Annotated in this window: 90 protein-coding genes and 4 tRNA genes (2 of these 94 running past the window's edge); 54 read left to right on the forward strand and 40 right to left on the reverse strand. The window is 70.6% G+C overall.

The annotated features are described in order from the left end of the window. Positions 1-1068, reverse strand: the 5' portion of a protein-coding gene (locus B7K23_RS01615) for an amidohydrolase family protein (protein ID WP_084124533.1). It extends 243 nt beyond the left edge of the window; 1068 of the gene's 1311 nt are visible here — the first part of the coding sequence; the start codon lies at positions 1066-1068; its stop codon lies off the left edge, out of view. Positions 1069-1210: 142 nt separating this feature from the next. Beyond that, on the reverse strand, positions 1211-2173 hold the full coding sequence (cofD, locus tag B7K23_RS01620; RefSeq protein ID WP_234996364.1) for a 2-phospho-L-lactate transferase: 963 nt from the start codon (positions 2171-2173) through the stop codon (positions 1211-1213). Positions 2174-2229: 56 nt separating this feature from the next. Between cofD and cofC the strand changes: the two genes are divergently transcribed. Genes cofC through fgd form a run of 3 tightly spaced genes read left to right on the forward strand, consistent with a single transcriptional unit; the run spans position 2230 to position 4807 of the window. Then, positions 2230-2913 (forward strand): 2-phospho-L-lactate guanylyltransferase, encoded by a 684-nt coding sequence (gene cofC, locus B7K23_RS01625; RefSeq protein ID WP_084124535.1) that lies wholly within the window; start codon positions 2230-2232, stop codon positions 2911-2913. Further along, complete coding sequence (gene cofE, locus B7K23_RS01630) at positions 2910-3791, forward strand: coenzyme F420-0:L-glutamate ligase (protein ID WP_084124536.1); 882 nt, start codon at positions 2910-2912, stop codon at positions 3789-3791. Before cofC ends, cofE begins: the two co-directional genes overlap by 4 nt. Then, positions 3788-4807: a glucose-6-phosphate dehydrogenase (coenzyme-F420) gene (gene fgd, locus B7K23_RS01635; RefSeq protein ID WP_084124537.1), complete on the forward strand. Its 1020-nt coding sequence runs from the start codon at positions 3788-3790 to the stop codon at positions 4805-4807. Before cofE ends, fgd begins: the two co-directional genes overlap by 4 nt. Before the next feature lie 11 nt (positions 4808-4818). On the opposite strand, the gene B7K23_RS01640 is transcribed toward fgd, so the two are convergent. Beyond that, on the reverse strand, positions 4819-5241 hold the full coding sequence (locus tag B7K23_RS01640) for a thioesterase family protein (RefSeq protein WP_084124538.1): 423 nt from the start codon (positions 5239-5241) through the stop codon (positions 4819-4821). A gap of 182 nt (positions 5242-5423) precedes the next feature. Here B7K23_RS01640 and B7K23_RS01645 point away from each other — a divergent pair, with 182 nt between their 5' ends. From B7K23_RS01645 to B7K23_RS01675, 7 genes are read left to right on the forward strand one after another with little or no spacing between them, the layout of a single operon-like run. Further along, positions 5424-6539 carry a serine/threonine-protein kinase gene (locus B7K23_RS01645; protein WP_234996365.1) on the forward strand — a complete coding sequence of 372 codons (1116 nt, stop codon included), beginning with the start codon at positions 5424-5426 and terminating at the stop codon, positions 6537-6539. Next, positions 6539-12508, forward strand: coding sequence for an Ig-like domain-containing protein (locus B7K23_RS01650; protein ID WP_084124542.1), 5970 nt, complete (start codon positions 6539-6541; stop codon positions 12506-12508). Before B7K23_RS01645 ends, B7K23_RS01650 begins: the two co-directional genes overlap by 1 nt. 24 nt (positions 12509-12532) lie before the next feature. Then, positions 12533-13498 (forward strand): MoxR family ATPase, encoded by a 966-nt coding sequence (locus tag B7K23_RS01655; protein ID WP_084124544.1) that lies wholly within the window; start codon positions 12533-12535, stop codon positions 13496-13498. Between the two features lie 5 nt (positions 13499-13503). After that, a complete protein-coding gene (locus B7K23_RS01660) occupies positions 13504-14859 on the forward strand; it encodes a DUF58 domain-containing protein (RefSeq protein ID WP_143338038.1) in 1356 nt (451 codons plus the stop codon). Continuing rightward, positions 14859-17327, forward strand: a complete 2469-nt coding sequence (locus tag B7K23_RS01665) for a transglutaminase domain-containing protein (protein ID WP_159451264.1) — start codon at positions 14859-14861, stop codon at positions 17325-17327. The genes B7K23_RS01660 and B7K23_RS01665 overlap by 1 nt, the downstream gene beginning before the upstream one ends. Positions 17328-17345: 18 nt before the next feature. Then, entirely contained in the window at positions 17346-18149 is an 804-nt protein-coding gene (locus B7K23_RS01670) for a PP2C family serine/threonine-protein phosphatase (protein ID WP_084124548.1), read from the forward strand. Further along, complete coding sequence (locus tag B7K23_RS01675; RefSeq protein ID WP_084124550.1) at positions 18146-18865, forward strand: hypothetical protein; 720 nt, start codon at positions 18146-18148, stop codon at positions 18863-18865. The genes B7K23_RS01670 and B7K23_RS01675 overlap by 4 nt, the downstream gene beginning before the upstream one ends. A gap of 302 nt (positions 18866-19167) precedes the next feature. On the opposite strand, the gene B7K23_RS01680 is transcribed toward B7K23_RS01675, so the two are convergent. The 5 genes from B7K23_RS01680 to B7K23_RS01700 form a co-directional block, all read right to left on the reverse strand. Next, the gene (locus B7K23_RS01680; protein ID WP_084124552.1) at positions 19168-23043 is read right to left on the reverse strand and encodes a DNA-directed RNA polymerase subunit beta'; all 3876 of its coding nucleotides are present in this window, start codon (positions 23041-23043) and stop codon (positions 19168-19170) included. Between the two features lie 25 nt (positions 23044-23068). After that, positions 23069-26548, reverse strand: coding sequence for a DNA-directed RNA polymerase subunit beta (gene rpoB, locus B7K23_RS01685; protein ID WP_084124554.1), 3480 nt, complete (start codon positions 26546-26548; stop codon positions 23069-23071). Positions 26549-27350: 802 nt separating this feature from the next. Next, positions 27351-27737 carry a 50S ribosomal protein L7/L12 gene (rplL, locus tag B7K23_RS01690; RefSeq protein ID WP_084124556.1) on the reverse strand — a complete coding sequence of 129 codons (387 nt, stop codon included), beginning with the start codon at positions 27735-27737 and terminating at the stop codon, positions 27351-27353. 57 nt (positions 27738-27794) lie between these two features. Further along, positions 27795-28316: a 50S ribosomal protein L10 gene (gene rplJ / locus B7K23_RS01695; RefSeq protein WP_084124558.1), complete on the reverse strand. Its 522-nt coding sequence runs from the start codon at positions 28314-28316 to the stop codon at positions 27795-27797. Positions 28317-28586: 270 nt separating this feature from the next. Further along, positions 28587-29666, reverse strand: coding sequence for a histidinol-phosphate transaminase (locus B7K23_RS01700; protein WP_234996366.1), 1080 nt, complete (start codon positions 29664-29666; stop codon positions 28587-28589). Between the two features lie 187 nt (positions 29667-29853). Here B7K23_RS01700 and B7K23_RS01705 point away from each other — a divergent pair, with 187 nt between their 5' ends. From B7K23_RS01705 to B7K23_RS01775, 15 genes are all read left to right on the forward strand, one after another. Next, entirely contained in the window at positions 29854-31896 is a 2043-nt protein-coding gene (locus B7K23_RS01705) for a CocE/NonD family hydrolase (protein ID WP_084124562.1), read from the forward strand. Positions 31897-31920: 24 nt separating this feature from the next. After that, the gene (locus B7K23_RS01710) at positions 31921-32700 is read left to right on the forward strand and encodes an IclR family transcriptional regulator (RefSeq protein WP_084124564.1); all 780 of its coding nucleotides are present in this window, start codon (positions 31921-31923) and stop codon (positions 32698-32700) included. Beyond that, on the forward strand, positions 32697-33551 hold the full coding sequence (locus B7K23_RS01715) for a carbon-nitrogen hydrolase family protein (protein WP_084124566.1): 855 nt from the start codon (positions 32697-32699) through the stop codon (positions 33549-33551). Before B7K23_RS01710 ends, B7K23_RS01715 begins: the two co-directional genes overlap by 4 nt. A gap of 107 nt (positions 33552-33658) precedes the next feature. After that, positions 33659-34840, forward strand: a complete 1182-nt coding sequence (locus B7K23_RS01720; RefSeq protein ID WP_159451265.1) for an acyl-CoA dehydrogenase family protein — start codon at positions 33659-33661, stop codon at positions 34838-34840. A 24-nt stretch (positions 34841-34864) separates the two neighbouring features. Continuing rightward, positions 34865-35344 carry a flavin reductase family protein gene (locus B7K23_RS01725; protein ID WP_159451266.1) on the forward strand — a complete coding sequence of 160 codons (480 nt, stop codon included), beginning with the start codon at positions 34865-34867 and terminating at the stop codon, positions 35342-35344. Between the two features lie 4 nt (positions 35345-35348). Next, a complete protein-coding gene (locus B7K23_RS01730) occupies positions 35349-36569 on the forward strand; it encodes an MFS transporter (protein WP_084124572.1) in 1221 nt (406 codons plus the stop codon). Further along, positions 36566-37243 (forward strand): DUF1028 domain-containing protein, encoded by a 678-nt coding sequence (locus B7K23_RS01735; RefSeq protein ID WP_084126063.1) that lies wholly within the window; start codon positions 36566-36568, stop codon positions 37241-37243. Before B7K23_RS01730 ends, B7K23_RS01735 begins: the two co-directional genes overlap by 4 nt. After that, positions 37236-38837, forward strand: coding sequence for a thiamine pyrophosphate-binding protein (locus B7K23_RS01740; protein ID WP_159451267.1), 1602 nt, complete (start codon positions 37236-37238; stop codon positions 38835-38837). The genes B7K23_RS01735 and B7K23_RS01740 overlap by 8 nt, the downstream gene beginning before the upstream one ends. A gap of 111 nt (positions 38838-38948) precedes the next feature. Continuing rightward, positions 38949-40037 (forward strand): PotD/PotF family extracellular solute-binding protein, encoded by a 1089-nt coding sequence (locus B7K23_RS01745; RefSeq protein ID WP_159451268.1) that lies wholly within the window; start codon positions 38949-38951, stop codon positions 40035-40037. 10 nt (positions 40038-40047) lie between these two features. Continuing rightward, a complete protein-coding gene (locus B7K23_RS01750; RefSeq protein WP_159451269.1) occupies positions 40048-40905 on the forward strand; it encodes an ABC transporter permease in 858 nt (285 codons plus the stop codon). After that, positions 40902-41708: an ABC transporter permease gene (locus tag B7K23_RS01755; RefSeq protein ID WP_084124580.1), complete on the forward strand. Its 807-nt coding sequence runs from the start codon at positions 40902-40904 to the stop codon at positions 41706-41708. Before B7K23_RS01750 ends, B7K23_RS01755 begins: the two co-directional genes overlap by 4 nt. Positions 41709-41713: 5 nt before the next feature. Further along, the gene (locus B7K23_RS01760) at positions 41714-42817 is read left to right on the forward strand and encodes an ABC transporter ATP-binding protein (protein ID WP_084124582.1); all 1104 of its coding nucleotides are present in this window, start codon (positions 41714-41716) and stop codon (positions 42815-42817) included. Continuing rightward, a complete protein-coding gene (locus B7K23_RS01765) occupies positions 42814-43944 on the forward strand; it encodes a M20/M25/M40 family metallo-hydrolase (RefSeq protein ID WP_159451270.1) in 1131 nt (376 codons plus the stop codon). Before B7K23_RS01760 ends, B7K23_RS01765 begins: the two co-directional genes overlap by 4 nt. After that, complete coding sequence (locus B7K23_RS01770; protein WP_084124586.1) at positions 43941-44888, forward strand: zinc-binding dehydrogenase; 948 nt, start codon at positions 43941-43943, stop codon at positions 44886-44888. The genes B7K23_RS01765 and B7K23_RS01770 overlap by 4 nt, the downstream gene beginning before the upstream one ends. After that, entirely contained in the window at positions 44888-46372 is a 1485-nt protein-coding gene (locus tag B7K23_RS01775) for an aldehyde dehydrogenase family protein (RefSeq protein WP_084124588.1), read from the forward strand. The genes B7K23_RS01770 and B7K23_RS01775 overlap by 1 nt, the downstream gene beginning before the upstream one ends. Positions 46373-46524: 152 nt before the next feature. Here B7K23_RS01775 and rplA read toward each other — a convergent pair whose 3' ends face one another. The 5 genes from rplA to B7K23_RS01800 form a co-directional block, all read right to left on the reverse strand. Next, on the reverse strand, positions 46525-47223 hold the full coding sequence (rplA, locus tag B7K23_RS01780) for a 50S ribosomal protein L1 (protein ID WP_084124590.1): 699 nt from the start codon (positions 47221-47223) through the stop codon (positions 46525-46527). A 68-nt stretch (positions 47224-47291) separates the two neighbouring features. After that, positions 47292-47723 carry a 50S ribosomal protein L11 gene (gene rplK, locus B7K23_RS01785; protein WP_084124592.1) on the reverse strand — a complete coding sequence of 144 codons (432 nt, stop codon included), beginning with the start codon at positions 47721-47723 and terminating at the stop codon, positions 47292-47294. A 61-nt stretch (positions 47724-47784) separates the two neighbouring features. Next, on the reverse strand, positions 47785-48579 hold the full coding sequence (gene nusG, locus B7K23_RS01790) for a transcription termination/antitermination protein NusG (protein WP_084124594.1): 795 nt from the start codon (positions 48577-48579) through the stop codon (positions 47785-47787). A 26-nt stretch (positions 48580-48605) separates the two neighbouring features. After that, the gene (secE, locus tag B7K23_RS01795; RefSeq protein ID WP_084124595.1) at positions 48606-48863 is read right to left on the reverse strand and encodes a preprotein translocase subunit SecE; all 258 of its coding nucleotides are present in this window, start codon (positions 48861-48863) and stop codon (positions 48606-48608) included. Between the two features lie 61 nt (positions 48864-48924). Then, positions 48925-48997: transfer RNA gene (locus B7K23_RS01800), tRNA-Trp, on the reverse strand. Between the two features lie 169 nt (positions 48998-49166). Between B7K23_RS01800 and B7K23_RS01805 the strand changes: the two genes are divergently transcribed. From B7K23_RS01805 to B7K23_RS01830, 6 genes are all read left to right on the forward strand, one after another. Next, positions 49167-50372, forward strand: a complete 1206-nt coding sequence (locus B7K23_RS01805) for a pyridoxal phosphate-dependent aminotransferase (protein ID WP_084124596.1) — start codon at positions 49167-49169, stop codon at positions 50370-50372. Positions 50373-50528: 156 nt separating this feature from the next. Next, the gene (locus B7K23_RS01810) at positions 50529-51401 is read left to right on the forward strand and encodes an ABC transporter ATP-binding protein (protein ID WP_084124597.1); all 873 of its coding nucleotides are present in this window, start codon (positions 50529-50531) and stop codon (positions 51399-51401) included. Then, positions 51398-52222 (forward strand): ABC transporter permease, encoded by an 825-nt coding sequence (locus tag B7K23_RS01815; RefSeq protein ID WP_234996368.1) that lies wholly within the window; start codon positions 51398-51400, stop codon positions 52220-52222. Before B7K23_RS01810 ends, B7K23_RS01815 begins: the two co-directional genes overlap by 4 nt. Positions 52223-52637: 415 nt before the next feature. Continuing rightward, positions 52638-53168 carry a hypothetical protein gene (locus B7K23_RS01820; protein ID WP_084124598.1) on the forward strand — a complete coding sequence of 177 codons (531 nt, stop codon included), beginning with the start codon at positions 52638-52640 and terminating at the stop codon, positions 53166-53168. 12 nt (positions 53169-53180) lie between these two features. Beyond that, positions 53181-55043 carry a cell wall metabolism sensor histidine kinase WalK gene (locus B7K23_RS01825; protein WP_084124599.1) on the forward strand — a complete coding sequence of 621 codons (1863 nt, stop codon included), beginning with the start codon at positions 53181-53183 and terminating at the stop codon, positions 55041-55043. Next, on the forward strand, positions 55040-55699 hold the full coding sequence (locus tag B7K23_RS01830) for a response regulator transcription factor (RefSeq protein WP_084124600.1): 660 nt from the start codon (positions 55040-55042) through the stop codon (positions 55697-55699). Before B7K23_RS01825 ends, B7K23_RS01830 begins: the two co-directional genes overlap by 4 nt. Here B7K23_RS01830 and B7K23_RS01835 read toward each other — a convergent pair. From B7K23_RS01835 to B7K23_RS01855, 5 genes are all read right to left on the reverse strand, one after another. Continuing rightward, positions 55681-56313 carry a hypothetical protein gene (locus B7K23_RS01835; protein ID WP_084124601.1) on the reverse strand — a complete coding sequence of 211 codons (633 nt, stop codon included), beginning with the start codon at positions 56311-56313 and terminating at the stop codon, positions 55681-55683. The genes B7K23_RS01830 and B7K23_RS01835 overlap by 19 nt on opposite strands. After that, positions 56310-57704: a hypothetical protein gene (locus tag B7K23_RS01840; RefSeq protein WP_084124602.1), complete on the reverse strand. Its 1395-nt coding sequence runs from the start codon at positions 57702-57704 to the stop codon at positions 56310-56312. Before B7K23_RS01840 ends, B7K23_RS01835 begins: the two co-directional genes overlap by 4 nt. After that, entirely contained in the window at positions 57704-58036 is a 333-nt protein-coding gene (locus B7K23_RS01845; protein WP_084124603.1) for a hypothetical protein, read from the reverse strand. Before B7K23_RS01845 ends, B7K23_RS01840 begins: the two co-directional genes overlap by 1 nt. 63 nt (positions 58037-58099) lie before the next feature. Next, complete coding sequence (locus B7K23_RS01850; RefSeq protein ID WP_084124605.1) at positions 58100-58399, reverse strand: WXG100 family type VII secretion target; 300 nt, start codon at positions 58397-58399, stop codon at positions 58100-58102. A gap of 48 nt (positions 58400-58447) precedes the next feature. After that, positions 58448-62800, reverse strand: a complete 4353-nt coding sequence (locus tag B7K23_RS01855; RefSeq protein ID WP_084124607.1) for an FtsK/SpoIIIE domain-containing protein — start codon at positions 62798-62800, stop codon at positions 58448-58450. A gap of 147 nt (positions 62801-62947) precedes the next feature. On the opposite strand from B7K23_RS01855, the gene B7K23_RS01860 reads away from it, so the two are divergent. The 6 genes from B7K23_RS01860 (at position 62948) to B7K23_RS01885 (ending at position 71911) form a co-directional block, all read left to right on the forward strand. Next, positions 62948-64225, forward strand: coding sequence for a sensor histidine kinase (locus B7K23_RS01860; protein WP_084124609.1), 1278 nt, complete (start codon positions 62948-62950; stop codon positions 64223-64225). Next, positions 64222-64938 carry a response regulator transcription factor gene (locus B7K23_RS01865; protein WP_084124611.1) on the forward strand — a complete coding sequence of 239 codons (717 nt, stop codon included), beginning with the start codon at positions 64222-64224 and terminating at the stop codon, positions 64936-64938. The genes B7K23_RS01860 and B7K23_RS01865 overlap by 4 nt, the downstream gene beginning before the upstream one ends. A gap of 171 nt (positions 64939-65109) precedes the next feature. Further along, positions 65110-65874 (forward strand): ABC transporter ATP-binding protein, encoded by a 765-nt coding sequence (locus B7K23_RS01870; protein WP_084124613.1) that lies wholly within the window; start codon positions 65110-65112, stop codon positions 65872-65874. Next, a complete protein-coding gene (locus tag B7K23_RS01875; protein WP_084124615.1) occupies positions 65874-68411 on the forward strand; it encodes an ABC transporter permease in 2538 nt (845 codons plus the stop codon). Before B7K23_RS01870 ends, B7K23_RS01875 begins: the two co-directional genes overlap by 1 nt. A gap of 225 nt (positions 68412-68636) precedes the next feature. Then, positions 68637-69371, forward strand: a complete 735-nt coding sequence (locus tag B7K23_RS01880) for an ABC transporter ATP-binding protein (protein ID WP_084124617.1) — start codon at positions 68637-68639, stop codon at positions 69369-69371. After that, positions 69371-71911 (forward strand): ABC transporter permease, encoded by a 2541-nt coding sequence (locus B7K23_RS01885; protein WP_084124619.1) that lies wholly within the window; start codon positions 69371-69373, stop codon positions 71909-71911. The genes B7K23_RS01880 and B7K23_RS01885 overlap by 1 nt, the downstream gene beginning before the upstream one ends. 223 nt (positions 71912-72134) lie before the next feature. Here the strand turns inward: B7K23_RS01885 and B7K23_RS01890 are convergent, their stop codons facing one another. Both B7K23_RS01890 and B7K23_RS01895 read right to left on the reverse strand, forming a co-directional pair. After that, positions 72135-73193: a UDP-N-acetylmuramate dehydrogenase gene (locus B7K23_RS01890; protein ID WP_084124621.1), complete on the reverse strand. Its 1059-nt coding sequence runs from the start codon at positions 73191-73193 to the stop codon at positions 72135-72137. A gap of 14 nt (positions 73194-73207) precedes the next feature. After that, positions 73208-74632: an MFS transporter gene (locus B7K23_RS01895; RefSeq protein WP_084124623.1), complete on the reverse strand. Its 1425-nt coding sequence runs from the start codon at positions 74630-74632 to the stop codon at positions 73208-73210. An 80-nt stretch (positions 74633-74712) separates the two neighbouring features. Between B7K23_RS01895 and B7K23_RS01900 the strand changes: the two genes are divergently transcribed. Together B7K23_RS01900 and B7K23_RS01905 are read left to right on the forward strand one after the other, a co-directional pair. Beyond that, positions 74713-75744 carry a LacI family DNA-binding transcriptional regulator gene (locus B7K23_RS01900; RefSeq protein ID WP_234996369.1) on the forward strand — a complete coding sequence of 344 codons (1032 nt, stop codon included), beginning with the start codon at positions 74713-74715 and terminating at the stop codon, positions 75742-75744. 179 nt (positions 75745-75923) lie between these two features. Beyond that, a complete protein-coding gene (locus tag B7K23_RS01905) occupies positions 75924-76124 on the forward strand; it encodes a hypothetical protein (RefSeq protein WP_143338040.1) in 201 nt (66 codons plus the stop codon). Between the two features lie 34 nt (positions 76125-76158). On the opposite strand, the gene B7K23_RS01910 is transcribed toward B7K23_RS01905, so the two are convergent. The 6 genes from B7K23_RS01910 to B7K23_RS01935 all read right to left on the reverse strand — a co-directional run bounded on the left by B7K23_RS01910 (position 76159) and on the right by B7K23_RS01935 (position 78614). After that, the gene (locus B7K23_RS01910) at positions 76159-76590 is read right to left on the reverse strand and encodes a MaoC/PaaZ C-terminal domain-containing protein (protein ID WP_084124629.1); all 432 of its coding nucleotides are present in this window, start codon (positions 76588-76590) and stop codon (positions 76159-76161) included. Then, positions 76587-77033 carry a MaoC family dehydratase N-terminal domain-containing protein gene (locus B7K23_RS01915; RefSeq protein WP_084124631.1) on the reverse strand — a complete coding sequence of 149 codons (447 nt, stop codon included), beginning with the start codon at positions 77031-77033 and terminating at the stop codon, positions 76587-76589. The genes B7K23_RS01910 and B7K23_RS01915 overlap by 4 nt, the downstream gene beginning before the upstream one ends. Before the next feature lie 34 nt (positions 77034-77067). Beyond that, complete coding sequence (locus tag B7K23_RS01920; protein ID WP_084124633.1) at positions 77068-78087, reverse strand: endonuclease/exonuclease/phosphatase family protein; 1020 nt, start codon at positions 78085-78087, stop codon at positions 77068-77070. A gap of 115 nt (positions 78088-78202) precedes the next feature. After that, positions 78203-78367 carry a 50S ribosomal protein L33 gene (gene rpmG / locus B7K23_RS01925; RefSeq protein WP_062200684.1) on the reverse strand — a complete coding sequence of 55 codons (165 nt, stop codon included), beginning with the start codon at positions 78365-78367 and terminating at the stop codon, positions 78203-78205. Between the two features lie 66 nt (positions 78368-78433). After that, positions 78434-78507 (reverse strand) — tRNA-Met (locus B7K23_RS01930). A 34-nt stretch (positions 78508-78541) separates the two neighbouring features. Further along, positions 78542-78614 (reverse strand) — tRNA-Thr (locus tag B7K23_RS01935). A 120-nt stretch (positions 78615-78734) separates the two neighbouring features. Here B7K23_RS01935 and B7K23_RS01940 point away from each other — a divergent pair. Then, the gene (locus tag B7K23_RS01940) at positions 78735-80036 is read left to right on the forward strand and encodes a winged helix-turn-helix domain-containing protein (protein ID WP_143338041.1); all 1302 of its coding nucleotides are present in this window, start codon (positions 78735-78737) and stop codon (positions 80034-80036) included. Between the two features lie 13 nt (positions 80037-80049). On the opposite strand, the gene B7K23_RS01945 is transcribed toward B7K23_RS01940, so the two are convergent. Both B7K23_RS01945 and B7K23_RS01950 read right to left on the reverse strand, forming a co-directional pair. Continuing rightward, positions 80050-80874 (reverse strand): sugar phosphate isomerase/epimerase, encoded by an 825-nt coding sequence (locus B7K23_RS01945; protein ID WP_084124637.1) that lies wholly within the window; start codon positions 80872-80874, stop codon positions 80050-80052. Between the two features lie 11 nt (positions 80875-80885). After that, positions 80886-82109 carry an MFS transporter gene (locus B7K23_RS01950; RefSeq protein ID WP_084124639.1) on the reverse strand — a complete coding sequence of 408 codons (1224 nt, stop codon included), beginning with the start codon at positions 82107-82109 and terminating at the stop codon, positions 80886-80888. A 267-nt stretch (positions 82110-82376) separates the two neighbouring features. Between B7K23_RS01950 and B7K23_RS01955 the strand changes: the two genes are divergently transcribed. Beyond that, entirely contained in the window at positions 82377-83759 is a 1383-nt protein-coding gene (locus B7K23_RS01955; RefSeq protein WP_084124641.1) for an aspartate aminotransferase family protein, read from the forward strand. 330 nt (positions 83760-84089) lie between these two features. On the opposite strand, the gene B7K23_RS01960 is transcribed toward B7K23_RS01955, so the two are convergent. The 4 genes from B7K23_RS01960 to B7K23_RS01975 are packed head-to-tail and all read right to left on the reverse strand — an operon-like array spanning position 84090 to position 88095. Next, positions 84090-84914 (reverse strand): ABC transporter permease, encoded by an 825-nt coding sequence (locus B7K23_RS01960; protein ID WP_307175040.1) that lies wholly within the window; start codon positions 84912-84914, stop codon positions 84090-84092. After that, positions 84911-85774 carry an ABC transporter permease gene (locus B7K23_RS01965; RefSeq protein ID WP_234996370.1) on the reverse strand — a complete coding sequence of 288 codons (864 nt, stop codon included), beginning with the start codon at positions 85772-85774 and terminating at the stop codon, positions 84911-84913. Before B7K23_RS01965 ends, B7K23_RS01960 begins: the two co-directional genes overlap by 4 nt. Before the next feature lies 1 nt (position 85775). Further along, positions 85776-86927, reverse strand: coding sequence for an ABC transporter ATP-binding protein (locus tag B7K23_RS01970; protein WP_084124645.1), 1152 nt, complete (start codon positions 86925-86927; stop codon positions 85776-85778). Continuing rightward, the gene (locus tag B7K23_RS01975) at positions 86914-88095 is read right to left on the reverse strand and encodes a spermidine/putrescine ABC transporter substrate-binding protein (protein WP_159451271.1); all 1182 of its coding nucleotides are present in this window, start codon (positions 88093-88095) and stop codon (positions 86914-86916) included. Before B7K23_RS01975 ends, B7K23_RS01970 begins: the two co-directional genes overlap by 14 nt. A gap of 255 nt (positions 88096-88350) precedes the next feature. Between B7K23_RS01975 and B7K23_RS01980 the strand changes: the two genes are divergently transcribed. The 4 genes from B7K23_RS01980 (at position 88351) to B7K23_RS01995 (ending at position 92877) form a co-directional block, all read left to right on the forward strand. Next, entirely contained in the window at positions 88351-88827 is a 477-nt protein-coding gene (locus tag B7K23_RS01980) for an Lrp/AsnC family transcriptional regulator (RefSeq protein ID WP_084124649.1), read from the forward strand. Between the two features lie 55 nt (positions 88828-88882). Further along, on the forward strand, positions 88883-90259 hold the full coding sequence (locus B7K23_RS01985; RefSeq protein WP_084124651.1) for an FAD-binding oxidoreductase: 1377 nt from the start codon (positions 88883-88885) through the stop codon (positions 90257-90259). A 54-nt stretch (positions 90260-90313) separates the two neighbouring features. Further along, positions 90314-91330 (forward strand): adenosine deaminase family protein, encoded by a 1017-nt coding sequence (locus tag B7K23_RS01990; RefSeq protein ID WP_084124653.1) that lies wholly within the window; start codon positions 90314-90316, stop codon positions 91328-91330. Positions 91331-91446: 116 nt separating this feature from the next. Further along, complete coding sequence (locus B7K23_RS01995) at positions 91447-92877, forward strand: sugar porter family MFS transporter (RefSeq protein WP_084126066.1); 1431 nt, start codon at positions 91447-91449, stop codon at positions 92875-92877. Between the two features lie 383 nt (positions 92878-93260). On the opposite strand, the gene B7K23_RS02000 is transcribed toward B7K23_RS01995, so the two are convergent. Further along, a tRNA-Tyr gene (locus tag B7K23_RS02000) sits at positions 93261-93342 on the reverse strand. 103 nt (positions 93343-93445) lie between these two features. Between B7K23_RS02000 and B7K23_RS02005 the strand changes: the two genes are divergently transcribed. Then, on the forward strand, positions 93446-93934 hold the full coding sequence (locus B7K23_RS02005; RefSeq protein WP_084124655.1) for a YajQ family cyclic di-GMP-binding protein: 489 nt from the start codon (positions 93446-93448) through the stop codon (positions 93932-93934). Positions 93935-93967: 33 nt separating this feature from the next. Continuing rightward, positions 93968-94357: a hypothetical protein gene (locus B7K23_RS02010; RefSeq protein WP_084124657.1), complete on the forward strand. Its 390-nt coding sequence runs from the start codon at positions 93968-93970 to the stop codon at positions 94355-94357. A 10-nt stretch (positions 94358-94367) separates the two neighbouring features. On the opposite strand, the gene B7K23_RS02015 is transcribed toward B7K23_RS02010, so the two are convergent. The 7 genes from B7K23_RS02015 to B7K23_RS02045 form a co-directional block, all read right to left on the reverse strand. Then, positions 94368-96599 (reverse strand): fibronectin type III domain-containing protein, encoded by a 2232-nt coding sequence (locus B7K23_RS02015; RefSeq protein ID WP_084124659.1) that lies wholly within the window; start codon positions 96597-96599, stop codon positions 94368-94370. Positions 96600-96750: 151 nt separating this feature from the next. Further along, entirely contained in the window at positions 96751-96996 is a 246-nt protein-coding gene (locus B7K23_RS02020; protein ID WP_084124661.1) for a hypothetical protein, read from the reverse strand. A 228-nt stretch (positions 96997-97224) separates the two neighbouring features. After that, the gene (locus tag B7K23_RS02025; protein ID WP_084124663.1) at positions 97225-97977 is read right to left on the reverse strand and encodes an SDR family NAD(P)-dependent oxidoreductase; all 753 of its coding nucleotides are present in this window, start codon (positions 97975-97977) and stop codon (positions 97225-97227) included. Positions 97978-98162: 185 nt separating this feature from the next. Continuing rightward, positions 98163-99095: a zinc metalloprotease HtpX gene (gene htpX, locus B7K23_RS02030; RefSeq protein WP_084124665.1), complete on the reverse strand. Its 933-nt coding sequence runs from the start codon at positions 99093-99095 to the stop codon at positions 98163-98165. Between the two features lie 143 nt (positions 99096-99238). Beyond that, complete coding sequence (locus B7K23_RS02035; protein WP_084124667.1) at positions 99239-100612, reverse strand: FAD-dependent oxidoreductase; 1374 nt, start codon at positions 100610-100612, stop codon at positions 99239-99241. Positions 100613-100829: 217 nt separating this feature from the next. Continuing rightward, a complete protein-coding gene (locus B7K23_RS02040) occupies positions 100830-101471 on the reverse strand; it encodes a DUF4125 family protein (protein WP_234996371.1) in 642 nt (213 codons plus the stop codon). Between the two features lie 15 nt (positions 101472-101486). After that, positions 101487-103472: a tetratricopeptide repeat protein gene (locus B7K23_RS02045; protein WP_084124669.1), complete on the reverse strand. Its 1986-nt coding sequence runs from the start codon at positions 103470-103472 to the stop codon at positions 101487-101489. Between the two features lie 135 nt (positions 103473-103607). On the opposite strand from B7K23_RS02045, the gene B7K23_RS02050 reads away from it, so the two are divergent. From B7K23_RS02050 to B7K23_RS15800, 7 genes are all read left to right on the forward strand, one after another. Continuing rightward, the gene (locus B7K23_RS02050; RefSeq protein ID WP_084124671.1) at positions 103608-104663 is read left to right on the forward strand and encodes a phosphatidylserine/phosphatidylglycerophosphate/cardiolipin synthase family protein; all 1056 of its coding nucleotides are present in this window, start codon (positions 103608-103610) and stop codon (positions 104661-104663) included. A 291-nt stretch (positions 104664-104954) separates the two neighbouring features. After that, positions 104955-106814: a nitrite/sulfite reductase gene (locus B7K23_RS02055; protein WP_304441551.1), complete on the forward strand. Its 1860-nt coding sequence runs from the start codon at positions 104955-104957 to the stop codon at positions 106812-106814. Continuing rightward, positions 106811-107659, forward strand: a complete 849-nt coding sequence (locus tag B7K23_RS02060) for a phosphoadenylyl-sulfate reductase (protein ID WP_084124673.1) — start codon at positions 106811-106813, stop codon at positions 107657-107659. The genes B7K23_RS02055 and B7K23_RS02060 overlap by 4 nt, the downstream gene beginning before the upstream one ends. 197 nt (positions 107660-107856) lie before the next feature. Continuing rightward, positions 107857-109968, forward strand: a complete 2112-nt coding sequence (locus B7K23_RS02065) for a glycosyltransferase family 2 protein (protein WP_143338043.1) — start codon at positions 107857-107859, stop codon at positions 109966-109968. Beyond that, positions 109965-110690 carry an HlyD family secretion protein gene (locus B7K23_RS02070; protein ID WP_084124674.1) on the forward strand — a complete coding sequence of 242 codons (726 nt, stop codon included), beginning with the start codon at positions 109965-109967 and terminating at the stop codon, positions 110688-110690. Before B7K23_RS02065 ends, B7K23_RS02070 begins: the two co-directional genes overlap by 4 nt. Continuing rightward, positions 110687-112762: a glycosyl hydrolase gene (locus B7K23_RS02075; RefSeq protein WP_084124677.1), complete on the forward strand. Its 2076-nt coding sequence runs from the start codon at positions 110687-110689 to the stop codon at positions 112760-112762. Before B7K23_RS02070 ends, B7K23_RS02075 begins: the two co-directional genes overlap by 4 nt. Before the next feature lie 319 nt (positions 112763-113081). Continuing rightward, on the forward strand, positions 113082-115343 hold the 5' portion of the coding sequence (locus B7K23_RS15800) for a glycosyltransferase family 2 protein (RefSeq protein ID WP_200809755.1). The gene runs 840 nt beyond the window's last position; 2262 of the gene's 3102 nt are visible here — the first part of the coding sequence; the start codon lies at positions 113082-113084; the stop codon falls past the right edge of the window.

A 115343-nucleotide genomic window follows, 5' to 3' on the forward strand; every position in this document is an offset into this window, starting at 1 on the left:
GCCGGCCGCAAGCACGCCCGTGTCCTGACCGAGCGCCTTGGAGCCGTTGACGGTCGCCATCGTGAGCGCCTCGAGCGAGCTGCGCGCCGAGATGTCCGCCGCCTTGGCGCGGTGGAGGTACGTGGACCACCGCATGGCCTCGAACATGTCCTGCATGAACGAGGCGTCCGTGCCCATCCCCACGTTGATGCCCGCGTCGCGGAAGTCGTTCATGCGGGCGATGCCGTTGCCGAGGAAGGAGTTCGAGGCGGGGTTGTGGGAGATCTGGGTGCCCGTCTCCGCCATCATCTGGATCTCTCGGTCGTCGAGGTGCACGCAGTGCGCGGCGACGACGTCCGGGCCGAGGAAGCCGAGCTCGTACGCGAGCTCCGTGGGGCGCTTGCCGAACCGCTTGAGGCTGTCCTCGACCTCATCCATCGCCTCGTTCAGGTGGATGTGGATGCCCGCACCGAGCTCGGTCGCGGCGGCGCGCACCTCGGACAGGATCGAGTCAGACGCACAGGGCAGCCACTCGATCCCGAAGGCGACCTTCACGAGGCCGTTCTGGGTGCCGTGCACCGCCTTGAAGGCGGCGATGTTGTCCTCGACCGTGTCGATGCCGGTCTCCGGCGTCGCGATCTCGTTGGAGAGCGTCGCGCGGATCCCGACCGCGCCGGCCGCACGGGCGCGCGCCTCGGTCTGGACATACATGTCGTTGACGGTCGTGTTGCCGAACCGGATGGCCTCGGCATAGCAGGCCATCGAGGCCCAGTACACCTCGTCAGGGGTGAGCTGGCCGATGAAGGGGTACCAGTCGTCGAAGAGCAGCTCCCACATCGGACGTGAGTCCTCCGAGAACTCGCCCGTAGACCGCCCCATGTCGACGTGATAGTGCAGGTTCACAAGGCCGGGCATCACGATCTTCCGCGAGGCGTCGACGACGCGGTCGCCCGGCTCGCTCACCAGCTCGGAGGCCGGGCCCACCCACGTGATCGCGTCGCCGTCGACGATCACGGCGCCGTCGGCGTGGAAGGGGGCGGACTCGTCGAGGGTGAGCACGGCGCCACCCTTGATCACTGTTCTTGCCATCGGAGGGACTCCTCTAGGTGGGGATGGGATCCCTCAATAAGATATGAGACACCAAACTCGGTGGCAAGGGTCTGACGCACATTTGTCGAGCAGACGGCGCCGCGCGATCCACCGAATCGGACTGGACCCGCTCTCGCCGCACCTACCGCGCAGAGTCCGCGAGCGCGAGCGCGTCCCTCGCGAGCGTGCGCGCCGCGTCGGGCTCCGTCATCCACAGCGGCACCGCTCTCGCGGCGATCCCCGCCGCCTCGAGCGGACCGACCGCCTCGGCATCGACCGTGTCGACGAGCCAGCCGTCGAGCACGCCACCGTCGGCCCGCGCCCCGTAGCGCAGACCCACCGCCGCCGCGTCCGTCGCAGTGCCGACCGCGGTGAGGCACGCGTCCGCCATCCCGCGCACGACCGAGCCGCCGATGATGGGCGAGACGCCGACGACAGGCGCCGCCGTGGCCGCGAGCGCCTCGCGGATCCCCTCGACGGCAAGGATCGGCCCGATCGACACGATCGGGTTCGACGGCGCCACGAGCACAGCGTCCGCTCCCGCGATCGCCTCGACCACGCCCGCGGCGGGCGTCGCTGCCTCCGCACCCCTCATCTGGAATCCCCGAGCCGGCACCGACGCCCGATGGCGGGTCCACCACTCCTGGAAGTGCATCGTCCCGTCGTCCGTCACGACGTGGGTCTCGACCTCGTCGTCCGTCATCGGGAGCAGCTCGGCCCCCAGCTCCCACCGCGCGGCGAGCTGTGCGACCGCCGCGGACAGCGGCGCCCCGTCCCGCAGCAGCGACGTCCTGGCGATGTGCATCCCGAGGTCAAGGTCGCCGAGCGTGAACCAGGGCCAGCCGATCCCCCACTCGTGGAGCTCGGCCGAGACGCGCTCGGTCTCGCCGACGCGTCCCCAGCCGCGCTGCTCGTCGTTCACTCCCGCGAGCGTGTATGTCACCGAGTCGAGGTCGGGGCAGATCCGCAGCCCCGCCATCCACATGTCGTCGGCCGTGTTGACGATCACACGGATGCGCGCGCCCGTCCCCTCGACGGCGTCCCGCAGCGCGCGCGTGAACCGCGCACCACCGACCCCTCCCGACAGCACGACGATGTCCCTCACTCGGGCCTCCTCACACATGGATCGGCACCGGTGGCCGCGTCCCTAGACTGACGAGTATGCCCGCCGTCCCCACGCCCGCATGGCAGGTCGTCGTGCCGGTCCGCGGCACCGCGCCCTCCAAGAGCCGCCTCGACTTGCCCGACACGGCCCGCGAGCGCCTGGCCCGTGCCTTCGCGCGGGACACGGTGCGCGCGGTGCTCGACGCGACGGCGGTCGCCGAGGTCGTCGTCGTCACCGCAGAGGCCGCGCGACACGTCTTCGAGGGCATGGGCGCGCGCGTGGTCGCCGATCCCCAGCCGCCGTCGCTCAGCGCGGCGATCGCGACGGGCCTCGCCGCATGCGACCCGCAGGCGCCCCGCGCCGTGCTGCTCGGCGACCTTCCCGCCCTGACCGGAGCGGCGCTCGACGAGGCGCTGTCCGCGGCGGCCGCCCACGGCAGAGCCGTCGTCCCCGACGCCGACGGGACCGGGACGACGCTGCTCACCGCCGCTTCCGGGCTCGCGCACTCCCCAGCCTTCGGCTCCGGCTCGTACGCACGGCATCTGGCCGCGGGATATGCCTCGCTGGCAGACGCGGCCGGCCCTCGGATGCGGTCGGATGTCGACACGGTCGCCGACCTCGCACGGGCGGCCGAGCTCGGTCTCGGTCCGGCGAGCCGCCGCGCGCTCGCGCGGATCGATGACCCCGTGAGCGCCGCAACATTGCCGTCACGTGGTGCCCGTACTGTGAGCGGATCATGACTCCCCTCCACCTGGGCAAGGCACAGCCCGTGCCCGAGCGCCCCACGCCCGCGGACGAGGCGACGCTCGCCGTCTGGGCCCCGGGCCCGGTCCCCGAGGTGCGTCCGGGCGACGACCTCGCGGCGCTGCTGCTCGAGACGCTCGGGAGCCATCGGACGCTGCGCGACGGCGACATCGTCGTCGTCACCTCCAAGGTCGTCTCCAAGGCCGAGGGGCGCATCGTCTCCGCGGACACCCGGGAGGCCGCGATCGACGGCGAGACCGTGAGGCTCGTCGCCTCGATCCCCCATGCGAATGACGACGGCGCGACCCGCATCGTCGAGAACCGGCTCGGAATGGTGTGCGCCGCCGCCGGCGTGGACGCCTCCAACACCGACGCCGGGACGGTCCTGCTGCTTCCTGAGGACCCCGACGCGTCCGCGCGGGCGATGGCCGCGTCGCTCCGGCAGGCCACGGGAGCCGCGGTCGGAGTGATCGTCACGGACACGCTCGGGCGCGCATGGCGGAACGGCCAGACCGACGTCGCGATCGGCGCGGCGGGCGTCACGGTGTTCGACGAGATGGCCGGCTCGACCGACTCGCACGGGCGGCCGCTCGTCGCGACCCGGCCATGCCTGGCCGACGAGATCGCCGCCGCGACCGACCTGGTGAAGGGAAAGACCTCGGGTCGACCGTTCGCCGTGGTCAGGGGCATGGGACGCGCGGTGGGCGCGCTGGACCTCCCCGGCGCCCGCAGCATCGTCCGCTCCCCCGAGAGCGACATGTTCAGGCAGGGCCACCGCGAGGCCTACGCCGACGGCTACGCGGCCGGGCTCGCCGCCGCCCGCGCCACCACCGAAGACTCCGGCACCCCCGGCACCGACAAGGAGAACTCATGACGTTGAAGCTCGGCTACAAGGCCTCCGCGGAGCAGTTCGGCCCGCGCGAGCTCGTGGAGCTCGCCGTCGAGGCGGAGCGGCACGGTTTCGAGTCCGCCGCCATCAGCGACCACTTCCAGCCGTGGCGCCACACCGGCGGCCACGCGCCCTTCTCGCTCGCGTGGCTCGCTGCGGCCGGCGAGCGCACCTCGACCATCACGCTCGGCACCTCGGTGCTCACCCCGACCTTCCGCTACAACCCCGCGGTCCTCGCGCACGCCTTCGCGACCCTGGGCATGCTGAGCCCCGACCGCATCTGGCTCGGCGTCGGCTCGGGCGAGGCGCTCAACGAGATCGCGACGGGCTGGGACGGCGCGGGCGAGCAGCGCTGGCCCGAGTTCAAGGAGCGCTTCGCGCGCCTGCGCGAGTCCGTGCGCCTCATGCGCGCGCTGTGGGCGGGCGAGCGGGTGAGCTTCGAGGGCGACTACTACTCGACCCACGACGCCTCGATCTACGACAAGCCCGACGGCGGCATCCCCGTCTACATCGCCGCGGGCGGCCCGGTCGTCGCGAAGTATGCGGGCCGCGCGGGCGACGGCTTCATCTGCACCTCCGGCAAGGGCCGCGAGCTCTACACCGAGAAGCTGCTGCCGGCGGTCGCCGCGGGCGCCGAGGCGGGCGGCAAGGACCCGGCCTCCGTGGACAGGATGATCGAGATCAAGCTCTCCTACGAGGAGAGCGAGGAGACCGCCCTTGACAACACCCGCTTCTGGTCGCCCCTGTCGCTGCCCGCCGAGGCCAAGCACGACATCACGGACCCGGTCGAGATGGAGAGGGCCGCCGATGCCCTCCCGATCGAGACCATCGCGTCGCGGTGGATCGTCGGCACGGACCCGGACGATGTGGCGGCGAGGATCGGCGAGTACGTCGAGATGGGCTTCACGCACCTCGTGTTCCACGCGCCGGGTCACGACCAGCGTCGCTTCATGGACCTGTTCGAGCGTGACCTCGCACCGAGGCTGCGCGCGCTCGGCTGAGCCTCGCGGGGTCAGCCCTCGTCGACCGCGAGCGCGAGCAGGCGCTCGCGCTGCTCCGTGGTGAGGCGCGTCGGGCGCCCCGTGGCCGCCTCGACCATCGCCATCGTCGTGGACGCCTCGACGCACACCTCGCCGTCGACGAGCAGCCGATAGTCGACGACGAAGCTCGCGCCGACGCAGCGCGAGACGGAGACCTCCGCCTGGATCGGCGCCACCCGGTGGTCGATGATGCGCCTGTAGCGCGTGGTCACGTCCGCGACCAGCACCCACACGTCGGAGCCCGAGCCGAGCGGCGGCATGATCGGATCGTCGTCGTCCCACAGCGCGCGCACGCGCGCCTCCTCGAGCAGCCCCACGATCGCCACGTTGTTGACGTGGCCGTAGGCGTCGCAGTCGGACCAGCGCAGCGGGATGGGCACGGTGACGGCAGGCACCCGGCCACGGTACCGCGCGAAGTGGGCCGTCCCACACCGTGTCGGCTACCGGGAGCGACGCTGCGGAGATACGCTCGAGGCCTAGGAGGAGCCCCGCGCCGCGCCGCGAGGCGATGCCGCCCGGAGCGGGCAGGGATCGCTCGGGAACGGCCCGGGCACCATGGAGGTGGAAGGCAGGGCCGGTGGCGCGACGTACGACCTCAGCCCCGCCCGTGCTGCCGGGCTACACCTACATCCGCCCGCTCGGCACGGGTGGCTTCGCCGACGTGTTCCTGTTCGAGCAGGACATGCCGCGTCGCGTGGTCGCGGTCAAGGTGCTCATCGACGACGCGATCAACCCCGCGGTCCTGTCGGCCTTCACCGCGGAGGCCGACACGCTCGCACGGCTCAGCTCGCATCCGTCGATCGTCACGGTCCATCAGGCCTCGATCTCCGGGGACGGCCGCCCCTACCTCGTGATGGAGTACTGCCCCGACACGCTCCGCGCGGAGATGAAGCGCGAGCCCCTGTCCGTGAGCAGGACCCTCGACGCCGGCGTGCGGATGGCAGGCGCGCTCGAGACGGCCCACCGCTCGGGGATCCTCCACCGCGACATCAAGCCCTCGAACCTCCTCGTCACCTCCCTTGGCACGCCCGTCCTCGCGGACTTCGGCATCGCCTCGGCGGTCTCGCGCGGCGGCGATGCCGGCGACACCGTCGCGCTGTCGCTCCCCTGGAGCGCCCCCGAGGTGGTGCGAGGCGACACGACCGGGGCCATCGCCACCGAGGTGTGGTCGCTCGGGGCGACCCTGTACACGCTCCTCACCGCCCGCGCACCGTTCGAGCCCGCGGGGCAACCGAAGCTCCCGCGCCGCAAGATGGAGGAGCGCATCCTCAGGGGCCGACCCGAGCCGCTCGAGCGGGACGACCTGGGAGACCGCTTCGCCGAGGTGCTCGGACGCACCCTCACGAAGGACCCGGCGGGCCGCCCTTCCTCGATGCTCGAGCTCGGCGAGCAGCTCCGCTGGGCGCAGTACGAGCTCGGCCTGCCGACCACGCCACTCGAGGTCGCCGCTGCCGAGTGGGCCGCCGCCGCGGCCCCCGTCGCCGACGAGCCGTCGCGCCCGCCCGTCGTGTCGACGGTCAAGCAGGACTCGCGCCGCGCGGCGAGGGCGCAGCATCTGGCCTCGAGCCAGCGACGCGACGCCGCGTCCGGCCGCGGAACCGCGGAGCGCTCGTCGCGGCGTCCCCTGCTCATCGGCGCCGCCGCCGGAGCGGCCGCCGTCGCGGCCGTCGCGATCCTCCTGGCGGCGCTGTGATGGCGGAGGCCTCGGCCGCGCCACGACGCAGGAGCCCGCTGCTCCGCACGGCGGGGATCGTCGCTTCCGTCGGCGTGATCGCCACGGCCATCATCGTGGCCCCGGGCTACGAGGTTCAGGAGACCCCTTCCGTCGAGACGTCGGTGTGGGTCACGAGGGATGACGGGCAGTACGCGCAGGTCGACACCGAGCTCGGCGAGTTCGAGGCCGTCCGCACCGTGTCCGATCCGAGCGACGTGGTCCAGGCGGGCACACGGGGCATCGTCTTCGCACAGGCGTACGGGCAGGCGTGGGCGATCACGGGAGCGGACCCGGCCGACCTCGTCGATGCGGACGCGGAGGACGGCACCGCGGTCGCGGCCGAGGTGCCCTCGGGCGTGGACACGGTCGCCTCGGCGGGCGACACGCTCGTCTACCTGACCGATGCAGGCGAGGTGCTGCTCGGCTCGCTTCCGGATGCGGACGGCGCATCCTCGAGCCCCTACGCGCTCGACCCGTATGCGGCCGTCGCGGCCGAGGACGATGCGGCCTACGTCGCCGATGCGGTCGCGATCGACGCCGACGGCACCGTGGTGATGTACTCCGCGGCCGAGAGCGCGGTGCGGACCTATCGTGTCGGCGCGGGATTCGACGACGCCGTCGAGACCGTGCCGTCCGCCCCCGATGCCGACTCGGGGCTCGCGATGGCCCTCGTCTCCGGTCGCTGGGTGCTCATGTCCGCGGACACGGGCGAGATGTGGATCAGCGGGCTGTCCGCGCCGATCGCGACCGGCGCGGCCGACGGAGCCGTCCTCCAGGACGGCTCCTCGGACAGGGACGATGCGCTGGTCGCCGACTCGGAGGGCCTCGTGTCCGTCGCGCTCGCGGACGGCGCGACGACTCGCCTCGCGGAGGCCACGGGCTCCCCCGCGGCCCCGGTCGTCGTGGACGGCGTCGCCTATGCCGCGTGGGTGTCGACCACCTCGGGCTCGCTGTGGTCGAGCGACCGCGCCGAGGTCCTCGGCCTCGACGTGCTCACCACGGCCTTCGACGATGCGCGCGCCGTCTCGCCCGCGTTCCGCAGCAACGGCGATCGCGCGGTGCTGACGGAGACCACGACGGGCATGGTGTGGCTGGTGTCCGACGGCACGCTGCTGCCCGTCGACGAATGGGACCCGCTCGCGGAGAGCGAGGAGCAGGAGGGCACGGTCGAGGTCGACGACGTGGTCGAGCAGGAGCCCCCCGTCGCCGTGGACGACGTGCTCGGCGTGCGCGCGGGAGCGGTCGTGTCGCTCCCGCTGCTGCTCAACGACTACGACCCGAACAGCAAGGATGTGCTCACGATCGACCCGGCCTCGCTCACCCCGGTCGACGAGGGCTTCGGCGAGGTGGGTCTGATCGCCGACGACCAGGCCGCGGTCGTGAGCGTCGCTGACACCTCGGGGACAGCGACGTTCACCTACGCCGTGACCGACGGCAGCGCGTCCTCCGAACCCGCGACCGTCACGCTCACCGTCGTCGACGACGACACAGAGACCGCGCCCGTGTGGTGCGGTACCGACGGCTGCGTCAAGGAGTGGCCGACCCCGCAGGTCGCCCCGGGCGGCTACGTCGCGGTCGACGTGCTGTCGGGATGGGTCGATCCCGAGGGCGACCCGGTGGTGCTGCAGGATGCCGTCGTGGAGGACGCGTCCGCGCCCGTCACGGTGGTCCCGACGGCGGACGGCAGGGGCGTCATCCGGCACCTCGATGAGAACGCGGGCGATGACGACCTGTCGATCACCGTCACGGTCGCCGACTCCCTCGGCGCGACCGCGCAGCGCACGCTCGAGGTGCAGGTGACGTCCTCGCCGACGCTCGTCGCGAGCCCGACCGCGATCAGCCTCGGCGTCGACGAGACCACGACCGTCGACCTGGCCGACGTGGTCAGCGGAGGCTCGGGCTCGTACCGCCTTGTCAGCGCGGTGGCCTCGACCGGGCTCGAGGAGCTGCTGTCGGTGCTGCCGAGCGCCGCGGACGGAACGATCGACCTCACCGCGGCCCAGGAGGGCTCCTTCACCGCGACCTACACCGTCGAGGACACCGCGACCCTCGCCCGCCAGACCGCGGTGATCCGAGTGACGGCGAGCGCCGCGGTGCGCGCCCTCGCCGCGGCTCCCCTGACCGCATTCGTGCGACCGGGAGAGGACACGACCGTCGACGTGCTCGGCGCCGTGGCCTCGACCGGCGCTCGCGTGCTGATGGTCCAGGAGGCCTCCACGAGCTCGGCCGCGCTCAGCGTGAGCGTCGTCGATCAGGCGTACGTGCGCGTCAGCGCGACCACGGCCGCCGAGGACACGGGACTGCTCGGCGTCGCCGACGTCCTGATCGCGGACGGCACGGGCGCCGCGGTCCGCACGCAGCTCACGGTGATCCTCCTGCCCGCGACACACGGCGTCGGCGCGATCGCCGCGCCCGACGCCGTGACGGTGCGAGCGGGGGCCCAGGTCGACATCCCCGTCCTCGACAACGATGTGTCGCCGCGCGGCGAGCGGCTGATCCTCCACCCCGACGTGACTGGCTCGGACGCTCAGGGCGAGCTCGCTTTCGCCTCGGACGCCGTCGTGCGCTACGTCGCCCCGACGACCCCCGGGGTCTACACGGTCCGCTACTCCGCCTACCTGCAGAGCGACCCGACCGTGCTCGACACCGGGACGATCACAGTCACCGTCATCGCCGAAGGCGCGAACTCCGCTCCCCAGCCCCGCGACCTCGAGGCCCGCGTCCTGGCCGGGCAGAGCGTGAGGGTCACGATCGACACCGCGGGGATCGACCCCGACGGCGATGCGGTGACGCTGTCGTCCGTGTCGCAGCCCGAGGCGGGCTCCGGCGTCGTGACCATCGGCCCGACCGGACGCTCGATCGTCTACCAGGCCCCCGAGGGCGGCGTCGAGGGCGGCCAGGTGGAGCTCACCTATGCCGTGCGCGATGCTCAAGGCGAGACAGGCACCGCGACCCTCCGGATCGGGGTGCTGTCCGACGAGCTGACCGACGTCGCCCCGGTGACCTACGGCGACAACGTGAGCGTCGCGCTCGGCTCCTCCTCACCCGCAACCGTCCAGCCGCTCACCAACGATCGGGACCCGCTCCAGGGCGAGCTCGTGCTCACCGACCTGAGGCCCAACGCGGAGCCGGGCACCGAGGAGTACGCGCGCCTCGAATCGCTGATCGCCTCGTCCACCGACCTCGAGGCCGGCATCGTGGCGCTGCGCGCGGGCGACGCCGAGGGCACGCACTCGTACGTGTACACCGTCGAGTCGCAGACGTCCTTCAGCACCGCCGAGGGGTTGATCGTCGTCGACGTGGCCGACGACCCTGCGCCAGACACGATCGCCGTGACCGACACCGTGGTCACGCTCGAGAACCGCTCCGTCCTCGAGACCGACGGTCTCGACGTGGTCGACGGGCAGGTCGCGTGGACCACGGGGAACGTGTCGGGCCTCACGCTCTCGCTGTGGGACGAGGCGCCGGCGGGCTTCACCGTCGAGGGCTCCCGGATCGTCGGGACGCTCCCGGAGGAGGCCACCGTCGTGCCGTTCGTGCTCACCGGCACCGACGCGGCGGGGAACGAGGCCGTCGGCTACGGCTTCCTGCGGATCCCCGCGCTCGACGACATGCGCATCCAGACCGCGACAGGGCTCAACGCGATCGAGGTCGACGAGGACGACTCCGTCGAGGTGGTGGTCCGCGACCTGCTCGGGGTCGGCGCGGGGGACGCGGTCGAGATCCAGCAGGGGGAGGAGTTCGCCGTGCAGCGAGCGGCGGCCGCGTGCACACCCGTCGCCGACGACTCGCTCGCGTACGCGGCGGGCCGCGAGGCCCCCTGGAGCGACACCTGCTCGCTCGTGGTGCGCGTCGAGGGGCAGACGACCTGGTCCGTCGTCCCGATCCCGTTCACGATCGTGCCCGCAGACCCGCAGGCGATCCTCGGCGCCCACAGCCGCACCGTCGTGCCCGGGGACACCGAGACGATCCAGATGCTCGAGCAGATGGTGTCGTGGGAGGGCGGCCGCGTCGGCGACATCGACTCGCTCGACCTGATCGCGTCGTACTCCGGCTCCGCATTCGACGTCACGCAGTCCGGCGCCACGCTCACCGTCGTCGCGAAGGCTGACGCACGCCCGGGCACCCGCGAGACCGTCACCGTCACGTCGTCCGCGTACGGAGGACTGTCCTCGACCATCACGCTCGTGGTCGGCTCTGCCGTGCCCGACGCCCCCGTCGGCGCGACGCTGTCCCGGCAGTGCGACGTCTCCGAGGGGACCTGCACGCTGACCATCGTCGGCGTCTCCGGCGAGTACGACCCGTTCGAGGGCGCGCCGCGGGCCGGCCTCGAGCTCGTCGGTGTCGGCGACTCGGCGGGCGACTCGGCGCGCTGCTCCGTCGCGACCGTGCACGTGTCCAACGAGACCCAGGTCACGGTGACCTGGCCCTCGAGCAACCGCCCCACGGGAGGCGAGTGCGCGGTCGACTTCACGGTGGCGGACGCGCAGGGCCGCACCGGGCGAGGAACCCTGACCATCGACGTGCTCGGCTACCCGTCCACGCCCTCGAGCGTGACCACCCAGTCGTACGGCGCCGACTTCGTCACGATGCTCGTCTCGCTCGGCCCTGCGGCGCAGTCCCACCCCTCGCTCACAGGCGTCGCGCTCTACGAGGGCGACACGCAGGTGCCCGCGTCGTGCGCGCAGTCAGGCCCCACCGCCTACCTGTGCACCGTCACGGGACTCACGAACGGCGAGCAGCACACGTACACCGCGCGGGCGGTCAACTCGGTGGGAGAGTCCTCGCCCACGTCGCCCGTGACCACCTGGGCCTACGACCAGCCCGTCGTCGAGGAGCTCTCCGCCCAGACCGTCTACCGCGCGGGACGCACGACGGTCGACAACGGCGTCGCCGCCCTCACCATCACGGCGGCGGCCGACGTCGAGCAGTTCCAGATCGTCACGACCGGCGAGACCGTGGCGCGCACGGGCGCGACGACCCAGGCCGAGATCGTCCTGCCGGTCGGCACCCACCAGGTCCAGGTGGTTCCCGTCAGCCGCTACGCGCCACCGACGACGGGGACGAGCGAGGGCCAGTCGCTCTCGGTCAGCGTCACGGTCGCCGGCAAGCCGCGCTTCGACGCCGGATCCGTGACCGCCACGTCCTCCGGGAGGTCCCTCACCCTCTCCTACCCCGACGTCGACGCCAACTACTCGACGCGGGCCACGAGCGTCGTGACCGCCGCGTGGCTCGGGAGCACGCCCTCGTGCACGATGAGCGCCGCGGGCGAGGCCGTGGTGACCGGGGCGTCCGCGACGTCGACGACGAGCACGGTGGCCGGGTTGACCGCCAACGAGCGCTACCACGTGGGCGTCTGCGCCTCGAACGGCTTCGGCACCGCCTGGCTCGCCTCCGCCGACACCTACCTCACCTGGGTGGCACCGGCGGCGCCTACCGGCAACGCCGAGTACTCGGTGGCCACCACCCCGTCGTGGGACGGCGCGACGGCATCGTTCCTCGACGTCACTGCCCCGACCTGGGACAGGCTCGCGGGCTTCACCATCTACTACACCTACGACGGCGGCTCCGCGAGCAGCCGCTTCTCGCTGTCCCCCGCAGCGACCCAGTCCATCGCCGCCGCCTACTGCCGCACCGACGACCCGAGCCTGTGCGGCGACACGACCACGGTGAGGGCGGCGAACGACTCCCCGCCGACGACCGTCACCGTCGAGTTCCCGACCGCCTGCTACACCGACGGCGACGATCCTGCGACCCTCGTGAGGGTCTCGTCGGCCGCCCAGGGCGCCGCCGACGTGAGCATCGACAATGCGACCGACGAGTACGTGGTGCGGTTCCGCGCCGCGTTCGCGGACCTGCCCGACCTGCGCTACGCGCTCGAGCGATGCGCCATCCCCGATCCTTCGCCGGACCCCTCCACAGACCCGTCCGCGGGCACCGGCGGGTGACGCGATCCCGATGAGAGGAAACCCATGACGATCTCCACCGAGCAGGTGCAGTGGTACGCCCAGACGTTCTCGGCCGTCGCCGACAACGTCGAGCAGGTGATCCTGGGCAAGCGCCACGTCATCGAGCTCGTCCTCGCGACGCAGCTGAGCGGAGGGCATGTGCTCCTCGAGGATGTGCCAGGCACGGGCAAGACGGCGCTCGCTCGGGCCCTCGCGCGGTCGCAGAGCGGCACCGCCTCACGCCTGCAGTTCACGCCCGACCTGCTCCCCGGCGACGTCACGGGCATCACGGTCTACGACCAGAAGAAGGGCGAGTTCGAGTTCCACCCCGGGCCGATCTTCGCGAACGTCGTGCTCGCGGACGAGATCAACCGCGCGAGCCCCAAGACGCAGTCGGCCCTGCTCGAGGTCATGGAGGAGGGCAACGTCACGGTGGACGGCGTCACACGCGCCGCGGCGGCCCCCTTCCTCGTGATCGCGACGCAGAACCCAGTCGAGCAGGCGGGCACCTACCGCCTCCCCGAGGCGCAGCTCGACCGCTTCATGGTCAAGACCTCGATCGGGTACCCCGACGAGGCGGCGACGATGCGGATCCTGCAGGGCGTGCCCGCGGGCCGCCGCGAGGCGGAGAGCGTCCTCGCCCCCGACCAGATGACGAGCATGATCGACATGGGACTCACCGTGCACGTCAGCCCCCTCGTCTCCGACTACGTCATCCGGCTCGTCGACGCGACTCGGCGCGCGACCGAGGTGCGCCTGGGCGTGTCAGTCCGCGGCGCGATCGCGCTGTCGCGCCTCGCGATGACCTGGGCCGCCGCGCACGGCCGCACCTACGTCACGCCGGACGACGTGCGCGACCTCGCGATCCCGGCGCTGTCGCACCGCCTCATCCTCGAGCCCGAGGCGGAGTTCGACGGCGTGGGCGCCACCGACGTCATCGGCCAGGTGCTCCTGGACGTGCCGCCGCCCGCCGAGAACGGGCAGGCCTGACGGACATGACCGACCGCACCGGCACTCGCAGCCACCGCGCCTCAGGTACGCCGGCCTCCGGCGCGACCGTGACGCGGTACGACAGCGAGCGCCGCGGCCTCGCCGCGGGGGTCGAGCGCGGCCGCTCGGCCCTCGACCGCCTCGCGGACAGGGCCCGACGGGTGTGGCACGCCGTGGACGGCACCGTCAGCCCCGCGGGCTGGCTGCTGCTGGGGACCGCCCTGGCAGGCGTCGGCGCCGCGCTCGCGTGGCACTGGTCGGAGGGCGCGATCGTCGCGGCCGGCGCGGCGATGCTGCTGCTCGTGTGCGTCCCCTTCCTGCTCGGCACCCACACCTACGAGGTCGAGCTCGACCTCGAGCGCGACCGCGTCGTCGCCGGGACCGACCTGAGCGCCACGCTCGAGATCGCGAACCGGGGTCGGCGCTCCTCACTGCCCGCGGTGCTCGACATCCCCGTCGGCGACGGGCTCGTCGAGACCCAGGTGCCGTTCCTGCGTCCCCACGCGACGCATCGCGAGACCCTCACGATCGGCGCCTCTCGTCGCGGCGTCATCAGCGTCGGCCCCATGACGATCGGCCGCGGTGACCCGCTGGGCGTGCTGCGCCGCGACCACACCTGGCCCGGCGAGCAGACCATCTACGTCCACCCGGTCACGACGTCGATCCCCTCGACGAGCGCGGGCCTGATCCGCGACCTCGAAGGCCAGGTCACCCGCACCATCGTGGACTCGGACCTGTCCTTCCACGCGATCCGCGAGTACCTGCCCGGCGACTCGCGGCGCCACGTCAACTGGAAGTCCACGGCCCGCACCGGCCGGCTGATGGTCCGTCAGTACGAGGAGACGAGGCGCTCGCGCGTGGCCGTCGTCCTGGATCTCGCCGCGGGGGCGTACGCGTCGGACGACGACTTCGAGATGGCGGTGTCCGTCGCGGCGTCGCTCGGGTCCCAGGCGGTGCGCGACGGACGCGAGGTCGTCGTGTCGACGAGCGGCGAGATCGCCGACCAGGACCGGGGGAGGCTCCATGCGCTCACCACGCTGCCCACGACCTCCTCGCGCGCGCTGCTCGACTCGATGTGCGCGCTCGAGTCCGGCTCCCATGTGATGCCGCTCGACCAGGTCGCGACCATGACCCTCCAGGCCGCGCCCGAGCTGTCGCTCGTGTTCCTCGCGACGGGCACGAAGCACCCCTGGGCCGATCTGCGGCGCGCGGCGCTGTCGTTCCCCGCGGACGTGCAGGTGGTCGTCGTGCGATGCGAGACGGGTGCGGAGCCCTCGCTCAGGACGGCGCGCGACATGCGCATCGCGACGGTCGGCATGCTCCACGACCTGGGACACCTGCTGCTGAGGGCGAGCGTGTGATGCCCACTCCCTCTCCCCGCGCGCTCACGCTGACGCTCGTCACCGTCGTGGCGAGCGTCGTGCTCGGCATCTGGTCCGCGTGGCCGGTGTACGAGACGAGCCGTCTGATCTGGGTCGCGACGGTGGGCACGATGGCCGGTGTGGGTGCCGCGCTCCTCGCGCACGCGCGGGGCTGGAGCGCGTGGGCGGGCGCGGGGCTTGCCACAGGGGCGTTCGCGCTCGTCGTCGTCCCCATCACGATGCCGGCGACGCTCTCCAGCTCCACGAGCATGCCGAGCGCGCTCGCGGAGGCGCTGTCCTCAGCCGTCACCGGCTGGAAGCACCTCGTGACGATCTCGATCCCGGTGGGCGACTACCAGGCGCTGCTCGTGCCGTTCCTGGTGCTCACCGTCGCGTGCACGTGGGCCGCGACGACCATCGCGTTCGCGCGCGGGCGCGCCGCCTCGCTCGCGGTGGTGCCGCTGCTCGCGCTGCCGGCCTTCGGCATGGTGTTCGGGTCGTCGGACACCGAGGCCACCGCGGAGTGGGGCCCCCTCGCGGTGCCCGAGCCCACGCGCGCGCTGATCGCCGCCGCCTCCGTCTTCGTGTGCGCGGCGTGGCTGCTCGGCCGTGCACGCCTCGACCGCTCCGACGCGCTGCGCATCGCGCGGTCCCAATCGGCGACAGTGCAGCGTCGCGGGCGGTCGGTCAGCGTCGCCACACGCCGCCGGCTCATGTCCGCTGTTCTCCTCCTGGCCGCCGTCTACGTCGCGGTCGGCGTCGCCCCTGCGACCCTCGCGTCGCAGGACCGCGCCGCGCTCCGGGACCAGGTGGTCCCTGCCTCGGTGATCGCGGCGCAGCCGAGCCCCCTCTCGTCGTACCGGAGCTGGTTCACCGACGCGTCCTTCGACGCGGTGCTGCTCACGGTCGAGGGCGCGACCGAGGGCCAGCGGCTGCGCTTCGCGACGCTCGACTCCTATGACGGCCAGTCCTTCACGATCGACGCCGATGCGGCGTCCTTCGCGCGCCGCCCGACCGTCCAGGACGCGGATCTCACGGTGACGATCGGTCCGGCCTACACCGGGGTCTGGGTGCCGGTCGCCTCGGCTTCCGGCGGATCGCCGCGCTTCCTCGGATCGAACGCGGAGGCCCTGTCCGACGCCTACTACGCCGATGAGAGCCTCGACAGCGCGCTGGTCGCGCTCGACACCGTCGATTCCGGCATGGGCCTGGTCGCGGGCGACTCCTACACGATCGCCGCGGCGGAGGACGCTGGCACCGCGACGCTCGCGAGCGCGACCGGCGGGAACGCGACCATCTCCGAGGACGACTACCCCGCGCTCGCCGCCTGGGTCGAGCAGCAGGCGGTCGGCCGCACCGGCGCGGACCTCATCGAGCTCGTGTCGAGGCTCCGCGAGCGCGGCTACCTGAGCCACGCGGCACGCGAGACCGGCGCCGGCTCCTGGATCGACGACCTCTCCGCGCGCGGCCCGTACACCTTCGAGCCCGTGCGCGCGGGCCACACCGGCGCGCACCTCGAAGCGCTGTTCCAGAGCCTTCTCGAGCAGGAGCTGCGCGCGGGAGACGACCCCGACGACGCGCTCCTGGTCGCGGCCGTGGGCGACGACGAGAAGTTCGCCGCGGCGGCCGCGGTGCTCGCGCGCTACCTCGGCTTCGACTCGCGCGTCGTGGTCGGGGTGCGGCTCGGCGAGGCCGACCCGGAGGACGGCGTGCAGGCCTGCGCCGACACCTGCACGGGCGCCAACGTGACCGCCTGGGTCGAGGTGCGGTCGGCCTCCACGGAGGCGTGGACTGCCCTCGACACCACTCCCCAGTTCGCGTCCACCCCGACCCGCATCCGTCAGGGAGAGAGCCTCCCCGAGAACGCGACCGACGCCGACATGCCCGCGAGCGAGGTCATCGAGCCCCCGTCGGTCCAGGGTGAGGAGACGGCGACCGTCCCCTCCGACGACGAGCCGGTCGAGGAGACGGAGGCGACCGCCTTGAGGGTCGTGCTCGTCGGCCTCACGCTCGCGGTCACCCTCGCGCTGCTCGCCGCCCCGCTGCTCGTCGTGATCGTCGCCAAGGCCCTGCGCCGTTCACGACGGCGCCGCGCGCGGATGCCCGAGGTCGCCGTCGTCGGCGCATGGGAGGAGCTCGTGGACGCCTACGTCGACGCCGGGCTCGAGGTGCCCGAGCGGCTCACTCGCGGTGAGCTCGCCGATCTGCTCGAGCGCGACAGGGCCCTCACGCTCGCGACCATGGCTGACCGCGCCGTCTTCGACTCCCGCCCTGCGAGCTCCGACGCCGCACGCGAGTCTTGGCGCCTCCTCGACGCCGAGCGCAGCGATCTGTCACGCCGCTCGTCGCCGTGGCGTCGTCTTCGTTCCCTGCTCAGCCTGCGTTCTGTGCGCCGCCGTGCGCGCCCCGCACCCCAGCCCGTTCCCGCGCTGGTCCACACCGGAAGGAGGACCCATGCGCAGTCCTGATCCACGAGGAGCCGTCGCATGACCATTCTGACCCTCGGCACCGTCACGCTCAGCGTGGGCGCCGCGACCGACCCTGGCATGGTGCGCCCGCAGAACGAGGACGCGTACCTCGCGGACGGCCCGGCCTTCGTCGTCGCCGACGGCATGGGCGGCTACGAGGCCGGCGACCAGGCGAGCGCCGCCGTGGTGGAGGCGTTCAAGGACCTCGTGCCCGGCCCCGACTACGGCACGTACGCCCAGGTCGAGGGGGCGCTGCGCGAGGCGAGCACCCGGGTCGCCGCGGTGGCCTCGGCCACGACCGTCGGCGCGGGCAGCACCGCGACCGGAGCGATCCTCACCGAGCACGAGGGCCACCCCACGTGGCTCGTGTTCAACGTCGGCGACTCGCGCGTCTATCGGCACAGCGGCACCCAGCTCGCCCAGGTCACAGTGGACCACTCGCTTGGGCGCGAGCTCGTCACCGCCGGCGAGATGCGAGAGGAGGACCTCGCGTCCTTCGCGCACAAGAACGTCATCACGCGCGCGATCGGCGCGACCGACAGCGCCGCGGACGCGTGGCTCGTTCCCGCCGTCAACGGCGAGCGGCTCATGCTGTGCTCGGACGGGCTGTACGGCGAGGTCGCCGACGAGACGATCCGTGCGGTGCTCACGCTGTCGGGGCGTCCCGGTGAGGCGGCCCGCAGGCTCGTGAGCCTCGCGAACGAGAGCGGCGGCCGCGACAACATCACGGTCGTGGTGGTCGACGTCCTGTCGGGCGCGGATCCGGTCCAGGCGACGAGCACCGATGACGTGGCCTCGGACACCCTCCGGCGGCGCCGATGACCGCCGACGGCCACGGCCCCCAGGACGATGAGGAGCGGCCGGACGAGCAGCATCGTCCTAGCGTTCCGAACGAGCCGCCGGACGATGCGACGGTGGTCTCGCGTCGTCCCGCCGCCACCTCGCCCGGTGACGGGGGGAACGAGGCCTCCGAGGGCGACGCTCGCGAGGAGCCCACTGGCGCCCCGACGGAAGGCGCGGGCGACGCCGGTGTCGATCGCACCGTGATCTCGACGCGACGGGCGGGCGCGCAGGGGCTCGATGACGACGAGGACCCGACCGTGATCGCCTCCCGGTTCGCCGCGCCTGCGGCGGACACTCCCGATCCGCTCGTCGTGAGGGCGCCCCGCAGAGGGGCGCCCGAGCCGGACGTGACGCTTCCCGGCAGCAGGCGGGCGCGGCTGCGGGACGACAGGGTCGCGGGACGCAGGCGCGTCATCACGCCGCCGCCGTCCCTCACCCTGCATACGGAGCCCGCGGCGACGACGCCGAGCGCGCCTCCTGCATCCGTCATGGACGCGCCCCAGGGGCCGCCCGCGCCGGGATCCGCCGAGGCTCGCGCGCTCGAGGCACGCCCTGACGGGACCGAGATCAGGTCGGTGTCGAAGCGCAGCAGGCGCGGCGCGCGGGCGACCATCGCTGTGCTGGTCGTCGTCAGCATCCTCTCGGCGCTGGGGTTGGCGGCCATCGGAGCAGCCGTGGCTCTCGTCCTCGGCTGACGGGGCCCGACCGGCGGGGAGCGCCTACCAGCGAGCGCGATGCATCGCCCAGGCGGTGATGCCGGAGCACAGGACGATGGACATCCCTGCCCACCACGCAAGGAACGTGGCCATGTCGGCACCTCCTTCCGTCTACCAGTGCCTTCACCCGACCTATCGGTCCGCTGCGGTCATTGCACAGGAATGGCGTGCGTCGTGACTGAAAGTCCACAAGCTGAGCACGGGGGCGGCGCGGTGAGGGCCCGCGCACGCACGAGGGCCCGGCCACCTTGCGGTGACCGGGCCCTCGTGTGAGGCGATTCTTAGTCGCGCGGGATGTCGAACTCCTCGAGGCGCACGGCCTCGCCGGTGCCCTCCGAGAAGTACTGGCCGTCCCACTCCTCGTACCCGAAGGACGGGAACAGGTTGGACTTGGCCTCCTCGGTCGGGTTGACCGTCGCCGTGCGGTACTGGGCGAGGCCCGTACCGGCGGGGATCAGCTTTCCGAGGATGACGTTCTCCTTCAGACCGATCAGCGGGTCCGACTTGCCGGACATCGCCGCCTCGGTGAGGACACGCGTGGTCTCCTGGAACGAGGCCGCGGACAGCCACGAGTCGGTCGCGAGCGACGCCTTCGTGATGCCCATGAGCTCCGGACGGGCCGAGGCGGGCTTGCCACCCGCGACGACGGTCGCACGGTTCGCGGTCTCGAAGCGGGCGCGCTCGACGAGCTCACCCGGCAGCAGCGGGGCGTCGCCCGAGTCGAGCACCGTCACGCGACGGAGCATCTGACGGACGATGACCTCGATGTGCTTGTCGTGGATCTCCACACCCTGCGAGCGGTACACGTTCTGCACCTCGTCGACCAGGTGCTTCTGAGCCGCACGCGGGCCGAGGATGCGCAGGACGTTCTTCGGGTCCACGGCACCGGCGACAAGCTGCTGGCCGACCACGACGGACTCGCCGTCCTGGACCAGCAGGCGCGCACGCTTGGTGACCGGGTACTCGATCGGCTCGTCGCCGTTGTCGGGCGTGATGACCAGTCGCCGGGTCGCCTCGGAGTCGTCGACACGCATGACGCCGGCGACCTCGGAGATCGGGGCCTCACCCTTGGGGGTACGGGCCTCGAAGAGCTCCTGGACACGCGGCAGACCCTGCGTGATGTCGTCCGCGGACGCCACACCACCGGTGTGGAACGTACGCATGGTCAGCTGGGTGCCGGGCTCACCGATCGACTGCGCCGCGACGATGCCGACAGCCTCGCCGATGTCCACCAGCTCGCGGGTCGCGAGCGAGCGGCCGTAGCACTTCGCGCAGGTACCGACGGCGGACTCACAGGTGAGCACGGAGCGCACCTTGATCTCGTCGATGCCGGCGGCGATCAGCTGGTCGAGCATGACGTCGCCGATGTCCGACGCCGCGGTGCCGATGACGTTGCCGTCGGCGTCCGCGACATCCGTCGCAAGCGTGCGGGCGAAGACCGAGGTCTCCACGCGCTCGTGCTTCACACGCTCGCCGGAGCCCAGGACCTGGGCGATCGGCATCTTGAGGCCGCGCTCGGTGCCGCAGTCCTCCTCGCGCACGATGACGTCCTGCGACACGTCGACCAGACGACGGGTCAGGTAGCCCGAGTCTGCGGTACGGAGAGCCGTGTCCGCGAGACCCTTACGAGCGCCGTGCGTCGCGATGAAGTACTCGAGGACGGAGAGGCCCTCGCGGTAGTTCGACTTGATCGGACGCGGGATGATCTCACCCTTCGGGTTCGCCACCAGGCCGCGCATACCGGCGATCTGACGCACCTGCATCCAGTTACCACGGGCACCCGAGCCGACCATCGTGTGGACGGTGTTGTACTCGGGGAAGGACGCACGCATCTCGCGGTCGACCTCGTTCGTGGCCTGGGTCCAGATCTCGATGAGCTCCTGACGGCGCTCGTCGTCGGTGATCAGACCGGTGTCGAACTGCACCTGGACCTTCTCGGCCTGAGCCTCGTAGCGCTCCAGGATCGCCTGCTTGCTCGCGGGCGTCGCGACGTCGCTGATGGCGATCGAGACACCCGAGCGGGTCGCCCAGTAGAAGCCGGCGGCCTTGAGGGCGTCGAGCGAGGCGGCGACCTCGACCTTCGGGTACCGCTCCGCGAGGGTGTTGACGATGTCGCCGAGCACCTTCTTGTCGACGTTGCGGTTCACGTAGGGGTAGCTCACCGGCAGGGTGCCGTTGAAGAGCGAGCGGCCCAGCGTCGTCTCGAGCATGAACGGCTCGCCCTCGACGTAGCCCTCGGGCGCCACCCAGCCGCGCGGCGGGACGGTGTCGCCGTCCACGCGGAGCTGGATCTGCGTGTTGAGGGTGATGTCGCCGGCGTCGAGCGCCATGATCGCCTCGGCCTCGGTCGCGAACACGCGGCCCTCTCCCTTGACGCCCGGCTTGAGGAGCGACAGGTGGTAGAGACCGATGATCATGTCCTGCGAGGGCATGGTCACCGGGCGGCCGTCCGACGGCTTCAGGATGTTGTTGCTCGACAGCATGAGCACGCGGGCCTCGGCCTGCGCCTCAGCCGACAGGGGCAGGTGGACAGCCATCTGGTCACCGTCGAAGTCGGCGTTGAACGCGCCGCAGACGAGCGGGTGCAGGTGGATGGCCTTGCCCTCGACGAGCTGGGGCTCGAACGCCTGGATGCCCAGACGGTGCAGGGTGGGCGCGCGGTTCAGCAGCACGGGGTGCTCGCGGATGACCTCCTCGAGCACGTCCCAGACCTCGGAACGCGAACGCTCGACCATGCGCTTCGCCGACTTGATGTTCTGCGCGTGGTTGAGCTCCACGAGACGCTTCATCACGAACGGCTTGAACAGCTCGAGCGCCATCTGCTTGGGCAGACCGCACTGGTGCAGCTTGAGCTTCGGGCCGACCACGATGACCGAACGGCCCGAGTAGTCGACGCGCTTGCCGAGCAGGTTCTGACGGAAGCGACCCTGCTTGCCCTTGAGCATGTCGGAGATCGACTTCAGCGGACGGTTGCCGGGGCCCGTGACCGGGCGACCACGACGGCCGTTGTCGAACAGCGCGTCCACGGCCTCCTGCAGCATGCGCTTCTCGTTGTTCACGATGATCTCGGGGGCACCGAGGTCGAGCAGGCGCTTGAGGCGGTTGTTGCGGTTGATGACGCGGCGGTACAGGTCGTTGAGGTCGGAGGTCGCGAAGCGGCCACCGTCCAGCTGCACCATAGGACGCAGGTCCGGCGGGATGACCGGGACGGCGTCCAGGACCATGCCCACGGGCGAGTTGGTCGTCGTGAGGAACGCGTTGACCACCTTGAGGCGCTTGAGCGCACGGGTCTTCCGCTGGCCCTTGCCGTTGGCGATGATGTCGCGCAGCAGCTCGGCCTCGGCCTCGAGGTCGAAGTCCTTCAGGCGCTGCTGGATCGCCTCGGCGCCCATCGAGCCCTTGAAGTACGAGCCGTAGCGACGCGAGAGCTCGCGGTACAGCAGCTCGTCGCCCTCGAGGTCCTGGACCTTGAGGCTCGCGAAGCGGTCGAAGACCGCGTCGAGGCGCTCGATCTCGGCGTCCGCGCGCTTGCGCAGGTTCGCCATCTCACGCTCGGCGCCGTCCTTGACCTTGCGCTTCACGTCGGCCTTGGCACCCTCGGCCTCGAGCTCGGCGATGTCCTTCTCGAGCTTCTCGGCGCGGTTGTTGATGTCCACGTCGCGCTGGTTGGCGATGAACTTCTTCTCCTTCTCCAGCTCGTTGCGGAGCTGGGGAAGGTCCTCGTGGCGGCCGTCCTCGTCAACCGACGTGACCATGTACGCCGCGAAGTAGATGACCTTCTCGAGGTCCTTCGGGGCGAGGTCAAGCAGGTAGCCGAGGCGCGACGGGACGCCCTTGAAGTACCAGATGTGGGTGACGGGCGCGGCCAGCTCGATGTGGCCCATGCGCTCGCGACGCACCTTGGAACGGGTGACCTCCACGCCGCATCGCTCGCAGACGATGCCGCGGTAGCGGACACGCTTGTACTTGCCGCAGCCGCACTCCCAGTCGCGCGTCGGGCCGAAGATCTTCTCGCAGAAGAGTCCGTCCTTCTCGGGCTTCAGGGTGCGGTAGTTGATGGTCTCCGGCTTCTTGACCTCGCCGTGGGACCACTCGCGAATCTGCTCCGCGGTGGCAAGACCGATGCGGAGGTCGCCGAACTCGTTGACGTCGAGCACTGTCGATTCCTTACCTCTCGAAAGATCAGATCTCGTCGACGCTCGAGGCGTCGGGGCGGCTGGACAGGGAGATGCCGAGCGACTCGGCTGCCTGGTACGCGTCCTCGTCGGACTCGCGCATCTCGATCACAGAGCCGTCGTGGCTCAGGACCTCGACGTTCAGGCACAGCGACTGCATCTCCTTCATCAGCACGCGGAAGGACTCCGGAAGGCCCGGCTCGGGGATGTTCTGCCCCTTGACGATGGCCTCGTAGACCTTGACACGACCGGTGACGTCGTCCGACTTGATGGTCAGCAGCTCCTGGAGGGCGTATGCGGCGCCGTATGCCTCGAGCGCCCACACCTCCATCTCACCGAAGCGCTGGCCGCCGAACTGCGCCTTACCGCCCAGCGGCTGCTGGGTGATCATCGAGTACGGACCCGTGGAGCGGGCGTGGATCTTGTCGTCCACCAGGTGGTGGAGCTTCAGGATGTACTTGTAGCCCACGGTGATCGGCTCCGGGAACGGCTCGCCTGAGCGGCCGTCGAAGAGCTGCGCCTTGCCGTTGTCGCCGACCAGGCGGTCGCCGTCACGGTTCGGGTTGATGTGCTCGCGGAGGCCGTTGAGGACGTCCTCGTGCAGACCGTCGAACACCGGCGTGGCGATCGGGTTGCCAGGCTCGGCGGTGCGCGCGCCGTCGGGGAGGTGGTCGGTCCACTCGCCCTTGGCGTCGGTCGCGTCCCAGCCGTTCTTGGCGAGCCAGCCCGAGTGCGTCTCGAGCACCTGGCCGACGTTCATACGACCGGGCACACCGAGCGGGTTCAGGATGACGTCGACCGGCGTGCCGTCCGCGAGGAACGGCATGTCCTCCACGGGCAGGATCGTCGAGATGACGCCCTTGTTGCCGTGACGGCCGGCGAGCTTGTCGCCCTCCATGATCTTGCGGCGCTGCGCGATGTAGACGCGGACCAGCTGGTTGACGCCGGCGGGCAGATCGTCGCCGTCCTCCTCGGTGAAGACGCGGACGCCGATGACGGTGCCGGACTCGCCGTGGGGGACCTTGAGGGACGTGTCGCGGACCTCGCGGGCCTTCTCGCCGAAGATCGCGCGCAGGAGGCGCTCCTCCGGGGTCAGCTCGGTCTCACCCTTCGGGGTGACCTTGCCGACGAGGATGTCTCCCGCGCGGACCTCGGCGCCGATGCGGACGATGCCGCGCTCGTCGAGGTCGGCGAGCACCTCCTCCGAGGCGTTCGGGATGTCGCGGGTGATCTCCTCCGGACCCAGCTTGGTGTCGCGGGCGTCGACCTCGTGCTCCTCGATGTGGATCGAGGAGAGGACGTCGTCCTGGACGAGGCGCTGCGAAAGGATGATCGCGTCCTCGTAGTTGTGGCCCTCCCAGCACATGAACGCGACCAGCAGGTTGCGTCCGAGTGCGAGGTCGCCCTCGTCGGTGGCGGGACCATCGGCGATGACCGAGCCCTGGACCAGCGCGTCGCCCTCGTTGACGAGGACACGCTGGTTGTAGCTGGTGCCCTGGTTCGAGCGCTCGAACTTGGCCACGCGGTACGAGCCGGTGGTGCCGTCGTCGTTCGCGACGGTGACCAGGTCAGCGTTCACCTCGGTGACGACACCGGGCTTCGACGCCACGACCACGTCACCGGCGTCGATCGCCGCGCGGCGCTCCATGCCGGTGCCGACGAGCGGCGCCTCGGAGCGGACCAGCGGGACCGCCTGGCGCTGCATGTTCGCGCCCATGAGGGCGCGGTTCGCGTCGTCGTGCTCGAGGAACGGGATCAGGGCCGTCGCGACCGACACCATCTGGCGCGGCGAGACGTCCATGTAGTCCACGGCGTCCTTCTGCACGAACTCGACCTCGCCGCCCTTGGCGCGCACCAGGACGCGCTCCTCGGCGAAGTAGCTCTCCTCGTCGAGGGGGGCGTTCGCCTGGGCGATCACGAAGTGGTCCTCGTCGTCCGCGGTGAGGTAGTCGACCTGGTCGGTGACCTGGCCCTTGACGACCTTGCGGTACGGGGTCTCGACGAAGCCGAGCGGGTTGATGCGACCGAACGACGCGAGCGAGCCGATCAGACCGATGTTCGGACCCTCAGGGGTCTCGATCGGGCACATGCGGCCGTAGTGCGACGGGTGGACGTCACGGACCTCCATGCCGGCGCGGTCGCGCGAGAGACCACCGGGGCCGAGCGCCGAGAGGCGGCGCTTGTGGGTCAGACCCGCGAGCGGGTTGTTCTGGTCCATGAACTGCGACAGCTGCGAGGTGCCGAAGAACTCGCGGATCGCGGCGACGACCGGACGCGTGTTGATGAGCGTCTGCGGCGTGATCGCCTCGACGTCCTGCGTGGTCATGCGCTCGCGCACCACGCGCTCCATGCGCGACAGGCCCGTCCGGATCTGGTTCTGGATCAGCTCGCCGACCGCGCGGATGCGGCGGTTGCCGAAGTGGTCGATGTCATCGGTCTCGACGTCGATCTCGGTCTCGCCGATCGTGAGCTTCTTCATGCCCGCGTGCGCCGCGGCGATGTACTTCACGGTCGCGACGATGTCGTCGACGCCCAGCGTCGAGTCGCCGAGGGCCTTGCCCACGCCGAGCTTCTTGTTCAGCTTGAAGCGGCCGACCTTCGCGAGGTCGTAGCGCTTGGAGTTGAAGTAGAAGTTGTCGAGCAGGTTCTGACCGGCCTCGACCGTCGGGGGCTCGCCCGGACGGAGCTTGCGGTACAGGTCGACGAGCGCCTCGTCCTGCGCGTGGACGGTGTCCTTCGAGAGGGTGTCGAGCACGGCCGGGAAGTCCGCGAACTCCTCGGCGATCTGCTCGTCCGTGAGGCCCAGCGCCTTGAGGAACAGGGTGACGGGCTGCTTGCGCTTGCGGTCGACGCGCACGCCGACGGCGTCGCGCTTGTCGATCTCGAACTCGAGCCACGCGCCGCGCGAGGGGATGACCTTCGCCGTGAAGATGTCCTTGTCGGACGTCTTGTCAGGGGTGCGCTCGAAGTACACGCCGGGCGAGCGGACCAGCTGGGAGACGACGACGCGCTCCGTGCCGTTCACGATGAACGTGCCGCGCTCGCTCATGAGCGGGAAGTCGCCCATGAAGACGGTCTGCGACTTGATCTCGCCCGTGGTGTTGTTCATGAACTCCGCGGTCACGAAGAGCTGCGCGGAGTAGGTGAAGTCCTTCTCCTTGCACTCCTCGGGAGTGTGACGCGGCTCCTCGAAGTACGGGTCCGAGAAGCTCAGCGACATCGTCTGCGCGAAGTCCTCGATCGGAGAGATCTCCTCGAAGATCTCCTGGAGGCCGGCAACCTCCGGTACGTCGTTCCTGCCCGCTTCCTTCGCGGCTGCGACGCGGTCCTGCCAGATCTGGTTGCCGAGCAGCCAGTCGAAGGACTCGGTCTGCAGACCGATAAGGTTGGGGACCCCGATCGGCTCAGCAAGCTGAGCGAACGAGATGCGTCGAGACGCGGAGCGGTTGGAGATGGCGGTTGCCGAAGGGGTGCGCGAGGCAGCCAAGGGCGGGTCCTTCCCTGTGATGATCGTGCGTGTACACGTCGTCCAGCCACGGCTCCACCGGATCCCGGGGCGTTTCCGTCGGGTGACGGTCGCACGCCGGGTAGGCATCTGAGGGCAAGGCAAAAGACAGCGCGGTCGCTAGACTAACGCGGAAACGCACGATTGTCCACCTCGCGTGGACCCCCGTCAAGAGTGCCGCGCGGTTCGGTTCACAAATGTCACCAAGGCCACGACCTCTTGATTTCCTGGCAAGGACCAGTCTGCCCTGCTTCGCGGCCGATTGCGAGCCGATCCGCGCCCCATGCGCTGCGCACGGATTCCCACGCGGCACGCGGGCGTGTCGCCCGTCCCGGCGGCGTGTCGTCGGCGTGTCCCCTCCGGTTCCGTGCGGGGTGCATGGCGGACCAGCGAGCGCGGCTCGGCCGACATGCGCCGACATGCGCCGACATGCGCCGACAGTCTGAACCAATTCGAACGTCGACACGCCAGCGTGTCGCGGGCCGTCGCCGCGTGTCGTCGGGGTGTCGCCTCCGCAGTGGTGCGAACTGCCGGACGCAACGGGGACTATGCGGCGGCGGGGTCCGAACACGGAACGGGGACGATGCGGCGGCCGGGTCCGAACACGGAACGGGGACGATGCGGCGGCCAGATTCACTGGACCCGACCGGTGGGGGACGCCGGCGATGCCAGCCAGGGCTGGCGCATCGTCCATGGGAAAGAGCAAGGCCGGGCCGTTCCTTGCGGAACGACCCGGCCTCAGCCAACCAGCGGCTATGCCGCGCGGAGCGCGGCGCCGCGTGAATTACTTGAGCTCGACGGTGGCGCCGGCGCCCTCGAGGGCCTCCTTGGCCTTCTCGGCGTCCTCCTTCTTGGCACCCTCGAGCACAGCCTTGGGGGCACCGTCGACGAGAGCCTTCGCCTCGCCGAGGCCGAGGGAGGTCAGCGCGCGGACCTCCTTGATGACCTGGATCTTCTTGTCGCCAACGGCGGTGAGGATGACGTCGAACTCGTCCTTCTCCTCGACCTCAGCAGCGGCCTCGCCGCCGGCGGGGGCAGCAACGGCAACGGCGGCCGGGGCGGCGGCGGTGACCTCGAAGGTCTCCTCGAACGCCTTGACGAACTCGGACAGCTCGATGAGGGTGAGCTCCTTGAACGCCTCGATGAGCTCCTCGGTGGTGAGCTTAGCCATGGTGGTTTCCTTATCTCTTGCCTGCGTGAAGCAGATGTGTGTAGTGGGGTGCGGCCCTTAGGCCGCGTCTTCCTGCTTCGCACGCAGGGCGTCTGCGGCGCGCGCTGCCTGAGCGAGCGGCGCCTGGAACAGGTACGCAGCACCAAAGAGCGACGCCTTCATGGCGCCGGCTGCCTTGGCGAGGAGCACCTCGCGGGACTCGAGGTCCGCCAGCTTGTTGATCTCGTCAGCCGAGATCGTGTTGCCGTCGAGAACGCCACCCTTGATGACGAGCTTGTCGTTCTCCTTGGCAAAAGCCTTCAGACCCTTTGCGGCAGCCACCGGGTCACCGGTGACGAACGCAATGGCCGAGGGGCCGACAAGAAGGTCGTCGAGACCCTCCACACCGGCATCCTTGGCCGCGAGCGCCGTGAGAGTGTTCTTGGCGACCACGTAGGTCGCCTCGCCGCGGAGCTCACCGCGCAGCTTTGCGAGCTGCGGAACGCTGAGGCCGCGGTACTCGGTGATCATGACAGCGTTGGAGGCACGGAACTGGTCCGCGAGCTCCTGGACTGCCGCCACCTTCTCGGGCGTCGCCATAGTTGTCCTTTCAGGGAAAGTGACCGCTGGAGCTCACCCCACACATGGGAAAGGCCCCGCGCAGGCGGGGCCGTGGCTCAACGCGCCGAACACACGAAAGGCGGCCGCAGGGCCGCCCAAGGGTTCGCACACGGAGTGCTACTTTCTCACCTGCGCTGGTCCCCCACTGCTGTGGAGCTTCGGTCGTTCCTGGCGAGCCAGGTCCGACAACCGGCGGTCTTGGGCGGGTCAACTGTACACGCCGCAGGCGGGACCGCGCAACCGAGCCGCCTACCCCGCAGGCGCGGTGGCAGCGAGCGCGCACGCGGCGATGACCGCGTCGGTCGCGTCGGACGAGCCGACGGTGATGCGCACGCCCTCACCCTCGAACTCGCGCGCCGAGATCCCATTGTCGTACAGGACTCGACCGAGCGCGTCGGTCGAGTCGCCCGCGGCGACCCACACGAAGTTGCCCTGGGCGTCGGGCACGTCCCAGCCCTGGCCCCGCAGCGCGGCCACGAGCCGGTCGCGCTGCGCGACGACGTCTGCGACGCGCTCCGCGAGCTCCCCCTCCGCCTCGAGCGAGGCGAGCGCCGCGGCCTGGGCGAGCCCGGTGACGCCGAAGGCGATCGCCATCCTGCGCATCGCGGCGGCGAGGCCGAGCGGAGCGACGCCGTAGCCGATCCGCATCCCGGCGAGCCCCCACGCCTTGGAGAAGGTGCGCGCGACGACGAGGTGAGGGTAGGCGGCGAGCAGCGCGTCCGCGCGCGGGCCGTCCTCGCTGCGGTCGAACTCGCAGTACGCCTCGTCGAGCAGCACAGCGACATCCGTCGGCACGGCCTCGAGCAGCGCGACCATCTCCTCGTGGGTCACGGTCGTCCCGGTCGGGTTGTTGGGGCTGCAGACCATCACGAGGCGCGTCGCGGGCGTGACCGCCGCCGCGAGCGCCGGCATGTCGTGGCGCCCACCCTGCGCGAGCGGCACCTGTACCGGGGTCGCCCCGGCGGCGACCACGAGGGAGGGATAGGCCTCGAACGAGCGCCATGCGTAGACGACCTCGTCGCCGGGCCCGGCCACCGCGCGGATGAGCTGGGACAGCACCTCGGACGAGCCCGAGCCGACGACGACGCGCCCCTCCTCGACACCGTGGCGCTCCGCGAGAGTCGCGACCAGGGCCGCCGCGGTCCAGTCGGGGTAGAGGTGCGCGCGGGAGGCCGCCTCCGCGATCGCGTCGCGGACCGAGGGCAGCGGACCGAGCGGCGACTCGTTCGACGACAGCTTATACGTGCGGCCAGGCCCCGCGGGAGCGGGCCGGCCCGGTCGGTACACGGGGAAGCGGTCCAGGTCGCCACGAAGTCGAGGGGCGCTCACGAGGTCCTCCTGGGGTCCGGTCTGTCGTCGTCGCCCGCGGGCGAGCGGGCGTGCACGGTCGGTGTATCGCGCGCGCATCGGTCCTCCGTGGGACCTTCTCGCGGCGCCGGAATCCGAGCGATTCCGTCACGAGTATGCAACACGTGTTGTTGCATACTCATCACATCCCGGATGAATCGAGACGCGCATGATGAACAACGACGGTGCCGCGTTCGCCACGCGCACCACGACCGACCTGCCCTACGAGGTGCGACGCGAGCGCACGGAGACCGTGATGGCCGACGGCACGCGGATCGCCGTCACGCTGTGGCTGCCCGTGCGTGAGGACCCGTGCGGCGTGGTGCTCGAGGCGATCCCGTACCGCAAGGACGACGTCTCGGTCATCGACGACGAGACCCGGTTCCCCTACTTCGCGGGCCACGGCGTCGCCTGCGCCCGGATCGACCTGCGCGGCTCGGGCTCCTCGACCGGCGTCCTGATGGACGAGTACACCCCGACCGAGCAGCGCGACATCGTCGAGGTGGTCGAGTGGCTCGCCGCGCAGGAGTGGTGCAACGGCTCCGTCGGGATGATCGGCATCTCGTGGAGCGGGTTCAACGCGCTCCAGGTCGCCGCGCTCCGCCCGCCGGCCCTCAAGGCGATCGTGACGGTCAGCTCCGCCGATGACCGCTACGACAACGACGTGCACTACCTCGGCGGCGTGCCTCTCGCGTTCTACATGAACCTCTGGGGCTCCGCGCTGCACACGTTCAACATGCGGCCGCCGATCCCCGAGCTCATGGGCCCCGACTGGCGCGACGAGTGGGCCACGCGCCTCGCGGCGAACACCGACATGACGTCGCTGTGGCTCTCCCACCCCTATCGCGACTCGTACTGGAGGCAGGGCTCGGTGTGCGAGGACTACGCCGCGATCGAGATCCCGGTGCTCGCCGTGGGCGGCTGGGCCGACAACTACACCGACACCGTGCTGCGCCTCATCGACCACCTGCCCGGGGTCGCCAAGGGCCTGATCGGGCCGTGGGGTCACACGTGGCCCGAGCGCCCCGAGCCCGGGCCCGGCATGGACTTCCTCCACCACTGCATGCGGTGGTGGGACCGCTGGCTCCACGACGAGCCCACGGGCGTCGAGGACGATCCGACGCTCAGCTTCTACCTCCAGGACTACGTCATGAGCGCCGAGGACCTGGCGCATCGTCCCGGTCAGTGGCTCGGGGTCGACGACCGCGCGTCGGCGGTCACGGAGACGATGCTCGGGCTGGGCGAGGACGGGCGCCTCGGCGTCTCGGCCCCCGAGGGGACGATGCTGGACTACACGGGCTCGCTCGTGGTCGGCATGCAGGCGAGACACCCGCTGCCGATGGGCGTCGCGACCGACCTTCCCCCGATCCAGGACGACGACGACGCGCGCAGCCTCGTGTTCGAGACCGACCCGCTCGAGTCGCCGCTGTCGATGCTCGGGAACGCGGAGCTTCACCTGCGGCTCACGACGACCACCACGACGGGCCTCGTCTTCGTGAGGATCACCGACGTCGACGCCGACGGCCACTCGCACCTCGTCGCGCGCGGGGCCCTCAACCTCACCCATCGGCGGGGCCACGCCCCCGAGGACGTCGCGCCCCTCGTGCCGGGCGAGTTCGAGGACTACGTCGTCTCCCTCAAGTCCACGTCGTACCGCTTCCCCGCAGGCCACCGGCTGCGCGTGGCGGTCTCGACGTCCTACTGGCCGTGGCTGTGGCCCGGCCCCGACGTGACCTCGCTGCGACTGGACCTCGCCGCATCGTCCCTGTCCCTGCCCGTGCTCGACGCCGAGGCCGAGACGCTGGTCGACGTCGACCTCGGCGAGCCCGTGATCGCGCCGCCGCCTGCCGTCGCGATGTCGGGCGACCAGGGCTCGTACTGGCGGACGGAGAGGGACGACGACGGCACCGTGACCGTGCGCAAGGGCTACACGGGCGCGAGCCGGGTCGTGTTCCCCGAGGGCTGGGGCGTCGAGTACCTCGTGGACGGCGTGGTGCTCTCGCTCAAGGAGAACGACCCGCTGAGCGCGTCGATGGAGCGCCGGATCGCCCAGGCATACACTGGCGACCGCCATCGGGTGCTGATCGAGCACGAGACGTCCATGACGGCCACCCGAGGAACCTTCGAGGTGTCGATCGACTCGACGGTGACTCTCGACGGCGAGCTGGTGCTGAGGGAGCAGTCCACGAGGTCGGTGCCACGTGGGCTCTAGGGGGCCTGGGGGCAAGGGGGAAGAATGACCGCGAACGCTTCGTCGTCGCTCGATCGAGCGCTGAGCCTGCTGATGGCCTTCGCCGACCCGGACAGCGAGCAGCGGGTGTTCACTGTGTCGGCGCTCGCGGAGCGCATGCAGATGGACAAGGCCCAGGTCTCGCGCACGCTCGCGACCTTCGCGCAGTACGGGCTCGTGGAGCGGCTCGAGAACAGGCGCGGCTACCAGCTCGGGTGGGCCTCGATCCACCTCGCGGGGAAGGCGATGATCGCCCAGACCATGAGCGCGATCTATCCCGAGCTCGCGGTGCTCTCGGCCGAGGTCGAGGAGACGGTGTGGATCGCCGTCCGGTCCGGGTCGCGCGGCATCGCGCTCGAGACGTTCGAGCCGGACCGCTCGCTGCAGGTCCGCATCGTGCCAGGCAAGCCGTTCCCTCTCGTGGGGTCCGCGATGGGCGAGGCGCTGCTGTCCCAGTCGTGCGACGACGATGTGCGTGCGCTCCACAAGGGCTCCCCTCGCCCCCGGGGCGGCTCGCTGCCGACCGTCCGCGAGACGCTCGACCGGGTCGCCCTCGCGCGTGAGCAGGGATACGGGCTCGTCGTGGACGAGCGCGCGGAGCAGGTGACCTCGCTCGCCGTGCCGATCGTCGACGTCGGCAACTACAGCGGCCGGGTGTTCGCGGCGATCGCGATCTCCGCTCCGGACGCGCGCTTCCCCACGGACAGCACCGCGCTGCGCGAGCGGCTCCTGGAGATCGCGTCGAACGCGAACGCCTTCCTCGAGGGGCGGAGCGCGGGAGCGTGAGGATCGCGCTGCCCCGCGTCGAGAACCTCGGCCTCACCGGGGAGTCGCACCTCGACGCGGTCGCGGCGCTCGTCGAGCACGTCGCCTCCGACGGCGACGTCGACCTGGTCGTGCTTCCCGAGCTCTCGGTCACCGGATATCCGACGTATCGCGACCTCGACGAGGACCGCGCGAGGGTCGCCGCGGTCTCCGAGCGCGCGGACACCGGCACCGCGGCGATGCGCTTCAGGGTCCTTGCGGCCGCGCTCGACGTGAGCGTCGTCTACGGGATGAGCGAGCGCGCGAACCGACGCGTGTACAACTCGCTGGTGCACGTCGACCCCTCGGGCACGCTGTCCACGTACCGCAAGGTGCACCTCACCGCGGCCGAGGCGCAGCTGTGGGACGCAGGCGATCGCGCGCGGGTCGTGAGGACCACGGCGGGCGACAGCATCGGCCTCGCCGCGTGCCACGACAAGACGTTCCCCGTGCTGTTCAAGCGGCTTCGCGAGTTCGGCGCGGAGATCGCCGTGGTCTCCTCGGCCTGGTCGTCCTTCCCCGGCAACGACGACGTCACGGGCGACGTGTGGGCGGAGCAGTCCGAGCTCTTCGACAGGGCGCGCGCGGCCGAGACGGGGATGATCGTCGTCTCCACCAACTACGCCGGGCCCAAGTCGCCCGGCTCCGCGGACCGCTTCTGCGACGGCCGCCGCGTCGTCGACGGTCTCGGCAGGCTGCTCACCCCGATCGCGCACGCGGGAGGCGCCCCCGTCTGGCAGGTCGACGCGGCGCAGTCGCGACGCGGTTTCGAGGCGGTCCACGACGGCGATTTCTTCACGCGGGACCGCCGCCGCATCCGTCGCTCGATTTAACGAGGAATTAACAGTTTCGTGCTCGATGACACGTCACTTACGCCTGTCTAAGATGCTACATTCGCAACAGCAGTTGTTCTATGTGCAATTCTTTGGAGGCCTGCCCCATGCGTACCGAGTCCGAGCTCCTCGAGCTGATCGATGGCTTCAAGGAGCCGTTCACCGCGGTGGCGGCGAAGCACGACCGCGACGAGACCTTCCCGGTCGAGCCGTTCGCGCTCCTTCGCGAGAACGGGCTGCTCGCGCTCACCGCCTCCCCCGAGGCTGGCGGCGAGGGTCTGTGGCAGGGACAGCGGTTCCTCACCTACTACCGCCTCCTCGCGCGCCTCGCGTCGTTCGACGCGAACGTCTCTCAGCTCCTCCAGGTGCACTCGCACGCGCTCGGCATCCTCTCCGCGGCGGCCACCGAGGAGCAGCACGCGAAGTACGTGCAGCCGATCATCGACGGCGGCCAGGTGCTCGCGTCGGTCGGCAGCGAGTCGGCGCCCAAGAAGAACAACGACGGCCTCTACACCCAGGAGCTCCAGCCCCAGGAGGACGGCAGCTGGGTCCTCACGTGCGAGAAGCACTTCGCGTCCGTCGCCGCTGGCGCCGACCACCTCGTCATCTGGCTCGCGGTGCCCGGGGATGCCCCCTATGAGCAGCGCACCGTCGCGGTCCTGGTCCCCGCGGACGCCCCCGAGGTCGAGCTGATCGACGAGTGGGACGTCATGGGCATGCGCGCCACCGTGTCGTGGGGCGTCAAGGTCAAGGATCTCCGCCTCCCCGCCGACGCCGTCTTCGGCGAGCCGGGCGCATGGGTCAACACCGACAAGCGCACCTTCTCCCTCGGCTTCGCGTCGAACCACCTGGGCGAGGCCGAGGGCATCCTCGAGTTCGTCGTCGACTGGCTGAAGGACCGCCCGCACCTGCAGGGCTCGGACCTCATGATGTTCCGGATCGGCGACCTCGCCTCGAAGATCGCGATGGTGAGGGCCGGCGTCGAGGACGCCGCCCGCACGTGGGACGCCGGCGAGGACTTCGACCTCGCCGAGTACAAGGGCCTCCAGGCGCTGCACATGGCGAAGAAGGTCGTGCTCGAGATCTCCCAGGACGCGTTCGACATCTGCGGCGCGCGGGCCATCTTCCGCAACCTGCCGCTCGAGCAGGCCTACCGCGACGCGCGCACGTTCACCCTTCACACGCGCGACGAGCACCTCACCGCCTCCGTCGGGCGCGGCCTCGTGCTCGGCAACTTCTCAGGCAAGGGCTACATCGACGGAGCCACGATCCCTCGCGTGGGGAAGTGATCGCCCATGGGGAGCGTCGCCACGATGACCGAGCTGCACACCCCTGACGCGACGCGGATGCGCCGCACCCTCGGCCGCTTCGCGACCGGCGTCACGATCGTCTCCGATCGCGACCTCACTGGACGGCTGTCCGCGATGACGGTGAACTCGTTCACGTCGCTCTCGCTCGACCCGGCGCTGATCCTCGTGTGCGTGCGCAACGGCGCGGCCATGGCGGCGGGCCTCACGGAGCCCGGCCACCCCTTCGGGGTGAGCGTGCTCGCTGCGCACCAGGGCGAGCTCGCAGCGGCGATGGCGCGACGCGACCGCGACGCCTCGCGCGCCCAGGGCTTCGTGGACATGGGCGCCGCGCCGGTCGTCGAGGGAGCGGTCGCGCAGATCGTCGCCCGCGTCGAGGCGGTGCACCCGGGAGGCGACCACGTGATCGTGGTCGGCAAGGTCGAGGCGCTGCGCGCCGTCGACGGCCCTCCCCTGCTCTTCCTCGACGGCGCGCTCGCCTCCTAGCCACGTGGACGATGCCAGGCGCCGAGCGGCCTCCCTGCTCGGCGCGACAGTCGTGGCCCGGATCCCGATCACGGTGTTCTCCGTGCTCTTCGTGACCCAGGCGGAGCTCCAGTACGGCCGCATCGCGATCGGCGGCACCGCGACCCTGCTCTACGCCGCGGGCGCGACCGTCAACGGCGTGGCCTCCGGGTGGCTGCTGCAGCGCCTCGGAGACCGGGTCGTGGCGACCTGCTCGAGCGCCGCGGTGATCACGGTGCTGCTCGTGAGCGCGCTGCCGGGCGAGCGCTCCCCCGCGCACTTCGTCGCCCTCGCAGGGCTGATCGGGCTGTGCTACCCGCCGCTGCACATCAGCTCGCGCGCGCGGTACCCGCGCCTCGTGCGCGACCCGTTCCTGCTCAAGGTCTACTCGTGGGACGTGAGCCTGATCCAGCTGTCGTGGCTCGTCGCACCCGTGCTGGTCGTGCTGCTCGCGGGCTCCGTGGGCATCACCGCGGTGTACCTCACCCTCGCGGCCCAGACCGCGGTCGGGGCCGCGTGGTACCTGCTGACGCTCGCGCGGCTGCCCGCCCGTGACCCCGTGCCGCAGCCCCTTGTCGCGACGGCGCGCGGACGAGGCCTGCTGAGGTCACCGGACCTCCACGTGTACCTGATCTCCGCAGCCGCCATGATGCTCGTGTCGGGGATGGTGATGCCGGTGATCGTGGAGATGTCGGGCTCGAGCATGCAGGAGTCGGGCGCGATCCTCGTGTGGTCCGCGGGCTCGGCCGTGGGGTCGCTGCTCGTCAACCGCGGCGCCGTGCGCCGACGCCGCCTCGTCGCGGGCGTCGCGGTGGCGATCGTCGCGGGCGGGCTCGTCGCTGCCGCGCCGTCGCTCATGGGGCTCGTGCCCGCGCTGCTGCTGCTCGGCTTCGCGACCTCGCCCGTGACCGGCGCGATGTTCTACTTCGTCTCCCTCCGCTACGAGCACCGCTCGCAGGCCTACGTGTTCGGGATGATCACGAGCGCCCAGCTCGTCGCCCAGGGAGTCGGCTCGTCTCTCAGCGGCCGCCTGCTCGATCGCGGCGCGGACGTGTGGGTGACGGTGATCGTGCTCGGCTCCCTCGGGGTGCTGCTCGCTCTCCTCGCGCTCAACATCCGGGGCACCTTCGGACCCCGCCGAACCTCGCAGGTGGCGCCGCTCGCCAACGCACCCTGCGCCTCCGTAGTGAAGGATGCCTCCGTATGACCTTCAGCATCGCAGCGATCGACCGGACGACCGGGATGATCGGCGCCGCCACGACCACGAGCGACCTCGCCATCGGCGCACGGGTGCCATGGGTCGCGACGCGCGTCGGCGCGGTGCTGACCCAGCACACGACCGACCCGCGGCTCGGGCCGCGGGGACTCGATCTCCTCGCCTCTGGCTGCACCCCCGACCAGGCGGTGAGTGCGCTCGTCGCGAGCGCGGTCGAGCCGCATGCGCGGCAGCTCGCGGTCGTCGATGCCGCGGGCCGCGCCTCGGTGTGGGACGGGGACTACGTGGACCAGGCGCGCGCCTTCGCTCGCGCGGGAGACGGATACGCGGTCGTCGGCAACGTCCTCGCATCGCCCGAGGTCGGCGCCGCGATCGAGCGCGCCTTCCTCGCTTGCGCCGGCGACGATCTCGCGGACCGCCTGCTCGCCGCGCTCGTCGCAGGCGCGTCGGCGGGCGGAGAGGGAGTGCCGCTCGTCTCGGCCGCGCTCAAGGTGCATCGCGACCTGCCGACGCCCTACGAGGACCTGCGGGTCGACGCCTCGTCCGATCCGCTCACCGACCTGATCGCCCTGCACCGCAGGTTCGCGCCGCGGCGCGACGAGTACGTGGCGCGCGCCGTCGACCCGGATGTCAGCTACGCCTTCGAGGAGGAGACCCATGACTGAGACCCCGACCCCCACCGCCCCTGCGACAGTCGGCGTGCGCGTCGTCGAGCTGCTCGAGCGGCTCGGCGTCGACACCGTGTTCGGGATCCCCGGCTCGCACAACCTGTCGCTCTTCGACGGCCTCGCGCGCTCGTCCGTCCGGCTCGTGAGCCCGCGCCACGAGCAGGGAGCGGGCTTCGCGGCCGACGGCTACGCGCGCGCCACCGGTCGGCCCGGGGTGCTCATCACGACCACCGGTCCGGGGATCCTCAACGCGGCCACCGCGCTCGCCACGGCCTACGCGGACTCGATCCCCGTGCTCGCGATCTCGACCGGCGCACGCATCGCCGACGAAGGCCGCGAGCTCGGCTGGCTGCACGAGACCAAGGCGCAGCACGCGAGCATCGACGGCCTCGTCACGAGCGTGCGCTGCCGCAGCGAACAGCAGGTGTACGCGGCGATCGTCGAGACCTTCGCGCGCTGGCAGGTCGAGCGGACTCGTCCGGTCAACATCGAGGTGCCCCTCGACCTGCTCGCGGAGACGGCCGCGTCGCCGCTGCCGGAGATCCCCTCGCTGAGCGCTCCCGCGCCCTCGGCGCGCGCGATCGCCGCCGCGGCGCAGGCCGTGGCCCGCGCACGACGCCCGATCCTCGTGGCCGGGGGCGGCGCGCTCGGCGCGCGCGACGAGCTTGAGGCCCTCGCCTCCCTGGTGGGGGCGCCGCTCGTGACCACGCGGGCGGGGGCGGGCCTGAGGTACGCGGGGCCCGACGGGGCCGACCCCACGACCGTGCTGCCCTATGCGCCCGAGGTGCTCGCCGAGCACGACCTCATGATCGTCATCGGCTCGGAGCTCTCCCGCCGGGACGTGCCCGAGCCCTTCCGCGCGGGCCTTCCTCCCGTGGTGCGGGTCGACATCGAACCCGCAAGGCTCACGGCGTCGCGCGCGGGCGACGTGCTGATCGTCGCGGACGCCGCGGAGGGCGTCGCCGCGCTCGTCGCGGCCCTCGAGGGCGAGAGCCTGTCCGCGCGGGACAGGGCCGCCGAGGAGCGCCGCCTGGCCGAGGCTGTGCACGCGTCGTATCCGGGCCCGCTGCGAGGCCTGCACGAGGCGCTCGAGCGCGCGCTCGGTGCCGACGCGATCATCACCGGCGACAGCTCGCAGGTGTCGTACCTCGGCACGGGGGTCCACTACGGCTTCTCCCAGCCGCGCTCGTTCCTGTACCCGGACGGCTTCGCGCCGCTCGGCTTCGGCCTGCCGGCGGCGATCGGCGCGAGCCTCGGCGGCACCGGCAGGCGGGTGACGGCGCTCGTCGGCGACGGCGCGTTCCTCTTCTCTGTCCAGGAGCTGAGCACCGCGGTCGCCGAGCGCGCCGAGGTGCTCGTGCTGGTCGTCGAGAACGACGGCTACAAGGAGATCGAGGAGGAGATGGAGGCCGCCGGCGTCTCCCCCGTCGGCGTGCGCTTCGACTATCCGGACCCGGTCGCGGTCGCCGCGGCGTTCGGAGCGACCTCCGCGCGCGCCTCGTCGCTCGACGAGCTGGAATCACTTATTCGACGAATGTCTGGGACGATGGGACCCGTGGTGATCGCGATCCGCGAGGACTCGCTGGGGTAGGAGATTTCAGGCGCGTAACGTGTCTGTAAATTGCGCCGTCTATTGTCGGTGACGCATCAAGTGTTGTTCTATTCTCATCGACACATGCTACCTATCCCGGAAGGCAGTCCCATGAACAACCTCAACCGCCGAGGCTTCCTGACCCTTGCGGGAGGCGGCGCCGCCGCTCTCGCCCTGGCCGCCTGCTCGTCGGACAGCAAGTCGTCCAGCGCGAGCTCGAGCGCGAGCAGCTCCGCGCAGGCGGACGTCACGCTCGAGATGCTCAACTACGCGGGATGGATGGGCGCGGACGTCGTCGCCAACTACACGGCCGAGAACCCCCACGTCACCCTCAACCAGTCGGACCTGCCCTCGGGCGGCTCCGGCGGCCTGATCACCCTCCTGCGCCAGAACTCCTCGGCCTACGACTTCGGTCTCATCGGCTGCCTCACCGCCGGCACGCTCGAGGCGGCCGAGGTGCTGTCCGAGTTCAACGAGTCGGACGTGCCGAACATCAGCCTGATCGACGAGAAGTACCGCCAGGCGTACCCCTGGGGCCTGCCGCTCGAGAACGGCAAGGTCGGCATGATCTACCGCTCCGACGTCGTCGACGCCCCCACCTCGTGGGCCGCCCTGTTCGACGCGCTGCCCGACCTGTCCGGCCGCGTGGCGTTCCCCGACTACGACATCGACGTGTTCTCCATGGCGCTGCTCGCGATGGGCGAGGACATCAACACCACCGACGTCTCCAAGATCGAGGAGGCCGCGAAGCTGATCAAGGCCAACAAGCAGTACCTCAAGGCCTTCCTCAGCTCGGACCGCATCGCGGCCCTGAGCGACGGTTCCGTGGACATCGCGATCGGCTACGACTACGAGACCGCCGGCGTCCTCGGCGTCGACAAGACGATCGGCTGGGGCGCCCCGACCGACGGCATGCCCGCCTACCTCGACGGCTGGACCATCTTCGCCGACTCGCAGAACAAGACCGCCGTGCTGGACTTCATGAACTACCAGATGGAGCCGGAGAACTACGCGGACTTCATCAACAACACCGGTGCCGCATACCTGTCGAGCCAGGTCGACGACCTGATCAGCGACGACATCAAGGGCAACGAGGCGCTCGCGTACAACGAGGACAACAAGGTGTACTACGAGCTCTACACGAACGGGGAGATCAATGCGAAGCGCTCCGAGCTCTGGGAAGAGATCAAGGCTGCGTAGTCTCGCATTCGTGAAGGGCTCCACCCTGGCCCTCGTGCCCTCGTGGCTCGTGGTCCTCGTCCTGTTCCTCGTCCCGATCGGATTCCTGGCGCTCGCCTCGGTGGCGACGTTCAACTGGGACACGGGCGGCCTCGAATGGGGCTGGACGTTCAGCAACTACGCGGACTTCTTCTCGTCCACGACGATGAAGGCCTTCACGAACTCGATCCGGCTGTCACTGGTCGCGGCGATCTCGTGCGTGATCGTGGGCTATCCGATCGCCTACGCCATCGCACTGTCGTCCGGCCGGTGGCAGAACCTGCTGCTGCTCGCCGTGATCGTGCCGTTCTGGACCGCGTTCGTCGTCCGGGTCTACGCGTGGCTCACGCTGCTCGGACCCGGTGACCTGTTCCCCACCCTGCTGGGTGCCACCGGGCTGTTCCCGGATGACCTGGACCTCAACTACACGTCGTTCGCCGTGTTCATCGGCATCGTCTACTGCTATCTGCCGCTCGCGGTGCTGCCCATCTACTCGAGCCTCGAGCAGCAGGACCGCAACCTCATCGCGGCGGCGCAGGACCTCGGCTACTCGCCCACCAAGGCGTTCTTCAAGGTGACCCTGCCGCTGTCGCTCCCGGGCGTCGGGGTCGCCCTGCTGCTGGTCGGCGTCCCGAGCCTCGGCGAGTACACGATCCCCGCGGTGCTCGGCGGCGGCAAGACGCTCATGGTCGGCAACCTCGTGACCAACACGTTCACCGTGACGGGCAACTTCGCCGCGGGCGCGACGATCGCGATGATGCTGCTCGCGGCGATCGCGATCGCGTTCATGATCCCGCGCGTGGTCGGTGCCGCGCGGCGCGCCCGCGCCGCGCAGGAGGCTGCCCAGTGATCCGCAAGCATCGGTTCGTCGCGCTGTCCGCGCTGCTCGGGTTCGCGTTCCTCTACGTCCCGCTCGCGTCGATCATCCTCAACGCGTTCAACGCGAACGAGAACCTCGTCTCCTGGGGTGGCGCGACGATGCAGTGGTTCGCCGAAGCCGTCGCGAACCAGGATTTCCGCGATGCCCTTGCGACCTCCTTCGTGATCGCGATCATCGTCGGAGCCCTGTCCGTCACGATCGCCTTCCTCGCGGCCCTCGGCCGCAGGCGGATGAGGCCCGGCGCGGTCTCCGCGGCGGACGACCTCATGGTGCTGCTGCGCATGATCCTTCCCGAGGTCGTGATCGTGATGAGCATCTTCCTCGTGTCCCGGATGGTCGACATCGATCTGGGCTACCCGCTCGTGATCGGCTCGCAGGTGGTCTACTGCTCGGCGTACGCGTTCCTCATCATCGAGGCGCGGCTGCGTCAGCTCGACCGCGTGCACGAGAACGCCGCGGCCGACCTCGGCGCCGGACCGCTGTCGGTCTTCCTCAAGGTCACCGTCCCCATGGTGGCGCCGAGCCTGCTCGTCGCCTTCCTCATGACGTTCACCTTCTCGCTCGACGACGTCGTCAGCCCGACCTTCCTGGGCGGCACCTCCGTCAGCACCCTCCCGACCATGATCATGGGCCTCGTCAGGCACGGCACGACCGCTGAGGTCAACGCGATCGCCGTGCTCGCGATGGTCATCTCGCTCGTACCCCTGTTCGCCGCGCTGTCCTTCACCGGTGTGAAGACGCTCGGCGCGGTCGGGGCGAAGAACAGGAGCTAGTCCTCGTGGCACAGAATCAGTTCGTACTGGAGTTCGCCGGCGTCAAGAAGCGCTACGCCGACGGCGCCCCGCTCACGGTCAAGGGCCTGAGCCTGCGCGTGCGCGAGGGAGAGTTCTTCTCCCTCATCGGTCCGTCCGGCTGCGGCAAGACGACCACGCTCAAGCTCGTCTCCGGCCTCGAGGAGCCGACCGACGGCGACATCCTCATCGACGGCGAGCACGTGGTCGGCACCCCGCCCCACAAGCGGCCCGTGCACACCGTCTTCCAGAACTACGCGCTGTTCCCTCACATGACCGTCAGCGAGAACATCGCGTTCGGCCTCAAGGAGAGCAGGATCGCGCGCTCGGAGATCCCGGGCCGCGTGGCCGAGGCGATCGAGCTCGTCGGTCTCGGCGGCCAGCAGGCCAAGAAGCCCGCGGAGCTCAGCGGAGGCATGCAGCAGCGCGTCGCGCTCGCACGGTCGCTCGTGCTGCGCCCGCGACTGCTGCTCCTCGACGAGCCGCTCGGCGCGCTCGACCTCAAGCTCCGCCAGCACATGCAGGTCCAGCTCAAGCACATCCAGCGCGAGACCGGCGTCGCCTTCCTCTACGTCACCCACGACCAGGAGGAGGCGTTCACGATGTCGGACCGCATCGGCTTCATGCACGCCGGCGAGCTGGCCCAGGTCGCCTCCCCGTCGGAGATGTACCGCAACCCGCGCAACTCGGTGGTCGCGGACTTCGTCGGCGCCGCGAACTCGCTGCCCGTGACGGCCGTCGACGGGACCCGGATCAGCACGGACCTGTTCGACTGCGCCGTGCCGAGCGAGCGCTTCGCCGACGGCTTCTCCGCCTCTGAGCCCGCGGTGCTCGTACTGCGCCCCGAGCACCTCTCGCTCGCGGTCGGCGCCGACAAGCCGGATGCCTCCGTCGTCCTCCGGGGACGCGTCGACGATGTGTCCTTCAAGGGCTCCCATCTCTCCGTCGCCGTGAAGGCCGGAGACGCGCTGCTCACGGCCGATGTCCACGACATCCGGCTCGGCGAGACCCTGCGGCCCGGGGTCGAGGTGTCGCTCGGGTTCGATCCGCAGGACGCATGGGTGTGCCCCTATACCGGGGTGGTCGGGTGAGCTCGACCCCGAGCATCGACCTCGAGCTCCTGCGGGCGCTCGTGGACGAGCCCGCGGGGTCGTACGACGTGGAGCACCTCGAGCGGGGCAACGCCCTGCTCGCGGCGCACATGGAGGCGCACGGCCTGCGAGTCGTCTCGTTCGCTCTCCCGGAGCGTGCGGCCGTCCTGGTCGGCGAGCGCACGCTCGGCTCGGGCGAGGGCCCCGTCATCACGCTCGTCGGGCACCTCGACACGGTGTGGCCCGCGGGCAGCGTCGACCGCTGGCGCATGGACGTCGACGCGGACGCGGATCGGATCTCGGGCCCCGCTGTCGGGGACATGAAGGCCGCGCTGCTCATGGCCGTCGAGGCGATCGCGCGCGCAGCCTCCGCCACGGCCGGCGACGGCACCCTTCGCCTCGTGGTGATCCCCGATGAGGAGGTCGGCAGCGTCGACTCCCGCCCGCTCCTGGAACAGCTCGCGGACACGACCGACCTGTGTCTCGGCCTCGAGGCGGGCAAGGCCGACGGCGCCGTGGTCGCCTCGCGCGGGGCCGTGGGAGCTATGCGCGTCGAGTCGCGAGGCAACGCGGTCCACGTCACCGAGCCCGGCGGGATCAACGCGGTCGACCCCCTGGTCGACCTTCTCTCCGACGTCACCGCCCTGTCCTCGCCGGACGTCCAGGTCTCGGTGTGCCACGTCCGCGGGGGCGACTCGCGCCAGGTGAGCGCGCCGACGGCGATGTTCGAGGTCGACCTGCGCGCCGACGAGGCGCGGCACCTGGACGATGCGGTGGCCGCGATCAGGCGCACGGTCGCCCGGGCGGACGCGTCCTTCGCGGGCACGGTGATCTCGCGCGGGGGCGCGACTCGCCCCGCCTTCCCCTCGTCGGCCTCGGCGCCCGTGCTTGAGGCGATCGGCCGCACCGGTCACGTCCTCCCCAGGACGATGCACGAGCGCGGCGGATCGGACGCGAGCTTCTTCGCCGCTCGCGGCGTCCCGACCCTCGACGGGCTGGGACCGTGGTGCGAGGGGAACTGCACGCGCGACGAGCGCATCGTCCTGTCCTCGATCGAGACGCGGATCGCTCTCATGGCCGACCTCATGCGGCTCTGGATCGACGACCGGATCGAGAGATCGGCATGAGCCGGACGATGCGCGGCGCATGGATCGACACCGCGGGCGAGGTGGTGATCCGCGACCTCGACGTGCCGACGACCGGCCCCGACCGCCTCCTGCTGCGCACCGTCGTCTCGGCGCTGTGCGGCTCCGACCTCCATCGCTTCCGCGGGGCGGACTCCTACGGCGTCGACACCGACGCCTTCGGCCACGAGAGCGTCGGCCAGGTGGTCGGGGGAGGGTCGGGTCGCCTTGCGCCCGGCACCCTGGTGCTGCACACGCCCCAGCCCCGAGACGGCAAGGTCTTCGCGGCCTACCAGTATGCGTACGTGGACTACGTGATCCCGGTGCCCGCCGGCGTCGCGGCGGAGGACGCACTGCTCGCGCAGCAGCTCGGCACGGTCCTGTACGGGCTGAGGCTGTTCTGGAAGGCGGAGGCCCCTCCCCGCACCGCCTTCGTCGCCGGCGCGGGACCGGCGGGGCTGCTCTTCGTGCTCGCGCTGCGCCGCCTGGGCTGCCATGACATCGTGGTCTCCGAGCCGGTCCCCACGCGTCTGGCGCTCGCGCGCGCACTCGGCGCGCGCGACGGCGCTGCGACCGACGTCGACCTTGCGATCGACACCACCGGGGTCCTGGACGGGCGCAGGGCGTGCCTCGACGCGCTCCGCCGAGGCGGCACGTGCGGAGTGTTCGGCCTCCCGGACGACGAGCCGGGCGACCTCGGCCTGTCGGTGCTCGAGCTCATGGGCCGCAACCTCACGGTGGTAGGCGCGCAGGGCACGCAGAGCGAGCCCGGGCTGCGGTCGTTCCACGAGGCGCTCGCGCTGATCGCCGACGGATCCTTCGACGTGGGGCCGCTGATCTCGCACCGCATCGACCTCGACCACCTTCCCGCCCTGACCCGCGCTGCCGCAGCCCCTGACGACGGCGTGGTCAAGGTGCTCGTGACCTTCGACAGTGAGGAACGCTGATGACCCTGTTCTCGACTCTCGACCCCACGGCCCCGCTCTCGCCCGACCGCGACCTGTTCATCGACGGCGCATTCGTGCCGGCCGCATCGTCCGAGACCTTCGCGACCGTCGATCCCGCGACAGGGGCAACCCTCGCGCAGGTCGCGCGCGGCGGCGAGCCCGATGTGGACCGTGCCGTCGCGGCGGCCCGGCGCGCCTTCGCGTCGGGTGCGTGGTCGCGGCGCTCCCCCGCCGCCCGCAAGGCGGTGCTGCTGAAGCTTGCCGACCTCATCGACGCCAACGTCGAGGAGCTCGCGCTGCTCGAGAGCCTCGACGGAGGCAAGCTCGCGAAGGACACGCTCCAGTGGGACATCCCGGGCACCGCCGCGATCCTGCGCTGGTACGCCGAGGCGGCCGACAAGGTCTACGGCGAGGTCGCGCCGGTGGACCCCGCGCACCTCGCGGTGGTGACCCGAGAGGCGCTCGGCGTGGTCGGCGCCGTCGTGCCGTGGAACTACCCGCTCGAGATGGCGATGTGGAAGATCGCGCCGGCGCTCGCGACGGGCAACTCGATGGTGCTCAAGCCCGCCGAGCAGACGCCGCTGTCCGCGCTCGCCTTCGCGCGGCTCACGGCAGAGGCGGGGCTGCCCGACGGCGTCTTCAACGTCGTGACCGGCTACGGCGCAGAGGCGGGCCAGGCGCTCGGGCTCCACATGGACGTCGACGCGCTGGCCTTCACCGGATCGACGCGCGTCGCGAAGCTCTTCATGTCCTACTCGGCCCAGTCCAACCTCAAGCAGGTGTGGCCCGAGTGCGGGGGCAAGAGCGCGAATCTCGTCTTCCCGGACGTCGCGGACCTCGACGCGGTCGCCGACGCCGCCGCGGCCGGCATCTTCGCATGCTCGGGACAGGTCTGCTCGGCCAACTCGCGACTCCTCGTGCATCGCGACGTCCACGACGCGCTGGTGGAGCGGATCTCCGACCGCGCCCGTGCGCTGCGCATCGGCTCGCCGCTGGACCCCGCGACCGACATGGGCCCGCTCGTGAGTGCGGAGCAGCGCGAGTCGGTCCTCGCGTTCGTGGAGCGCGGCGCCGCCCAGGCGCGGCTCGTGGTCGGCGGAAGCGTCCCGGCCGACCTGCCGACAGAGGGAGCGTACGTCGCGCCGACCATCCTCGACGGGGTCGCGACCGACTCCGAGCTCTTCCACGAGGAGGTCTTCGGCCCGGTCCTCGCGGTGACGACCTTCGACACGGAGGAGGAGGCGATCGCGCTCGCGAACTCGACGCGCTACGGCCTCGCGGCCTCGGTCTTCACCGACAGCTTCGCGCGCGCCAACCGCGTGAGCGGCGCGCTCACCGCGGGCACGGTCACGATCAACGGCGTGGACGCCCTCGACGTGAGCGTGCCGTTCGGCGGCTTCAAGCAGTCGGGCTTCGGCCGGGACCTGTCGCTGCACGCGATGGACAAGTACACGGGCCTCAAGACCCGATGGTTCTCAGGCTGACGCGGCTCGGGCTGACGCGGCTCGGGCTCACGCACCAGCGACGCTGAGCCGCGCCACACGGAGCCGCGCCGCACGGGACCGCCCCGGAGACGCAGATCGGGCCCGACCCCCGTGAGGGGATCGGGCCCGATCAATCTCGAGACTCGAGCGGCTTACGCCTCGGCCTTCGCGGAGGAGTCCACCGGGATGCCGGGGCCCTGCGTCGCGGAGATCGCGGTCTTGATGATGTAGCGGCCCTTCGACGCGGACGGCTTCACACGCATGATCTCGTCGAGAACGGCCTGGAAGTTCTCCGCGAGCTTCTGCTCACCGAAGGACGCCTTGCCCAGGATGGTGTGGAGGTTCGCGTGCTTGTCGACGCGGAACTCGATCTTTCCGCCCTTGATCTCGGTGACGGCCTTCACCACGTCCATGGTGACCGTACCGGTCTTGGGGTTCGGCATGAGGCCGCGGGGACCGAGGACCTTGCCCAGTCGACCGACCTTGCCCATGAGGTCCGGCGTCGCGACGACGACGTCGAAGTCCTGGCGGCCGTCGGCCACCTCGGCGATGAGCTCATCGCCACCGACGATGTCGGCGCCCGCCTCGCGTGCGGCATCCGCCTTCTCACCATTGGCGAAGACCAGGACCCGAGCGGTCTTGCCGGTGCCGTGAGGCAGGATGACGGTGGAACGGACCATCTGGTCGGCGTGACGCGGGTCGACGCCGAGCTTGAACACGACATCGATGGTCGAGTCGGTGTTCTTGGAGCCCGTCTTGATCGCGAGGCTGACGGCCTCGGCGGGGGTGTAGAGCTGGCTACGGTCGACGAGCTGAGCTGCGTCGCGGTAAGCCTTGGAGCGCGTGGTCATCTGCTTTTCCTTTGCAGTCGTGGTGGCGGGCCCAACGCGGCCCTCCCACTGGATGTCTGTATGCGGTCTTACTCGACCGTGATGCCCATGGAGCGGGCGGTGCCGGCGATGATCTTCGCCGCGGCGTCGATGTCGTTCGCGTTGAGGTCTGCCATCTTCATCTCAGCGATCTCGCGCACCTGAGCGTCGGTCAGCGAGCCGACCTTGTTGGTGTGCGGGACGCCCGAGCCCTTGGCGACGCCGGCAGCCTTCTTGATGAGCTGCGACGCGGGCGGGGTCTTCGTGATGAACGTGAAGGAGCGGTCCTCGTAGACCGTGATCTCCACGGGGATGATGTTGCCACGCTGCGACTCGGTGGCCGCGTTGTAGGCCTTGCAGAACTCCATGATGTTCACGCCGTGCTGGCCCAGTGCGGGGCCGACAGGCGGAGCGGGGTTCGCGGCACCGGCCTGGATCTGAAGCTTGATCAGGCCGGCAACCTTCTTCTTAGGGGCTGCCATTTTCTTTCGGGTCCTTTACTTGCTTGGATGGCGGCTGGCCGCCGCCATGTGCGTCGTTCGACTAGAGCTTCTGCACCTGGTTGAACGACAGCTCGACCGGGGTCTCCCGGCCGAAGATGGAGACGAGGACGTGGAGCTTCTGGCTCTCCACGCTGATCTCGGAGATGGTGCCGGGGAGCGTCGCGAACGGGCCGTCGATGACGGTGATCGACTCGCCGATCTCGAAGTCGACCTCGACGGTCGGCTTCGAAGGAGCGGCCGCGCCGCTCTCCTCGGCCTCGCCCGCGGTCTCGGTCTCGGGTCCGACGAGCATGCTGTACACCTCGTCGATCGTGAGCGGCACGGGCTGGTGCGCGTGGCCGACGAAGCCGGTGACGCCGGGCGTGTTGCGCACGGTGCCCCACGACTCGTCGTCGAGGTACATGCGGACCAGCACGTATCCGGGCATCCGCACGCGGGTGACCTTCTTGCGCTGGCCGTTCTTGATCTCGGAGACCTCTTCCATCGGCACCTCGACCTGGAAGATGTGATCCTCCATGTTGAGGCTCTCGCGACGGTGCTCGATCGCCTGCTTGACGCGCTTCTCGTGGCCCGAGTAGCTGTGGATGACGAACCAGTCGCCCTCCTGCATCCGGAGCGAGGCGCGGAGGTCCTCGTCGGCCGACGGCTCGGCGACCTCGGTCACGGCGGCCTCCTCGGCCGGGGCCTCGGGCTCGCTGGGCACGGTGTCGTCGTCGGCGGTCACGACGGCGTCGACAGGGGCGTCGCCGAGGTCGGCCTCGTCGACCGCGGGCTCGAAGGCCTCCTCAGCGGTCTCGGCAGCGCTCAGCGCCTCGTCGATCTTCTCGTCACTCACGGTCTCTCGACTCCTTCACTACTCGGCTAGTCGCCGAACACCCATGCCGCGCCCCACCCGAACACGAAGTCGAGCGAGAACGCGAGCGCCATCATCACCGCGACGAAGCCCAGGACCACGCCGATGAGCCGGATCCACTCCGGCACGGTCGGGGTCACGACCAGGCGAAGCTGCGAGACCACCTGGCGCACGAACAGCGCGATGCGACCGAAGATGTTGCGACCCTCGCGCGACTCGTGCCGCGGGTCCTTATCTCCAGTGTCGGTCACGACGGATTCGCTCACCGAAAAGTCCTTTGCTTGCGTGGTGTGTGGGGTGCGTCGCGGAGGACGCGTCCGCTGAACGCAGGGCAGGAGGGACTCGAACCCCCAACCGTCGGTTTTGGAGACCGATGCGCTACCAATTGCGCCACTGCCCTTCGGGGGTTGGGCCCCGAGGCACTTGACCACCGCTCCGCACCAGGGCGCGGACCATCATGGCTACTGTCAAGTGCCGAAGAGCCATAGTACGCGATCTCAGTCCGAGATGCGAACCCGCTCCCCAGGCCCCCGCATCGTCGCGGGTGCCGTTGGTGGAACAATGGTGCCATGACTGCTCCCGCCCGACGTGTCTCTGCCCGCCTCGGCGCCATCGCGCCGTCCGCCACGCTCGCCGTGGACTCCAAGGCCAAGGCCCTCAAGGCCGCCGGCCGTCCCGTCATCGGCTTCGGTGCGGGCGAGCCGGACTTCCCGACGCCCGACTACATCGTCGAGGCCGCCGTGGCCGCCGCCAAGGACCCGAAGAACCACCGCTACAGCCCCGCGGGCGGTCTGCCCGAGCTCAAGCAGGCGATCGCCGCGAAGACGCTGCGCGACTCCGGCTACGAGATCGACCCCGCGAGCGTGCTCGTCACCAACGGTGGCAAGCAGGCCGTCTTCCAGGCTTTCGCCGCGATCATCGATCCGGGTGACGAGGTCCTCCTCCCCGCCCCGTACTGGACCACGTACCCCGAGGCCATCACGCTCGCCGGCGGCGTGCCCGTCGAGGTGTTCGCGGGCGCCGAGCAGGACTACCTCGTGACCGTCGAGCAGCTCGAGGCCGCGCGCACCGAGAACACCAAGGCGCTGCTGTTCTGCTCGCCGTCGAACCCGACGGGCGCCGTCTATTCCGCGGAGCAGACGAAGGCGATCGGCGAGTGGGCGCTCGAGCACGGCATCTGGGTCCTCACGGACGAGATCTACGAGCACCTGCTGTACGAGGACGCGGTCTTCTCGCCGATCCTCAAGCTCGTGCCGGAGCTCGCCGACCAGACCATCGTCCTCAACGGCGTCGCGAAGACCTACGCCATGACCGGATGGCGCGTGGGCTGGATGGTCGGCCCGATGGACGTCATCAAGGCCGCGGGCAACTTCCAGTCGCACCTGACCTCGAACGTCGCCAACGTGTCGCAGCGCGCCGCGATCGCCGCGCTCGAGGGGGGCCTCGAGGCCGTCCACGAGATGCGCACCGCGTTCGACCGCCGTCGCCGCACGATGATGTCGATGCTGCGCGAGATCGATGGCGTCGTGTGCCCCACCCCCAAGGGCGCGTTCTACGCGTACCCGTCGGTCGAGGGCCTCATCGGCCGCACCGTCCGCGGCAAGGAGATCGCCTCGTCCGCCGACCTCGCGGGCGTGATCCTCGACGAGGTCGAGGTCGCCGTCGTGCCGGGCGAGGCCTTCGGCCCCTCGGGCTTCCTGCGCCTCAGCTACGCGCTCGGTGACGAGGACCTCGCCGAGGGTGTCGGCCGAATCCAGTCGCTGCTCGCGGAGTAGTCGCACCGCAGTAGTCACGCGTCTTCCGCAAGGGCCGCATCGTTCATGAGGACGATGCGGCCCTTGCGTCTTCCTGCGCCCCTCCGGGTCCCCGGGAGGTGAACTTCGTCCGACTGGACGATGAACGTGGCACCCGGTCTCGCTAGGCTCGCTCCCATGAGCGCGCCCGCGATCCGGATCACGGATCTGCACAAGCACTACGGCGACCTGCACGCCGTCGACGGACTGGACCTTGAGATCCCCCGCGGGGAGGTCTTCGCGCTGCTCGGCCCCAACGGCGCGGGCAAGTCCACGACGGTCGAGATCCTCGAGGGCTTCCGCAAGCGCACCTCCGGCGAGGTCGAGGTGCTCGGGGAGGACCCGCAGCGCGCGTCGAAGGAGTGGCGCCACCGCGTAGGGGTCATGCTTCAGGGGACGTCCGAGCGCGGCCTGCTCACCGCGCGCGAGTCCCTCCAGTACGCCGCGAGCCTGTACCGGGACGCCCGCGACGTGGACGAGATGCTCGCGGCCGTGGGGCTCACCGAGAAGGCCGGCGCGAAGCCTGCCACGCTCTCGGGCGGGCAGCGACGCCGGCTCGACGTGGCCCTCGCGCTCATCGGACGTCCCGAGCTGGTCTTCCTGGACGAGCCGACCACGGGCTTCGACCCCGAGGCGCGGCGTCAGTTCTGGGGACTCATCGAGTCCGTCCGCGGGGACGGCACCACGGTGGTGCTCACCACGCACTACCTCGACGAGGCCGACCACCTCGCCGACCGCATCGGCATCATCGCCTCCGGAAGCCTGGTCGCGCTCGACACCCCCGAGGGCCTTCGCTCGCGCGCGAGCGACGCCCGCGTGAGCTGGGTCGAGGACGGCGTGCACCGTGTCGAGCAGACGCCGTCGGCGTCGGCGTTCCTGCGCGACCTGCTCGCGCGCACGCCCGGGGAGATCGAGGCGCTCGAGGTGCGCCATCCCTCGCTCGAGGACGTCTACCTGCAGATGATCGGCGACACCGAGGGTGACGCCGCGACCGAGGAGGTCGCCTCGTGACCACTGCCACCACCGCATCGTCCGCACCCACGTGGATGTCGATGACGCGCGCCCGCCTGGGAGTCGAGCTCAAGGAGTTCTTCCGCAGCCGCGAGCAGATGGTGTTCATCTTCTTCTTCCCGATGATGCTGCTGCTCCTGTTCGGGTCCGTGTTCGGCGGCGAGGAGATCGCGCCGGGCGTGACGTTCGCGCAGTACTTCCTCGCGGGCATGGTCGCGTCAGGCATCCTCAACACCGGGTTCCAGTCGCTCGCGATGACCATCTCGATCGACCGCGACGAGGACGTCCTCAAGCGCATCTACGGCACCCCGCTTCCGGCAACCTCCTACTTCGCGGCGAAGGTCGCGCAGGTGCTGATCGTGTCTGCGGTGCAGGTGGCGCTGCTGATCGCGATGGGCGTGTTCCTCTACGACGTGACGCTGCCGTCGGACGCGGGCCACTGGGGCACCTTCGCGTGGGTGTTCCTGCTCGGCACCGCCGCGGCGACGACGCTCGGCATCGCGATGTCGACGCTGCTGCGCAACGCGAAGTCGGGCTCGGCCGTGATCACGCCGATCGTGCTGTTCCTGCAGTTCACGTCGGGCGTCTTCCTCGTCTACACGCAGATCCCGACCTTCCTTCAGCACGTCGCTGAGATCTTCCCCCTCAAGTGGCTCGCCCAGGGGATGCGGTCGGTCTTCCTTCCGGAGAGCTTCGCTGCCGCCGAGGCGCGCGGCAGCTGGGAGCTCACGACCGGCGCGATCGTGCTGGCGGCGTGGGTCGTCATCGGCCTCGTGCTCGCGGTCAGGACGTTCCGCTGGACCCGGCACGACGACAACTGAGCCGCCCCTGAGGCCAGGCCACGCGGCCGCTGCGGGGCCGGATCGTTCCGTGATGTGCGGTGTGTCACCAATCTGAGAATCGTCTCAGAGACCGCTTGCGAGCCTTGTCAGGCGGGGTGACCACGGACGGTCGAAGCCCCGCACCCGTGACTCCTCCGTGTCACGGCACGTCGTGGGTCCGGAACCCCTCAGCTCGGGCCCACGGCAGCAGAACGGGGGCGGCCCAGCCATCGCGCCGCCCCCGTTCTGCACCCTCTCGCGACGAGCGGCGCACCTCCCCCCCTGGTGCCTGTCCGCCGTCGCGCCTGCGTCGCGGGAAGCACCGGTTCGCGGCCCGCGACGCAGACCCCGGTCTCCGCGCCTCGATCGCGCGGACCTGAGATCACTCTCAGACTCGCAAAGGAAGACTGGCACCATGCAGACAACCACCTCACGCTTCCTCGTGACCCTGCTCGCCACCGCCGGGCTCCTCGTCGCCCTGGGCCTGACCGCCGCCGCGGTCGGGGGCACCCAGACCTCCGAGACGGAGGCGATCAAGGACACCGTCGTCGTGCCCGACAGCTCCGTGAGCCCGTCGCCGAGCGCGACCGCGACCGCGACCGAGGACGAGGCCGACGACACGAAGGCGGACAAGGCCGACGCCGTCGAGGTAGTCGAGGACGAGGTCGTCGACCTCGCGGATGTGGCAGAGGACGCCGATGAGGACACGACCAAGGACTCCGGCGCGCAGGCGACCGGCAACGAGACCGCCGCAGCAGCCGACGAGGCCTCGGACGACGCGACCACGGACGCGTCCAAGGAGGACTGCGACGAGGACAAGGACCGCGACCAGGACCGGGACCGCGACAGCTGGAACAACGACCGTGACGGCGACTCGCGCTTCGACGGTCGCGACTCGCGTCGCAGCAGCGACCGCGACGGAGGTCGCCGCGGCTCGCACCGCTGACCTCGGGGCGACGTGAGCACGGAGACCACCCCTGACCTGGAGGCCGCACGCGAGCAGCGTGCGGCCTTCGGCGCACCCGGGGGACGGCGCGCGGCGCGCCTGAGCGCGACGCCGCAGGGCAGGATCCGCGTCCGTGCGGAGCGCGCCGTCGACGAGACCGCGCGCTTCCTCTCCGAGCTGCCGGTCCTGCTCGCCGGCGCGCGCACCGCACTGCTGCCGGTGGAGGCCGAGGACGAGCCCGGCATGGTCAAGGCAAGGCGTGCGCTTTCGCAGACCCAGGACCGCATCGTCCATTCGGATGCGGCGAGGCGCATGCGACAGAATCCTGCCGTGGTGGAGGCGATAGCGTGGGGGCGACGAAGGGTGGTCGCGCCCATGAAGGAAGCGGTGGCTCGCCCGCGCGGCGGCGTGAGCGTCCGGGTGCGGGTGCTCATCTACCTCACCGTGCTCACGGGCGTCGCGCTGACGGTCGCGGGCACCACGGCGTATGTGATCGAGCGCGGGCGCATCGACGCGTCGATCGAGAGCGACCTCGCCCGCAAGGCCAACGACCTCGTGACCTTCGTCGAGGACGGCGATCCGACCACGGGCGAGGCGTTCGCCGACGCCGAGTCGATCCTTCGCGAGGCGATCCGTCGCGTGGTTGCGACCCCGTCGGAGAGCGCTGTCGCGCTCGTGGACGGCGTGCCGCGATTCATCCCCGGCGGCAGCGACATCCTTCCGATCGAGTCGGACGGCGAGCTGCTCACCGCGGCGCTCGCGGCCGCGGGCGGCGACCCCGAGGTGCGCGCGATCAGCACGGACCAGGCCGACTACAGGTACGTGTCGATGCCCGTCGAGGCCGCCGACGGCACCGTGCAGGGCGTGATCGTGTACGCCGTCGACCGGGGCGAGACCATCGCCGAGCTCGCGGACAGCTTCCAGGTCTACGCCGTGGTCGCGATCCTCTCGCTCGCCGCGATCAGCGGCTTCGGCTACATCACCGTGGGGCGGCTCCTCGAGCCGATCCGCCTTCTCGACACGACGGCGCGCAGGATCTCGACGACGGACCTGTCCGAGCGGATCCCGATCGTCGGGGACGACGACCTCGCGCGCCTCTCGGAGACCGTGAACCAGATGCTCGACAGGATCGAGCGGGCCTTCTCGGAGCAGAGCCGCATGCTGGACGATGCGTCGCACGAGCTTCGCACCCCCCTCACGATCATGCGCACGCGGCTCGAGCTCGTCGAGCCGCGCGACGCGGACTCGGTCCTGGCCACGCGCGACGACCTGCTCGACGAGGTCTCCCGCATGACACGGCTGGTCGAGGACCTCACGACGCTCGCGAAGGCGGACAGGCCCGAGTTCCTGCGGCTCGGGGCTGTGGACCTTGCCGATCTCGCCGAGCTGGCGCTGATCAGGGCCGAGACGCTGGGCCCGCGCCGATGGACGCTCGAGGCCGTTGCCGAGGGGGAGGTCGAGGCGGACGCGGAGCGGCTCACGCAGGCCTGGCTCCAGCTGTCGGCCAACGCGGTCCGGTTCTCCGAGCCCGAGTCGAAGGTCACCCTGGGAAGCTCGATCGGCGTCGCGGACGACGACCACCCCGAGTTCCGACTGTGGGTGCGCGACGAGGGCATCGGGGTCGCGCCCGAGGACATCGCGCGGATCCGCACTCGGTTCGGCCGAGCCTCCGCGGGCGGCGAGGGGTCGGGGCTCGGCGTCCCGATCGTCGCCGCGATCGCGGAGGCGCACGAGGGCAGGCTCGACATCGAGTCGACCCCGGGAGAGGGATCGACGTTCACGATCGTGATCCCGGCCTACAAGCCACGCGGCGACCAGCCGGCACCGGAGTCCCCGTGGGCGCCACCATCCGCGGCGCGGGAGGATGAGGCATGACCCGACTGCTTCTCGTCGAGGACGAGGACCGGCTGGCGGAGTCGCTCATCGACGGCCTGAGGGTCGCGGACATCGAGGTCGTTCACGCCCGCACGGGACGCGACGGCCTCGCGCAGGCGCGCGAGGGCGACTTCGACATCATGGTGCTCGACATCGGCCTGCCCGATATGGAGGGCTTCACCGTGCTGCGCAAGCTTCGCGCGGCGGGCTCGGATCTGCCGGTGATCATCCTCACGGCGCGCACGTCCGCGGAGGACACGGTGCGCGGGCTCGAGCGCGGCGCTGACGACTACATGCCCAAGCCCTTCAGCTTCGACGAGCTGCTCGCGCGTGTGCGGCTGAGGGCCCGCCGGCGCGACGCCGCCGACGGTGAGGCGGCCGTGATCAGCGTCGGCCGCTGCGTGCTCGATCAGGAGACCCGTGAGCTCGAGTGCGACGGGCAGCCCGTCGAGTTGAGCCCGCGCGAGTTCCAGCTCGCGGCGCTGCTCATGTCGCACCACGGCGAGGTCGTGAGCCGCGCGGAGGCGCTCGAGCACGTGTGGGGCTCGGCGTCCAAGGACAACGTCCTCGACGTCTACATCCGCTACCTGCGCGGCAGGCTCGGAAGCGAAGCGATCGAGACGGTGCGAGGAGTCGGCTACCGCTTCGTGGGCTGAGCCGCTCCGCTCTCCGTTCTCCACCTGACGCCTACGACCAGCGCGTCGCACAGCTCGAGCCATGCCTCAGCGCCGAGACCCAGCATCATCGGGACGGTGTGCACCAGCGCGAGCCATCGCCCCTGACCCGCCGGCGGAAGCAGGTAGCGGGCGCGAAGCGACTCGGCCGTCGGCAGATCCGCGGGGTCCACCCCGAGCCGACGGGCGTGCTCGGACCCCAGAGGGACGCGGGTATGGGTCCGCAGGACGGGTCCCGCATCGCTCGCGAGCAGCCTCGCGGTGGGCTCGCGCGACACCAGTCCGGCGAGCACGCGGTTCGCCTCCGCAGGATCGCTCGTCTCGAGTCCGAGCCTGAGCACGGCGACGGTCAGGGGCAGCGCGAGCCCCGCCGCACCGCCCGGCACGAGCATGGACATCACCTCGGAGTCCTCCCCGTCCACCGCGGAGAGGCCCTCATCGAGCGCGGCGGCGACGGTCCGCCTCCACCGGGCCCGGTCGGCCGCAGGAACGGACCGCGTCAGGTCGGCCGCGACCGTCGCGGTCGACCTCGGCCCGTCGCCAGCCTCCACGAGGTGCCAGCCTTCCGGGATCGTCATCTCGAGCGTGCCCGTCATGCGGTGAGCTCCTCACCGTCGACGCCGTGGATCGCGGAGCCGACCACCGTCCCCTCCGCCGTCGTCGGCTCCGGACCGGAGACGACTCCGTCGATCTCCCTGGCCACGTCGACCACATGGAAGCCCGTGCCGCTGAGCGCGTGCGGCGTCCCCGCGGCCGCGTCGAGCCCGGAGAGCAGCGCCGCGTACGCGTCGCCCACGGGAGCCCCGACGGTCTCCTCGAGGGCCCCCACGACCACCGCATCGACACCCGCATCGAATCGCGCCGTGAGCCCGTCGGGGTCCACGACCGAGGGGCGTCCAGTCAGCGCCGCCACTCTCGTGTTGAGCGTCCCCTCGATCCAACCGTCGAAGTCGACCGCGCGCAGGCGCACCGCCGCGGCACCGACACCGGCCATGGCGGGGCCGACGCGCCCCGTGAGCTCGACGAGTCCCGTGGCCGCCCGGTCGATCACCTCCGCTGCGGCTGCGGGCGCGCGGCGCGCCACGCCGCCCACGACCATGTCCCCGGCGCGACCGCCGGCCCGGTCCACCACAAGGCCGACCCCGAGCTCGGCGAGTGCGCGCGCCGGGCGCCTGCCTGTCGCGACGAGCGTCGCGGTCGCCACGACCCGGATCACCGCCGCCACCCGCGCGCCCGCCTGAGCGAGCCGCGAGACGAGGAACAGCGCGGAGGCCAACGGCGCGCCGACACCGGTGAGGACCAGCACCACCGCGGCGACTGTCGTGACGAGCGCGACCACATCGAGCACGAGCTCCACGACGGGCAGGACCTCGTCAAGCAGCCTTTCGAGCCCGAAGGCGAGGACGTCCCACCCGGAGTCGTTGAGGGCCGAGGACTCGACCACGACGTCGATCTCGCGCGCCCGCGCGTCGGCTACCGCACGCCAACGCGCGAGGAGCTCGTCGAACTGGTGCGCGCAGGACGACAGCACGAGCGCGGCCTCCTCGCGCTCGGACTCGGCGGCGCTGGGCCGACGCAGCGCCGGTACGAGGATCGCGCCGACCCCCGCGCCCTCGGATTCCTGCGCGGACTCGGCCGCGATGCGCTGCTCGGCCCACGCGAGCGACGTATGCGCGAACGCGGCCCGGCGGCGCAGCTCGTCGCCTTCGGCCCGGATCTCGGACAGTGACCGCGCGTAGTCGGCCAGGGCCGCAGCGGCCGCCGCGTAGCGCCGCTCGACGAGCCCCAGCTCATGCTCGATGACCTCTGCCGCCTCGAGGTACGCGGCGACCGCGTCGCCTCGCATCGAGGTGCCAGCGCGGATGCTGCGGAGCTCGGCGATCGTCGCGGAGAGCGACTCGGCCACCGCGCCGAGCTCGTGTGCGCGGCCCTCGATCTGCGCGGGCTCGCCGGAGATCGGCGAGCTGGCATCGAGGACTCCAGCCATCAGTCCACCCCGTCGCCGCGATGGACGGGCACGGGGCCTAGGCCCACGGCACTCGACAGCGCGCGGTCCGCGTCGTCGAAGCCTCCGTCAACCTGGGAGAGCACCCCCGACAGCGAGTCGAGCGTGCCGCACAACGACTCGCGACGCACGCTCCACGACGCGGCGAAGGAGGACATGGCGTCCCGCAGCCCGCTCACCTCCGCCGCGTCCCCCAGCGCGGCGCGAACCGCTCCGCAGTCAGCGTCCGCGCGCCCCAGGGAGGCCGCGACCGCACGGATGCGGGCAGCGGCCTCCCCGATAGCGTCGCCGGCGATCACCAGGTCACGAGTCATCGCTCCGCCTGCCGTCCAGAGGTAGCCAGGTCCAGGCTCATCGCTCCGCCTCCTACCGGCCCGCTACCGGCCCCGGATCGCGCTCGCGAGCGCCTCGTCGGTCTGCTGCAGCGTGTCCGCGGCGCCCCTGAGGAACTGGCTCAGTCCCTCGAGCGCCGAGATCGCCTGCTGCGACGACGTGGTGAACGCGGTGTACTGCTCGTGGAAGGCTCCGGACGAGGAGCTCGTGACGTACCCGCCCGAGACGAGCGAGTCGATGAACGCCTTGAGCTCAGCCAGCCGCGAGTCGATGTCTCCCTGCCCCGAGAGCAGCTGATCCGCCGCGGCGCGGATCTCGTCGTAGGTGACGGTGATGTTGGCCATGTTCTCCCCCTTCGTCTGATCCGCCGGTGCCGGCGGATGCCTGCGAACCTACGAGCCGCGCGCCGAGCCTCCGGGGGCCCGCCTGGCTTCTGTGGAGAACAGGTGAGCGAGGAAGGGGATCTGGATAACCCGCTGACGCCCGGGCTCGATCGCGACGGCCCTGCCCGGAGGACAGTCCGCCTGCATGCGCGGCGTGCGCACCCCGAGCAGCATCTGGACGTCGGGCGGCTCCGGCGCCAGGACGATGCCGCGGCGTGCGGACCTGAGGTCGGTGGCGAGCGGGCCGGTCCACGAGTGTGAGTCCGCCTCCGCCACGACGACGTGGCCGAGCCGAAGCGCCTGCCGCAGCACCTGCGCGAGCATCGGGTCGGGCCCGCCTGGCCCCAGGTCTCCGAGGTGCTCGAGCAGCACCGTCACGGGCGCATCGTCCTCGGCGGGCCTGGCGAGCGCGGCCCCCCACCTGGCCAGGAACTCCTCCCCCGCTCCGAGCCCGGCGTGCGAGTCGGTCCACGCCGCGAGCGCGCCCAGGGACGAGCGCCGGGGAGACAGGTGCACGAGGCACGCGTCCGCATCCGCGGCTCGGGCAGCGTGCCCGACCCAGGCGAGAGCCGCGGTGCGCCCAGAGCCCGCGGGGCCGGCGATGACGAGCGAGCGCTCAAGCGAGAGGCCCGTCGGCGCGAGGGTGGACTCGTCGATCCCGAGGACGGGCAGCCCGTCGACGTCCGACGGAAGGGACGCCGGAGCGACGACCCTGGGCATACGCGGCACGGGGCGTGCCCGGGATCTCGACCGACGGCCGAGCTCCGCGAGGGCCTGGGCCTGCGCGTCGAGGCGAGGCGAGCCGCCTGGCACCCCGAGCTGGGCCTCGAGCCCGCTCGCAGCGTCGAGGACCCGACCCGGCGGAGCGTCGGGCGGCAGCCGACGCGCACGCAGGCCAGCGAGCGCGTACTCCGCATCGTCCCCGGCGCGCAGCAGCAGGAGCCGGGTCGTGAGCGAGCGCAGCGAGGTGTGCACTGCACCGCTGCGCTCCGCCGTCATCGCGACGTGCACGCCTGCGGCGGGGCCATCCGCGACGAGTTCCCGCAAGTCCTCCCACGCCTGCTCGCGTCCGGGCACATGCAGGCATTCGGCCTGCAGCTGGGCCGCTCCGTCGATCAGGAGCACCACGCGGGGAAGAGCCCCCTCCGCGTCCTCGGGAGGCTCGCGGCGACGACGCCGCACCTCGCCCGCCAGGTCGCCCAGGAGCCTCCGGAGCCTCTCGGTGTCGGAGGCCTCGATCACGTCGCCCACCTGCGGGAGCCCGTGCAGGGGCGACAGCCCGCCGCCTCCCGAGTCGATGCCGTACAGGTGCGTCGGCCTTCCGCCCGCGGCGCGCGCCGACGCCGCGGCGATGGTCCTCAGTGCGGTCGAGGCCCCTGCACCTGGGCCGCCGACGATCAGCAGCGCACCCTCGGTCGCGAGGTTCCACACGAGGGGAGCCTGACGCTGGTGCTGGGGCTCGTCGACGAGCCCTAGCACGAGTGCATCGCCGCCGCGCGGCAGGTCCTCGAGCGCAAGGGACGCGGGCAGCTCGTCGAGCCACGGGCGACGCACACGGCAGCCACCGACGAGCGCGCTCGCCGTCCGCAGCGCCTCGACGACTCTCGCCGCGTCGGTGTCGAAGGTCGGCGGGCGCGCGTCGCGGGCCGGCTCCGGCCAGTCCCGCCTCACGCCCATGCCTACGTCGGCCACCCCGATCTCGGGACCGGGCATCGCCTCGGCGGATCGGGCCCCTCCGAACGCCGAGTGGAAGCGTCTCAGCGGCCCGGCGCCGGACCGCACGAGCACGCGCCCGGGGATCGCTGGGTCAAGATGCGCCGCGGCGCCCACGCCCAGCACATCGCGCGAGTCCGACTCGTCCGCCACGCGCAGCGCGAGACGGAGGTTGGTGTTCGCGCGGAGGTTGTCGCGGATGACCCCGGCCGGACGCTGGGTGGCCATGATGAGGTGGAGCCCGAGGGACCTGCCACGCTGCGCGATGTCGACCACCCCGTCGAGGAAGGCGGGGACCTCGGCGGCGAGCGTCGCGAACTCGTCGAGGACGACCACGAGGCGAGGGGTCGCTGGCCCACCGGACTCGTGCAGGGCGTCGAGATCCTTGGCCCCGGCGGCGGAGAGCAGGCGCTCGCGATGGGACAGCTCGGCGCGCAGCGACAGGAGCACGCGGTCCGCGAGCCGAGGCTCGAGGTCCGTCACGAGACCCACCGTGTGCGGCAGCCCCACGCACTCCGCGAAGGCAGCACCGCCCTTGTAGTCGACGAGCAGGAAGGTCACCTCTCGAGGCCCGTGCGCACAGGCCATGCCGAGGATCCACGCCTGAAGCAGCTCGGACTTGCCGGCTCCGGTCGTGCCGCCGATGAGCGCGTGCGGGCCCTCGCGGACCAGGTCGAGGTAGAACGGGGCGTGCCCCGCGTGGCCGATGAGCGCCCGAAGCGACCCTCGACCTCCGTGCGGGGCCGTGGCCCGCCACCGCGCCGCATGCACGCTCGGATCGAGCACGTCCACGCCGTGGAGCGGGACCAGCGGCGCCTCGCGAGGCAGGTCCTCCTGAGCCGAGGCGACCGCGGCCGCGTCGACGAGCGGGGCGAGGAGGCGTGCGGTGGCCTCCGCGTCCGCGTCGGTCGCCGCCTCGACACGCACATGCGTCGGAGATCCGCCACGCAGGACGTCCATGACGAGCCCGCCACCGTCGTCGTGCGTCACCAGGACGATGCGGCACGCGCCTGGCACGAGCGAGGTCAGGTCCGCGACCCACACGACGTGGACGCCGACGTCCGCGCCCCGCTCGGCGAGCCGTACGAGGCGGGAGCGCTCCGAGGGATCCCGCGCATCGACGATCACAACGACGGAGGGGGTCCCCGGGACGCCCCCGCGGGGCTCGCGATCCGCGGTGCGCGGGGTCGGCCCGACGGCGCCGATCGAGCCGCCAGACCTCGCCGAGACGAGGCGTTCAAGCGCCTCGAGCAGGTCGGCGCGGGCGCGGCCGGCAGCGACGGCGGGGCATCCGAGCATCCCCTCTCCCGCTTTGGCGTGCGGGAGCCATCTGGTCCACCTCCACGGGTCCTCGGCCTCCTCCGGACCGGCGAGGACCGCGAGCGCACAGTCGGAGGGTGCGTGCAGGATCGCCACCTGGAGCACCACGGCCCGAGCCGCATCTGTCGCCCGGGGACCCGCGATACCCACCGCGCCGCAGACGTCGAGCGAGGCGATCACGGGCGCGTCGGGCACGGTCGCGAATCGCGCGGCGAGAGCGGCGACCCGCTCCCGTGCGTCCGCGAGCGCTCTTCCCCCGGGGCGGGCCGACGGAGGAGCGTGCGCGCGCACGTGCCCCGTGCCGAGGCGCAGGGCCAGGAAGCGCGGATGCTCGGGCCTCCTGGTCCACAGCATCGGGCCGCGCTCTGCGGCCGCACGACAGGTCGCCACGGTCGGCGGAGACCGCTCCTCGAGCGCCTTCCTCTCCTCGGGGACGCGCGCCGCGAGGAGCCTCTCCGCCTCGCCAAGCTCGGCCTCGAAATCCTCGCGCATCGCCGCGAGCCTGCGGCGCCGCTCGCCCCGCGCATCGAGCACTCCGGCGATCATCATGAGCGGGGACATCACGACGAAGACGAGCGAGATCGCACGCCCGGTGACGGCGAACATCGCCATGCCCATGAGCGCGGGGGCGAGCAGCGCGGCGCGCGGCATCCCTCGCGGCTCCGGCTCCGACGGCGGCTCGGGAAGATCGATCGGCTCGGACGGCACAAGCGGCATGGGCAGCGGCCGCGCGATCACCACGTCGCCGACCTCCCGCGGCTCTGCGTCGTCGCCCGAGGCCGCTCCAAGCCGCAGCGTCGTACCGCCGACCGACACCTCGTCGCCCTCGCCCAACGGGGCTCGGGTGGCCGCGGTGCCGGCGACCGCGAGCCCCAGCGACGACCCGAGGTCGTGGATCTCGATGCCCACGCCGACGTGGATCGCGGCGTGCCGACCGGCGACGAGCGGATCGGTCAGCCGGACCGCGGAGCCCGGGTCGCGCCCCACGACGTTGACGCCTCGTCGCAGTGGGAAGACGGTGCCGGCGTCGGGGCCGGAGACCGCCCGCACCGCGGCGGCGGCCGGCGCATGCCCCTCCGACGGGGCCGCGACGACGCATACCTCGTCCCCCGACCGCAGGCCCGCCGCGTGCACATCGCAGGCCGGGTCGAGCATCGTCCATTCCGCGCCGGAGCCGCGTGACAGCGGGAGCAGGCGCAGCGTGACGCCCTCCCCCTCGGGCCTCCGGCCGAGGCGCCGCGCGAGGTCGACGACGCTCGCCCCATCGGCGAGCGTGACGCTGACCATGCGCGCACGCTCCCCCTCCCGCAGTGTCAGCAGCAGATCCATGGCGCCCTCCGGCTCGTCGCACGGGCCGACGGTAGCCAGGCAGAGGAGCCGAGCTCCGGGCCCCGCACGCATCTGTGGACAGCCGACTTGGGGCTCCACGGCTGTGAGTCCCTGGGGAAGGAGGGCCCTCACGGCTAGCCTGACCTCGTGGACCTCAAGATGCCTCGCCTGCCGGACGTGCTCGTCGCGGTCGCGATGCTCGTGCTGTCCGTCGTGACCGTGCTCGCCTCCGACCCGGCGGCCGAGACCGGCGGGCACCCCATGGACGCGATCGGCTACGTCCTCATCGCGCTGCAGGTCGCGCCGCTCGCGTTCCGCCAGCGCTACCCGCGCGCGGTCATGTGGGCGAGCATGCTGTTCTGGGTCATCTCCGCGGGCATCGGCTACGTCGACAACCCGGCGATGCTCGCGATCTACATCGCGCTGTACGGCGTCGCGTCGTATCTGCCGCCCCGGCAGGCGCTCATGCACATCGGCTCGGCCACGGCCGTGATGTTCTTCTGGATCACCGTCGGCTTCCTGGTCACCGACTACGTGTCCGCGTGGTCGTACGCGTCCGCGGCGCTCGCGGTCGCCGTCCCCGTCGGCATGGGCTTCACCGACTACCGTCGCCGCGAGCGCCTGACCGAGCTCGAGCTCGACGCCCAGCGGCGCAAGCAGGCCGAGCGCCTCGCCGCGGCCGACGCGGTGCGCGCCGAGCGGGCCCGCATCGCGCGCGAGCTGCACGACGTCGTGGCGCACGAGATGACGGTGATGACGCTGCAGGCCGAGGGCGCGCGCCGGCGCGCCTCGAAGGACGATCCCGTCCTCGCCGAGGCGCTCGGCACCATCTCCGACTCGGGCCGCAAGGGCCTCGCGGAGATGCAGCGCATGATCGGGGTGCTCCGCACGTCCGAGCGCGAGGCCGAGGACGAGGCCGCCGAGCTCACGGGGCGCACCCGCAGGACGGGCCTCGTGGGCGCGCTGCCGGGCGACGAGTTCGCGCCGATGCCGTCGCTCGCCGCGATCCCCGACCTCGCCCAGCAGGTCGAGGACGCGGGCCTTCCCGTCACCCTCAGCATCACCGGGACCACGCACGTCCCCGCGGGCGTGGAGCTCAGCGCCTACCGCATCGTCCAGGAGTCGCTCACGAACGCCCTCAAGTACGCGGGACCGGGCGCGCACGCGACCGTGACGCTCACCCGCAGCGCCGACCGGGTCACGATCGACGTCGAGGACGACGGCCGCGGCACGATCTCGGACGCCGCGAGCTCGAGCGGCGGGCACGGGCTCGCCGGCATGCGCGAGCGCGTCGCGCAGTTCGGCGGCACGATCGAGCTGGGGCCCCGCAAGGGCGGCGGCTTCTCGGTCCACGCTATGCTTCCGGTCACCGACGACCAGGTGCGCGCGAGCGTGGCGCGCGGTCGAGCCAAGGGGAACCGATGATCAAGGTGGCGCTGGTCGACGACCAGCAGATGGTGCGCGTCGGGCTCAGGATGATCCTCGAGTCCGAGGGCGACATCGAGGTGTGCTGCGAGGCCTCGTCCGGCCAGCAGGCGCTCGACCTCGCCGCCCAGCACGACGCGGACGTCGTCCTCATGGACGTCCGCATGCCGGGGATGGACGGCATCGCGACCACCCGCGAGCTCATCACGCGCCACCCCACCGCCCGCGTCGTCATCCTCACCACCTTCGACGACGACGAGTACGTGTACGAGGCGCTGCGCGCCGGCGCGTCAGGGTTCCTCCTGAAGAGCGCCGAGGGCGACGCGCTCGTCGACGCGGTCCGCGTGGTCGCGGGCGGCGAGGCGCTGCTCGCCCCCGAGGTCACCCGGCGCGTCATCGAGCGGTTCGCGACCTCCTCCTCAGGACCGACCACGGCTGCGTCTCCGGTCGCCGCGTCCGAGCCCGCACCCGCGCCGGACGCACCCCACCAGCCGTCGCCCGAGGCGATCGGCGACCTCTCCGACCGCGAGGTCGAGGTGCTCCAGCTCATGGCGCGAGGGCTGTCGAATCAGGAGATCGCCTCGGAGCTGTTCGTCTCGAACACCACGGTGAAGACCCACGTGAGCCACATCCTCACGAAGCTCGGGGTGCGCGACCGCGTGCAGGCCGTGGTCGAGGCCTACGACTCCGGCATCGTCCTGCCTCGAGGCTGACGGCTCAGGGGACACCCCCACTCGTCCCCCATGGGGACGCCCCTCCGTCCCCGAGAAACATGGGGGTCCTCAACCCTCCCTTTGGGCGATGACCCACCCGCACGGGGGTGCGGACACTGAACCCATCACGATCCTTCGCGGACTGGCCGCAGGATCTGAAGGGGGAACAGCATGACCACCATCACGGCCACCATCGCCGCACCGACCACCGTCGCGACCGCCGCCTCGATGCGTGCCGGCTACAAGGACTACGGCTTCGGCGCCACCTCCGTGCGCGCGCTCGACGGAGTCGACGTCGACATCGCCCGCCACGAGTTCACCGCGATCATGGGACCGTCGGGCTCCGGCAAGTCGACGCTGCTGCACACCCTTGCGGGGCTCGACAAGCTGACGTCCGGCGAGTCGTCGATCGCCGATATCACGATCACCTCGCTCCCCGAGGCGAAGGTCACCGCGGTGCGCCGCGACCACATCGGCTTCGTGTTCCAGTCGTTCAACCTCATCCCGTCGCTGTCGGCCAAGGAGAACATCACCCTGCCGATGGACATCTCCGGCAAGGCCGTCGACAAGGCGTGGTTCGACGAGATCATCGGGATCCTGGGCCTCGGCGACCGCCTCACGCACCTCCCAGCCGAGCTGTCCGGCGGCCAGCAGCAGCGCGTTGCCGTCGCTCGCGCGCTCGTCGCACGTCCCGAGATCATCTTCGCCGACGAGCCCTCCGGCAACCTCGACTCCCGCTCGGGCGCCGAGCTGCTCGGCTTCATGCGCCGCGCCGTCAAGGAGTTCGGCCAGACCATCGTGATGGTCACCCACGACCCGTCGGCCGCCGCCCATGCGGACCGCATCCTGTTCCTCGACGACGGCCGCATCGTCGACGAGATGCGAGAGCCCACCGCGGACCTCGTGCTCGACCGGATGAAGAGGATGGGCCGCTGATGTTCCGCCTCGCCTACAGATCCGTCCGCCACAATCCCAAGCGGATGCTGCTGACCGCGGTCGCGGTCGCGCTCGGCGTCGCACTCGTCTCCACGACGCTCACCCTCACCAACGCCCTGTCGAGCGGCTTCGACGACCTGTTCGCCGAGACGGCCGGCACGACGGACGTCGCGGTCGAGGCGGTCGACTCCACGACCGCGGACGACGACATGTGGGCCGGCGCCGGGGAGATCCTCACGGCCGCCGAGGTCTCCGCGATCGAGGCGGTCGACGGGGTCGATGGCGTCTACGGAGGCCTCATGGTCGACGGCACGGTGCTGCCGTCCGGCTACGAGGCTGACGGCTCGATGATGGCCGGCGCCTCCGCGCCGACCATCCTCTACAACTGGTGGGGGCTCCCCGAGGTCGACAAGGCGACGCTCATCGAGGGGTCCGCTCCGACCTCTGACGCCGCCATCGTCCTGGATGTCGACTCCGTGGAGAAGCTCCAGTACTCGCTCGGCGACACCGTCGAGATCGCCACCGAGGACGGCATCGAGAAGTTCACGCTCGTCGGGCTCGTCCGCTTCGGGGAGTCCAACTCTCTCCAGACCGCAACGCTCGGATACATGACCGAGGCTCGCGCGCACGAGATCACCGGGGAGGCTGGGTACCAGGAGGCACTCGTCATCACCGAGGACGGCGCCGACAATGACGCCGTCGCGTCCGAGATCTCCACGATGATCCCCGAGGGCACGCGTGCGGTCACAGGCGAGCAGCTCCAGGCCGAGCAGTCCGAGAGCTTCGACAGCATGCTCCAATACATCGACATCTTCGCGATCACCTTTGCGCTGATCGCGCTGTTCGTCGGCTCGTACATCATCGTCAACACGTTCCGGATCGTCGTCACCCAGCGGACGCGCGAGTTCGGGCTGATGCGCGCCATCGGCGTGACCGGCGGCCAGGTGCTGCGCACGGTGCTGCTCGAGGCCGTCGTGATCGCGGCGGTCGCAGCGACGCTCGGCATCGGGCTCGGCTACGTGGGAGCGCTCGGGATGGCCGCGATCGCGGAGAGCTTCGTCGGGGACATCTTCGGCGCCGTGACGCTTCCGCTCGACGCGGTGCTGTGGAGCTACGGCCTCGCCACGCTCGTCACGCTCGTCTCAGCGCTGCTACCCGCGATCCACGCCTCATCGATCGCACCTATGGAGGCGCTGCGGGAGGCCGCGACCGAGTCGAAGAAGCCGCTCAGACTCCGCAACGTCGTCGGAGCTGCGATCTCTGCTCTGGGCGTCGCCGGCATCGTCGTCGGTCTCTACGCGGACCTGGACATGCCCTACGTGTACGTCGGGATCGGCGCCATGGCGCTCGTCATCGGAGTCACGCTGCTCGCCGCCCAGGTGCTCGTGCCGCTCGCCTTCGGACTCCGGGATCTGCTCACGCGTGTCTTCAAGATCGACGGCAAGCTCGCCGCTAACAACATCCGGCGCGAGCCGCGCCGCTCGGCGAACACGGCAGCCGCGCTCATGATCGGCGTGATGCTGCTCGCCCTCGTGTCGACCTTCACCGAATCGCTCAAGTCCGTTGTCACCGCCGAGTTCGACCAGATGTCGGCCGACCTCTTCGTCGCGGACTCGCAGGGCGGCGACGTGCCGCAGGGCGCACTCGACATCGTCGCGGGAGCAGCAGGGGTCGATCTCGTGACCTCCGTGGGGCTCACCACCGTCGACTACGACGGGGAGACCCTGGGCCTGGTCGCGGTGGACGCTGCGACCACGGAGCTCGCCTTCGACGAGGACCCCGACAACGACCTCACGGAGCTCGCAGACGGTGGCGTCTTCATCGCGCCTGACCTCCAGGAGCAGGGGCTCGAGGTCGGCGACGAGGTCACGCTCACCGGTGCGTCAGGGACGGCAACTCTCGAGGTCACAGGACTCGTGAACTCGTCCGAGGACGGCTCGTTCTGGGTCGACTGGTCGACCGCGGATGCGCTCGACGAGGACCTCGGCGTCTACCAGTCGCTCGTGATGCTCGAGGACGGCGCCGACGTCGACGAGGTCCAGTCGGCGATCCTCGACCGCTTCACCGAGGAGTACCCGCTCGTCGCTCTCCAGCAGCCCGACCAGCTCACTCAGCTCGCGACGTCGTTCATCGACATGATCCTCGGGGTGATCTCGGCGCTGCTCGGCGCCGCCCTCGTGATCGCGATCCTCGGAGTGGCGAACACGCTGCTCCTGTCGGTGGCCGAGCGCACCCGAGAGATCGGCTTGCTGAGGGCCGTGGGCGTGAGGCGCTCGTCGGTATGGCGCATGATCACGATCGAGTCGATGGTCATGGCGATCTTCGGCACGGTCCTCGGGATGGTGCTCGGCGTCGGCCTCGGCGCGGCTCTCGTCAAGGCGCTCGCGGAGTTCGGCTTCGGCACCGTGACCATCCCGTGGGCCTGGCTTGCCTTGTACACGGTCGGCGCAGCGCTGGCGGGGGTCATGGCGGCGGTCTGGCCCGCCCAGCGGGCGTCGCGCATGGACATCCTTGAGGCGGTGGCCGCCGACGGCTGATCTCCGGCCGTCCTGGGCCCCCCGGAGCTGCGGCTCCTGGGGGCCCTTCGTCGTCCTCGCGGCCCGTCCGGAGCGTGCGCACTCGGGGACAACCCCCGCATCGTCCCTGCGAACGAGCGCGCAGAACCGTCCTATCGGACGATGCCGTGAGCGCCCCGCCGTGGCCACACTGGACCCGTCAGGATCGACCGCGCACCGGACGCGGCAGTCTCGAAGGGGAACAGCATGACCACCACAGCCCTCGCCGCGACCATGCGCGGCGGCTACAAGGACTACGGCTTCGGCGACACCGCCGTCCGCGCGCTCGACGGCATCAACGTCGACATCGCTCGCCACGAGTTCACCGCGATCATGGGCCCCTCGGGCTCCGGCAAGTCGACGCTGCTGCACACGCTCGCCGGCCTGGACCGCCTCACCGCGGGCGAGTCCTCGATCGCCGACATCACGATCACGTCCCTCCCGGAGGCGAAGGTCACCGAGGTCCGCCGCGACCACATCGGCTTCGTCTTCCAGTCGTTCAACCTCATCCCGTCGCTGTCGGCCAAGGAGAACATCACCCTGCCGATGGACATCTCCGGCAAGGCCGTCGACAAGGCGTGGTTCGACGAGATCATCGGGATCCTGGGCCTCGGCGACCGCCTCACGCACCTCCCAGCCGAGCTGTCCGGCGGCCAGCAGCAGCGCGTCGCCGTCGCTCGCGCGCTCGTCGCACGTCCCGAGATCATCTTCGCCGACGAGCCGTCCGGCAACCTCGACTCCCGCTCGGGCGCCGAGCTGCTCGGCTTCATGCGCCGCGCCGTCAAGGAGTTCGGCCAGACCATCGTCATGGTCACGCACGACCCCTCGGCCGCCGCGTACGCGGACCGCATCCTGTTCCTCGAGGACGGCCAGATCGTCGACGAGATGCTCGAGCCGACTGCGGACAAGGTGCTCGACCGCATGAAGAAGATGGGGCACTGATGTTCCGCCTCGCCTACAAATCCGTCAAGCACAACCCCAAGAGGTTGCTGCTGACCGCGGCGGCGGTCGCCCTCGGCGTCGCGCTCGTCGCGACGACGCTCACCCTGACCAACGCCCTGTCGAGCGGCTTCAACTCGCTGTTCAGCGACATCTATGGCGACACCGACGTGATCGTCGAGGAGGTGCCCCAGGAGGAGGCAGACGGCACCGGCGACGACATGTTCGCCGCCACGGACGCGATCTTCTCGAGCGACGATCTCGCCGCCGTGCAGGCCGTCGACGGGGTCGCCGGGGCCTACGGAGGGATCCAGGTCAGCGGCGCGGTGCTCGCGGCCGACTTCGAGCCGTCGGGCGACCTCATGTCCTCGGGCGGCGCCCCGAGCCAGATCTTCAACTGGACCGGCGAGCCGCAGGTCGATCGCGCAACCCTTGAGGAGGGTGCCGGCCCCAAGGCGGACGACGAGATCGTGCTCGACATCGACTCCGCTCCCGCGCTCGGCTACGAGATCGGCGACACGGTCTCGGTCGCGACGGACACCGGCGTCGAGGAGTTCACCCTCGTGGGCCTCGTGAGGTTCGGCGAGGACAACTCCCTGCAGGGCGCGAATCTCGCCTACATGACCGAGTCGGCGGCGCAGACCCTGACCGAGAGCGACGGCTACCAGCAGATCGCGGTCATCGTCGACGACGGAGCGGACTCGGAGAAGGTCGCAGAGGCGATCTCGGAGGTCATCCCCGACGGCACGCGTGCCCTCACCGGCGAGGCGAAGGCCGCCGAGTCCGCCGAGGAGCTCGACGACATCCTGCAGTACATCGACATCTTCGCGATCGCGTTCGCGCTGATCGCGCTGTTCGTCGGCTCGTACATCATCATCAACACCTTCCGCATCATCGTCACGCAGCGCACCCGCGAGTTCGGGCTCATGCGGGCCATCGGCGTGACCGGGCGGCAGCTGCGTTCGATGATCCTGCTCGAGGCGGTGGTGATCGCGGCGGTGTCCGCGACAATCGGCATCATCCTGGGCTACCTCGCCGCGATCGGCATGTCCGCTCTCGTCGAGGCCTTCTCGGGCGAGATCTTCGGCACGGTCACCCTGCCTCTCGACGCGGTGCTGTGGAGCTACGGCCTGGGCGCGCTCGTCACGCTGGTGTCGGCGCTCATGCCCGCGATCCACGCGTCGACCATCTCCCCGATGGAGGCGCTGCGCGAGGCGGCGACCGAGTCGAAGAAGCCGCTCAAGCTGCGCAACATCGTCGGAGGCGCGATCGCGCTGCTCGGCGTCGTGGCGATCTTCATCGGCCTCTACACCGGGGTCGCCGACCCGTACTGGTACGTCGGCTCGGGTGCGATGGCGCTCGTCATCGGCGTCACGCTGCTCGCCGCCCAGGTGCTCGTGCCGCTCGCCTTCGGGCTGCGCGACGTGCTCACGCGGATCTTCAAGATCGACGGCAAGCTCGCCGCGAACAACATCCACCGCGAGCCCCGGCGCTCGGCGAACACCGCCGCGGCGCTCATGATCGGCGTCATGCTGCTCGCGCTCGTGTCGACCTTCACGGAGTCGCTCAAGGCGGTCGTGACGAGCCAGTTCACGCAGATCGAGGCCGAGTTCTTCGTGCTCAGCACACAGGGCGAGATCCCCGAGGGCGCGATCGACCTGCTCGCCGGCGAGGACGGCGTGGACTTCGTGACGACGACGGGAGTCACGTCGGTCATGTACGACGGGGCGGCCGAGTCGATCGGGGTGATCCAGCAGGATCTCGCGGACCTCGCCTACGACTACGACAACGATCCCGACTTCGACGAGCTCGACGGCGGCGTCTACATCGGACCCGACATCCAGAAGCGCGGCGTCGAGGTCGGCGACGTGGTGACCCTCGAGGGCGATGCCGCGGCGCTCGACCTCACGGTCACCGGCACGTACAACACCGAGGGTGACGCCTCGTTCTGGGTCGACGAGTCGATCGGCGCCGAGCTCTTCACGAGCGTGCCGCTGTTCCAGGCGATGATCGTCATGGACGAGGGAGTCGACGTCGACCAGGCGCAGACCGACCTCACCGAGGCGCTCGCCGCGGAGTACCCGCTGGTGACCCTGCAGCAGCCTGATGATCTGGCTGCCTTCGCGAACAGCTTCATCGACCTGATCCTGGGCGTGATCTCCGCGATGCTCGGCGCTGCGCTCATCATCGCGATCCTCGGCGTGGCCAACACGCTGCTGCTGTCGGTGACCGAGCGGACGCGAGAGATCGGTCTGCTGCGCGCGGTCGGCGTGAGGAAGTCGTCGATCTGGCGGATGGTGACGATCGAGGCCATGGTCATGGCGATCTTCGGCACCATCCTGGGCATGATCCTTGGCGTCGGGCTCGGCGCGGCGCTCGTGAGGGCGCTCGAGGAGTTCGGGTTCACGACGATCGCGATCCCGTGGATCTGGCTCGCTGTGTACACGATCGGCGCCGCGATCGCTGGCGTGGTGGCGGCCATCTGGCCGGCCTGGCAGGCCTCGCGGATGGACATCCTCAAGGCCATCGCGACGGACGGCTGACGCTCGCCTGCTGGCAAGGGCCCTCGGAGCGCACGCTCCGGGGGCCCTTCGCTTGCGCGCTGCGTCCGCTGAGGCCCTGAGAACAACCCTGGGTGTCCACAGCCGGGCGGCGGCCGGGTTGGCGGGACGATGCGGCGGCCGGGTTGGCAGGCGATGCGGTTGCCGGGTTGGCAGACGATGCGGCGGCCGGGTCGGGAGCAGGCGGAGACGACGCCGGGGTCGGCTACAGCTCCGCGCCCACCAGCATCGGCTCGGGCACGAGGGTGATGCCGAAGCGCTCGGCCACGCCGTCGCGGATCACACGCGCGAGCTCGAGCAGGTCCGAGGCCGCGGCCCCGCCGCGGTTCGTGAGGGCCAGGGTGTGCTTGGTGCTGAGCGAGGCGGGGGCCCCCTCGCGCACCGCGAAGCCCTTGGGGAAGCCCGCGTGCTCGATCAGCCACGCCGCCGAGGTCTTCGCCATGCCCTCGCCCGCCGCGGGGTAGGCCGGGGCACCCTCGGGGATCGAGGACTCAGGGACGATGGGGTTGGTGAAGAACGAGCCCGCGGACCACGTGTCGTGGTCGGCGGGGTCGACGACCATGCCCTTCGACGCGCGCAGCGCGAGCACCGCCTCCCGCACCTCGGTGATCGGCACGCGAGTGCCAAGCTCGACGTCGAGCGCGGACGCGAGCTGCTGATACCGCACGGGTGCGGACAGCGACGCCATGCGCGTATGGAAGGTGACGTCGAGCACCACGTACCGCGGCGTCGGACCCCAAGGGCCGTCCGTCATGGTCCGCTTGAGCATCGAGTCGCGGTAGCCGAACTGCGCCTTGATCAGCGGGATCGACAGCACCGAGGACGTCTCGCGGTCCCACGTGCGGATCAGCGAGACGATCTCGCTGACCTCTGCGCCGTACGCGCCGACGTTCTGTACCGGCGTCGCGCCGGTAGAGCCCGGGATCCCAGACAGGGCCTCGAAGCCGCTCCACTGCGACGCGACCGCCTGCGCGACAAGATCGTCCCACCGCGTGCCTGCGGTCGCGGTGATCTCGACGCCCCCGCATGAACCATGGTTCGCGAGCGACACGTCCGCGCGGGCGTCGCGCACGACGACTCCATCGAAGCCGTCGTCACCGACGAGGAGGTTCGATCCGCCACCGACGACGAGCAGCGGGGCGCCGTCGGCGTCCGCGGCGCGGACCGCATCGATGAGCTCGGCCTCCGACTGCGCCTCGAACAGCGACCGGACGGGACCGCCGACGTGGAAGGTCGTGAGGTCGGCGAGGCGCGGGGCTGTCATGGGCTCCAGCGTAGTCAGCGGACCCGCCCCGCCGACCCCGGGGCGCCGGCGCAGCAGCCCTCGGACTCGTCGACGGCGTGCTCGCGAGAGCGGTCCTGACCGTCAGCGCCCGAGGGCGAGCGGACCTCCTTCTCGGCCAGCACGATGGACGACGCGGCGGCCTCGTCCGCCGCGACCACGGCCGAGTCGACGATGCGTGCCTCCTCGCGACGCGAGCGGTTGCGCTCCCCGGAGGAGCGCACTGCGTTCGCGAACGTCATGTTGATGGTGGCGGCCACCAGGACGACGAGGAGCGCGTAGCGCAGGTCCACGATCTCCGCCACGTGACCGACGAGCTGCGGGACGACGAGACCCGCAACGGTCGAGAACGAGGCGACGGCGGCCATCCGCGCCGCGGCGCGCGACGGGTCGTCCGCGGCCGCGGAGAAGCCGATCGGGGCGCCCAGGGCGGCGCCCATGCCCCAGAGCGCGGCGGCGACGGGGACCAGGGCCATGCTCGGCGCCAAGGCATAGAGCACCACGCCCGCCGCGACGAGGGTCGCCGAGACGCGCAGCGTCGCCACGCGGCCGAGCCGATCGATGACGGACGCTCCGAACCAGCGGACCGTCACCATCGCGACGACGAAGACCCAGTACATGAGGTCGGCGATCGACTCGGTCTGGCCGAAGTCGTCGACGACCGACAGCGGCAGCCACTGCGCGGCGATCATCTCCGTCATCGCGCCGGCGAGCACGATGAGACCGATGAGGACCACGTGCGGATCCCGGTACTCGGCCTTCGCAGTGGCGAACGGCCCGCCGACCGCGGCGCTCGCGGCCTCGAGGTCGGGGCGTCCGTCGATCGTGGACAGCGGCACGACCCACAGGCGGAGCAGCATCGAGGCAACGCCGACGACCGCGAAGTGGACCAGGGGCGGCACCCCCGCATGGGAGATGAGCGCGCCGATCCCGAGACCGACCGCCATGCCGATCGAGAAGCCCGCGTGGAACTGCGGCATGATCGCCCTGCCGACATACCGCTCGACGTTCGCCGCCTCGGCGTTCATCGCGACATTGGTGAAGGCGAAGGAGAAGCTCACCAAGAAGTAGCCTGCGGCGAAGACGGGCTTGCTCCCGATCTCGGTCCCGAGACCGACCGCCAGGATGGCCACGACGTAGGACGCGTTCGAGGCGTGGAGCAGCGGCCGGGTCCCGAAGCGGACCGCCGCCCAGCCCGTGAGCAGCAGCGCGGTGAGCGCGCCGGCGGCGCCGGAGATGAGCAGCGTGGCAAGCCCCGAGGGGCTGACGTCGAGCAGGTCGCGGATCGACGGCACGCGGCTCAGGAAGGTCGCGGTGAGCAGGCCGAGGAAGCCGAAGAGCAGCAGCACGCCGAGTCGCGCGCCCCTGATGCGGGCGGCGTCGGGCGCGGTGGTGGGTGCGTAGCGGGAGGTGAGAGTCATGGCTTCCTGGCCTCGAAACGTTTCGAACACCACGATGATACGGCTAACCTGGGCGCATGGCGCGCGCAGGCAGACCGACGATGACCGATGTCGCCGCGCTCGCCGGCGTCTCCGTCTCGACCGTCTCGCTCGCCTACTCCGGCGCCGGCCCGCTCACCGAGGCCACCCGTGAGAAGGTGATGACCGCAGCGGCCGAGCTCGGCTACGCGGGACCCTCCCCCGAGGCGCGCGCCCTGCGCTCGGGCCGCACCGGCATCGTCGGCGTCGTCGTCCACGAACGCCTCGTCCGCTCGTTCCGCGACCCCCTCCAGCTGCGGATCCTCGACGCGATCACCGAGGACCTGGGAGCGATGGGCATGGGAGTGCTGCTGGTCCCCTCCCCCGCGACGGCCGACGACCGCCCGCTGCTCGCCGGGGCCGCGATGGACGCCGCGATCGTCCTGCGTGTCCGCGACCACGACGAGCCCGCGCTCGAGATCCTGCGCCGCCGCGGCATCCCGATGGTCGCGATGGAGGCGCCCGAGGGGGCGGTCGGCGCCCACGTCACGATCGACGACGCGACCGCGACGCTCGCGCTCGTGCGTCGCCTCGTCGACCTCGGGCACGAGCGCATCGCGACCGTCACGGTGCCGATGACCGACCGCGCCCAGACCCGCCTCGTCTCCCCCGAGGACCTGCCCGATCCGATGTGGACCCCGGCCAGGCATCGTCTCGATGCCTTCGCGGCTGCCGGGATCGCACCGTGCGCGATCGTCGAGGCCGAGGCGTCGATGGTCGAGGCCGGCATCCAGGCGGGAAGGCTCCTGCTCGCTCATCCGTCGCGCCCGACCGCGGTGGCCTGCCAGTCCGACCTTCTCGCGGGTGGCGTGATCGTCGCGGCGCGCGAAGCCGGGCTCGAGGTACCGCGCGACCTCTCCGTCACGGGCTTCGATGGCCTGGACCTGCCGTGGCTCGCGCCGCTCACGCTCACCACGCAGGCCCAGGATGGCGCCGTCAAGGGCCATGCGATCGCGGGCGCGGTGCGCAACCTGCTCGCGGGCGAGGAGCCCGGCGAGATCCGCGTCGCCCTCGAGCTCCGCGAAGGCACCACGGTCGCCGCCCCGCGCGACTGACCGGAGACCCCCGGACGTCAGGACGCGAGCCGCGACGTCCGACCCGCGCCACGGTGACGGCACCCGCGCTCGCCGGTGCGGACGACTGTGGACTTCGTCACGACACCCGGGTCCCCGCATGCGCACGCCGGTACATTTGCGGTGACGCGGCGAGCGCTGCGGTGCTGAGGGGCACGGACATGAGCATCAGGAACCACGGGGAGACCCCCGGACGCCACGGGCACCGTTCGCCCGCGGATCGCGCGGACCGCCGCGCCACCCTGGCGGGGCTCGCCTTCGATCTCGACTCGAGCTTCCGCCGCGGCAGCAGGCTCACCCGTCTGTCACCCGAGCATTCGCCTGGCCGCGAAGGCCTGCCCGTCTCCCCCTCGCGCGCCTAGCAGCCGCGCAAGGCCGCTTGGGGCGGCGGAGCGCTCACACGCAGCGGACGATCGCCTGCGCCTTCATGAGGACCTTCTGGCCCTCGAACTCGACGGCGACGTCGATGCGAGCGGTGCGCGCCTCATCGTCCAGGGCGCCGACCGCGGCCGAGAAGGTGACGACGGCCTCCCCCGGGTTCGGCACCGGGATGGGGCGCGCGAAGCGGCACTGGAGATCGACGACGTTGCCAGGTCCCGCCCACTCCTCGACGACCGAGGCGGCGGTGCCCATGGTGAGCATGCCGTGCGCGATCACGCCCGGCAGCCCGACGGACTCGGCGAACGCGTCGTTGTAGTGGATGGGGTTGAAGTCGCCCGAGGCGCCGGCGTAGCGGACGAGCGTGTCGCGCGTGAACGGCACCTCGCGCGTCGCGACGACCTGCCCCTTCTCGAGCCCCTCGAACGTGGGGGCGTCCTGCGCGCTCATGCGTCCTCCCTCACGGCCAGGGTCGAGATCACGGTCGACACGGGAGCACCGTCGAGGTCGACGAGCTCGGCCCGCGTGGTCACGGTGGACACCCCCCCGCGGCTGACGACCTTGTCGATGTGGATCGTGGTCGAGATCTCGTCACCGGCGACGATCGGGCGGTGATGCGTGAACCGCTCGTCCGCGTGGACGACCTTGGAGAAGTCGACGCCGACCTCGGGGTCCTGGACCACGTGGAACTCGGCGCGCTGCGCGATCACGACCGCGAAGGTGGTCGGGGCGACGAGGTCGGCATAGCCCTCGGCGGCGGCCGCATCGACGTCGCGGTGCGCGAACGAGCGGGCGTCCACCGCCTCGGCGAACTCGCGGATCTTGGCGCGCGAGACCTCGTAGGGCTCGTGCGGGCCGTAGCTGCGGCCCTGGGCATCGGGGTTCACTGGCACATCGCCAGCCTAGCGAAGCGGGACGATGCCGCACTCAGTCGAGCGCGTACGTCACCACGAGCGCGCGATGGTCGGCGCCGGTCAGAGACACGGTCTCCACGGACGATGCCGCCCATTCCAGGTCCCTTGCCATCACGTGGTCGATGGCCACGACGGGGAACGGAAGCCGACCCTCGGGGAACGTCGGCATGAACCCCGCACCCGCATCGTCCACGGCATCGACGAAGCCGTCCTCCTCGAGAGCACCGAGACCCGCGTGGTCAAGGGTCGCGTTGAGGTCGCCGACGATCATCATGGGGCCGTCGGTCTCGGCGGCCACCTTCCGCAGCTGTGCGAGATCCGACGACCAGGCCTCGTGATCGAACAGCCCCGGGGCAGCTGGATGCGCCACGAGCACCGTGAACGGCTGGCCTCCGACCTCGGTCGTGGCATAGACCGTGTGGGAGACGAAGCCGTCGAGGACCAGCTCCAGGTCGATGTCGGCCGCGGAGAAGAGCCCTGCTCCGCCGAACCCCTCGGCCGGGGTCGCCTTCCATGACGGCAGCGCGTCGGCGAGGCCCGCCGCGAGAAGCGCGTCGAGCGAGTCGGGCGTGAGCTCCTCGACAGCGAGCAGATCCACGCCCCGCTCGCGCACCAGCGCGACCACCTCGTCGGCGTCGACCTCACCGAACGTCGCGTTGACAGTCGCGACCGTGAGGGTGCTCCCCGGCCCGACCCCCTGAGCGTCGTAGTCCACGGCGGGATCCGAGGTGAACAGCGGGGCCACCCACGCAAGCGAGACGGCTGCGACGATCACGGACACCGCGAGCGCCCTGGGCGCACGCGCAATGGCCGCGGCGACCGCGAGCACGAGCCAGCCGAGCGTGAACCACGGTGTGAACGCGACAGCGTAGGCGAGAGGACCTGCCTCGACTCCCGTGAGGCGGGCCAGGAAGGGCACGAGCAGCGCCACCATCGCGACCAGCAGCACCTGCTCCCCCACGCCCAGGCGCGGCCGCGTCCTCCAGCCCCGCTGGGCCGACGCATCGTCCCTCACCGAATCCCCCTGATCCATGCCGAGATCATGGCACGACCGCCTGACACCGAGGAGCGCCTGTGGACACGACGAAGCCCCCACCCTGTTCCCAGGACGGGGGCTTCGGTTCAGCAGCCTTGCGGCCGCGAAGCAGTTAGCGCGTCTCGCGGTGCGCGGTGTGCTTGCCGCACTTCGGGCAGAACTTGGAGAGCTCCACACGGTCGGGGTTGTTGCGACGGTTCTTGCGCGTGATGTAGTTGCGGTTCTTGCAGTCCACGCACGCGAGCGTGATCTTCGGGCGAACGTCGTTCTTTGCCATGGGTCTCTCCCAGCCTTCGAGGACGCGCTCTACAGCGCGAAGGCCCGGAAGATCTCCGGGCCTCAGTAGCGAGGGCGGGGCTCGAACCCGCGACCTCACGATTATGAGTCGTGCGCTCTAACCAGCTGAGCTACCCCGCCACGGTTCGACGCTCGTGAGAAGCGTCGAACTGAGAGCCCCGACAGGGAATCGAACCCTGGACCTTTTCCTTACCATGGAAACGCTCTGCCGACTGAGCTATCGGGGCCAGCCGGAATAGGTTACACGCCACAGGGCCCGAATGCGAAATCGAGTCGCAGGGCCCGCTCGACCGCCGCATGCGCGCCCGGTCGGTCCGGTGTCGGACCCCTCTCCTAGAGTGTCGCTCATGACCGAGTCCCTGTCAGCGGCGCAGGCGCGCCGGGTGTTCCTGAACGCCCAGTCGCTCGCGCGGAGGCGTCCCTCGCGACGGCCCCGCGCGGCGGACTTCCAGGCATACCTCGACGCTCAGGGCGTGCTGCAGCTCGACACCGTCAACGTGCTCGCGCGGGCGCACTACCTGCCGCTGTACTCGCGATTCGGGCCGTACTCGCGCGACGCGCTCGACTCGCACCTGTGGGGCGATCCGGAGGGCCACTCCGCGCACGCGTTCGAGCACTGGGGACACGAGGCGTCGGTCATGGCACGCGACCTGCTGCCCGAGATGCACCACCGCATGCGCGGCAGGACCAGCTGGAAGGCGCACACCCGCGAGCGGCTCGAGTCCGAGCGTCCGGGGCTGCTCGCCCAGGTGCGCGCCGCAGCCGAGGCCTCGGGCCCGGCGACCGCCGGCGACCTCCAGCACCTCGCGCCCCACGAGGGGCCGCGAGGCCCATGGTGGGACTCGACCCACGTCAAGGACGCGCTTGAGTACCTCTTCATCACCGGAGCGCTCGCGGCATCGCGCGGCCGACACTTCTCGCGCACGTACGACGCGACCACCCGGGCCTGGGGGCTCCCTCCCGCAGACGACGCGGAGGCCGGGTGGGGGCTGCCGGCCCGCGAGGCGCATCAGCGGCTGTTCGACCGGGCGCTGTCCGCGACGGGCATCGGCACCGTCAAGGACCTGTGCGATCACTTCAGGCTGCCGCTGGCGCCGGGGGCGAGACAGGGCGGTGGCGAGGGCGGCAAGGCGTGGGCGGAGTCTGCGGTCGAACGAGGGATCGCGCGCTGGGTGTCCGTCGAAGACTGGAAGGAGCCCGCGCTGCTCGCGACCGCCGCGCCAGACGCCCCCGCGTGGCATCGTCCCGCGTCGGACCCTGGCCGCGCGACGGGCGCAGCCCTGCTGAGCCCCTTCGATCCCGCCGCATGGTTCAGGCCCCGCCTGCTGCGCATGTTCGGGATGGACTACCGGATCGAGATCTACACGCCCGAGCCCAAGCGCATCTACGGCTACTACTGCCTGCCTTTCCTGCTCGGCGACCAGATGGTCGGGCGCGCGGACCTCAAGGCGGACCGCAAGGCCCGCGCGCTGCTGGTGCAGGCCGCGTGGCGCGAGGAGCGCCCGGCGCCGGGCGCCAGGCGCCGGACGGACGACGAGATCGCGTCAGCCCTGCGGACCGAGCTGGACCTCATGGCGTCGTGGCTCGGACTGGACGAGGTTCGCATCGTCCCGCGCGGGAACCTCGCGCCCGCACTGGCCGACGCCTGACTCGCGCGGGACGTCAGAGCACGGAGCGGGTCGCGGCCGCCGCGCGCGCCACGGCCTCCTCGAGCGGAAGCTCCAGGAACCACGGCGCAGGCATCTCGACGCCCCACGGACCCACGTAGCCGATCTCACGCAGCATCGTCACGAGCCCGCGCACGTCCCACTCGCCCTCGCCCGGGAGCTCGCGCGCGGTGTTGGCATCGACGAGCATGTCGACACCCGGCTTCTTGGGACCGCGGCCGTCGCACAACTCGACCGCCATCACATGCGCAGGGTCCAGAGCGGCGCGCAGCGTCTCGAGGGTCGAGCCGCCGCGGACCACGTGCCAGTAGTCGATGACGATGCCGCCGTTCGGGTGGCCCGCCCCCTGGACGAAGCGCGCGCCGTCCTCGACCGTGCGCAGGTGGGAGAACGGCAGGGGTTCGATCACGGCCTGCGCACCGATACCAGCGGAGCGCTCGGCGAAACGCACCCACGGGTCGCGCAGATCCCACAGGGGGCGCGACGGGTTGTCGAGGTCGGGCGCGGCCTTGATCTGCGTCGCCCCGATGCCCGCGGCGAGGGCGAACGCCTCGTCCAGCGCGCCCGCCGCATCGTCCTCCCACCAGTTCCACACGAGCTCGACCTGCCGGTGGGTGATCCCCAGGGAGTCCATCTCGGCGGCGATCGCGTCGAGGTCACGGCCTCGCAGGTCGCCGAAGAGGAAGTCGGCGCCCGAGAAGCCGTGGGCCGCGATGGTGCGCAGGCGCTCGATCGGCTCGTGCGGGCTCTTCGGGTCGTCCGCGAAGGGATCGATCGCGCCCGCGAAGGTCCAGCAGGTCGCGAGAAGGTCGTCGGTCATGAGAGGTCCTTTCAGCGGGCCGTACGGGAGTCGTCCGCGTCGGCGAAGCGACCCGCGCCCGCGAATGCGGCCAGCGCGACCACGCCGAGCAGGACGGCGAAGACGATGCCGGTCCAGGTCAGCCCGACCGCGGTCGACAGCGCGCCCGCCGCGATCACCGGCACGGAGATGGACAGGTAGGAGACGAGGAAGTAGGCGGTGGTCACCTGCGTGCGCGAGTCGGGCGGAGTCGCCCCCGTCACCGCGCGCATGCCGGCCATGAACAGCAGCCCCTGCCCCGCGCCGCCGAGCGCCGACGAGGCGAGCAGCAGCGGCAGCGAGGTCGCCGCGAGCGCGACCACGAACAGCACCATGCTCACGGCCAGCGCCACGGCTCCGATCCGCACGAGCGAGCGGTCGGAGCGGCGCTTGAGGGAGATCTGCGCGACCGCGGACGCACCGAAGAACAGGAACGTCACGAAGCCCATGACTGCGGGGGCGCTGACGTCGAGAACGGACCCCATGAAGTTAGGCAGCAGAGCGGCGAAGATGCCCGACACCGCGAAGCCGGCGACCGCGCCCACGGAGGCCGTCGCGAACAGGCCACGCACCTCCGGGTGAAGGCGGGGCAGCCGCAGCCCGCGGGGAGCGTCCGGCCTGCGCCCACGCTCGCGCACCTGCCACAGGGCGACCACGCCGATCACGAGGAGCATCGCATGGACGACGAAGGGCGCGCGCAGCGGGGAGGACGCGACCTGCGCGACGGCGCCTGCCATGAGCATGCCGAGGCCGAGGCCGCCGATGTTCGACGCGGTCGCGAGCGAGGCCGCGAGCCGGGACTTGCCCTCGGGCGCGTTCTCGAGGACAACGACGGTGCCGGTCGCGGTGAGGATGCCCGCCGCGAGCCCGGACAGCACGCGCCCGACGAACAGCGGCCACAGGGCGTCGGACGCGAAGAACACCGCGGCCGAGGCGACCGACAGCACCAGGCCCGCGAGCAGCAGGGGGCGGCGGCCGAGTACGTCGGAGAGCGTGCCGAAGAGCACGAGCGAGGCGATCACCCCCGCCGCGTAGATCGCGTACAGCACGGTCGTGGTCGCGCTGCCGAATCCGAACCTGTCCTCATACAGCGGGTACAGCGGGGTCGGCATGGTCGTGCCCATCATCACGACCGCGAGGACGTACGACGCGGCGGCGAGGCTCAGCGCGGTCGCAGGTAGGGCGCGCGTCGAGGTCGCCGCGTCGGTGGTCGTCATGCAGGGGTGCTCCTTGAATCTCACACGCTGTCGTGCACGCACGCCGTGTCGTACACGTGCGGTGCAAGCCGATCCGGGGCCCGGAAATTCCCTCGAGGGCCTCTCCGCTCCCTTCTCGGACCACCCGCGGTGGGTGCGGATTGCATAGCGATGAGCGTTCCCAACAATGCATACCGTTCCAACGAGCGCCAGATTGATGCGGAATCGTTTGTTAAATCGCTGTTGCGGCGGTTGCCAATCGTCGGAGCATCCCGGACCATTGGACACATGGATCACACCGCGATGCAGGAGTCCGCGAAGCGGCATCTCTGGATGCACTTCACCGACCACACCCGCTACGAGAGCGCCGACGTCCCCATCATCGTGCGGGGCGAGGGCGCCTACATCTACGACGACAAGGGCAAGCGCTACCTCGACGGGCTCGCGGGCCTGTTCGTGAGCCAGGCCGGCCACGGCCGCACCGAGCTCGCCGAAGCCGCCGCGAAGCAGGCGCAGGAGCTCGCGTTCCACCCGATCTGGTCGTACGCGCACCCGCGTGCGATCGAGCTCGCGGAGCGGCTCGCGAGCCACGCCCCCGGCGACCTCAACCGCGTGTTCTTCACCTCGGGCGGCGGCGAGGCCGTCGAGTCCGCGTGGAAGCTCGCGAAGAACTACTTCAAGCTCGTCGGCAAGCCGATGAAGCACAAGGTCATCAGCCGCGCGGTCGCGTATCACGGCACCACCCAGGGCGCGCTGTCGATCACCGGCCTGCCCGGCCTCAAGGCGCAGTTCGAGCCGCTCGTGCCGTCGACCTTCCGCGTGCCGAACACCAACATCTACCGCGCCGAGGAGATGACCGGCGGGCTGCTCGACGGCTCGGACCCGGAGGCCTTCGCCAAGTGGGCCGCCGACCAGATCGAGATCGCCATCCTCAACGAGGGCGCCGACACCGTCGCCGCGGTGTTCCTCGAGCCCGTGCAGAACGCTGGCGGCTGCTTCCCGCCGCCTCCCGGCTACTGGCAGCGCGTGCGCGAGATCTGCGACCGCTACGACGTGCTGCTCGTCTCGGACGAGGTCATCTGCGCGTACGGCCGCCTGGGCGAGATGTTCGGGGCGCTGCGCTACGACTACCTGCCCGACATCATCACGTCCGCCAAGGGCCTCACCTCGGGCTACGCCCCCATGGGCGCGATGATCGCCTCGGACCGCCTCATGGAGCCGTTCCTCGCCAAGGGCGAGATGTTCGCGCACGGCTATACGTGGGGCGGCCACCCGGTCGGCTCCGCGGTCGCGCTCGCGAACCTCGACCTTTTCGAGCGCGAGGACCTGCTCGGCAACGTCCGCCGCAACGAGGACGCGTTCCTCGCGACGCTGTCCAAGCTGCTCGACCTGCCGATGGTCGGCAACGTCCGCGGCGCCGGCTACTTCTACGGCATCGAGCTCGTGAAGGACAGCGCCACCAAGGAGTCGCTCTCCGCGGAGGAGTGTGAGCGGATCCTCTACGGCTTCCTCTCCCCCGCGCTCTACGAGGCCGGGCTGTACTGCCGTGCCGACGACCGCGGCGACCCCGTCATCCAGCTCTCGCCGCCGCTCATCATCGGCCAGAAGGAGTTCGACGAGATGGAGTCGATCCTGCGCGACGTCATCACGCGGGCCCAGGCGCTGCTGTAGCCCCATACGGGCCACGCCCGCTCGGCCCGCGCTTAACACGACGGGGAAGGGGACGATGCTGCGGCATCGTCCCCTTTCTCATGCCCGGCCCCGCGCCGTCCGGGCCGCGGCGGGTCCCCAACCCGCGCATCGTCCTCGTCCTGCCATGCACTCCGCACGGATCCGCGGCCAACCCGCGAGCGTGTCGACCCCTGATTGGGGCGTGTCGCCGGGGTGTCGCGCTCGGATCCGTGCGGAGTGCATACGCGGCTGCGGGCGCGGACGCGACGAGGGGGACGATGCCGCATGCATCGTCCCCCTCGTGGAGCCCGTCTCAGTGAGGCGGTCCCCCTAGAAGGCAGCCGCCTTGCCCTTGGCCCGGCGACGCGACATGACCTCGCCGCCGATCACGACCGACAGCGCGATGATGAACATGAGCGTGCCGATCACGTTGACCTGCATCGGGATGGCGCGCTGCGCGGCACCCCACACGAACATCGGGAAGGTCACCGTGGTGCCCGAGTTGAGGTTCGTGATGATGAAGTCGTCGAACGACAGCGAGAACGCGAGCAGAGCGGCCGACAGGATGCCCGGGAACACCAGCGGGAAGGTGATGCGCCAGAACGTCTGCCACTCGTTCGCGTACAGGTCCGACGCGGCCTTCTCGAGGTTCGAGTCGAGCCCCGCGAGGCGCGACCTCACGGTCACGACGACGAACGAGATGTTGAACATGATGTGGGCGATGAGGATCGTCCAGAAGCCGAGCTGACCGCCGAAGCCCGCCGCCACGAACAGCGCGAGGAGCGACGAGCCCATGACGATCTCGGGAGTCGCCATCGGCAGGAACAGCATGAGGTTCATGGTCGAGCGGCCCTCGAAGCGGTGACGCACGAGCGCGAACGCCGCGAGCGTGCCGATCGTGGTCGACACGAGCGTCGACAGCAGGCCGATGCTGATGCTGACCTGGAGCGCCTCGCACATGCCCTGCGGCTCGCACGGGTTCAGCCAGTTGTCCCACGTGAACGCCTGGAACGTGTAGAGGTTCCGCGACTCCGAGGAGTCGTTGAACGACATCAGCGCGACGATCATGTTCGGGATGTACATGTAGATCAGCACGAGGATGCCCAGCGTGAGCATCAGGTGCTTGCCGATCCAGCTTCCGAGTCGGGTGATCACAGGAGGTCCTCCGTTCCCGCGCGGCGGACATAGAACAGGACCATGCCCACGATCAGCACCATCAGGATCACCGACAGCGCAGCCGCGTGCGGATAGTCGCTCGCGTCCGTGAACAGCGTCTGGATCTTGTTACCGACCATCTGCGTGTTCGGGTTTCCGAGCAGATCCGAGTTGATGTAGTCGCCCGAGGCCGGGATGAAGGTCAGCAGCGTGCCTCCGACCACACCCGGCAGCGACAGCGGCCAGATCACCTTCGTGAAGCGCTGCCACGGGCTCGAGTAGAGGTCCGCCGCGGCCTCGTTGAGGCGCGGGTCGATCTTCTCGAGGCTCGTGTACAGCGGCAGGATCATGAACGGCAGGAAGTTGTACGTGAGACCCATGACCACCGCGAACGGCGTCGCCAGCAGTCGCCCGTCCTCACCGAGGATGTGCAGCCACTGGAGGGACTCGACGAGCCAGCCGTTGTCCGCGAGGATCAGCTTCCACGACAGCGTGCGCACCAGGAAGGACGTGAAGAACGGCGCGATCACGAGGACCAGCATCACGTTCTTCCAGCGCCCCGCCTTGAACGCGATCGCGTAGGCGAGCACGTAGCCGAGGATCAGGCACAGCACGGTCGCGATGCCGGCGTACCAGAGCGACCTGGCCATGTACGGCCAGTAGTCGCCGAGCGCCTCCACGTAGTTCTGGATGCGGAACGTCATCTGGTAGCCGGTGATCGGCGAGCCCGCCGGGTCCGACAGCGACGTGCTGAGCAGCGACAGCATCGGGAACGCGAAGAACGCCGCGAGCCACAGCGCCGCCGGTCCGATTAGCCAGTAGGCGGTGTTCTTGCCGAACACCCTCTGGAGGGCCGCCACGTCAGTCCTCCTCGGTGATGCCCGCCTCGGCGTCCTGAGCGGAGTCGAGGAGGAACGCGAACTCGGGGCGCCACGACACGTCGACCTTGGTGCCGACGGGGATGAGCCCGCCGCGGCGACCCGTGTTCTGCTCGAAGCAGGTGATCTCCTGGCCCCAGGGCATGCGGATCGTGTAGTCGGTCGAGACGCCGATGTAGCTGACGTCCGTGACCACCGCGCCCGGCAGGCTCGCGCCAGGGGCGTCGAGCGACTGGCCCTCGGGCTGGATGAGCACCTTCTCGGGACGGATGCCGATCCAGCCCTCCTTGGCATCCGTGTGGACGCGGCTGGCCTTGATCGACGCGACCGTGCCGTACAGATCGACCTTGACGACCTCGTCGGCGCCCGACCCCTCGCGTCCGAGCACCTTGCCCTTGATGAGGTTGGTGCGGCCGAGGAAGTTGGCGACGAACGTCGTGTGGGGGTTCGTGTACAGCTCGTACGGCGCGCCGAGCTGCTCGATCCGCCCCTCGTTCATGACCGCGACGGTGTCGGCCATGGTCATGGCCTCCTCCTGGTCGTGGGTCACGTGCACGAACGTGAGGCCGACCTCCTCCTGGATGCGCTTGAGCTCCACCTGCATCGCGCGACGCAGCTTGAGGTCGAGCGCGCCGAGCGGCTCGTCGAGCAGCAGCACGTCGGGGCGGTTGATCAGCGCGCGAGCAAGCGCCACGCGCTGCTGCTGACCGCCGGAGAGCTGAGCCGGCTTCTTGTTCGCCTGCTCGGTGAGCTCGGTGAGCGCCAGGATCTCCTTGACGGAGTCCTTCGGGTCCTTCACGCCACGGCGCTTGGGACCGAACGCCACGTTCTCCGCGATCGTGAGATGCGGGAAGAGCGCGTAGTTCTGGAACACCGTGTTCACGGGCCGCTTGTACGGCTTCGCGGCGGTGATGTCCTGCTCGCCGATGTGGATCGAGCCCTTGGTGACGTCCTCGAGCCCGGCGACCATGCGCAGGGTCGTGGTCTTGCCGCAGCCGGACGGGCCGAGCAGGGCGAAGAACGATCCCTGCGGGATCACCAGGTCGAGCGACTGGACTGCGACGAAGCCGTTGGGGTAACGCTTGTGGAGACCGGTGAGCGTGAGGTCTCCGCGCACACCATCAGCCAATGACATCTGCGAACTCCTGCTCGTACGCGGAGGCGTCGGACTCGGACAGGGCCATGAAGCCGTGCGTCTGCTTGAGGTAGTCGTCGGTCGGGAAGATCAGCGGGTTGTCGACGAGCGACGGGTCGATCTTCTCCATCTCGGCCTGCGCACCCTCGACCGGGCACACGTACCAGACGTAGGCGGCGAGCTTCGCGGCCTGCACCGGGTCGAAGTAGAAGTCGATGAGCTTCTCGGCGTTCGCCTTGTGCTGGCCCTGGACCGGCACGATCATGTTGTCCGACCAGATCATCATGCCCTCCTCCGGCGGGAGGAAGACCAGGTTCTCGTCCTCGGCGGCGGCCACGTCACCGGACCACGCGACGCACGCGGCGATGTTGCCCGCGGCGAGGTCGTTGACGTACTCGTTGCCGGTGAACGCGCGGATCTGGCCGTCGGTGCGCGCCTTGGACAGCGCCTCGAGCGCGGTGCCCCACTCGTCCGAGGTGAAGTTCTCCGGGTCGGCGCCATTGGCCAGCAGCATGAGGCCCATGGTGTCGCGCATCTCGGTCAGCAGCGTGACCTTGCCCTTGAGGTCCGAGCGCGTGAGGAGCTCGTTCATGTTCGCGACCTCGCCGACGAGCGACTTGTTGTACGCGATGCCGGTGAAGCCCGACTGCCACGGCGCGGAGTACTCGCGGTTCGGGTCCCAGCCCACGCCCTGGAGCGAGGAGATGAGGTTCTTGTCGACGTTGGGGATGTTCGCCTTGTCGAGCTTCTGGATCCAGCCGGCGTCGATCATGCGCGCGGCCATCCAGTCGGTGAGCACGAACATGTCGCGGCCGGTCGGCTGGCAGGCGCCGAGCTGGTTGCGGACCTTCGCGAAGAACTCGACGTTGTCGTTGACGTCGGGCGTGTAGGTGACGTCGATGCCCGTCTCCTGCTCGAACGTCGTGAGGGTCGAGACGTAGTCGCCGTCGTCCTCGTCGATGTACTCGGGCCAGTTCGACATGTTCAGCGTGGCCTCGGAGTCCGACAGGTCGGTCGTGACGCAGTCGGCGGTGTCGCTGCTGCCGCCACCGCGGTTCATGAGCGCAAAGCCTCCGACGGCCGCCGCCGCGACTCCGCCTCCGATGATGAGCCCGCGACGCGAGACACCCTTCTTCGTGGTCTCCTCAGGGGTCATTTCCTCAGACATGTCGCCGTCCTCACTTGTAGGGGCGGTGACACCGAGACTCGCAGCCGATGTCACCTCTGCGGTGGGGCACCCTGCACCGGCAGGATGTTGGTGGCGATACTGGCATGGAATCCCGCTTTCGGCGAGCCTTTTCGCGGCAAAGTGGCCCAATCGCAACGGATCCCGCAGAAGATTTAACACCTGCGTAACGAAAACGTAGCCTGAGGGCCGTTTTCGGGTTGACCGACGCAACATTGGGCGGCAACACTGCCAGACATGACGTCACCCGAGGCCCCGAAGTCCCCCGCCGCGCTCGATCAGATCAACAAGGTGATCATCGAGCAGCTCCAGCAGGACGGCCGCACCTCCTACGCCGCGATCGGCAAGGTCGTGGGGCTGTCCGAGGCGGCTGTTCGTGCGCGCGTCCAGCGGCTCCTGGACACCGGCGTGCTGCAGATCATCGGCGTCACCAACCCGATGGAGCTCGGCTTCGCGCGCCAGGCGATGGTCGGCGTCAAGGTGTCGGGTCCGCTCGAGCCGGTCGCGGCCGCGCTCGAGGCGCTCGAGGCGGTGGACTACGTGGTGATCACCGCAGGCAGCTTCGACATCCTCGTCGAGGTCGTGTGCGAGTCCGACCACCACCTGCTCGAGCTCGTCAGCTCGTCGATCCGGACCGTGCCCGGGGTCGTCGGCACGGAGATCTTCATGTACCTCGAGCTGCGCAAGCAGACGTACTCGTGGGGCGTGCGGTGATCACCGGCCGGTCCCGCGGGACGATGCGGGAACGCACGGCGCACCGAGCGTCGAGATGACGCGCCTCCCCGACTCGCTGTGGTGGGACACCCTCGGCGAGACCCCCACGCCCACTCCCCCGCTCGATGGCGACCTCGACGTCGACGTGGCCATCGTCGGCGCGGGCTTCACCGGGCTGTGGACCGCCTACTACCTCGCGACCGCGCGTCCCGACCTGCGCGTCGCGGTGCTCGAGAAGGAGCTCGCGGGCTTCGGCGCTTCCGGCCGCAACGGCGGCTGGTCCTCAGCCCTGCTCCCCTCCTCCCTCGACACCCTCGCGCGCGATGCTGACCGCGCCGGCGCCCTCGACTTCCATGCCGCCATGCGGGCCTCGGTCGACGAGATCATCCGCGTCACCACTGCCGAGGGCATCGACGCGGGAATCGCGAAGGGCGGCACCCTCGTGCTCGCCCGGTCTGCGGCCCAGGAGATCCGCGCCCGCGCCGAGGTCGAGGACGCCCGACGCTGGGGCCGGGGCCCCGACGAGCTCGCATGGCTCGACGCGGACCAGGCACGGTCCCGCCTCGCCGCCACCGACGTGCGCGGCGCGACCTACACGCCCGACTGCGCGGCGATCCACCCCGGCCGCCTGGTCCGCGGCCTCGCGCGCATCGTCCAGGAGCGCGGCGTGGCCCTCTACGAGCAGACGCCCGTCACCCGCATCGCTCCGCACCTCGCCGAGACCCCGGGCGGCACTGTGACCGCCGACGTCGTCGTCCGCGCGACCGAGGGCTACACGCCTACCATCGCCGGCCTCAAGCGCGTGGTCGCTCCGATCCACTCGCTCATCGTGGCAACCGAGCCCCTGCCCGCCTCGCTGTGGGAGGAGATCGGCCTCAGGCACCGCGAGACGTTCAGCGATCAGCGCCACCTGGTCGTCTACGGGCAGCGCACGGCGGACGACCGCCTGGTCTTCGGCGGCCGAGGTGCGCCGTACCACCTGGGATCCAAGGTGGCGCCCGAGCACGACAGCCATCCCAAGGTGCACGCCGCGCTGCGCCGCGAGATCGTCGCGATGCTCCCGCAGCTCACGGGCGTGCGATTCACCCATGCCTGGGGCGGCGCGCTCGGGGTCGCCCGCGACTGGCACGCCTCCGTCGGGCTGGACCAGTCGACGGGCCTCGCCTGGGCGGGAGGGTACGTCGGCGACGGCGTCACGACGACCAACCTGGCCGGACGCACGCTCCGAGACCTGATCCTCGGCCAGGACACCGAGCTCACGGGCCTGCCGTGGGTGGGCCACCGCTCGCGCCGGTGGGAGCCCGAGCCGCTGCGGTGGCTGGGCGTGAACGCGGGACTGCAGGCGCTGACCGCGGCCGACGGGGAGGAGCGTCTCACGGGACGCCCCAGCATCGTCGCGCGCGCGATGGCGCCGCTGCTCGGGGGACACTGAGCCCGACCCGGGAGACACTGAGGCCTCCACCACCGCCGACCTCGAGAGGCGCCCATGACAGTGCCGACCGCCGCGTGGGTGCGTGGCCTCCCGAAGGCCCAGCTCCACGTGCACCTCGAGGGCTGCATCCCTCCCGCGCTCGTGCTTGAGCGCGCCCGCGACACCGGCCGCGACGACCTCGCGCGGGGTGTGCCGGACCTCAGTGGAGGGCTCGGGCCCTTCCTCGCGCATCTGGATCGCTCATGCGCGGTCATGGACGCCGCCGAGCACCTCGAGCGCATCGCCGCGCACGCATCGCGCACGGCGCTCGCCGAGGGCGTCGTGCACACCGAGGCCATCGTCAACCCGACGCACTGGCCCGCCTGGGCCGGCCGGCTCACCGAGTTCGTCGACGCCTTCGACCGTGGCTTCGCGCGCGCCGAGGCCGAGGGCGCGCCGTGGACGCAGCTCAGCCTGTCGATCAAACGCACCCAGTCGACGGACGAGGCGCTCGCGCTCGTGCGATGGATCATCGACGCGAGGCATCCCCGCGTCGGGGCCCTGTCGATCGACGGCAACGAGGCCGCCGAGGGCCGCACCGCCGATCGCTTCGCTCCGGCGTTCGCGCTCGCGAAGGAGCACGGGATCCCCCGGACCGTCCACGCGGGCGAGTCGAGCGGACCCGAGGGCGTCCTGGACGCGATCACACGACTGCACGCCCAGAGGATCGACCATGGGATCAGGGCCATCGAGGACCCCGACACCGTCGCCTTCCTCGTCGCCCAGGACCCGCCGATCGCACTCGACGTGTGCCCGCGCTCCAACCGCGTGCTCGGCGCAGCACCCGTAGGCACCCCTCACCCGGCCGGGGCGCTCCACGACGCGGGCGTACGACTCACCGTCGGCACCGACGACCCCGAGCTGTTCGGCAGCCCGCTGACCTCGGAGTACCTCGCGCTCGCGGAGGAGTTCGGCTGGGGCCGGGACGTACTGGCGGGCCTCGCGCGGGACTCGATCGAGGCCTCCTTCGTGGACGAGGAGACGCGTCAGCTCTACCTCGACAGGCTCGCGAACTACCTGGACGGGGCGTAGAAGCGGTCCTGCGTCGCCGCGCGAATCGGGACGAACCCGACTAACGTCGGCAGTAGTCGCCGGTGCGCCGAGGCACCGTCTCGGAGGGGTCGGCGCTCGCGCACGCAGGAGGCACCATGGCCCCGGAGAACCCGCACGCCGCAGCACCGACGCGCGGCCTGCATGCCAAGGTCGTCGCCATCAGCATCGGCGCAGCCCTCGGCGGATTCCTGTTCGGCTTCGACTCCTCCGTGATCAACGGCGCGGTCGACTCGATCTCGTCCGAGTTCGCGCTGTCCGACACGTTCACCGGCTTCGCGGTGGCCTCTGCGCTGCTCGGCTGCGCCGTCGGCGCGTGGTTCGCGGGGAGCCTCGCCGACCGCTTCGGCCGCATCAGGGTCATGGTGATCTCCGCGATCGTGTTCCTGGCCTCCGCGGTCGGCTCGGGGCTCGCGTTCGGGATCGGCGACCTGATCGCCTGGCGCATCGTCGGAGGTCTCGCGATCGGCGCCGCCTCGGTCATCGCGCCCGCCTACATCGCGGAGGTCGCACCCGCCGCGTTCCGTGGGCGGCTCGGCTCGCTCCAGCAGATGGCCATCGTGCTCGGCATCTTCGCGTCGCTGCTGTCGGACGAGGTGCTCGCAGGGGCGGCAGGAGGCGCCGACGCGGAGCTGTGGCTCGGACTCGAGGCGTGGCGCTGGATGTTCCTCACAGCGGTCATCCCCGCGCTCATCTACGGCGGCGTCGCTCTGACGCTTCCCGAGTCCCCGCGATTCCTGGTGGAGAGGCACAGGGACGACGAGGCGGCTGCGGTGCTCGCGGGCTACACCGGCGAGCCCGACCCGCACGGGCGCATCTCCCTCATCCGAGACTCCCTGGGCGGGGACGAGCACCTGACCCTGAGCGACCTGCGTGGGCCCCGCTTCGGCCTCCAGCCGATCGTGTGGATCGGCATCCTGCTGTCCGTGTTCCAGCAGTTCGTCGGCATCAACGTGATCTTCTACTACTCGACCACGCTGTGGAAGTCGGTCGGCTTCGACGAGTCGGACGCCTTCACGACCTCCACCATCACGTCCGTGACGAACATCGTCATGACACTCGTCGCGATCGCGCTCGTCGACAAGGTGGGCCGCCGCACGCTGCTCATCGTCGGCTCCGTCGGCATGACCGTGTCGCTGCTGACCATGGCGATCGCCTTCAACCAGGCCGCAGTGGACGCCGCGGGCGACGCGCAGCTCGAGCAGCCCTGGTCGATCATCGCGCTCATCGCGGCCAACGGCTTCGTGGTCTTCTTCGCGGCGAGCTGGGGCCCCGTGGTGTGGGTGCTGCTCGGCGAGATGTTCCCCAACAGGCTCCGCGCGGCGGCGCTCGCCGTGGCGGCCGCCGCCCAGTGGCTCGCGAACTTCACGATCACCCTCACCTTCCCCGTGATGGCCGGCTGGGGCCTGCAGTTCGCCTACGGGTTCTACGCGCTCATGGCGGCGCTGTCGCTGTGGTTCGTGCTCACGAAGGTGCCCGAGACGAAGGGCATCGAGCTCGAGGACATGGAGAGCGCGTCGGTGTCGTAGAGCCCGCGGGCCGAGGACGGGCCGGCGCCTCACGCCGCCATGGCCGGGCCGAAACGGCCGAAAGACCCCCACGACGAACCACGGCCCCACCGCGGCTAGGCCAGCGGGTGGGGCCGTGCGGCGCATCAAGGGGGGCGATGCGCCTTCATCGTGGTTCCCGCAACGAAAAAGGGGGGTCGTGCGGGAGCCATCTCGCGCGCGAGGGGGGTGCGCGCTAAAAAAACGGTACACCCTACGGGGTGTCGTGTCACGCTGATTCGTGGGTGATTTCTCTGAGTTTGCGCAGAGTGAGACACATGTCTCGCACCCGAGTGCCACCTTTTGTCGACAGTCATGACAAAAGCCCCCTCCGGTCTCCCGGAGAGGGCTTGAGCCTCACGACGTGGCAGGTGAGGGATTCGAACCCCCGAAGTCGATGACGGCTGATTTACAGTCAGCTCCCTTTGGCCGCTCGGGCAACCTGCCGTGCGCCGCAAGCGGCGCGCATGGAAGGATAGCAAGGAAATAGGGGTGCACGCGAACCAGCGTCCCGATACCCCGTTCCCCAGCCCGACGACGAGGAGGACTCATGGCCGACAGCAGCTTCGATGTGGTGAGCAAGGTGGACCGCCAGGAGGTGGACAACGCGCTCAACCAGGCCTACAAGGAGATCAACCAGCGCTACGACTTCAAGGGCGTCGGGGCGTCGATCGAGTTCTCGGGCGAGGACATCCTCATGAAGGCCAACAGCCCCGAGCGCGTCAAGGCCGTGCTCGATGTCTTCATCGGCAAGCTCGCCAAGCGCCAGATCGAGATGAAGGCCCTCGAGTGGGGCGAGCCGGTCGCGTCCGGCAAGGAGTTCCGCCTCGCCGCGAAGATCAAGGAGGGCATCCCTCAGGACGTCGCGAAGAAGCTCACCAAGCTCGTGCGCGACGAGGGACCCAAGGGCGTCAAGGCCCTCATCCAGGGCGATGAGCTGCGGGTGAGCTCCAAGTCGCGCGACGACCTGCAGGCGACCATCGCGCTCATGAAGGGCGCCGACGTGGACGCGGCGCTGCAGTTCGTCAACTTCCGGTAGTCGTCGCGCGTGGCCCGGCGATACCGTCGGGTCATGCGGATCCGGCCCGTCGACCTGGTCGACGTCCTCGCCTACCTGGTGGTGCTCGGCATCTTCGTGGAGCTGTTCCCCGAGGTGATCACCGAGAGCTTCCTCATGTCGGTGCTCACCGCCGTCCTGCTCAAGCTCGTGCTCGAGGTGGTGCTGCGGGCCAAGAAGGCAGCCGTCACGCGGATCCGGTCAGCCGACAGCAGGGCGACGCAAGCCGTCAACGCAGGCATGCTCGCCCTGCTGCTTCCCGGCAGCAAGTTCGTGATGATCGAGTTGGTCGCACTCGTCTTCGGTGACTCGGTCTACCTGGGGGGCTTCTTCCAGGTCACCGCGCTCATCATCGCGCTGACCCTCGCCCAGGCCGGGCTGCGCCTGCTCGTCGAGAAGGACTGACCCCCGCCGCTCAACCCTCGACAGGGACGATGCGGCGGCGGGCCAGCAGCAGTCCCGCACCCAGGATCGCCGCGGCAGCGGCGATCGCGAGCGCGCCGACCGGCTCGGCTCCCGTGGCGGCGAGCTCGGTGCGGAGCGTCCGGTCTTCGATCGTGGTGAGGACGCCCTCCTCGGAGACGGTGAAGGTCGTGACGATCCGCGCGTCCGTGCCGTCGAGCCAGGTGCCGATCGCGACGAGCTCGTGGTCGCCCGCCTCAAGCTCGGGCAGGACGCCCGTGACGGTCGCGGTGCCGTTGTCGGCGACCACCGCGGTGCCGATCTGCTGCGGCGTCGAGTGGACCTCAAGGATCAGGGTCGAGCCGGGCAGCAGGCCCTCACCCGTGGCGCTGACCGTCGCCTCCTGGGCGTCATCCCCCAGCTCGGCCTCGAGGACGAGGTCCAGGTCGGGGTCCGGCGCCGCGACCTCGACGGTCGCCGTGGCCGATCCGGGGAGCGTCACGCTGTCGCCCTCGGCGGTCGCGGTGACGCTGCAGTCGCCGGCGCCCGTGAGGACGAGCTCGCCGTCCTCGACCTCGCACACGCCTTCGGCGGCCAGCACGGTGGGAAGGTCGTACTCGGACGACGCGGTGACCGCGATCGGGTCCATCCCGAAGGTGAGATCGGGCAGCGCCGACAGCGTGACCTCCTGCGACCGCTTGGCGATCGTGACGGTGCGGGCCACCGTAGCGGCGGCGGTGAGCTCGTCGCCCGCCTGGCTCGCAGTGACAGTGCAGTCACCGACGTCGGTCGCGACAAGCCTTCCGCCCTGAATCTCGCACGCGCCGCTCGCGGCGAGGGTCACGTCAAGGCCGACCGAGGAGGTGGCCGCGATCGCCGCGCGCTCGCCGTACACGGTGGCGAGCAGCTCGCCGAGGGTGAGCGCCTGGGAGCGCTTGCCCACGGAGACGTCCACAGAGGCAGTCGCGGAGGCCACCTCTGAGGTGCCTGCCTGCGTCGCACTCACGGTGCAGGTCCCCACACCGGTCAGCTGAAGCTCGTCGCCGGACAGCGCGCACGCGCCGCTCGCGGCAAGGGTGACGGGCAGGTCCTCCGACGACGAGGCAGAGACAGTCACGGGGTCGCCCTCGTAGACGAGGCCGTCGGGAAGCGCGTCGATCGTCAGCGTCTGGGAGCGCTTGCCGATCGTGACCGTCCTGCTAGCCGTCGACGACTTCACCGCGGCCGAGCCCGAGTAGGACGCCGACACGGCGATGTCGCCCGCGTCGTACGTCAGACCGGACACCGTCGCCGCGCCATCGACGAGGGAGAGGCCGCTCGTGGTGACGCCGTCGACGGTGATGTCCACGGTCCCGGTCGCGGAGGAACCGCCCGAGGCGACCGTCGCGGTGACCGCGAACTCCTCGCCGCTCACGGGGCTCGCGGGGTCGACGCTCAACGTGGTCGTCGAGGTGGCCTGCGGCGTCACGGACGAGGAGGCCGCGGAGGGGTCTCCATAGCCGATCATGTTCGTGGCCTCCACGCGGAAGGTATACGCGGTGCCGTTGGTCAAGCCGGTCACGGTCGTCGAGGTGGTCGGAGGTTCGCCCGAGAGCGTGGCGCACGTGGTCTCGGAGCCGCCGTCCGGGGTGCAGAGCACTCGGTAGCCGGTGACGCCGCCGGCCTCGTCGGTGGGGGCCGTCCAGCTCACGGTCGCGGAGCCGTTGCCCGCGGTAGCGGAGGGCGTGCCGGGGGCGCTCGGCGGCTGGTCGGCGAACGTCATCGTGACCTCGCCGTGGGCCGTCCAGGAGGCGCTCTGCGAGTCGGTCGCATAGTAGGCGCCGAGGCCGATCAGATACTCGGTGCCCGCAGCGAGGGTCACGACGAGCGCGGCGTCACGCCCGTAGTCATCGTCACTCTGATCGATGAACGCCCCTGCGGACGTCCAGACCTCGAGGGTGTTGTCAAAGTTCGTGGGCGACGTCGCGGTGACGCGGATGAAGACCGTCGTCGTCTCGTCCGGCGTGACCGAGTACCAGGCGACGTTGTTCCGGTACGGCATCTCGGACTCGCTGTAGGTGCCCGTGGAGTCGATTCCGACGTTCGAGGCGGTGAAGCTCGACTCGAAGTCGCTGATCGGCAGCGGCACGGCGGTCTCCGGCGAGGAGCCGCCGACCGTCGCGGCCGAGGCCGCGGTCGGGACCAGGACGACGGCGAGCGCGGCGATGACCGTCGCCGAGACCGCTCGCAGGGACAACGCGCGCATGGATTCCTCCAACTCCGTGGGGGCGCCCTCCGCGTCCCCGTGCCGGTCGCTCCATCGGCCGCAAGGAACCCGCGGTGAGGTTTCCAAGCCCCGAAGTTCAGGGAATTTGCAGGCGCGTCGCCATTGGAGCGATCAGCCGCACTTCACGGAGTCAGCCGCGCTCGAGCGGCTCCACGAGGCGCAGGCGCGCGCGCCACTGCCACGTCGCGTAGACCGCGGAGACGGCGAGCCACGCGCCCGTGCGGGCACCGAGCGGCATGTCGCTCGTCGTGTCGACGAGCATCAGCAGCCCCGAGGTGAGCGCGACCGCGGTGAGAGGCAGCTCGCGCCACTCAGGAGGGACGACGCCGACGGCGATGAGGCTCACGAGCATGAGCATCAGCAGCAGCGTCGGCACGATTTGTCCTCCTTCGTCCAGGAGGATGCCACAGTCTTCGGCCATGCCGACGCCACCGCCACGAGGGAGCGCAGGACCGCCTGTCCACGGTGCACCGCGCGAGGAGCACATCGTCCCCGAGGTGAGCCCGCGGCAGGGGCGCCCCGCGGACGCGAGACGGCCCCGAGGATCACTCCTCGGGGCCGTCAGGCGTGTCGCGACGTCAGCCGATCGTTGAGCCGCACTGGATCACTGAGCCGAGTAGCCACCGTCCACGAGGTGGTAGCTGCCCGAGATGAAAGAGGCCTCGTCGCTCAGGAGGAACAGCGCGAGCGCGGCGACCTCCTTGTCGGTGCCGAGGCGGCGCGCGGCGTGCTGCTGCTCGAGCGCCGAGAGCGCCTCCGGGGTCATGCTCGACCGCACGAGCGGGGTGTCGATGAAGCCCGGGCCGACCGCGTTGGTGCGCACGCCCTGCGCGGTGTACTCGAGCGCGGCGACCTTGGTGAGGCCGGTGAGCGCGTGCTTGCTGGTCACGTAGGCCGCGTTCTGCGCGATGCCGACCGAGCCGAGGACCGAGGCCATGTTGACGATCGCGCCGCCACCGGACTCGACCATCGCGGGAAGCTGGAAGCGCAGTCCGTAGAAGACGCCGTCCAGGTCGACCGCGCGCACGCGGTCCCAGGCGGCGATGTCGTAGTCGCCGATGTTCATCGGCGGGGCGCCGATGCCCGCGTTGTTGACGGCGAGGTGCAGGCCGCCGAAGGTCTTCTTGGCGAACTCGACCGCAGCCTCCGAGTCCTCCCACTTCGCGGTGTTCTGCGCGAAGGCCGCGGCCTTGCCTCCTGCGGCCTCGATCTCGTCGACCACCTTCTGCGCGGCCTCGACCTTGATGTCCGTGACGACGACGCTCGCACCCTCGGCGGCGAGCTCGCGCGAGATCTCCGCGCCGATGCCACTTCCGCCACCGGTGACGATCGCTGTCTTGCCTTCGAACCTGGCCATGGGGACCACTTCCTTCTGCTGTGCCGCGTTCGCGCGGCGTGTTGATTGCGTACGCATAAATCAACACATGTCAACCAGAAGGTATTCCGGGCGACGTGCGACGGCGCCGGGACCGATCGGACGAGCAGTCGCCCACGCTGGGCCCGCGCTGCCCGCGGAAGCGTCGGTCGGGGTGACGCCGCCGCTCAGTTGAGCGTGAAGCCGCCCAGGTCGTCGCCGCGCGTCGGGCCGCCGTGGCCGAAGCCGCCCTGCCCGTTCTGGCGGGCCATGTCCTCAAGGCGCTCGATGCGCTGATCCATCGGGGGGTGCGTCGCGAACAGCTTCGCCATGCCCGCGCCCGAGAAGGGGTTCGCGATGAACAGGTGGCTCACGTTCTCGAACTTCGTCTCCTGCGGAAGGGGCCGCCGCTGCACGCCGCCCTCGAGCTTGCGCAGCGCGGAGGCGAGCGCAAGCGGGTCGCCCGTGAGCTTGGCGCCGTCCTCGTCGGCGTCGTACTCCCTGGTGCGGGAGATCGCCATGCGGATGAGCGTCGCGGCGATCGGCGCGAGCACCATCATCGCGAGCACACCGAAGATGCCCAGCGGGTTGTCGCGCGAGTCGCGGCCGCCGCTGAAGAACAGCAGCCACTGCGCGATCGCCGTGATCATGCCGGCGAACGCCGCGGCGACCGACCCGATGAGCACGTCGCGGTTGTAGACGTGCATGAGCTCGTGGCCGAGCACGCCGCGCAGCTCGCGCTCGTCGAGCAGCTGCAGGATGCCCGTGGTGCAGCACACCGCGGCGTTCTTCGGGTTGCGGCCCGTCGCGAACGCGTTCGGCGCGTCGGTCGGCGAGACGTACAGGCGCGGCATGGGCTGGTTCGCCTCGCGGCTGAGCTCGCGGACGATGCGGTACATCGCGGGCTGCTCGACCTCGGTCACGGGCTGCGCGTGCATCGCACGGATCGCGAGCTTGTCCGAGTTCCAGTAGCCGACGAACGTGCCGATCACCGACAGACCCGCGAACAGCCACAGGTACTGGCCGCCGGCGACGGCCGTCCCGAGCGCGAGCATGACCATCCACATGGCCACGAAGAGCCCGAAGGTCTTCAGCCCGTTGAAGTGATTGCTACCGCCCACTGTTCCTCAGCCTCCATCGATGAATCCACCAGGAGAACGGGCATCGGCGCGCCGCGGTTCCCCGTGACGCGCCGATTCTCTCACCCCTCAGCGCAGCGATTCCGCACACTGAGGACCGAGATGGCTGGGAGATCCAGCCGCGGTCAGTCGCGGCCGAGCGCGATGTCCGTCATCTCGTCGCGCGGCACGACCTTGATGCGCTCGCGCCCCTCGCCCTCGCCGAGCGCACGCTCGTAGGCGTCGAGAGCCTCCCAGCCGGACCACTCGACCACGGGCACGTCGCGGGACTTGAGCAGGCGAAGGACGTTGTCGGGGCTCAGCTGCTCGGCGCCGGCCTGCGAGTTCTCGTAGAGCGCCTCGGAGTCGGCGACGAGGTTCGCGATGGTCTCCTGCGCGTCGGACTTGGTGTGGCCGATGAGGCCCACGGGGCCGCGCTTGATCCAGCCGGTCGCGTAGAAGCCGGGGACCTGCGCGCCGGACTCGTCGACCACTCGGCCACCCTCGTTGCGGATCGTGCCCCTGCGATCGTCGAACGGCACGCCGTCGATCTCGGTGCCCCAGTAGCCGACCGCGCGGTACACGGCCTGGACGGGGTAGTCGAGGAACTCTCCGGTGCCCTTGACCGAGGCGTCGCCCTGCAGCGCGGTGCGCTCCATGCGGATGCCGACGACCTTGCCGTCCTCGCCGAGGATCTCGACGGGCTGCTGGAGGAGGTGCAGGTGGATGCGGTGCGACGCGGTGCCGGGCTCCTTGAGAGTCCAGTCGGTGAGCGTCTTGACGACCTGCTTGGTCTGCTTGTTGGTCTCGGCCGCCTCGATCGAGGCGTCGTCGAAGTCGTAGTCCTCGGGGTACACGACGACGTCGACGTCCGGCACCTGGCCGAGCTCGCGCAGCTCGAGCGGCGTGAACTTCACCTGCGCGGGGCCGCGGCGGCCGAAGACGTGCACGTCGGTCACGGGCGAGGCCTTGAGGCCCTCCTCGACGTTCGCGGGGATCTCGGTGGACATGAGGTCCTGGGGGTGCTTCGCGAGGATGCGCGCGACGTCGAGCGCGACGTTGCCGACGCCGAGCACCGCGACCTCCTTGGCCTCGAGGGGCCAGGTGCGGGGCACGTCGGGGTGGCCGTCGAACCACGACACGAAGTCCGCGGCGCCGTACGATCCGTCGAGGTCGATGCCCGGGATGTCGAGGTCGGCGTCCTTGAAGGAGCCCGTCGCGAAGATCACGGCGTCGTAGTGCTCGCGCAGGTCCTGCAGCGAGAGGTCCGTGCCGATGTTCACGTTGCCGAGGAAGCGGATGTCGCCGCGGCCGAGCACGTTCGCGAGCGCGACGATGATCTGCTTGATGCGCGGGTGGTCGGGCGCGACGCCGTAACGCACCAGGCCGAACGGCGCGGGGAGGCGCTCGATGATGTCGATCGACACGTTGAGGTCGGTCTTGCTCAGGATGTCGGCGGCGTAGGTGCCGGCGGGGCCGGCGCCCACGATGGCGACGCGCAGCGGGCGGTTGGCAGTCACGATCAGCTCGATTCGTTCGGGGAGGGTCCTCGCCGGGGCCTGTCACCGGCGCGATGAGTCCAGAGTATAGGCACGTCGGCGTGCTCAAAATGCCTCGTTGCAGGGCTCGATCCCCCTGGGGGGATAGGCACGGATCCCCCGTGGGGGATGAGGACGATGCGACGGTCGCCGGGGAGGGGACGGCCGCCTGGGCCGACCGCGAGGGACGATGCGCTTGTCACCTCGCCGTCGCGGCCTCGGCCGCGTCGACGTCCTCGTAGCCCGCGAGGATCGAGGTGTAGGCGAGCGTGCGCCACGTGAGGTTCTGACCGTCGGCGAGGAGAGAGTCGACGAGCTCGCGGTAGAGCGCGAGCGTCTCGTCCGAGTACGTGCCGAGCTCGCCACGCAGGTAGGTCTCGAACGAGGTCGACTCGAGAGTGTCCTCGGCGGTCGTGAGGACGCGCATCGCGGCGCCGAGCCCGGGATAGTCCCGGTGGAAGTCGCGCGCCCACGGCACCTGGATCGCGATGATCCCCTCCTGCGCCGCCACCCGCACGGGAGACAGCGCGGGCAGGTGAGGCGCGAGCTCTCGCGCGTACCGCTCGGGCTCGGTGGACTCCATCATCCGCGCGTACTTCTCGGTGAGCAGGTTGCGCCCCGCGGCGTCCGCGTCGTTCAGGTCCGCGGCGTACGAGTCGAGCAGCCGCATGGGCCAGGTGAGGAACTGGCCGAGCCGCTGGACCTCGAACTCCGCGGGGTTGTCCTGGCATGAGGCGCGCCCGTCCTCGCCCCGCACGAGCTGGAACTGCTCCCACTCGTGCGCGACGATCTCGCGAGCGCGCTCCATCCGCTCGAGGCGCTGCTCCATGGTCTCGATCATGCGTTCACCTTCTCATCACAGCGCCCTCAGCCACGGGTTGCCGATCCGGGCACGCACCTGGTCGCGGTGCGCCTCGAGGAACGTCGAGTCGGCGGTGCTGAGGCGCTGCATCCGCAGCTCGACCACGACCTGCGCGCACACGTCCTCGATCGCCTCGGTGAGACCGTCGCGCGCGGGTCCCGATCCCGCGCCGCCCTCGCCGAAGCCTGCGCCCCCGAAGCATGCGGCCGACGCGAGGCGCTGCGCATCCGCGAGCCGGGCCTGCACGCGAGGCAGGCGCGAGACGGGTCGTGAGGCGAGGCCGCGCAGCGCCGCGCTCTGCCACTTGTAGTAGGGCAGGTAGCCGGCGGCGGTGGGCCGGTTGAGCAGGAACACGAGCGACGCGGACGCCTTGACGAACTCCGCGACCGCGAGCCAAGCGGCCTCCCCATCCCCACGCGCGAGCATGCGCGGCACGTTGTACTGTCCGGCCTGCGCCATCATCCCCAGGCGCTGACCGATGCGGGCGAGTCGCGCATCGTCCGGCATGCGCAGGAAGGCCCCGCGCACCGCGCTGAAGGCGCCGTAGGGATCGGCGAACACCTCGCCGTTGGTCGCCGCGGCGAGCGTCGCCTCCTCGAGCGTGACCCACAGATGGGGCTGATCGGCGGGCGGCGCCGACGGCAGGCCTGTGATGCCCTGGAAGAAGTCGGCGATCTCGAACACGCCCACCCTGCGCCCGTCACCCTGCGCGCGGGTCGTCTCGACGCGGGGCCCGTCGCCCATGAACGTGCTCGGCAGCGCGTCGTAGTCGGCCTGGAGGCGAGCGCCGATCTCGGCGTGGTCGGCCTCATCGAGCCACAGGCAGAAGCCCGGCCCGAAGTCGTGATCCCGCGACAGGTCGTCGTCGAAGCCGTAGCACTCGGAGCCGTGGCCGACGAGGCCGGCGGCGATGCGGCCACGGTGCTCGGGATAGCGCTCGAGCATCGGCCTGCCGTGCTCCTCCCAGAACGCGCGGGACAGCGCGAGCCCGGTCATGCGGGGGACGGAGAGTGCGGGAGCGGCGTCCTTCGGGAGGGACGATGCGGGAGCGGGGTCGGTCTCGACGGCACGGGCCTCGGCCCCGCCGGTCTCCGCGCCTTCGGTCTCGCCTCCGCCACCCAGGAGCCGGGGCCCGGGGTCCGCCGCGGCGGCCTTCTCCGCCTGCGCGAGGTTCTCGGCCGTCACGGCGTGCTGGTCGCTCTGGGCGCCGTAGTTGGCGTCGACGATCGTGAGCGCCTCGCGGTACAGGTCGGCGGCGTCGGCGGGACGGCCCGAGCGGAAGCACACCTCGGCGAGTCCCGCGAGCGCGGCCGCGAGATGCGGGTTGGACTCGTGCCCTCCCGCGCGGAAGATCGCGAGCGAGCGCCGAGCGAGGTCCTCGGCCTCGTCGGCGCGGCCCAGGTCGTGGCACACGAGGGAGAGGTTGCTGAGCGTGCCCGCGACGTCGATGTCGCGGCCGGGATCGGTCGATGCCCCCTCGACGATCGCAAGGGCCTTCGCGAGCTCGTCGTACGCGCCTTGCGCGTCGCCGGCCTCGCTATGCAGCATCGACAGGTTGTTGTGCAGGGCGGCGAGCCGCCGGTCGCCCGCAGGCATGGACCTCTCGGCCACCGCGAGCGCCTCCGCGTAGGTCGCGCGCGACGCGTCCAGATCGCCCGCGGCGCGGCGCGCGGTCGCGGCGTTGATGAGGGTCGTGGCGTGGGCCTCGGAGCCGGTCAGACCGAGCTCGTCGATCAGCGCGAGCGCGTCGTCGGCGGCCTGCCCCGACCTGTCGTGGGAGCCGAGCGATCGGTGGAGCCCCATGATCTCGTTGAGGACCGTGAGGACCGCGCCCCCGTCACCTGCCGCACGGGCCCCCGCGAGCGCATCGTCCAGGTATGGGACCGCCGAAGGACCGTCCTGACCAGCGAGGATGCTGTCCAGCCCGCGCAGCATCGCGTCGACGTCGTAGGCACCCGAGCCGGGGCGCGCTTCCTCCATGGAGGTCACCCTTCACCAGTGGCGCGGCGTCTGGGGCGGGGACGATGCCGCTCCGCCCACCATAGGTGGTAAACCTTGAGTGAAGGTCATCTCACTTCGTGGTGAACGAGTTGAACAGCGTGAGAGCGTAGAGACGTGGCAAGTGCACCTACACGCGCACGCGGCGCCTCCCCGGACGGCAGCCGCGGCGCCCTCGCGCGTCCCAAGCTGCTCACGCCTCACGAGTACATCGCCGACGCGACGCACCGCATCCACGCGGCCAAGCACAGGGTCCTCATCACGACGCTGACCATCGCCGACGACCACCGCACCGACACGCTCATCGACGCGCTCGTGTGGGCCTCGCGACGGGGCGTCAAGGTCGGAGTCGCGGCGGACACGTTCACCTACGCGGACCTCGCCGGCACGTTCCTCCCGACCGGCTACCGCACCACCGCGTGGCGCACCTCCAACCGGCTCGCGTCCAAGCTCGCTCGCGAGGGCGTCGCGTTCTCCTGGCTCGGCCGCGAGAAGGGCCTGCCGTGGCGCGGCCGCACGCACACCAAGTTCTGCGTCGTCGACGACGTCGTCTACGCGTTCGGCGGGGTCAACCTGGACCGCAAGGGCGTCGAGAACGCGGACTTCATGCTGCGCATCGACGACTCACGGCTCGCCGACGACCTCGAGGGCGTCTACGGGCGCATCCAACGCATGAACCTCCACGAGCGCGGGCACCGGTCGCTCGAGCTCAGGTACGGCACGGACCGGGTGCTCGTGGACGGCGGCATCCCCGGAGACTCGATCATCTATCGGCGCGCGCTGCACCATGCACGCAAGGCCGACCGCATCCTGCTGATGTCGCAGTACTGCCCTACCGGCGAGCTCGGCAAGGTGATCCGCGAGCGCGACCACGAGCTGTGGTTCAACCCGCCTCGCAACGCCGCCCCCGCGAACCGCGCACTCATCGCCTCGTCGATGGCGTGGACCGGCTACCGGACCCAGTACACGGACCCGCGCTACCTGCACGCGAAGGCGATCGTCTTCTTCCGCTCGAACGGCACGCGCATCTCGCTCACCGGCTCGCACAACTGGGTCGTCGGCGGCGTCAAGCTCGGCACGCGCGAGATCGCGATGGAGACCCGCGATCCGGAGACCGTGGACCAGGTGCTCGAGTTCCACGCGCGCGAGGTCGCGCGCACGCTCAAGGGCTGAGCCGCAGCGCGTCGAGTTCGTCACCCCTGCGGGACGACGCGCCTGGTAGCGATACCCCGGCAGGCATCGCCCCTGGTATCGGCCTAGCCAGCCGCTAGTTGATGTGTCACACTCTTGCCATGACGAACTCGGCACAGGCGATGCGCACCATGCGCGCGATGTGCTGCGTCATGTGTCCTTCGGCCTGAGTCGCCCTCGGATACCCACCCGTACCCAGGGCGCTCGGCTGAACCGGGCGCACTCCTCGTACGCCCGCGCAGGCCGAGCTCCCGTCACCACCCAGGAGCCACGGTGAACCCGGACACCACCCCCTCCACGACCGCGTCGCCCGACGCGGGAGCAGTCGCGACCGCCGGCGCGCGGGCCGCGTCGGTCCCCACCCCCGGCGCGCCCGCGCCCGCGGCCGACCCCGCCACGCGCGAGGCAGAGGCGCGCCAGCGCCAGCGCGAGGAGGCCCGCCTCATCCGCACCCGCGAGGCCGCGGCGCGCAAGAACACCGCGTCGAAGGATGGCCAGTGGGCCGCGGGCGACCGCACGCCGCTCAACCCCAACGAGGAGTTCAAGGCGACCTCCGACCCGCTTCAGGTGCGCCACCGCATCGAGACGATGTACGCGCGGTGGGGCTTCTGGTCGATCCCCCCGAGCGACCTGCGCGGCCGCTTCCGCTGGTGGGGCCTGTACACGCAGCGCCGCCCCGGGATCGACGGCGGCAAGACCGCGGTCCTCGAGCCGCACCAGCTCGACGACGAGTTCTTCATGCTCCGCGTGCGCTCGGACGGCGGCCAGCTGTCGGTCGCGCAGGCGCGCGAGATCGCGCGCATCTCCCAGGAGTTCGGGCGCGACTCCGCGGACATCTCCGACCGTCAGAACATCCAGCTGCACTGGATCCGCATCGAGGACGTGCCGGAGATCTTCCGGCGCATCGAGGCGGTCGACCTGTTCACCACCGAGGCCTGCGGCGATTCGCCCCGCGTGATCCTCGGCTCGCCGGTCGCGGGCGTCGCGAAGGACGAGCTGATCGACCCCACGCCGCAGATCCAGGCGATCATCGAGCGCGGCATCGGAAGTCCCGAGTTCTCCAACCTGCCCCGCAAGTTCAAGTCCGCGATCTCCGGCACCCGGATCCCCGACATCGTCCACGAGGTGCAGGACATCGCGTTCGTGGCCGTCGAGCACCCCGAGCTCGGCATCGGCTACGACCTGTGGGTCGGCGGCGGCCTCAGCATCAACCCCCACCTGGGACAGCGGCTCGGCGCGTTCGTCGAGCCGGACAAGGTCGCCGAGGTATGGGCGGGCGTCATCGGCATCTTCCGCGACCACGGCTACCGCCGCCTGCGCACCCGTGCGCGGCTCAAGTTCCTGGTCAAGGCGTGGGGAGCCGAGAAGTTCCGTCAGGTGCTCCAGGACGACTACCTCGGCTGGGAGCTTCCGGACGGGCCCGCACCCGAGATCGCCAAGCCGGGCGATCGCGGCGACCACGTCGGCATCCACGAGCAGAGGGACGGTCGCTGGTACATCGGAGCCGCGCCCATCGCGGGACGGATCTCGGGAGCCAAGCTCGAGGCGATCGCCGACCTCGCCGAGGCCGCGGGCTCCGACCGGATCCGCCTCACCCCGCTCCAGAAGCTGCTGATCCTCGACGTGCCGCAGGAGAAGGTCAACGACGTCGTCAACGGCCTTCGCGCGCTCGAGCTTGAGGCCGCTCCTGGCGAGTTCCACCGCAACGTCATGGCCTGCACCGGAATCGAGTACTGCAAGCTCGCGATCGTCGAGACGAAGGCGACCGCGCGCGAGGTGGTCAAGATCCTCGACGAGAAGTTCCCCGACCTCGACTCCCCCATCTCGGTGCACGTCAACGGCTGCCCCAACTCGTGCGCGCGCATCCAGGTGGCCGACATCGGTTTCAAGGGCCAGCTGGTCCTCGACGAGGCCTCGGGCGAGCAGGTGCCCGGCTTCCAGGTCCACCTGGGAGGACGCCTGGGCAGAGGCGAGGACGACGACTTCGGCCGCAAGATCCGTGGCCACAAGGTGACGGCCGACGGCATGCCCGCGTACGTCGACCGCGTCACCCGCCACTACCTCGAGACGCGCGAGCAGGGCGAGGCGTTCGCGGACTGGGCGTTCCGCGTGGACGAGGATCTGATCCGATGAGCGCGGACCCGGCTCCCGGGGCCGTCCCCACCGCGGCGGCGACCCTCGCGTCGTCGCTCTCGGCGACGGCCGTCTCGTCGTCACCGTCGGCACCGAGCCCCGCCGTCGCCCCCGCCCCCGCCGTCGCCCTCGGCTCGACGGCGCTCACCCTCCTCAACCCGAGCGAGTGGAATGCGGAGACGTGCGCCGAGGTCAACGCACGGCTCGAGTCCGCCTCGGCCGGGCACATCGCCGACTGGGCGGTGGCGACCTTCGGGCGCGACCTGGCCGTCGCATCGTCCATGCAGAACACCGTGCTCGCGCACCTGTTCGGCGTCCGCCTGCCCGGCATCGACATCGTCTTCCTCGACACCGGCTACCACTTCCCTGAGACCCTCGCGACGCGCGACGAGGCCGCGCGCCGCCTGCCGATCACCGTCGTCAACGCCACCCCGCGGCAGTCCGTCCGGGAGCAGGACGCCGAGGAGGGGCCGCGCCTGCACGACCGCGACCCCAACCTCTGCTGCGCGCGCCGCAAGGTCGAGCCGCTGCGCGTCACACTCGCGGGCTACCGCGCGTGGGCCACGGGCGCGCGCCGCGTGGACGCGGAGACACGGTCCGGCCTGCGCGTGGTCGAGTGGGACGCCACGAGGGGCATGGTGAAGCTCAACCCGCTCGCCGGCTGGAGCGACGAGGCCTTCGAGCGCTACCAGGTCGAGCACGACCTGCCCCGCAACCCCCTTGTCGACCAGGGCTACCCGAGCATCGGATGCGCGCCCTGCACTCGGCGGGTCGAGGCGGGAGAGGACCGCCGCGCGGGGCGCTGGGCGGGCACCGACAAGATGGAATGCGGGATGCACATCTAAGGTGCGAGCGCCATCGCTATCCGACACTCAGTGTCGCCGTTTGTGACAAATCTCACTCATCCGTACATATGGACAATACCGATCATTCCCGACATTCTTTGGCTCAGGGCGCACCGGCGTGAACGCCGGCCCGCTCGACGTCCAAGGCAACGGCGCCGCTCACATCGACGGCCCTGGGCCGGAGCCTTGGAGAGAACATGTCGGCGATCTCGACGGACCCGCGCACCGAGATGCGCACGCGTGCGACGCGCGGGGGCGACCGCTCCCCTGTGATGACACTGCTGATCCTCGTCGCGACGATCGGCGTGCTCGGCTACAGCGTCTTCCTCCTCAACCCAGCCAACCGCGGCGACTTCCTGCCGTACACCCTCGTGATCGTCGCCGAGTCGATCCTGGTCTTCCACGCGATGATGTCGATGTGGACGGTGCTGTCGGGCAGCTCCGACCCCGCGACGTTCGCGGTGAACGCGGCGCGGAAGGACCTGTACGCGCTCACCACCGACGACAAGCCCACGAATTGGGCCATGGTGCTCAATGACAAGGCTGTCACCGTCGACGTGTTCATCACCGCGTACGGCGAGCCCGTCGACACGGTGATGGCAACCGCGCGTGCCGCGATGCAGATGAAGGGCCGGCACCGCACGTGGGTCCTGGACGACGGCGACAACGATGAGCTGCGCGACAGGGTCGCGATGCTCGGCGCCCACTACCTCCGCCGCCACGGCTCCGCGGGGGCGAAGGCGGGCAACATCAACAACGCGCTCTCGGTCGCGAAGGGCGACTACTTCCTCATCCTCGATGCCGACTTCGTGCCGCAGAAGGACATGCTCGAGCGGATCATGCCGTTCTTCGTCGACGACGATGTCGCCTTCGTGCAGACGCCCCAGAGCTACGGCAACGAGAGCCAGAGCGCGATCGCGACCGGCGCCGCCTACCTCCAGACGATGTTCTACCGGTACGTGCAGCCGGGCCGGAACCGTTTCAACGCCGCGTTCTGCGTGGGAACGAACGTGGTGTTCCGGCGCGACGCGATCGACGAGATCGGCGGCATCTACACGGGGTCCAAGTCGGAGGACGTGTGGACGTCGCTCCTGCTGCACGAGCGCGGCTGGCGGTCGATCTTCCTGCCCGAGGTGCTCGCGGTCGGGGACGCCCCCGAGTCGGTGGAGGCGTACTCCAAGCAGCAGCTGCGGTGGGCCACGGGCGGCTTCGAGATCCTCTTCACCCACCCGCTGTTCTCCCGCAAGAGCAACCTGTCGGTGGACCAGCGCCTCCAGTACTTCGTGACCGCCACGTTCTACCTCACAGGCATCGCGCCGATGCTGCTGCTCGTGGTGCCCGCGCTCGAAATCTACTTCGACCTGCGACCCATGGACATGTCGATCTCCGCCGGCCAATGGCTGCTGTTCTACGCGGGCTTCTACGGCATGCAGATCCTGCTGATGTGGTTCACGCTGGGCACGTTCCGCTGGCAGACGCTCACGCTCGCGACGGTGTCGTTCCCCATCTACACGAAGGCGCTGCTCAACGTCCTCACGGGCAAGGACGAGGGCTGGTCTGTGACAGGCGCGGTGAAGAGCCGCTCGCCCTACAACTTCATGGTTCCTCAGATCCTGATCTTCGTCTTCCTCGCGCTCACCTCGGTCGTGAGCGTGTGGCGCGACACCATGAACGGCGTGGCGACGCTCGCGACGATCTGGAACGTCATCAACACCGTGGTGCTCGCGTCCTTCATGGCGGCAGCAGCCCGCGAGGAGCGTGCCCTGCGCGCCGCGCGCAGGGTCGAGCGCCGCGCACGGCGCGCGATGGCCCGCGAGCAGCGCCTGCTGGCGCGGGCGGAACGGCTCCACGAGCGCGAGACCCGCACGCTGGCCCAGGTGAGCCATGGGAGCCCGCTGCTGACCGCCGCAGTGATCGACGAGGTGCGCGTGTCGCTCGAGCCGCAGGCGGAGGCCCGCGGGACGGGAGAGCCGGCGATGGCGACCGGGGCACCCCTCGCCGACTCGGCCCCCGCCGACGCGCCGCGTACCGGCGCTCCCTACCCGGCGTCTTCCCTGGTGACCGACGAGTGCGGGATCGCCTCGGTCCTGCTCGACGACGCGCTGCCCCGCGTGTCGCTCCACGTGCCACGGTCCGCGCGCCGTCGCGCACCGTACGAGCCGCTCGCCACAGTGCCGTCGCGCACCGTCATGCCGTTGCGCCACCCAGGAGAGGATGAGCCGGCGCCCGCAGGGGCGGAGCACGTCCGAGGCCGTGCCACCGACGCGTTCGCCTCCGCGCGCCTGCACCTCGAGGAGACCGCCCGATGACCTGGGTCAACCGTCTGAAGCTGCTCGTGGGCCTCGTCGCGGTGCTCGCCGCCGTCGCCGCCTCGACCCTGATCTTCAACCAGCGCCAGCTGCGCGTCGACTCCACGAGCGCGACGATCGCCGCGGCCGAGGTCAACGCGGGAAGCGACTACGGGGGCTACGTGAGCGAGACCCTCGTGCGCCCAGGGGACGCGGTCAAGGCCGGCGAGGTGCTGCTCGTGCTCGAGTCCCAGGATCTCGCCAACGACATCAAGCGAGGCACCCTCAAGGCCGACGGGGAGACGATCCTCAAGGACGGCACCTACAAGGTCACGGCCCCCGTCTCTGGAGTCGTGGCTTCGATGGAGACGACCGCAGGGTCGTACACCACTCCCGGCAGCGTGCTCGCGACGGTATACGAGGCGGACACGATGTACATCGAGGCCGAGTACCTGATGTCGCCGGACGCGTTCGGCCGCCTCGAGGACGACGCCCTGGTCGAGTGGACGCTTCCGGACCGGCAGACCTGGACTGGAACCATCGAGTCGCTCGAGGTCTCGACGACGGACGGCGACGCAGAGGTCGTCGCCCGGGTCACCTCCGACGCCCTGGAGTGGGGAGCCGACAGCGGCCTCATGATCGCAGGAACCCCCCTCAGCACCACGCTCAGCCTGCGGGACGACGGACCGCTCGACGGCGTGACGGACTCGCTGGCGGACTTCGCCCATAGGATCGGTCTGTGACACATGGACGGCTCTCCCGCGCGGCACTGATCGCCTGCACGGCCGCGCTCCTGGCACTCACCGCCTGCACCCATACCCCGGACGCCGACGGCACGACCACGTCGTCGGAAGTCTCCGCTACCGCCTCGGATGATGGCGGGACGGGCGTGGTCGACGCGGCCGCCTCGAGCCTCACGAAGACCCTGCCCGTCGAGGCGGTGGGAGAGGCTCCGTCCACCGCCAATGTCGCCGACGGGGTCCTGGCCCCGACCAACCGGTGGTACTCGTCGCTCGCGTACGCGACCCTGCCCGCGCGCGCCTATCCCACGCCCGTGAGCGTCGAGATCGACAAGGGATCGATCGGGGTCGCGCTCCCGACCATCGCCGCCTCGGACGCGCTGATCGCCGCGCAGACGGGAACGCTGCTCAGCGTGAAGGTCAAGGGCTCGAACTCGCGCCCTACGCTCACTGTGAACGACCCCGTGTACACCTCGCTCGCCTACTCCGGGAGCGATGGCCCGCTCGCCACGGCGACTCTGGCGCAAGGCTGGCCCGCGGTCGGGCTCATCGCCGACGCCGACGTGGAGCTGAAGCTGTCCGCCGAGCCCGCCTGGACCCGCGACACCGGCACGATCGAGATCGAGGGGACCACGTACGCGGTCAAGACGTCCCGCGCGACGACCGACGGCTCGAGCGTGGCGCTCGCCGAGGGCGGCTGGCTCATGGCATTCCCGATCCCCGAGGATGCGACGGCGAGCACGTACATCGAGGCGATGGGCTCTCCGATCGTCTCGGTGGCAACCACCGGCACGGTCGACGGTGACGGCACGACGACCACGCTGAGCTACGCGACTGTCGACGACGACCCGACCGTGGCCGTCCCATCCGCAGCGGTGGATGGCGTCGGCATCACGGAGGACGGCGCGGAGGTCGAGTGCGCCGCGGGCACCTTCCTGACGATCGACGGCGAGACGACGGCATGCGCGTCCTCGACGCTCGCGTGGACAGTCGACACCATCGAGCCCTCGCTCACGCTCGACGTCGACGGCCTCAGCCACGAGGAGAAGGACGCGGTGCTCGCCGCGCTCCAGGACGATGCGGCGGGAGTCGACTACCCGTCGGACACCTACTTCGGAGCGAAGGCGATGTACCGGGACGCCCAGCTGCTCGCGCTCGCGAACGACCTCGGCGACGAGGACTCCGCTGCGACGATCGGGGCACGACTCTCGGCCGCGCTCGCCGAGTGGACCGACGCCTCGCGCTGCGAGAGCGCGAACTCGCGCTGCTTCGTGTACGACCCGAACTGGGCGGGGGTCGTCGGGTACGAGACCGCCTACGGCTCCGAGGAGTTCAACGACCACCACTTCCACTACGGCTACCTCATCTACGCTGCGACCGTCGCCGTCGAGGAGGGCATCGTGTCGGTCGACGACGTCGCGCCGGTGATCGACGCGCTTGTCGCCGACATCGCCTCCACAGGCACGGCCGAGGTGCCGACAACACGGGTATTCGACCCCTATGCGGGCCACTCGTGGGCCTCAGGTACGTCGGAGTTCGCCGACGGCAACAACCAGGAGTCGAGCTCCGAGGCCGTCAATGCGTGGACCGCCGTCGCAGGATGGGCGCAGCTGCGCGGGGACGATGTGGCCTACAGCAGGGCGGTATGGATGCTGTCCGCGGAGGCGCATGCCGCGCTCGCGCTCTACCTCCGACCCGACACGTCGTTCGCGCCCGAGTACCTCCATCAGGTCGTCGGGATCGAGTGGGGCGCCAAGCGCGACTGGGCCACATGGTTCTCCGCCGACCCCGCCGCGATGCTGGGGATCCAGCTCATCCCGCTGAACCCCACCCAGCTGTCTCTCCTGAGCGCCGACGACGACGACACCCACACGCGCATCCTCGCGTCGATCGCCGAGGCGATGCCGTCGGGGACGGCGACCCAGTTCACCGACCTCATCACCATGTACTCGTCGCTCGCCGACTCGATCGAGCAGGCGACCGCCTGGGACATCGCGCTCACGCTGCCCGAGAGCGCGATCGACGACGGCATGTCGCGCGCCTACATGCTCGCCTTCATCGCAAACGCCGACTAGGGACGACGCTCCCACTCGCGAGAAGGCGCCGACCTCGCAAATCGTCCGCGAGATCGGCACATCGCCCCTGGGCCGAGCCCGATGAGGACGTTGCGGACGACACGCGAGTGGAATTCGTCACACAGATGCGGCACGCCGTGCCGTCGTGCGCCTAGTGTGGCGCACATCACATCCGCGCGTCTCCGGCATCCGGTGTGCGGGCCCCGCCCCCGGGGACCGCTGCGGGCCTCCGGACCGACCGCACCCAGGCAGCGTCGCCGCCGCTCTCCCCCGAGCGTGTCCCTGTCCGCTGACCCACGCCCCTCCCCGGAGCATCACGATGAGCATCCCGCAGTCCCCCGACAGCACCCGCCACGAGCATCATCCCTTCATGGGTTCGGAGCAGTCCCCGGTCCTCATCACGCTCGTGATGATCGCGACCCTCGGCGTGCTCGCCTACGCGGGCTTCCTCCTGAATCCGTCCAACCGCGGCGACATCGTGCCGTACGTCATGGTCGTCACCGCCGAGCTCGTGCTCGTGCTACATGCCCTCATGACGAGCTGGACCATCCTCGCGGGCGGCCAGAACCCGCGCACGTACGCGGTCCACCACGCGCGCAGCACGCTCTACGCCCACCATCACGGCGATCCCACGCGCTGGCCGATCGTGCTGGGCGGCCGTCCCATCACCGTCGACATCCTCATCACGGTGTACGGCGAGCCGCTCGACGTGATCGAGCGCACGACCCGCGCGGCGCTCGCGATGCGGGGCAGCCACCGCACGTGGATCCTCGACGACGGCCGCAGCGACGAGGTCAAGGAGCTCGCCGCCACGCTCGGTGCGCGCTACGTGCGCCGCCTCACGTCGCACGGCGCCAAGGCAGGCAACGTCAACCACGCCCTCACGCTGGCCAAGGGCGAGTTCTTCGCCATCTTCGACGCCGACTTCGTGCCTCGCCCCGAGTTCATCGAGCACACGCTGCCGTTCTTCGTCGACCGCAAGCTGGCCTTCGTGCAGACGCCCCAGGCGTACGGCAACGAGCACGACAGCGTCATCGCCAAGGGCGCCGCGTACATGCAGACGGTCTTCTACCGCTTCGTGCAGCCCGGCAAGAACAAGTTCAACGCGGCGTTCTGCGTCGGCACGAACGTGATGTTCCGTCGAGAGGCCGTGCTCGATGTCGGCGGCATCTACACCGACTCGAAGTCCGAGGACGTGTGGACCTCGATCATGCTCCACGAGCGCGGATGGCGGTCGATCTTCATCCCCGAGGTGCTCGCGATCGGCGACGCCCCCGACAGCGTGGAGGCGTTCTCCAAGCAGCAGCTGCGGTGGGCGACAGGCGGATTCGAGATCCTCTTCACCCACCCGCTCTTCAGCCGCAAGAAGTCCAACCTCACCCTGGACCAGCGGCTCCAGTACCTCACGACCGCGTCGTTCTACCTCACCGGCATCGCGCCCCTGCCGCTGCTGCTGGTCCCGCCGCTCGAGATCTTCTTCGACCTGCGTCCGGTCTCGCTGTCGATCACCGTGCTCGAATGGGCGCTGTTCTACGCAGGCTTCTACCTGATGCAGATCATCCTGGCCTGGTACGCGCTCGGCACGTACAAGTGGCAGACGCTCACGCTCGCCACCGTGTCGTTCCCCGTCTACACGAAGGCCCTGTTCAACGTCCTGCGCGGCAAGGACGTGGGCTGGCAGTCCACGGGCTCGGTGAAGCAGAGCTCAGCGTTCAACTTCATGATCCCGCAGATGCTGTTCTTCGCTTTCCTGCTCATCGCGTCGTTCGTCGCGATCTGGCGAGACGTCGGCAACGGGCTGCTGACGCTCGCGACCGTGTGGAACATCCTCAACACGACCATCCTCGGCGTCTTCATCGTCTCCGCCGGCCTCGACATCAAGCCGCGCGCGTGGGGTCGACGCGCGAAGTCGGCGTCCGAGGATCCCTCCGTCCACGTCGATGAGCTGGACGTGGAGATCGCCGCGATGCTCGAGGAGCACGGCGAGATCGCCCCCGGCGCGATGCCGGTCGGCGTCGGGCCCCGCCTCGCCGAGCACGCCCGCTACCTCAGGGTCCGACCAGAGGACCAGATCCCTGCCGAGACGGTCGTGACCTTCCCTGCGGCGGCGCGGGCCTCGCTGCCCGCGGGCGGCACTCCGTCATGGGCGGCTCAGGGCGTGTCGAACGCGCAGAGCGCGACGGCGGCAGCCACGCTCGCGGCGACGATGGCGGCGCGCTCCGTCGCGGACACCAGGACGGGACACGCCGAGGCGGCCCGCGCGCAGATCGTCGCCGTGCCGGACGCCGCGTCGGGGAGCTCCTCGGAGAATGAGGGCGCGTCCGAGGATGCGGTCATCGTGCACTCGCCGACGGCTGAGACCGGGCCGGCCGGGCTCGGGGACGATGCGCCCGCTGGCGAGGACGCACAGGACGTCGCAGAGACCGATGGCGCCACGGTCGACGACACGGAGCCGGACACCCCGGAGTCGGTGGAGGCCGCGGCCCCCGCCCACGCGGCGTCGCGCGACGAGGACGACTCCGCCGCGGCATCGTCCGGGGAAGGTGCCGCGGGCCTCTCCGCGGCCGGGACCTCGACCGCG

The organism is Demequina sp. NBRC 110054 (assembly GCF_002090115.1).
In the GTDB taxonomy this organism is placed as follows: Bacteria; Actinomycetota; Actinomycetes; order Actinomycetales; family Demequinaceae; genus Demequina.

Excerpts from the sequence above, each read along its gene's own strand:
- B7K23_RS02005 (WP_084124655.1), top strand. The coding sequence starts at position 93,446 with ATGGCCGACAGCAGCTTCGATGTGGTGAGCAAGGTGGACCGCCAGGAG.
- B7K23_RS01805 (WP_084124596.1), top strand. The coding sequence starts at position 49,167 with ATGACTGCTCCCGCCCGACGTGTCTCTGCCCGCCTCGGCGCCATCGCG.
- cofC (WP_084124535.1), top strand. The coding sequence starts at position 2,230 with ATGCCCGCCGTCCCCACGCCCGCATGGCAGGTCGTCGTGCCGGTCCGC.
- B7K23_RS01675 (WP_084124550.1), top strand. The coding sequence starts at position 18,146 with ATGACCGCCGACGGCCACGGCCCCCAGGACGATGAGGAGCGGCCGGAC.
- rplJ (WP_084124558.1), bottom strand. The coding sequence starts at position 28,316 with ATGGCGACGCCCGAGAAGGTGGCGGCAGTCCAGGAGCTCGCGGACCAG.
- B7K23_RS01895 (WP_084124623.1), bottom strand. The coding sequence starts at position 74,632 with ATGACTCTCACCTCCCGCTACGCACCCACCACCGCGCCCGACGCCGCC.
- B7K23_RS01980 (WP_084124649.1), top strand. The coding sequence starts at position 88,351 with ATGACGTCACCCGAGGCCCCGAAGTCCCCCGCCGCGCTCGATCAGATC.
- B7K23_RS01995 (WP_084126066.1), top strand. The coding sequence starts at position 91,447 with ATGGCCCCGGAGAACCCGCACGCCGCAGCACCGACGCGCGGCCTGCAT.
- B7K23_RS01955 (WP_084124641.1), top strand. The coding sequence starts at position 82,377 with ATGGATCACACCGCGATGCAGGAGTCCGCGAAGCGGCATCTCTGGATG.
- B7K23_RS01950 (WP_084124639.1), bottom strand. The coding sequence starts at position 82,109 with ATGACGACCACCGACGCGGCGACCTCGACGCGCGCCCTACCTGCGACC.
- B7K23_RS01660 (WP_143338038.1), top strand. The coding sequence starts at position 13,504 with ATGACCGACCGCACCGGCACTCGCAGCCACCGCGCCTCAGGTACGCCG.
- B7K23_RS01885 (WP_084124619.1), top strand. The coding sequence starts at position 69,371 with ATGTTCCGCCTCGCCTACAAATCCGTCAAGCACAACCCCAAGAGGTTG.
- rplL (WP_084124556.1), bottom strand. The coding sequence starts at position 27,737 with ATGGCTAAGCTCACCACCGAGGAGCTCATCGAGGCGTTCAAGGAGCTC.
- B7K23_RS02070 (WP_084124674.1), top strand. The coding sequence starts at position 109,965 with ATGACCTGGGTCAACCGTCTGAAGCTGCTCGTGGGCCTCGTCGCGGTG.
- B7K23_RS01845 (WP_084124603.1), bottom strand. The coding sequence starts at position 58,036 with ATGACTCGTGACCTGGTGATCGCCGGCGACGCTATCGGGGAGGCCGCT.
- B7K23_RS01770 (WP_084124586.1), top strand. The coding sequence starts at position 43,941 with ATGAGCCGGACGATGCGCGGCGCATGGATCGACACCGCGGGCGAGGTG.
- rplK (WP_084124592.1), bottom strand. The coding sequence starts at position 47,723 with ATGGCAGCCCCTAAGAAGAAGGTTGCCGGCCTGATCAAGCTTCAGATC.
- B7K23_RS01880 (WP_084124617.1), top strand. The coding sequence starts at position 68,637 with ATGACCACCACAGCCCTCGCCGCGACCATGCGCGGCGGCTACAAGGAC.
- B7K23_RS01720 (WP_159451265.1), top strand. The coding sequence starts at position 33,659 with ATGCGTACCGAGTCCGAGCTCCTCGAGCTGATCGATGGCTTCAAGGAG.
- B7K23_RS02060 (WP_084124673.1), top strand. The coding sequence starts at position 106,811 with ATGAGCGCGGACCCGGCTCCCGGGGCCGTCCCCACCGCGGCGGCGACC.
- B7K23_RS01665 (WP_159451264.1), top strand. The coding sequence starts at position 14,859 with ATGCCCACTCCCTCTCCCCGCGCGCTCACGCTGACGCTCGTCACCGTC.
- B7K23_RS01840 (WP_084124602.1), bottom strand. The coding sequence starts at position 57,704 with ATGGCTGGAGTCCTCGATGCCAGCTCGCCGATCTCCGGCGAGCCCGCG.
- B7K23_RS01900 (WP_234996369.1), top strand. The coding sequence starts at position 74,713 with ATGACCGATGTCGCCGCGCTCGCCGGCGTCTCCGTCTCGACCGTCTCG.
- B7K23_RS01670 (WP_084124548.1), top strand. The coding sequence starts at position 17,346 with ATGACCATTCTGACCCTCGGCACCGTCACGCTCAGCGTGGGCGCCGCG.
- B7K23_RS01810 (WP_084124597.1), top strand. The coding sequence starts at position 50,529 with ATGAGCGCGCCCGCGATCCGGATCACGGATCTGCACAAGCACTACGGC.
- B7K23_RS02010 (WP_084124657.1), top strand. The coding sequence starts at position 93,968 with ATGCGGATCCGGCCCGTCGACCTGGTCGACGTCCTCGCCTACCTGGTG.
- rplA (WP_084124590.1), bottom strand. The coding sequence starts at position 47,223 with ATGACCACGCGCTCCAAGGCTTACCGCGACGCAGCTCAGCTCGTCGAC.
- B7K23_RS01970 (WP_084124645.1), bottom strand. The coding sequence starts at position 86,927 with ATGTCATTGGCTGATGGTGTGCGCGGAGACCTCACGCTCACCGGTCTC.
- B7K23_RS02025 (WP_084124663.1), bottom strand. The coding sequence starts at position 97,977 with ATGGCCAGGTTCGAAGGCAAGACAGCGATCGTCACCGGTGGCGGAAGT.
- rpmG (WP_062200684.1), bottom strand. The coding sequence starts at position 78,367 with ATGGCAAAGAACGACGTTCGCCCGAAGATCACGCTCGCGTGCGTGGAC.
- B7K23_RS02065 (WP_143338043.1), top strand. The coding sequence starts at position 107,857 with ATGTCGGCGATCTCGACGGACCCGCGCACCGAGATGCGCACGCGTGCG.
- B7K23_RS01740 (WP_159451267.1), top strand. The coding sequence starts at position 37,236 with ATGACTGAGACCCCGACCCCCACCGCCCCTGCGACAGTCGGCGTGCGC.
- B7K23_RS01725 (WP_159451266.1), top strand. The coding sequence starts at position 34,865 with ATGACCGAGCTGCACACCCCTGACGCGACGCGGATGCGCCGCACCCTC.
- B7K23_RS01820 (WP_084124598.1), top strand. The coding sequence starts at position 52,638 with ATGCAGACAACCACCTCACGCTTCCTCGTGACCCTGCTCGCCACCGCC.
- B7K23_RS01910 (WP_084124629.1), bottom strand. The coding sequence starts at position 76,590 with ATGAGCGCGCAGGACGCCCCCACGTTCGAGGGGCTCGAGAAGGGGCAG.
- B7K23_RS02040 (WP_234996371.1), bottom strand. The coding sequence starts at position 101,471 with ATGATCGAGACCATGGAGCAGCGCCTCGAGCGGATGGAGCGCGCTCGC.
- B7K23_RS01705 (WP_084124562.1), top strand. The coding sequence starts at position 29,854 with ATGATGAACAACGACGGTGCCGCGTTCGCCACGCGCACCACGACCGAC.
- B7K23_RS01865 (WP_084124611.1), top strand. The coding sequence starts at position 64,222 with ATGATCAAGGTGGCGCTGGTCGACGACCAGCAGATGGTGCGCGTCGGG.
- B7K23_RS01990 (WP_084124653.1), top strand. The coding sequence starts at position 90,314 with ATGACAGTGCCGACCGCCGCGTGGGTGCGTGGCCTCCCGAAGGCCCAG.
- B7K23_RS02045 (WP_084124669.1), bottom strand. The coding sequence starts at position 103,472 with ATGGAGGAAGCGCGCCCCGGCTCGGGTGCCTACGACGTCGACGCGATG.
- B7K23_RS01985 (WP_084124651.1), top strand. The coding sequence starts at position 88,883 with ATGACGCGCCTCCCCGACTCGCTGTGGTGGGACACCCTCGGCGAGACC.
- B7K23_RS02015 (WP_084124659.1), bottom strand. The coding sequence starts at position 96,599 with ATGCGCGCGTTGTCCCTGCGAGCGGTCTCGGCGACGGTCATCGCCGCG.
- fgd (WP_084124537.1), top strand. The coding sequence starts at position 3,788 with ATGACGTTGAAGCTCGGCTACAAGGCCTCCGCGGAGCAGTTCGGCCCG.
- B7K23_RS01710 (WP_084124564.1), top strand. The coding sequence starts at position 31,921 with ATGACCGCGAACGCTTCGTCGTCGCTCGATCGAGCGCTGAGCCTGCTG.
- B7K23_RS01920 (WP_084124633.1), bottom strand. The coding sequence starts at position 78,087 with ATGGATCAGGGGGATTCGGTGAGGGACGATGCGTCGGCCCAGCGGGGC.
- B7K23_RS01905 (WP_143338040.1), top strand. The coding sequence starts at position 75,924 with ATGAGCATCAGGAACCACGGGGAGACCCCCGGACGCCACGGGCACCGT.
- B7K23_RS01855 (WP_084124607.1), bottom strand. The coding sequence starts at position 62,800 with ATGGATCTGCTGCTGACACTGCGGGAGGGGGAGCGTGCGCGCATGGTC.
- B7K23_RS01745 (WP_159451268.1), top strand. The coding sequence starts at position 38,949 with ATGAACAACCTCAACCGCCGAGGCTTCCTGACCCTTGCGGGAGGCGGC.
- B7K23_RS01835 (WP_084124601.1), bottom strand. The coding sequence starts at position 56,313 with ATGACGGGCACGCTCGAGATGACGATCCCGGAAGGCTGGCACCTCGTG.
- B7K23_RS01875 (WP_084124615.1), top strand. The coding sequence starts at position 65,874 with ATGTTCCGCCTCGCCTACAGATCCGTCCGCCACAATCCCAAGCGGATG.
- B7K23_RS01650 (WP_084124542.1), top strand. The coding sequence starts at position 6,539 with ATGGCGGAGGCCTCGGCCGCGCCACGACGCAGGAGCCCGCTGCTCCGC.
- B7K23_RS01890 (WP_084124621.1), bottom strand. The coding sequence starts at position 73,193 with ATGACAGCCCCGCGCCTCGCCGACCTCACGACCTTCCACGTCGGCGGT.
- B7K23_RS01850 (WP_084124605.1), bottom strand. The coding sequence starts at position 58,399 with ATGGCCAACATCACCGTCACCTACGACGAGATCCGCGCCGCGGCGGAT.
- B7K23_RS01830 (WP_084124600.1), top strand. The coding sequence starts at position 55,040 with ATGACCCGACTGCTTCTCGTCGAGGACGAGGACCGGCTGGCGGAGTCG.
- B7K23_RS01775 (WP_084124588.1), top strand. The coding sequence starts at position 44,888 with ATGACCCTGTTCTCGACTCTCGACCCCACGGCCCCGCTCTCGCCCGAC.
- B7K23_RS01870 (WP_084124613.1), top strand. The coding sequence starts at position 65,110 with ATGACCACCATCACGGCCACCATCGCCGCACCGACCACCGTCGCGACC.
- B7K23_RS01735 (WP_084126063.1), top strand. The coding sequence starts at position 36,566 with ATGACCTTCAGCATCGCAGCGATCGACCGGACGACCGGGATGATCGGC.
- B7K23_RS01945 (WP_084124637.1), bottom strand. The coding sequence starts at position 80,874 with ATGACCGACGACCTTCTCGCGACCTGCTGGACCTTCGCGGGCGCGATC.
- B7K23_RS01655 (WP_084124544.1), top strand. The coding sequence starts at position 12,533 with ATGACGATCTCCACCGAGCAGGTGCAGTGGTACGCCCAGACGTTCTCG.
- B7K23_RS01975 (WP_159451271.1), bottom strand. The coding sequence starts at position 88,095 with ATGTCTGAGGAAATGACCCCTGAGGAGACCACGAAGAAGGGTGTCTCG.
- cofE (WP_084124536.1), top strand. The coding sequence starts at position 2,910 with ATGACTCCCCTCCACCTGGGCAAGGCACAGCCCGTGCCCGAGCGCCCC.
- B7K23_RS01940 (WP_143338041.1), top strand. The coding sequence starts at position 78,735 with ATGACCGAGTCCCTGTCAGCGGCGCAGGCGCGCCGGGTGTTCCTGAAC.